The sequence below is a fragment of the Polaromonas sp. P1_H6 genome (assembly GCF_056405195.1).
On the sequence record NZ_JBFUCN010000006.1, the window covers coordinates 167,670 to 279,426 of the forward strand.

General features: G+C 64.5%; 110 protein-coding genes and 1 pseudogene (2 of these 111 only partly in view). 61 read left to right on the forward strand and 50 right to left on the reverse strand.

From position 1 onward, the window contains the following. A protein-coding gene (locus AC1D1F_RS07840) for an acyltransferase family protein (protein WP_477677380.1) crosses the window boundary here: on the forward strand, positions 1-1,031 show its 3' portion. Its footprint begins 871 nt before the window's first position; 1,031 of the gene's 1,902 nt are visible here — the last part of the coding sequence; its start codon lies beyond the left edge, outside the window; the stop codon is at positions 1,029-1,031. Positions 1,032-1,489: 458 nt separating this feature from the next. Here the strand turns inward: AC1D1F_RS07840 and AC1D1F_RS07845 are convergent, their stop codons facing one another. The 5 genes from AC1D1F_RS07845 to AC1D1F_RS07865 form a co-directional block, all read right to left on the reverse strand. Beyond that, positions 1,490-1,867: a VOC family protein gene (locus tag AC1D1F_RS07845; protein WP_477677379.1), complete on the reverse strand. Its 378-nt coding sequence runs from the start codon at positions 1,865-1,867 to the stop codon at positions 1,490-1,492. 18 nt (positions 1,868-1,885) lie between these two features. Continuing rightward, entirely contained in the window at positions 1,886-2,050 is a 165-nt protein-coding gene (locus tag AC1D1F_RS07850; protein WP_477677378.1) for a hypothetical protein, read from the reverse strand. Continuing rightward, positions 2,047-3,003 (reverse strand): DMT family transporter, encoded by a 957-nt coding sequence (locus AC1D1F_RS07855; RefSeq protein WP_477696044.1) that lies wholly within the window; start codon positions 3,001-3,003, stop codon positions 2,047-2,049. Before AC1D1F_RS07855 ends, AC1D1F_RS07850 begins: the two co-directional genes overlap by 4 nt. Next, a complete protein-coding gene (locus AC1D1F_RS07860; RefSeq protein ID WP_477677377.1) occupies positions 3,000-3,521 on the reverse strand; it encodes a methylated-DNA--[protein]-cysteine S-methyltransferase in 522 nt (173 codons plus the stop codon). The genes AC1D1F_RS07855 and AC1D1F_RS07860 overlap by 4 nt, the downstream gene beginning before the upstream one ends. A 204-nt stretch (positions 3,522-3,725) precedes the next feature. After that, complete coding sequence (locus tag AC1D1F_RS07865; protein ID WP_477696043.1) at positions 3,726-5,234, reverse strand: DNA-3-methyladenine glycosylase 2 family protein; 1,509 nt, start codon at positions 5,232-5,234, stop codon at positions 3,726-3,728. Positions 5,235-5,487: 253 nt separating this feature from the next. Between AC1D1F_RS07865 and AC1D1F_RS07870 the strand changes: the two genes are divergently transcribed. From AC1D1F_RS07870 to AC1D1F_RS07880, 3 genes are all read left to right on the forward strand, one after another. Beyond that, positions 5,488-6,873 carry a phosphomannomutase/phosphoglucomutase gene (locus AC1D1F_RS07870; RefSeq protein WP_477696042.1) on the forward strand — a complete coding sequence of 462 codons (1,386 nt, stop codon included), beginning with the start codon at positions 5,488-5,490 and terminating at the stop codon, positions 6,871-6,873. Between the two features lie 325 nt (positions 6,874-7,198). Continuing rightward, on the forward strand, positions 7,199-8,215 hold the full coding sequence (gene waaC / locus AC1D1F_RS07875; protein WP_477677374.1) for a lipopolysaccharide heptosyltransferase I: 1,017 nt from the start codon (positions 7,199-7,201) through the stop codon (positions 8,213-8,215). After that, positions 8,212-9,558, forward strand: a complete 1,347-nt coding sequence (locus AC1D1F_RS07880) for a 3-deoxy-D-manno-octulosonic acid transferase (RefSeq protein WP_477677373.1) — start codon at positions 8,212-8,214, stop codon at positions 9,556-9,558. Before waaC ends, AC1D1F_RS07880 begins: the two co-directional genes overlap by 4 nt. 88 nt (positions 9,559-9,646) lie before the next feature. Here AC1D1F_RS07880 and AC1D1F_RS07885 read toward each other — a convergent pair whose 3' ends face one another. From AC1D1F_RS07885 to AC1D1F_RS07920, 8 genes and pseudogenes are all read right to left on the reverse strand, one after another. Next, positions 9,647-10,663 carry a cupin-like domain-containing protein gene (locus tag AC1D1F_RS07885; RefSeq protein WP_477677372.1) on the reverse strand — a complete coding sequence of 339 codons (1,017 nt, stop codon included), beginning with the start codon at positions 10,661-10,663 and terminating at the stop codon, positions 9,647-9,649. 61 nt (positions 10,664-10,724) lie between these two features. Beyond that, complete coding sequence (locus tag AC1D1F_RS07890; RefSeq protein WP_477677371.1) at positions 10,725-12,083, reverse strand: TolC family outer membrane protein; 1,359 nt, start codon at positions 12,081-12,083, stop codon at positions 10,725-10,727. A gap of 50 nt (positions 12,084-12,133) precedes the next feature. Further along, positions 12,134-12,490 carry a rhodanese-like domain-containing protein gene (locus AC1D1F_RS07895; protein ID WP_477653465.1) on the reverse strand — a complete coding sequence of 119 codons (357 nt, stop codon included), beginning with the start codon at positions 12,488-12,490 and terminating at the stop codon, positions 12,134-12,136. Between the two features lie 23 nt (positions 12,491-12,513). Beyond that, the gene (locus AC1D1F_RS07900; protein ID WP_477653466.1) at positions 12,514-13,203 is read right to left on the reverse strand and encodes a protein-L-isoaspartate O-methyltransferase family protein; all 690 of its coding nucleotides are present in this window, start codon (positions 13,201-13,203) and stop codon (positions 12,514-12,516) included. Between the two features lie 74 nt (positions 13,204-13,277). After that, positions 13,278-16,393: pseudogene (locus AC1D1F_RS07905) on the reverse strand (efflux RND transporter permease subunit). A gap of 12 nt (positions 16,394-16,405) precedes the next feature. Beyond that, positions 16,406-17,608 (reverse strand): efflux RND transporter periplasmic adaptor subunit, encoded by a 1,203-nt coding sequence (locus AC1D1F_RS07910; protein ID WP_477700693.1) that lies wholly within the window; start codon positions 17,606-17,608, stop codon positions 16,406-16,408. Next, positions 17,605-18,303: a TetR/AcrR family transcriptional regulator gene (locus tag AC1D1F_RS07915; protein WP_477677369.1), complete on the reverse strand. Its 699-nt coding sequence runs from the start codon at positions 18,301-18,303 to the stop codon at positions 17,605-17,607. The genes AC1D1F_RS07910 and AC1D1F_RS07915 overlap by 4 nt, the downstream gene beginning before the upstream one ends. A 253-nt stretch (positions 18,304-18,556) precedes the next feature. Next, on the reverse strand, positions 18,557-19,753 hold the full coding sequence (locus AC1D1F_RS07920) for an acyl-CoA dehydrogenase (protein ID WP_477677368.1): 1,197 nt from the start codon (positions 19,751-19,753) through the stop codon (positions 18,557-18,559). A 147-nt stretch (positions 19,754-19,900) separates the two neighbouring features. Here AC1D1F_RS07920 and AC1D1F_RS07925 point away from each other — a divergent pair, with 147 nt between their 5' ends. The 3 genes from AC1D1F_RS07925 to msrA all read left to right on the forward strand — a co-directional run bounded on the left by AC1D1F_RS07925 (position 19,901) and on the right by msrA (position 21,853). Further along, the gene (locus AC1D1F_RS07925) at positions 19,901-20,797 is read left to right on the forward strand and encodes a LysR family transcriptional regulator (RefSeq protein WP_477696039.1); all 897 of its coding nucleotides are present in this window, start codon (positions 19,901-19,903) and stop codon (positions 20,795-20,797) included. Positions 20,798-20,927: 130 nt separating this feature from the next. Further along, positions 20,928-21,206: a hypothetical protein gene (locus tag AC1D1F_RS07930; protein ID WP_477677366.1), complete on the forward strand. Its 279-nt coding sequence runs from the start codon at positions 20,928-20,930 to the stop codon at positions 21,204-21,206. 104 nt (positions 21,207-21,310) lie between these two features. Beyond that, entirely contained in the window at positions 21,311-21,853 is a 543-nt protein-coding gene (msrA, locus tag AC1D1F_RS07935) for a peptide-methionine (S)-S-oxide reductase MsrA (RefSeq protein ID WP_477677365.1), read from the forward strand. Between the two features lie 9 nt (positions 21,854-21,862). On the opposite strand, the gene AC1D1F_RS07940 is transcribed toward msrA, so the two are convergent. The 3 genes from AC1D1F_RS07940 to AC1D1F_RS07950 all read right to left on the reverse strand — a co-directional run bounded on the left by AC1D1F_RS07940 (position 21,863) and on the right by AC1D1F_RS07950 (position 23,798). Continuing rightward, complete coding sequence (locus AC1D1F_RS07940; RefSeq protein WP_477677364.1) at positions 21,863-22,381, reverse strand: SRPBCC family protein; 519 nt, start codon at positions 22,379-22,381, stop codon at positions 21,863-21,865. Continuing rightward, positions 22,368-22,739 (reverse strand): ArsR/SmtB family transcription factor, encoded by a 372-nt coding sequence (locus tag AC1D1F_RS07945; RefSeq protein WP_477677363.1) that lies wholly within the window; start codon positions 22,737-22,739, stop codon positions 22,368-22,370. The genes AC1D1F_RS07940 and AC1D1F_RS07945 overlap by 14 nt, the downstream gene beginning before the upstream one ends. 87 nt (positions 22,740-22,826) lie before the next feature. Then, positions 22,827-23,798, reverse strand: a complete 972-nt coding sequence (locus AC1D1F_RS07950) for a M14 family metallopeptidase (RefSeq protein WP_477696038.1) — start codon at positions 23,796-23,798, stop codon at positions 22,827-22,829. 162 nt (positions 23,799-23,960) lie between these two features. Here AC1D1F_RS07950 and AC1D1F_RS07955 point away from each other — a divergent pair, with 162 nt between their 5' ends. The 13 genes from AC1D1F_RS07955 (at position 23,961) to AC1D1F_RS08015 (ending at position 34,058) form a co-directional block, all read left to right on the forward strand. Beyond that, positions 23,961-24,341 carry a hypothetical protein gene (locus AC1D1F_RS07955; RefSeq protein WP_477677361.1) on the forward strand — a complete coding sequence of 127 codons (381 nt, stop codon included), beginning with the start codon at positions 23,961-23,963 and terminating at the stop codon, positions 24,339-24,341. 59 nt (positions 24,342-24,400) lie between these two features. Then, on the forward strand, positions 24,401-24,670 hold the full coding sequence (locus tag AC1D1F_RS07960; RefSeq protein ID WP_477677360.1) for a hypothetical protein: 270 nt from the start codon (positions 24,401-24,403) through the stop codon (positions 24,668-24,670). Between the two features lie 106 nt (positions 24,671-24,776). Beyond that, a complete protein-coding gene (locus AC1D1F_RS07965; protein ID WP_477677359.1) occupies positions 24,777-25,280 on the forward strand; it encodes a Fur family transcriptional regulator in 504 nt (167 codons plus the stop codon). Further along, positions 25,277-25,936, forward strand: a complete 660-nt coding sequence (locus tag AC1D1F_RS07970; RefSeq protein WP_477677358.1) for an ABC transporter ATP-binding protein — start codon at positions 25,277-25,279, stop codon at positions 25,934-25,936. Before AC1D1F_RS07965 ends, AC1D1F_RS07970 begins: the two co-directional genes overlap by 4 nt. Then, positions 25,933-27,135, forward strand: a complete 1,203-nt coding sequence (locus tag AC1D1F_RS07975) for an ABC transporter permease (RefSeq protein WP_477677357.1) — start codon at positions 25,933-25,935, stop codon at positions 27,133-27,135. Before AC1D1F_RS07970 ends, AC1D1F_RS07975 begins: the two co-directional genes overlap by 4 nt. Before the next feature lie 5 nt (positions 27,136-27,140). After that, the gene (locus AC1D1F_RS07980) at positions 27,141-27,425 is read left to right on the forward strand and encodes a hypothetical protein (protein ID WP_477653482.1); all 285 of its coding nucleotides are present in this window, start codon (positions 27,141-27,143) and stop codon (positions 27,423-27,425) included. 51 nt (positions 27,426-27,476) lie between these two features. Continuing rightward, positions 27,477-28,049: a DUF3299 domain-containing protein gene (locus tag AC1D1F_RS07985; protein ID WP_477677356.1), complete on the forward strand. Its 573-nt coding sequence runs from the start codon at positions 27,477-27,479 to the stop codon at positions 28,047-28,049. A 132-nt stretch (positions 28,050-28,181) separates the two neighbouring features. Continuing rightward, a complete protein-coding gene (locus AC1D1F_RS07990) occupies positions 28,182-28,598 on the forward strand; it encodes a hypothetical protein (protein WP_477677355.1) in 417 nt (138 codons plus the stop codon). Positions 28,599-28,679: 81 nt separating this feature from the next. Further along, the gene (locus tag AC1D1F_RS07995) at positions 28,680-30,770 is read left to right on the forward strand and encodes a TonB-dependent receptor (RefSeq protein WP_477677354.1); all 2,091 of its coding nucleotides are present in this window, start codon (positions 28,680-28,682) and stop codon (positions 30,768-30,770) included. A 60-nt stretch (positions 30,771-30,830) separates the two neighbouring features. Next, a complete protein-coding gene (locus AC1D1F_RS08000) occupies positions 30,831-31,793 on the forward strand; it encodes an AEC family transporter (protein WP_477677353.1) in 963 nt (320 codons plus the stop codon). Between the two features lie 22 nt (positions 31,794-31,815). After that, positions 31,816-32,178, forward strand: a complete 363-nt coding sequence (locus AC1D1F_RS08005; RefSeq protein ID WP_436157857.1) for a DMT family protein — start codon at positions 31,816-31,818, stop codon at positions 32,176-32,178. Between the two features lie 177 nt (positions 32,179-32,355). Continuing rightward, positions 32,356-33,003 carry a DUF47 domain-containing protein gene (locus AC1D1F_RS08010; RefSeq protein ID WP_413327724.1) on the forward strand — a complete coding sequence of 216 codons (648 nt, stop codon included), beginning with the start codon at positions 32,356-32,358 and terminating at the stop codon, positions 33,001-33,003. A gap of 17 nt (positions 33,004-33,020) precedes the next feature. Next, positions 33,021-34,058: an inorganic phosphate transporter gene (locus AC1D1F_RS08015; protein ID WP_477696037.1), complete on the forward strand. Its 1,038-nt coding sequence runs from the start codon at positions 33,021-33,023 to the stop codon at positions 34,056-34,058. Here the strand turns inward: AC1D1F_RS08015 and AC1D1F_RS08020 are convergent, their stop codons facing one another. Continuing rightward, positions 34,059-34,532: a hypothetical protein gene (locus AC1D1F_RS08020; RefSeq protein ID WP_477675271.1), complete on the reverse strand. Its 474-nt coding sequence runs from the start codon at positions 34,530-34,532 to the stop codon at positions 34,059-34,061. It abuts the gene before it with no gap. Positions 34,533-34,539: 7 nt separating this feature from the next. Continuing rightward, a complete protein-coding gene (locus AC1D1F_RS08025; RefSeq protein WP_477696036.1) occupies positions 34,540-35,076 on the reverse strand; it encodes an N-acetyltransferase family protein in 537 nt (178 codons plus the stop codon). 198 nt (positions 35,077-35,274) lie between these two features. Between AC1D1F_RS08025 and rpsP the strand changes: the two genes are divergently transcribed. The 6 genes from rpsP (at position 35,275) to AC1D1F_RS08055 (ending at position 39,488) form a co-directional block, all read left to right on the forward strand. Continuing rightward, the gene (gene rpsP / locus AC1D1F_RS08030; protein ID WP_436157853.1) at positions 35,275-35,526 is read left to right on the forward strand and encodes a 30S ribosomal protein S16; all 252 of its coding nucleotides are present in this window, start codon (positions 35,275-35,277) and stop codon (positions 35,524-35,526) included. 25 nt (positions 35,527-35,551) lie between these two features. Continuing rightward, positions 35,552-36,160 (forward strand): ribosome maturation factor RimM, encoded by a 609-nt coding sequence (gene rimM / locus AC1D1F_RS08035; protein ID WP_477675269.1) that lies wholly within the window; start codon positions 35,552-35,554, stop codon positions 36,158-36,160. 84 nt (positions 36,161-36,244) lie between these two features. Next, positions 36,245-37,024 (forward strand): tRNA (guanosine(37)-N1)-methyltransferase TrmD, encoded by a 780-nt coding sequence (gene trmD / locus AC1D1F_RS08040; RefSeq protein ID WP_477675268.1) that lies wholly within the window; start codon positions 36,245-36,247, stop codon positions 37,022-37,024. A 143-nt stretch (positions 37,025-37,167) separates the two neighbouring features. Beyond that, complete coding sequence (gene rplS / locus AC1D1F_RS08045; RefSeq protein WP_436157850.1) at positions 37,168-37,533, forward strand: 50S ribosomal protein L19; 366 nt, start codon at positions 37,168-37,170, stop codon at positions 37,531-37,533. A gap of 81 nt (positions 37,534-37,614) precedes the next feature. Further along, positions 37,615-38,322 (forward strand): CoA pyrophosphatase, encoded by a 708-nt coding sequence (locus AC1D1F_RS08050; protein WP_477696035.1) that lies wholly within the window; start codon positions 37,615-37,617, stop codon positions 38,320-38,322. Positions 38,323-38,459: 137 nt separating this feature from the next. Further along, positions 38,460-39,488, forward strand: a complete 1,029-nt coding sequence (locus AC1D1F_RS08055; RefSeq protein ID WP_477696034.1) for a CobD/CbiB family protein — start codon at positions 38,460-38,462, stop codon at positions 39,486-39,488. 25 nt (positions 39,489-39,513) lie between these two features. Here the strand turns inward: AC1D1F_RS08055 and rsgA are convergent, their stop codons facing one another. From rsgA to AC1D1F_RS08070, 3 genes are read right to left on the reverse strand one after another with little or no spacing between them, the layout of a single operon-like run. Continuing rightward, positions 39,514-40,497 (reverse strand): ribosome small subunit-dependent GTPase A, encoded by a 984-nt coding sequence (gene rsgA / locus AC1D1F_RS08060; protein ID WP_477675265.1) that lies wholly within the window; start codon positions 40,495-40,497, stop codon positions 39,514-39,516. Next, positions 40,494-40,814, reverse strand: a complete 321-nt coding sequence (locus AC1D1F_RS08065; RefSeq protein WP_436157846.1) for a 4a-hydroxytetrahydrobiopterin dehydratase — start codon at positions 40,812-40,814, stop codon at positions 40,494-40,496. Before AC1D1F_RS08065 ends, rsgA begins: the two co-directional genes overlap by 4 nt. Continuing rightward, positions 40,811-42,100 (reverse strand): M48 family metallopeptidase, encoded by a 1,290-nt coding sequence (locus AC1D1F_RS08070; RefSeq protein WP_477700694.1) that lies wholly within the window; start codon positions 42,098-42,100, stop codon positions 40,811-40,813. The genes AC1D1F_RS08065 and AC1D1F_RS08070 overlap by 4 nt, the downstream gene beginning before the upstream one ends. A gap of 35 nt (positions 42,101-42,135) precedes the next feature. Here AC1D1F_RS08070 and orn point away from each other — a divergent pair, with 35 nt between their 5' ends. Beyond that, complete coding sequence (gene orn / locus AC1D1F_RS08075) at positions 42,136-42,699, forward strand: oligoribonuclease (RefSeq protein ID WP_436157844.1); 564 nt, start codon at positions 42,136-42,138, stop codon at positions 42,697-42,699. A 374-nt stretch (positions 42,700-43,073) separates the two neighbouring features. After that, positions 43,074-45,011 (forward strand): DEAD/DEAH box helicase, encoded by a 1,938-nt coding sequence (locus tag AC1D1F_RS08080; RefSeq protein WP_477675263.1) that lies wholly within the window; start codon positions 43,074-43,076, stop codon positions 45,009-45,011. A gap of 162 nt (positions 45,012-45,173) precedes the next feature. Here AC1D1F_RS08080 and AC1D1F_RS08085 read toward each other — a convergent pair whose 3' ends face one another. Further along, positions 45,174-46,043, reverse strand: a complete 870-nt coding sequence (locus tag AC1D1F_RS08085; RefSeq protein ID WP_477675262.1) for a fumarylacetoacetate hydrolase family protein — start codon at positions 46,041-46,043, stop codon at positions 45,174-45,176. A gap of 281 nt (positions 46,044-46,324) precedes the next feature. Here AC1D1F_RS08085 and AC1D1F_RS08090 point away from each other — a divergent pair, with 281 nt between their 5' ends. After that, a complete protein-coding gene (locus tag AC1D1F_RS08090) occupies positions 46,325-46,996 on the forward strand; it encodes a FadR/GntR family transcriptional regulator (RefSeq protein ID WP_477675261.1) in 672 nt (223 codons plus the stop codon). A gap of 274 nt (positions 46,997-47,270) precedes the next feature. After that, positions 47,271-48,182, forward strand: coding sequence for a proline dehydrogenase family protein (locus AC1D1F_RS08095; RefSeq protein ID WP_477675260.1), 912 nt, complete (start codon positions 47,271-47,273; stop codon positions 48,180-48,182). A 5-nt stretch (positions 48,183-48,187) separates the two neighbouring features. Here the strand turns inward: AC1D1F_RS08095 and AC1D1F_RS08100 are convergent, their stop codons facing one another. The 4 genes from AC1D1F_RS08100 to AC1D1F_RS08115 all read right to left on the reverse strand — a co-directional run bounded on the left by AC1D1F_RS08100 (position 48,188) and on the right by AC1D1F_RS08115 (position 52,138). Continuing rightward, positions 48,188-49,084 (reverse strand): NAD(P)-dependent oxidoreductase, encoded by an 897-nt coding sequence (locus AC1D1F_RS08100; RefSeq protein ID WP_477675259.1) that lies wholly within the window; start codon positions 49,082-49,084, stop codon positions 48,188-48,190. Positions 49,085-49,175: 91 nt separating this feature from the next. Further along, a complete protein-coding gene (locus tag AC1D1F_RS08105) occupies positions 49,176-50,534 on the reverse strand; it encodes an NAD(P)H-dependent oxidoreductase (RefSeq protein ID WP_477696032.1) in 1,359 nt (452 codons plus the stop codon). Between the two features lie 4 nt (positions 50,535-50,538). Then, entirely contained in the window at positions 50,539-51,420 is an 882-nt protein-coding gene (locus tag AC1D1F_RS08110; protein WP_477675257.1) for a phytanoyl-CoA dioxygenase family protein, read from the reverse strand. A gap of 31 nt (positions 51,421-51,451) precedes the next feature. Then, positions 51,452-52,138: a GntR family transcriptional regulator gene (locus AC1D1F_RS08115; RefSeq protein ID WP_477675256.1), complete on the reverse strand. Its 687-nt coding sequence runs from the start codon at positions 52,136-52,138 to the stop codon at positions 51,452-51,454. A 140-nt stretch (positions 52,139-52,278) separates the two neighbouring features. Between AC1D1F_RS08115 and AC1D1F_RS08120 the strand changes: the two genes are divergently transcribed. After that, positions 52,279-53,172 carry an alpha/beta hydrolase gene (locus tag AC1D1F_RS08120; protein ID WP_477675255.1) on the forward strand — a complete coding sequence of 298 codons (894 nt, stop codon included), beginning with the start codon at positions 52,279-52,281 and terminating at the stop codon, positions 53,170-53,172. Between the two features lie 7 nt (positions 53,173-53,179). Here the strand turns inward: AC1D1F_RS08120 and AC1D1F_RS08125 are convergent, their stop codons facing one another. From AC1D1F_RS08125 to AC1D1F_RS08135, 3 genes are all read right to left on the reverse strand, one after another. Continuing rightward, positions 53,180-54,157 carry a GMP reductase gene (locus tag AC1D1F_RS08125; RefSeq protein ID WP_477660682.1) on the reverse strand — a complete coding sequence of 326 codons (978 nt, stop codon included), beginning with the start codon at positions 54,155-54,157 and terminating at the stop codon, positions 53,180-53,182. A 218-nt stretch (positions 54,158-54,375) separates the two neighbouring features. Beyond that, positions 54,376-57,390: a VIT domain-containing protein gene (locus tag AC1D1F_RS08130; RefSeq protein WP_477696031.1), complete on the reverse strand. Its 3,015-nt coding sequence runs from the start codon at positions 57,388-57,390 to the stop codon at positions 54,376-54,378. A 72-nt stretch (positions 57,391-57,462) separates the two neighbouring features. Next, the gene (locus tag AC1D1F_RS08135; protein ID WP_477700695.1) at positions 57,463-58,194 is read right to left on the reverse strand and encodes a hypothetical protein; all 732 of its coding nucleotides are present in this window, start codon (positions 58,192-58,194) and stop codon (positions 57,463-57,465) included. Between the two features lie 21 nt (positions 58,195-58,215). On the opposite strand from AC1D1F_RS08135, the gene AC1D1F_RS08140 reads away from it, so the two are divergent. After that, a complete protein-coding gene (locus tag AC1D1F_RS08140) occupies positions 58,216-60,645 on the forward strand; it encodes a UvrD-helicase domain-containing protein (RefSeq protein ID WP_477675252.1) in 2,430 nt (809 codons plus the stop codon). Positions 60,646-60,648: 3 nt separating this feature from the next. Here AC1D1F_RS08140 and AC1D1F_RS08145 read toward each other — a convergent pair whose 3' ends face one another. The 4 genes from AC1D1F_RS08145 to AC1D1F_RS08160 all read right to left on the reverse strand — a co-directional run bounded on the left by AC1D1F_RS08145 (position 60,649) and on the right by AC1D1F_RS08160 (position 63,766). Further along, positions 60,649-61,419: a FecR family protein gene (locus AC1D1F_RS08145; protein ID WP_477675251.1), complete on the reverse strand. Its 771-nt coding sequence runs from the start codon at positions 61,417-61,419 to the stop codon at positions 60,649-60,651. Positions 61,420-61,437: 18 nt separating this feature from the next. Beyond that, positions 61,438-62,262 (reverse strand): BPSS1780 family membrane protein, encoded by an 825-nt coding sequence (locus tag AC1D1F_RS08150; protein WP_477675250.1) that lies wholly within the window; start codon positions 62,260-62,262, stop codon positions 61,438-61,440. Between the two features lie 148 nt (positions 62,263-62,410). Then, positions 62,411-63,361: a homoserine kinase gene (locus AC1D1F_RS08155; RefSeq protein ID WP_477675249.1), complete on the reverse strand. Its 951-nt coding sequence runs from the start codon at positions 63,359-63,361 to the stop codon at positions 62,411-62,413. A 54-nt stretch (positions 63,362-63,415) separates the two neighbouring features. After that, positions 63,416-63,766 (reverse strand): hypothetical protein, encoded by a 351-nt coding sequence (locus AC1D1F_RS08160; RefSeq protein WP_477696030.1) that lies wholly within the window; start codon positions 63,764-63,766, stop codon positions 63,416-63,418. A 156-nt stretch (positions 63,767-63,922) separates the two neighbouring features. On the opposite strand from AC1D1F_RS08160, the gene polA reads away from it, so the two are divergent. The 3 genes from polA to AC1D1F_RS08175 all read left to right on the forward strand — a co-directional run bounded on the left by polA (position 63,923) and on the right by AC1D1F_RS08175 (position 68,554). Next, positions 63,923-66,754, forward strand: coding sequence for a DNA polymerase I (gene polA, locus AC1D1F_RS08165; protein WP_477675247.1), 2,832 nt, complete (start codon positions 63,923-63,925; stop codon positions 66,752-66,754). An 8-nt stretch (positions 66,755-66,762) separates the two neighbouring features. Beyond that, positions 66,763-67,431, forward strand: a complete 669-nt coding sequence (locus AC1D1F_RS08170; RefSeq protein ID WP_477700696.1) for a hypothetical protein — start codon at positions 66,763-66,765, stop codon at positions 67,429-67,431. A gap of 97 nt (positions 67,432-67,528) precedes the next feature. Continuing rightward, positions 67,529-68,554: a M28 family peptidase gene (locus AC1D1F_RS08175; RefSeq protein WP_477696029.1), complete on the forward strand. Its 1,026-nt coding sequence runs from the start codon at positions 67,529-67,531 to the stop codon at positions 68,552-68,554. Between the two features lie 32 nt (positions 68,555-68,586). Here the strand turns inward: AC1D1F_RS08175 and AC1D1F_RS08180 are convergent, their stop codons facing one another. The 5 genes from AC1D1F_RS08180 to AC1D1F_RS08200 all read right to left on the reverse strand — a co-directional run bounded on the left by AC1D1F_RS08180 (position 68,587) and on the right by AC1D1F_RS08200 (position 72,305). Beyond that, positions 68,587-69,636, reverse strand: a complete 1,050-nt coding sequence (locus tag AC1D1F_RS08180; RefSeq protein WP_477675244.1) for an SRPBCC family protein — start codon at positions 69,634-69,636, stop codon at positions 68,587-68,589. A 16-nt stretch (positions 69,637-69,652) separates the two neighbouring features. Then, a complete protein-coding gene (locus AC1D1F_RS08185; RefSeq protein WP_477675243.1) occupies positions 69,653-70,591 on the reverse strand; it encodes an SAM-dependent methyltransferase in 939 nt (312 codons plus the stop codon). Between the two features lie 48 nt (positions 70,592-70,639). After that, the gene (locus tag AC1D1F_RS08190; RefSeq protein ID WP_477675242.1) at positions 70,640-71,059 is read right to left on the reverse strand and encodes a hypothetical protein; all 420 of its coding nucleotides are present in this window, start codon (positions 71,057-71,059) and stop codon (positions 70,640-70,642) included. A 62-nt stretch (positions 71,060-71,121) separates the two neighbouring features. Next, complete coding sequence (locus tag AC1D1F_RS08195; RefSeq protein WP_477675241.1) at positions 71,122-71,667, reverse strand: thiol-disulfide oxidoreductase DCC family protein; 546 nt, start codon at positions 71,665-71,667, stop codon at positions 71,122-71,124. 65 nt (positions 71,668-71,732) lie between these two features. Next, on the reverse strand, positions 71,733-72,305 hold the full coding sequence (locus tag AC1D1F_RS08200) for a GbsR/MarR family transcriptional regulator (protein WP_477675240.1): 573 nt from the start codon (positions 72,303-72,305) through the stop codon (positions 71,733-71,735). Between the two features lie 120 nt (positions 72,306-72,425). Here AC1D1F_RS08200 and AC1D1F_RS08205 point away from each other — a divergent pair, with 120 nt between their 5' ends. From AC1D1F_RS08205 to AC1D1F_RS08265, 13 genes are all read left to right on the forward strand, one after another. Then, positions 72,426-73,334 carry a helix-turn-helix transcriptional regulator gene (locus tag AC1D1F_RS08205; RefSeq protein ID WP_477675239.1) on the forward strand — a complete coding sequence of 303 codons (909 nt, stop codon included), beginning with the start codon at positions 72,426-72,428 and terminating at the stop codon, positions 73,332-73,334. A 153-nt stretch (positions 73,335-73,487) separates the two neighbouring features. Further along, positions 73,488-74,288, forward strand: a complete 801-nt coding sequence (locus AC1D1F_RS08210; RefSeq protein ID WP_477675238.1) for a fumarylacetoacetate hydrolase family protein — start codon at positions 73,488-73,490, stop codon at positions 74,286-74,288. Between the two features lie 147 nt (positions 74,289-74,435). Next, the gene (locus tag AC1D1F_RS08215; RefSeq protein ID WP_477696028.1) at positions 74,436-75,347 is read left to right on the forward strand and encodes a dienelactone hydrolase family protein; all 912 of its coding nucleotides are present in this window, start codon (positions 74,436-74,438) and stop codon (positions 75,345-75,347) included. 370 nt (positions 75,348-75,717) lie between these two features. Further along, the gene (locus AC1D1F_RS08220) at positions 75,718-76,560 is read left to right on the forward strand and encodes a ZIP family metal transporter (protein ID WP_477696027.1); all 843 of its coding nucleotides are present in this window, start codon (positions 75,718-75,720) and stop codon (positions 76,558-76,560) included. A 108-nt stretch (positions 76,561-76,668) separates the two neighbouring features. Beyond that, positions 76,669-77,004, forward strand: a complete 336-nt coding sequence (locus tag AC1D1F_RS08225) for a helix-turn-helix domain-containing protein (RefSeq protein ID WP_477675235.1) — start codon at positions 76,669-76,671, stop codon at positions 77,002-77,004. After that, entirely contained in the window at positions 76,994-78,238 is a 1,245-nt protein-coding gene (locus AC1D1F_RS08230) for a type II toxin-antitoxin system HipA family toxin (RefSeq protein WP_477675234.1), read from the forward strand. Before AC1D1F_RS08225 ends, AC1D1F_RS08230 begins: the two co-directional genes overlap by 11 nt. Before the next feature lie 195 nt (positions 78,239-78,433). Next, entirely contained in the window at positions 78,434-78,661 is a 228-nt protein-coding gene (locus AC1D1F_RS08235) for a hypothetical protein (RefSeq protein ID WP_477675233.1), read from the forward strand. Then, positions 78,661-78,966: a hypothetical protein gene (locus tag AC1D1F_RS08240; protein WP_477675232.1), complete on the forward strand. Its 306-nt coding sequence runs from the start codon at positions 78,661-78,663 to the stop codon at positions 78,964-78,966. The genes AC1D1F_RS08235 and AC1D1F_RS08240 overlap by 1 nt, the downstream gene beginning before the upstream one ends. 241 nt (positions 78,967-79,207) lie before the next feature. Next, the gene (locus tag AC1D1F_RS08245) at positions 79,208-79,432 is read left to right on the forward strand and encodes a hypothetical protein (protein ID WP_477696026.1); all 225 of its coding nucleotides are present in this window, start codon (positions 79,208-79,210) and stop codon (positions 79,430-79,432) included. Positions 79,433-79,478: 46 nt separating this feature from the next. Then, positions 79,479-79,757 carry a hypothetical protein gene (locus AC1D1F_RS08250; RefSeq protein WP_477679298.1) on the forward strand — a complete coding sequence of 93 codons (279 nt, stop codon included), beginning with the start codon at positions 79,479-79,481 and terminating at the stop codon, positions 79,755-79,757. Between the two features lie 87 nt (positions 79,758-79,844). Beyond that, the gene (locus AC1D1F_RS08255) at positions 79,845-81,113 is read left to right on the forward strand and encodes an FAD-dependent oxidoreductase (protein WP_477696025.1); all 1,269 of its coding nucleotides are present in this window, start codon (positions 79,845-79,847) and stop codon (positions 81,111-81,113) included. A 147-nt stretch (positions 81,114-81,260) separates the two neighbouring features. Beyond that, positions 81,261-81,440 (forward strand): hypothetical protein, encoded by a 180-nt coding sequence (locus AC1D1F_RS08260; RefSeq protein ID WP_436157812.1) that lies wholly within the window; start codon positions 81,261-81,263, stop codon positions 81,438-81,440. A gap of 188 nt (positions 81,441-81,628) precedes the next feature. After that, complete coding sequence (locus tag AC1D1F_RS08265; protein WP_477682167.1) at positions 81,629-81,904, forward strand: hypothetical protein; 276 nt, start codon at positions 81,629-81,631, stop codon at positions 81,902-81,904. 100 nt (positions 81,905-82,004) lie between these two features. Here AC1D1F_RS08265 and AC1D1F_RS08270 read toward each other — a convergent pair whose 3' ends face one another. From AC1D1F_RS08270 to AC1D1F_RS08280, 3 genes are all read right to left on the reverse strand, one after another. Further along, the gene (locus tag AC1D1F_RS08270) at positions 82,005-82,904 is read right to left on the reverse strand and encodes a sulfurtransferase (protein WP_477696024.1); all 900 of its coding nucleotides are present in this window, start codon (positions 82,902-82,904) and stop codon (positions 82,005-82,007) included. Positions 82,905-82,914: 10 nt separating this feature from the next. Beyond that, positions 82,915-83,817, reverse strand: coding sequence for a DMT family transporter (locus AC1D1F_RS08275; RefSeq protein ID WP_477682169.1), 903 nt, complete (start codon positions 83,815-83,817; stop codon positions 82,915-82,917). 100 nt (positions 83,818-83,917) lie between these two features. Further along, positions 83,918-85,036, reverse strand: a complete 1,119-nt coding sequence (locus AC1D1F_RS08280) for an aromatic ring-hydroxylating oxygenase subunit alpha (protein WP_477676062.1) — start codon at positions 85,034-85,036, stop codon at positions 83,918-83,920. A gap of 281 nt (positions 85,037-85,317) precedes the next feature. Between AC1D1F_RS08280 and AC1D1F_RS08285 the strand changes: the two genes are divergently transcribed. From AC1D1F_RS08285 to AC1D1F_RS08310, 6 genes are all read left to right on the forward strand, one after another. Then, positions 85,318-85,575, forward strand: a complete 258-nt coding sequence (locus tag AC1D1F_RS08285; RefSeq protein ID WP_477676063.1) for an exodeoxyribonuclease VII small subunit — start codon at positions 85,318-85,320, stop codon at positions 85,573-85,575. A 56-nt stretch (positions 85,576-85,631) separates the two neighbouring features. Beyond that, positions 85,632-86,552 carry a polyprenyl synthetase family protein gene (locus AC1D1F_RS08290; RefSeq protein WP_477676064.1) on the forward strand — a complete coding sequence of 307 codons (921 nt, stop codon included), beginning with the start codon at positions 85,632-85,634 and terminating at the stop codon, positions 86,550-86,552. Positions 86,553-86,611: 59 nt separating this feature from the next. Next, positions 86,612-88,522, forward strand: coding sequence for a 1-deoxy-D-xylulose-5-phosphate synthase (dxs, locus tag AC1D1F_RS08295; protein WP_477676065.1), 1,911 nt, complete (start codon positions 86,612-86,614; stop codon positions 88,520-88,522). Between the two features lie 282 nt (positions 88,523-88,804). Continuing rightward, complete coding sequence (locus tag AC1D1F_RS08300) at positions 88,805-89,884, forward strand: TRAP transporter substrate-binding protein (protein ID WP_477676066.1); 1,080 nt, start codon at positions 88,805-88,807, stop codon at positions 89,882-89,884. Between the two features lie 267 nt (positions 89,885-90,151). Further along, entirely contained in the window at positions 90,152-91,231 is a 1,080-nt protein-coding gene (locus tag AC1D1F_RS08305; protein ID WP_477676067.1) for a TRAP transporter substrate-binding protein, read from the forward strand. Between the two features lie 235 nt (positions 91,232-91,466). Next, positions 91,467-92,546: a TRAP transporter substrate-binding protein gene (locus tag AC1D1F_RS08310; protein ID WP_477696023.1), complete on the forward strand. Its 1,080-nt coding sequence runs from the start codon at positions 91,467-91,469 to the stop codon at positions 92,544-92,546. An 81-nt stretch (positions 92,547-92,627) separates the two neighbouring features. On the opposite strand, the gene AC1D1F_RS08315 is transcribed toward AC1D1F_RS08310, so the two are convergent. The 4 genes from AC1D1F_RS08315 to selD form a co-directional block, all read right to left on the reverse strand. Next, the gene (locus AC1D1F_RS08315; protein ID WP_477676069.1) at positions 92,628-93,137 is read right to left on the reverse strand and encodes a hypothetical protein; all 510 of its coding nucleotides are present in this window, start codon (positions 93,135-93,137) and stop codon (positions 92,628-92,630) included. Positions 93,138-93,255: 118 nt separating this feature from the next. Further along, positions 93,256-94,797 carry a TRAP transporter large permease gene (locus tag AC1D1F_RS08320; protein WP_477696022.1) on the reverse strand — a complete coding sequence of 514 codons (1,542 nt, stop codon included), beginning with the start codon at positions 94,795-94,797 and terminating at the stop codon, positions 93,256-93,258. 47 nt (positions 94,798-94,844) lie between these two features. Beyond that, positions 94,845-95,453: a TRAP transporter small permease subunit gene (locus AC1D1F_RS08325; RefSeq protein WP_477676071.1), complete on the reverse strand. Its 609-nt coding sequence runs from the start codon at positions 95,451-95,453 to the stop codon at positions 94,845-94,847. Between the two features lie 182 nt (positions 95,454-95,635). Continuing rightward, positions 95,636-96,712, reverse strand: a complete 1,077-nt coding sequence (gene selD / locus AC1D1F_RS08330) for a selenide, water dikinase SelD (RefSeq protein ID WP_477676072.1) — start codon at positions 96,710-96,712, stop codon at positions 95,636-95,638. Between the two features lie 272 nt (positions 96,713-96,984). Between selD and AC1D1F_RS08335 the strand changes: the two genes are divergently transcribed. The 7 genes from AC1D1F_RS08335 to AC1D1F_RS08365 all read left to right on the forward strand — a co-directional run bounded on the left by AC1D1F_RS08335 (position 96,985) and on the right by AC1D1F_RS08365 (position 106,696). Beyond that, complete coding sequence (locus tag AC1D1F_RS08335) at positions 96,985-97,605, forward strand: hypothetical protein (RefSeq protein ID WP_477676073.1); 621 nt, start codon at positions 96,985-96,987, stop codon at positions 97,603-97,605. Between the two features lie 112 nt (positions 97,606-97,717). Further along, a complete protein-coding gene (locus tag AC1D1F_RS08340; protein ID WP_477676074.1) occupies positions 97,718-98,335 on the forward strand; it encodes a hypothetical protein in 618 nt (205 codons plus the stop codon). A 285-nt stretch (positions 98,336-98,620) separates the two neighbouring features. Continuing rightward, on the forward strand, positions 98,621-101,431 hold the full coding sequence (locus tag AC1D1F_RS08345) for a hypothetical protein (RefSeq protein WP_477696021.1): 2,811 nt from the start codon (positions 98,621-98,623) through the stop codon (positions 101,429-101,431). Continuing rightward, entirely contained in the window at positions 101,428-102,075 is a 648-nt protein-coding gene (locus AC1D1F_RS08350; protein ID WP_477696020.1) for a phage tail protein, read from the forward strand. The genes AC1D1F_RS08345 and AC1D1F_RS08350 overlap by 4 nt, the downstream gene beginning before the upstream one ends. 35 nt (positions 102,076-102,110) lie before the next feature. Further along, positions 102,111-103,493, forward strand: coding sequence for a hypothetical protein (locus tag AC1D1F_RS08355; protein WP_477676077.1), 1,383 nt, complete (start codon positions 102,111-102,113; stop codon positions 103,491-103,493). Between the two features lie 20 nt (positions 103,494-103,513). Continuing rightward, complete coding sequence (locus AC1D1F_RS08360; protein WP_477676078.1) at positions 103,514-104,368, forward strand: FkbM family methyltransferase; 855 nt, start codon at positions 103,514-103,516, stop codon at positions 104,366-104,368. Then, on the forward strand, positions 104,369-106,696 hold the full coding sequence (locus tag AC1D1F_RS08365) for a glycosyltransferase family 2 protein (protein WP_477676079.1): 2,328 nt from the start codon (positions 104,369-104,371) through the stop codon (positions 106,694-106,696). Between the two features lie 46 nt (positions 106,697-106,742). On the opposite strand, the gene AC1D1F_RS08370 is transcribed toward AC1D1F_RS08365, so the two are convergent. From AC1D1F_RS08370 to AC1D1F_RS08390, 5 genes are all read right to left on the reverse strand, one after another. Further along, positions 106,743-107,228 carry a toxin-activating lysine-acyltransferase gene (locus AC1D1F_RS08370; protein ID WP_477696019.1) on the reverse strand — a complete coding sequence of 162 codons (486 nt, stop codon included), beginning with the start codon at positions 107,226-107,228 and terminating at the stop codon, positions 106,743-106,745. A 95-nt stretch (positions 107,229-107,323) separates the two neighbouring features. Continuing rightward, positions 107,324-108,688, reverse strand: coding sequence for a TolC family outer membrane protein (locus AC1D1F_RS08375; protein WP_477696018.1), 1,365 nt, complete (start codon positions 108,686-108,688; stop codon positions 107,324-107,326). Continuing rightward, on the reverse strand, positions 108,678-109,304 hold the full coding sequence (locus tag AC1D1F_RS08380) for an HlyD family type I secretion periplasmic adaptor subunit (protein ID WP_477696017.1): 627 nt from the start codon (positions 109,302-109,304) through the stop codon (positions 108,678-108,680). Before AC1D1F_RS08380 ends, AC1D1F_RS08375 begins: the two co-directional genes overlap by 11 nt. 800 nt (positions 109,305-110,104) lie before the next feature. Continuing rightward, the gene (locus tag AC1D1F_RS08385; RefSeq protein WP_477677538.1) at positions 110,105-111,247 is read right to left on the reverse strand and encodes a hypothetical protein; all 1,143 of its coding nucleotides are present in this window, start codon (positions 111,245-111,247) and stop codon (positions 110,105-110,107) included. Between the two features lie 145 nt (positions 111,248-111,392). Then, on the reverse strand, positions 111,393-111,757 hold the final stretch of the coding sequence (locus tag AC1D1F_RS08390; protein WP_477696016.1) for an O-linked N-acetylglucosamine transferase, SPINDLY family protein. The gene runs 1,540 nt beyond the window's last position; only the last 365 of its 1,905 coding nucleotides appear in the window; its start codon lies off the right edge, out of view; its stop codon occupies positions 111,393-111,395.

Here is a 111,757-nt window from a genome sequence, read left to right on the forward strand (position 1 = left end):
TCCCTCTATATTTATGGCACTGGCCGCTGATTTCCTTTGCACACATTATCGAATCCGGCCAGCCAAGCGCACTTGTTCGGAGTACGGCTGTTGCAGCAAGTTTCCTGCTGGCCTGGCTGACGTATCGGTATATTGAAATCCCAGTTCGTCATAGGCCCAATCCTAAGGTGACGATTTATCTCCTGACGTCGCTGGTAACGGTAGGAGTAATTGGATTTCAGGTTACGAGCCTTGGTGGAATTCCGTCTCGTAGCATTCAAGATGCACAACATTTCAATATAGAGAAAATTGGCAAAGAACGACTTGCTTCAATGCGAGCTGGCCGTTGTCATTTCTATCGACCCGAAGATACCTTTGCGGGGAATATGGCAATCATCGGTGATTGCCTTTCCTTGGACGCTCACCGGAAAAACATATTGGTTATCGGAGACTCACATGCCTTTGATCTAAGGACCAGCCTTAGTCAAGCGTACAAAGAGATCAATTTCCTGCAGGTCACCGGATCGGGCTGCACTCCAATTGAGGCGGTGCATAAGCCGGACCCAAATCGATGTGGCGAACTCATCCGCTACGTCAAATACGATTTCAAAGAGCTCGTGAAACTGGATGGGGTAATTCTGTCTGCGAGATGGTCAAACGACTTCAAAGCACTGACCAGCGATATCGAATATTTCCAGATGCGCGGGATTCCCGTCGTTGTTTTTGGACCAACATTTGAATTTAGCGACGACGTGCCAAAAATCCTCAGCCGCAATAGATCGCACAAACCAAATCTGATGCTTTCATCCTACTTGCTTAAAGATAAATTCAGATTGGATAGTCAAATGGAAAGGTTCTTCAGTGACGTCGGCGTACCCTACATTTCAAAAATAAATAACCTATGCACTGGAGGAGTATGTCCAGCCCTAAGTGAGGGCGAGGAATTGTTGACTTTTGATTACGGCCATTGGAGTGCGGACGGTTCAAAATATTACGGTGAGATATTTCGAGCCAATCACGTGCTGGAAAAATGGCTGTACCCCAAGGAGTAACTGGCGGGATCTTTCTTTCCGTTTCGCACGCGGATCATGAACCTGGCGAGATCGGTGGCAAGTCGTGAGTTGCGGACTTTGAGTCCTGCCGTTTCCGTCAAGACTATCGAATCTCTCCCGCATGGGGCAGAGGCTTCTTTTTCGCCTGATTTCTGCCGTCACTCGCTACGCGTGTGGATTTCCGCGCTTGTTTGATCCGTTTTTCCATCGAACGCTGAGCCATTGGTGAAGCCCCTTTGCACAAAGCAGGACATTCACATTTCGGGGTTGAGATAGGGTCAGGCTGCTGTGAAAAAAGCGGGTCACTTTGACGTGAAACTCAACAAGCAGAGTTTTTCCGCTTCAGGGGCCACGGGGTGCCTCTTCGTAATCGCTGTCGCTGCATTTCTAGGGCTCTGGTTCGTCTATCGCGTGTTCGCAAGTGTTTGCTGGATATGCAAGTAGCATGTGCCCGGCGTTCAGGCCTCAGGTTCCTGGCAAACCACCTCAATGTTGTGCCCGTCCGGACCAATGACAAAAGCCGCATAGTAGTTCGCGTGGTAGTGCGGGCGCAGGCCGGGCGGGCCATTGTCTTTGCCGCCCGCCTTCAGGGCCGCGCGATAGAAAGCTTCGACTTGCCGGCGATTTGCGGCCGCGAACGCCAGGTGAAGATGCGCCGGCTTCTCCCCGGTCTGGAACAGGCATAAAGAAGCCTTGGCCTTTGAGCCACTCAGTTCGACGCCGTACGATGGCGGCCCCTCCGAGGCAACCCCTACACCGAGCGGCTCAAGTGCCTTGAGGAAGAAGGCCTTGCTCGCTGCATAGTCGCTGACGCCGAATTTGACGTGGTCAAACATGGATTCTCCTGGAGCGTATTACAGCTGAAACAGCTGCTTCTTCAGCGCCATCTTTTCCTTCTTGCGCAGGCTCGCTTCAGACTTGCGGTGCGAGCCGGCCTTGCGCTGCGCCGCAGGCGCCACCAAAGGGTTGCGCGGCTTGGGCGCGGTCAGCTTGAGTTTGGTCTTGCGAGCCGACGTCATGCCTTCTGCTGCTGTTCAGCTTTGCGGCCCAGCTTGAGCAAGCCGGTCGACAGCGCGGTGCCAATCACAATCACCACGGCGCAGATCACCATCCAGGCCGTCACATGCTCGCCGAGGAAGAGCACGCCGTAGATCACGGCGAACACCGGCACCAGGAAGGTGACCGACAGCGCACGCGGCGGGCCGGCGTTTTCGATCAGGCGGAAAAACAAAATATAGGCCAGCCCGGTACAGACCACGCCGACAGCCAGCAGCGCCAGCCAGGCGTGCGCGCCCGGCATCTGCGCGGGCCACAGCCAGGCGGCGGGGAGGGCCAGGCCCAGGGTCGCGCCTATCTGGCTGCCGGCGGCGGTCACCAGCGGTGGCATGCCCGTCAGGTAGCGTTTGGTGTAGCTGGCTGAGATGCCGTAGCAGATGCAGGCAAACAGGCAGGCCAGCACGGCCCAGCCGGGCGCCACACCCGAGGCGTCGGGCTTGAAGGTGGCCTTGTCCCAGGCCAGCATGGCGACGCCGGCAAAACCGACGATGAGGCCCAGGATGCGCGAGGCATTGGGTTTGTCCTTGAGCCACAGCCAGGCGATCAGCGCGCCGAACATGGGCACGGTGGCGTTGAGAATCGCCGACAGGCCGGTGGTGATGGATAGCAGCGCGAAGGAAAAGCAGGCAAACGGAATGCCCGAATTGAGGATGCCGATGAGGAAAATTTTCTTCCAGCTTTTCTTCAGCTCGGGCAGCAGGCCGCGCAGCCACACGATGGGCAGCAAGAACAGCGCGGCGATGCCCACGCGCACGGCGGCGGTCGGCAGCGGGCCGAACTCCACCGTGCTGATGCGCATGAAAAGGAATGATGAGCCCCAGATGGCGGCCAGCATCACAAAATCGGCGGCCCAGCTTTTGGGTTGGGTGGCGGCCGCGCCCAGGGGCGCGGCGATACCGGAAGGACTGGAACTCACAGCATGCTCTCCTGTAGTGCGCCTTCGAGTTTAAGCAAGGCGGTCTTGCGGTGCAGCCCGCCGGCGTAGCCGGTGAGCGAACCGTCGGAGCCCAGCACGCGGTGGCAGGGCACGATGACGCTGACCGGGTTGCGCCCGACGGCCGCGCCGACGGCGCGCACCGCTGCGGGTTTCCCGATGTTCTGGCTGACCTGGCCGTAGCTCAGGGTGCCGCCTTGCGGGATGGCCAGCAAGGCCTGCCACACCGACTGCTGGAAGGCTGTGCCATGGCCCAGGTCCAGGGGCAGGTCGAACTCTGTGCGCGTGCCGGCATAGTATTCGGTCAGTTGCTGGATGGTCTGCTTGAGCACCGGGTGCTCCGGGTCTTCGCGCCACACATAGGGTTTCACGAGCTGCGGCGGCAGGTGGCGCTGGCCTGCGAACCAGGTGCCGGCCAGGCCCTTGTCGGTCGCGGCAATGATCATTTCGCCCAAAGGGCTGTGGAAGGTCGTCTGGACGATGGAGTTGTCGAATTTCATCTGGGTCACCTTTTGAATGGTTTCGAGTGTCTGCCTTGCCAGGTCCGTTTAAGTCCTGGAAAGGCCGCTTTGGCTGGCTTGTTGTTTCGCGGGCAAAGGCCGGCTCGATCATTCACCGGCGATGTTCGCGCCTGGGCGCTGTACCGTCCAATGAAATCGAGGCGCCGCATTCATTCCGCCCGCGCATGAATGACTGTCGCACCGTCAGCCGGGGCGCTCCAGCGTTCCGCTCCAGGCGCGTATCACCGCGTAACTGCGCCAGGGTTTCCAGGCCGCCGAGGCGAGTTCGGCTTCCCGCGCCGGGTTCTTCAGGCCCTGCACGCCCAGGGCCTTGTGCAGCGCCACGTCGCCCGCCGGAAAGGCGTCTGGCCAGCGCAGCGCGCGCATGGCGATGTATTGCGCGGTCCAGTCGCCTATGCCGGGCAGCTCCTTGAGCGTGGCCAGCGTGGCGCTGACGTCGGCGCCGCTGTGCAGCTGCAGGCGCTTGTCGGCCACGGCCTGCGCGATGCCGACAATCGCGGCCTGGCGCTGTTTGACGATGCCCAGCTGCCCCAGCGCGTCGCCGCTGGCCGCCGCCAACACGCCCGGTGCGGGGAAGAGGCGGGTCAGCTTGGGCCACGGCGTTTCGATCGGTTCGCCGAAGCGGTCCACCATGCGCTGCGCCAGGGTGCGCGCGGCGGCCACGGTGATCTGCTGGCCCAGCACGGCACGCACCGCGAGCTCGTAGCCATCGAGCGCGCCCGGCACGCGCAGGCCGTCGCCTTCGGGGAAGGCGTCGTGCAGCACGCTGTTGATGGCCGTCGGGTCGGCGTCGAGATCGAAAGTGGTGCGCGCGCGGCGTATCACCAGCGGCAGCACCTCGCGCAGCGAGTCGCTCACGCGCAGCACCAGGCGGGAACGCTCTTCCTCAAAACTGGCCAGCAGCCAGCCGGTGTACAGCTTGCCGCCGGATTCGATGCCCAGGGTCCGGCCCAGGCAAGGCAAGTCCGCCTCGGTGTCGATGAACTCGATGGTGCTGATGCAGCGCTTGCTGAAGAAGGCCAGTATGGCCTGCACGTCGTAGGGCGGGCGGTAGCCCAGCCGTATGGTCGCGCCTTCGCCGACGTCGCCGCTGCGCGCCGGCCCCTGGCGCCGCAGCTGCGTGGGGTTGAGCTTGTAGTGCTCGACAAAAGCGGCGTTGAAGCGCCGAACGCTGGCGAAGCCGCTGATCAGCGCAATCTGCGTGATCGGCAGGTTGGTGTCGGCCAGCAGCTGCTTGGCGGTGTGCAGCCTGTGCGTCTGCAAATACTGCATGGGCGAGACGCCGAACTGCGCCTCGAAGATGCGCCGCACGTGGCGGTCGCTGACGCCCAGCCGGGCGGCGAGCTTCTCGACCGAGGGCGCTTCCCCGGCCCAGACTTCGGGCTCGTCGAGCAGGCGGGCCGCCTGGTGGGCCAGGATGTAGGAAGCGTCCTGGATGGACCACACCACCGAGTGCGGCGCCAGCTCGGGCCGGCAGCGCAGGCAGGGGCGGAAGCCGGCGTTCTCGGCCTGCGCCGCATGGTGGAAGAAACGGCAGTTCTCGCGCTTGGGCGTTTTCACGCTGCAGACCGGCCGGCAATAAATGCCGGTGGAGGTCACGCCGGTGAAAAAGCTGCCGTCGAAACGCGCGTCCCGCGCCTTCAGGGCGAGGTAGCAGTCGTTGTCGGCAAGAGGGGTGTTTTCGCGGTCCATGGAAGAAATGATACGCCGCTGGCTGGTTTCGACTGGCCGTTTTCGGACATGTCCCTCACCCCTCCGTGGACCCCTTTTTCGGCCGGTTTCCGGCTTTCGGGGAGGTCCGCAATAGTCTGAACGGACTGGCCGGAAACGGCTGCCGCCTACAGGAAGCGGCAGGGCCGCCCCCCTACAATGAAACTCGCTTCTCCGGGCCATCCCATCATTCGAAGCCCATACCCCTACTTGCAGGAACCAGGAACCGCACCCGATGCAAATCAACCCGTCCATCTTCAAGGCCTATGACATACGCGGCGTCGTGCCGTCCACCATCCATGAAGCAATGGCCGAGGCCCTGGGCAAGGCCTTTGGCATGGCGGCGCTGGCGGAAGGCGAAAAAGCCGTGGCCGTGGGCCGCGACGGCCGGCTTAGCGGGCCGTCGCTAAGCGCGGCGCTGATGCGCGGCCTGGCCGCCACGGGCATCGACGTGATCGACGTGGGCATGGTGACCACGCCCATGCTGTACTTTGCCGCCAGCACGCTGGCCGGATCCGGCATACAGGTCACGGGCAGCCACAACCCCAAGGACTACAACGGCTTCAAGATGGTGCTGGCCGGGCGCGCGATCTACGGCGAGGAGATCCAGGCACTGCGCCGTGTCATCGCAGGCGACAAGTGGGTGCTGCCTTCGCAGGGCGGCAGCATCCGCCAGGTCGACGTGGGCACGGCCTACCGCGACCGCATCGTTTCGGGCATCAAGCTGGAACGCCCGCTGAAAATCGTCGTCGATTCCGGCAACGGCATTGCCGGCGCGTCGGCGCCCGCCATCTTTCGCGCTTTGGGCTGTGAAGTCACCGAACTCTTCAGCGAAGTGGACGGCAACTTTCCCAATCACCATCCCGACCCGAGCAAGCCCGAAAACCTGCAGGACCTGATCAAGGCCTTGCAAAGCGGCGATGCCGAACTGGGCCTGGCCTTTGACGGTGACGGCGACCGGCTGGGCATTGTCACCAAAGACGGCCAGAACATCTACCCCGACCGGCAGATGATGCTGTTCGCGCGCGACGTGCTGTCGCGCGTGCCGGGCGGGACGATTCTGTTCGACGTGAAATGCTCGCAGCGTCTGGCGCCCGAGATCGAGGCCGCCGGCGGGGTGCCCATGATGTACAAGACCGGCCATTCGCTGATCAAGGCCAGGATGAAGGAAGTCGATTCGCCGCTGGGCGGCGAGATGAGCGGCCATATCTTCTTCAAGGAGCGCTGGTACGGTTTTGACGACGGCACCTATGCCGGCGCCCGCCTGCTGGAAATTCTGAGCCGCGTGCCGGATGCCGGCATCGTGCTCAATGCTTTGCCGACCAGCTTCAGCACGCCTGAACTCAATGTGGCCTGCAAGGAAGGCGAGCCGCATACGGTCGTGGAGGCCTTGATCAAGTCCGCGAAATTTCCGGCGCCCGCGAAGATATCTACGATTGACGGCGTGCGCGTCGACTGGCCCGACGGCTTTGGCCTGATCCGCGCGTCCAACACCACGCCGGTGCTGGTGCTGCGCTTTGAGGGGCATACCCAGGCGGCGCTGGAACGGATCGAAGCCGACATGCTGACTTTATTACGCAGCGTTAAGCCCGACGCGAGCTTCGCGGCAGCTGCGCACTGAAACACCCCCGTCTGGCCGCAGCCTTAGCGTTCGGGCTGAGGTATCGAAGCCTTTTTGATGGTCTTTATCTGCGTAAATCTGCGAAATCTGTGGATATAAATTCATCCGCAGGTTTCGCAGATTTACGCAGATTGAAAACCGGACAAAGGCGACGGGCGGAGAAGCAAGCGGCTCGCGAACCCTTCTCCGCTCGGGTTCAATCCTGTTCCGTTCGGCTGAGGTATCGAACCCATCCCTGTAGCGCATCGGCCCTTCGATACCTCAGGACGAAAGGGTAAGGTGAGGCCTGCACCTAAAATCAGCGTTTTCCGCTTTCACGGCCTTCATGAAAATTCTCCTGGTCAAGCTCTCGTCCCTGGGCGATGTGGTGCATACCCTACCCGTGGTGCAGGACATACGCACCGCATTCCCCGAAGCGCAGATTGACTGGGTGGTGGAGAAGTCCTTTGCCTCCCTGCTGGCGCGCAGCCAAGGGTTGCACCGCATCATTCCCTGCGAGATCCGGCGCTGGCGCAAATCTTTCTGGACGGCCGCCACGCGGCAGGAATGGCGCGCTTTCAGGGCCGAGCTGCAGCAGGAGGCTTATGACGCCGTCATCGACCTGCAGGGCCTGACCAAGTCCGCGCTGGTGGCGCGGCTGGCCCGGCTGGCCCCCGGCGGAAAACGTTATGCGCTGGCCAACCAGACCGACGGCTCGGGCTACGAAGCCCCCACGCGCTGGGTGGCCGATGTGGCGATCGCCGTTGAGCCGCACATCCATGCGGTGCGGCGTTCGCGCGAACTGGCGGCGCGCGCCCTGGGCTACAGCCCCGCGGCCACCACCCGCTTTGGCCTGAAGGTGCCCGCGGCGCCGGCAACGAGCAGCGGCAGCTCCCCCAAGGGCCGCATCGCTTTTGTCCACGGCACCTCGCGCGCCGACAAGGAATGGCCGCTCAGCCACTGGGTGGCGCTGGGGCAGCGCCTGCACACCGCCGGCTACCAGCTGGTGCTGCCGCACGGCAATGCCGCGGAACTGGCCACCAGCCGGGCGATTGCCGAAGCGCTCAACGGCGTGGCGGCGAATTCTGCCGTGGTCTTGCCCCCGCTGGCGCTGGATGCGCTGACCGAAGAGCTCGCGCAATGCGCCGGCGTGATCGGCGTGGACAGCGGCGTGAGCCACATCGCCGTCGCGCTGGACCTGCCGCATGTGCAGATCTACAACTTCGACACGGCCTGGCGCACCGGGCCCGATCAGCAGGACCACGGCGGCCGGCAGCGCAGCGTGTTTGCCCAACCCGCACCCGGCGTCGAGGACGTCTGGCAGGCCTGGCTGGCCTGCAGCGCGGCCGGGGCCGCCGCATGAGCGCCCTGGCCCTGAAGCTTTATTCGCTGCTGATGTGGTGCGGGCAGCCGCTGCTGCGCCGCAAGCTGGCACGCCGTGGCAAGCAGGAGCCCGGCTACCTGGAGGGGATCGAAGAGCGCTTTGGCCGCTATGCCCAGCCGGCTGAAACGACCTCTGAACTCATCTGGGTGCATGCCGTGTCGCTGGGCGAAACCCGTACCGCCGCCATGCTGCTCAAAGCGCTGCGCGCGCGCCACCCAGGCCTGCGCATATTGCTCACGCACGGCACCGCTACCGGACGCGCCGAGGGCGTCGCCCTGCTGCAGCCGGGCGACGTGCAGGTGTGGCAGCCCTGGGACAGCCCGGGCGCGGTGGCCCGCTTCCTTGAGCACTTCAAGCCGCGGCTGGGGCTGTTGATGGAAACCGAGGTCTGGCCCAATCTCGTGGCGGCCGCGAAAGCGCGTGCGATTCCCCTGGTGCTGGCCAACGGCAGGCTGTCCGAAAAATCCCTGCAAAAAGCGCTGAGGATGTCGCTGCTGTCGCTGCCGGCCTATGCCGCTCTCTCGGCGGTGTATGCGCAGACGGACGAGGACGCGCGCCGCTTTCGCCGGGCCGGCGCGGCGGTGGCCGGCGTGTTCGGCAACCTGAAGTTCGATGCCGCCGCTGACGATGCCCAACAGGAAAAGGGCAAGACCTGGCGCCGCGCGCTGGCGCAGCCGGTGCTGATGTTTGCCAGCTCGCGCGAAGGCGAAGAGGCGCTTTTCTTGAAGGAAATAAGTGCCGTGGCCCAGTCGGAACGCGTACAGGTCCAGGTGGAGGCGCCGCACGCGGAGGTTGAAGGAACAGGAAGCCGTTTCAAGGTGCTGCTGGTGCCGCGCCACCCGCAGCGCTTCAATGAGGTCGAGGCACTGGTGTTGCAGCACGGCCTGCGCGTCTCGCGCCGCTCCGGCTGGGACGATGCCGCCGGCGGCCCGGCGGCCGATGCTGCGCAGCAAGCCGATGTCTGGCTCGGTGACTCGCTCGGCGAGATGGCGCTGTATTTCTCGATGAGCGACGTCGCCTTGCTGGGCGGCAGCTTCGCTCCGCTGGGCGGCCAGAACCTGATCGAGGCGGCCGCCTGCGGCTGCCCGGTGGTCATGGGCCCCCACACCTTCAATTTCACCGAAGCCGCCGAGCTCGCCGTGGAAGCCGGCGCGGCCAGGCGCGTGGTCGACATGGAGCAGGGCGTGCGCGCAGCGCGCAAGTGGATGGACAGGCCCGACGCGCGCGCCGCGGCCGTGGCGGCCGGCCTGGCCTTCGCCGACCGCAACCGCGGCGCCACGGCGAAGACGGTGGATGCGCTGGAGTTTTTCCTGCCCCGATAAGCAGGGGCCGCGGAACCGGCTTTGCCGGGCCGCAGGCGCAGCGCCCCCTCGGGGGGCAGCGTATTACTCGAAGTGAAAAGCGTGGGGGCTAACGTCTCACTTGGTGGCAGGTGCAGTTACCCCACGCGTACATACGAAGGTGATGCGCCCAGTCGCGCAGCGTGGCCCAGGCGCCGCCGGTGGCGACTTCGTAAGGTGTGAGGCCGAACATACCCAGGCTGATGGAGGGCTCCACAGAGACCACTGAATGCCAGGTCCGTTTGGGGATGAACAGGGCATCGCCGGCTTCCACGCGGGCATGGTAGCCGTGGGCTTTTTCGAAGGACGCGAGTTCGCGGACTTGCTCGGGCAGGCGCGAGACGTTGATGTCGCTGAGCGTGGCGCCCCAGTCGTACTTGGCGGCCGGGCAAAGGTGCTGGCTCTGGTCGGGTGAAAAAAGGATGAACTCCTTGACGCCCTGGAGCTGCACAAACCAGTTGTGCGGGAAATCGTTGTGCAGGCCGGTCACGGTATTGGCCGGGCCCATGAATACGTATTCCCAGGTCATGCGGCCGGGCCACAGGCTCTTGATGAGCAGGTCTTCGCGCAACTCGGGGTATTTCTCGAGGATGTCCCATTGCGCCAGGTACAAGGTCGTCGGCTTGAACGACTGCATGTGGGCCCAGTTCAGGTGAAAGCGCTCGCCGGGTTTGTAGCCGTCCCGCACCGGCTTGGGCAGCAGGCCGGCCATGGGATCCGGCGCGCGCTGCGCCGCCTTGCCGAGTTCCCGCAGGTAGGGTGCGACCGGAAGAAAGGGGCGGCCCTTGGTCACGCCTTGTTCGACCAGGCCGTCGGTGAACTTGACCGGCACCTCGGCGCCCTTGCCGGCGCAGACGTCGGCGAGGAATTCAAACGACCATTTTTTCCAGGCCGGCCAGTGGTGGATGCCGCCCTTGACCAGCACGGGTTTGTCGAACGGCTGCGTGCGGCCCGCGCGCTTGAGTTCTTCCCAGGTGGTTTCCTCGATCCGCTCGAAGCTGGGGCCTTTGGGAACGTGTAGCGGCGCATCGGTCACGCGTTCGGCCTCAATCGGCAGGGGCAGGGGATTGTGTGCGGGCATCAACATGGAAATTCTGGCCGGAGGCCGGCCTTTGTTGGAGTGTTGTGAAGCGGGCAGCGACTAGGGATCAGGGGGCCAGCAGCGCGTTGATCTTGAGCAGGTCTTCGGGTGTCAGTGTGCCGTTGGCCTGGCGCAGTTTCAGGTCGCCGAGCAGCACGTCGTAGCGCGCCTTGGCCAGATCGCGTTTGGTCTGGAACAGCTGGCTTTGCGAATTGAGCACGTCGATGTTGATGCGCACGCCGACCTGGTAGCCCAGCCGGTTGGCGTCCAGAGCGCTCTGGCTGGACAGCTCGGCCGCTTCCAGCGCCTTGACCTGGCCCTGGCCCGACTGCACGCCGAAGTAGGCGGTGCGCGTGGCCTGGGCCACGGTGCGCCGCGCGCCTTCGAGGTCGCTTTTGGCCTTGTCGCGCAGCGACAGGGTTTCGCGCACGCGGTTTTGCGTGGCGAAGCCGGCGAACAGCGGCACGTTGAGCACCACGCCGACGGTGGTGGTGTTGGTGCGGAAGGCAAACGGCGGGATGGTGGTCGCCGTGCCCGAGGGGTTGCGCGTGACGTTGTAGCTGGCCTGTGCGTCCAGCGTGGGCTTGTGGCCGGCCTCGGCCTTGTTCACTTCCAGCTCGGCGATCTCGACATTGCTTTGCGCCTGGCGGATGCTGGGGTGCACCAGCTCGGATTGCTCGACCCAGGTATTGACGTCGGCGGGCGTCACGACCGGCAGGCCGACGGGGGTGGCCAGGGGCTTGGGCTGGGTTTCGGTCTTGCCGACCAGGGTGTCCAGCGCGATTTTTTTGACGCGCAGGTCGTTTTCGGCGGCGAGCTCCTGGGCGATCACCAGGTCGTAGCGGGCCTGCGCTTCACGCGTGTCGGTGATGGTGGAGGTGCCGACCTCGAAGTTGCGCTTGGCCGACGCCAGCTGTTCGGCCACCGCGGCTTTCTGGGCGCGCACAAAGGTCAGGGTGTCCTGCGCGGCCAGCACGTCGAAGTAGGCCTGGCTGGTGCGCACGATCAGGTCCTGGTCGGCGCCCTGCAGCTGGGCCTGGGCCAGTTCCACCTGCCGGGAGGCCTGCTGGTAGGTGGCCCAGTTGGCCGGGCGGTACAGCGGCTGCGACAGGTTGAGCGCGGCGTTTTGCGTGTTGAAGCTGCGGTCTATCACCGGGGCGGTGTTTTCAAACGAGGTGCGCGACGCGCCGGCCGAAATGCCCGCCGTCGGCAGGATGCCGGCCTTGGCCTGGTCGGCCCTGGCGAGGTTGGCGTCGTATTGCAGCTTGGCCGACTGGTAGGAGGCGTCGAAGGCGCGGGCCGACTCATACAGCTCGACGAGACTCTGGGCATGCGCCAGGGGCGCCATGGCCAGCAGTGCCACGGCGGCCGCAATCGACAAGGGCAACATCGCCGGGCGGGCCGGCGGTTTCTTGGGCGTGGTCATAAGGGTCCTGAAGAAATGGATGAATCGGCGGATGAAAAAAACGGCGGGGCTCAGTAAAGCGGCACGGAGCGGTCCACCTGCTGCGACCAGGCGTTGATGCCGCCCTGCAGGTTGACGACTTCGGTGAAGCCGCTTTGCATCAGATAGTTGGCCACCTGCAGGCTGCGCATGCCGTGGTGGCACAGGCAGGCAATCGGCTGGCCGGCGCCGGCTTCCTGCAGCTCGGCCAGGCGCTGCGGTATCTCGCGCATCGGAATGTGGACCAGCCTGAAGCCGTCTTCCTTGACCGAGGCCGTCTGCAGCTCCCAGGGCTCGCGCACGTCGAGCACCACGGGCAGGGCAGGCGCGCCGGCGCCGGCGTTGTCGCGCCAGGCACTGAAATCGGCGGGGTTGAGCTGGGGAATCATGGACGGTGCTTTCGGGCGTTGTTTCAGAAGCTGAAGACCGAGGGCTCGGGGAAGTTCAGCAGGCGCGGCGCGACGGTGTCCCAGGCCTGGGTGGTGCGCCAGGCGTCTTCGGCCACGCGCGTGACCAGGGTGGCGCGCATCATGGGCTCGAAACCGACGATGGCGCTCAGGCGGCCGCCGACCTTGAGCAGGGACAGCAGCGAGGCCGGCACCTCGGCGACGGAGCCGCTCAGCACGATCACGTCGAAGGGGCCGCGCAGCGGGTCGTTGCCGGCAACGGCTTGCGCCAGCTTGGCGGCGCCGTCGCCGGTGCGCACTTCGGCGTTGTAGAGGCCGGCGCGCTGCAGGTTGTCGCGCGCGGTTTGCGCCAGCACGGGGTCGATTTCAAGCGTGATCACCTGCTGCGCGCGGTGCGCCAGCAGGGCGGCCATATAGCCTGAGCCGGCGCCGATCTCGAGCACTTTTTCGTGCTTCTGCACGGCCAGTTCCTGCAGGATGCGGGCCTCGACCTTGGGGGCCAGCATGCACTGGCTGGGATTGGCCTGGGGCGGCAGCGGGATTTCCATGTCGACAAAGGCCAGCGCCTTGTGGGCCGCCGGCACGAAGTCTTCGCGCTTGACCACGGCGAGCAGGGAGAGGATCTGGTTGTCCAGCACTTCCCAGGGGCGGATCTGCTGTTCAATCATGTTGAATCGGGCTTGTTCGTAGTTCATGGCGGGCCTGTGGTTTGGCGAATTTTGGGGGGAAAGAGGGGAAGAACGGGTGTTCACGAGATAAACCTTTGATTTTAGCGGCCGGCCATGACAGGCACGGGAGGGGCCGGCGGTGTTTCAGAGGGATCAGCGACACGGGTTTTGCGGCCGAACTTGCGCTTGAACCATTGGCCCAGGTCGTCCAGGTAGCAGTAGGTCACGGGCACCACCACCAGCGTCAGCAGCGAGGAGGTGATCACGCCGCCTATGACGGCCTGGCCCATGGGGGCGCGCTGCTCCGAACCCTCGGTCAGGGCGAAAGCCAGCGGCACCATGCCGAAGATCATGGCCAGCGTGGTCATCAGGATGGGCCGCAGCCGCACTTTTGCGGCATGCAGCAGGGCTTCGCCGCGCTCCATGCCGGGCACGCGGTGGCCGTCAACGTCGAGCCGGTCGGCGCGCATGCGGATGGCGAAATCGACCAGCAGGATGGCGTTCTTGGTGACCAGGCCCATCAGCATCACCACGCCGATGATGGAGAACATCGACAGCGTGGAGCGGAACAGCAGCAGCGCCAGCACTACGCCGATCAGGGTCAGCGGCAGCGAGGTCATCAGCGCCATGGGCTGCAGAAAGCTCTTGAACTGGCTGGCCAGGATCATGTAGATGAACAGGATGGCCATCACCAGCGCCGACACCGCGTAGCCGAAGGACTCGGCCATGTTTTTGGTGGAACCGCTGAACTGGTAGCGGTAGCCCGGCGGGAAGCTGAAGTTGTCGAGCACGGCCTTGATGTCGCTGGAAACCTCGCCGGCCGAGCGGTTGTAGACATTGGCGTTGATGGAGACCTCGCGCGCCATGTCGCGCCGGTTGATCTGGTTGGGCCCGGTGGATTCCTTTACGGTCGCCACCTGGTTGAGCCGTATGACGCGGGAGGAGCCGTCGGCATTGCTGCCCATGGCGCTGCTCATGAAGGGCAGGCGCTCCAGGTCTTGCGGGGCGGTGCGGGGGCCGGGCGCCCGACCTCGATCACCGGCTTGTCGGCCTTGACGCTGGAGTCCAGGTCGACCAGGCCGGGGATGCCCCTGATTTTGTCGCTGACCGCGCGGGTGAGCCGTTCGAGTTCCTTGAGGTCGGTGCCCTGCAGGGAAAACTCCACCTGCTTGGCGCCGCCCACCGAGTCGAGCAGGCCGACGTGCGTCACCGTGATGCCGGGCACCTGCTTGAGCCGCTCGCGCAGCGCGCCCGACATCTCGTCGACGCTGCGCGTGCGCGCCTTGCGGTCCACCAGGCGCACATAGAGGCTGGCGTACATCTTGCCCTGGGCATTGCCGGTGTTGAGGGTGGCCAGCGTGAACCTTACCTCCGGAAATTCGCGCACGATGGCCTCGACCTGGCGCGCCTTGGCCTCGGTGTTTTCCAGCGATGAGCCGACCGGCGTGTAGAAGTTCAGGGTGGTTTCCGAGAAGTCGGCCTTGGGCACGAACTCGGTGCCCAGCAGCGGCACCATGAAGATGCTGGTGACAAAAATCACCACGGCCATCACCAGCGTCGCCAGCTTGTGGCCCAGCGACCAGCGCAGGATGCCCTGGTAGCTGCCGCTCAGGGATTCGGTGGCGCGGTCGAACCAGCCGGTGACGCGGCCTATGGTCTTGTCGTAGAAGGTGACGGGCGCGCCGCGCCGGCCGTGTGACGCGATGGCCGGGTCGTGCCAGATGCTGGAGAGCATGGGGTCCAGCGTGAAGCTCACGAACATCGAGATCAGCACCGCCGCCACGATGGTCACGCCGAACTCGTGGAAGAACTTGCCGATGATGCCGCCCATGAAGCCTATGGGCAGGAACACGGCCACGATGGAGAAGGTGGTGGCCAGCACGGCCAGGCCGATTTCCTGGGTTCCGTCCATCGAGGCGCGGTAGGGGTCTTTGCCCATCTGCACGTGGCGCACGATGTTCTCGCGCACCACGATGGCGTCGTCGATCAGCAGGCCCACGCACAGCGACAGCGCCATCAGCGTGATCATGTTGATGGTGAAGCCGAACAGGTTCATGAACAAAAAGGTGCCGATGATGGAGATCGGCAGCGTCAGCCCGGTGATCACGGTGGAGCGCCAGGAGTTCAGGAACAGGAAGACGATGAGAACCGTCAGCAGCGCGCCTTCGATCAGCGTGCGGCGCACGTTCTCGACCGCCACGCGTATCGGGCGCGAGCCGTCGCCGATGAGTTCCAGCCGCGCGCCGGGCGGCAGCAGCGGTTGCAGCTCGGCCACGGCCTTGTTCAGGCCGTCGACCACGGCAATGGTGTTTTCGTCCTGGGCTTTTTGCACCGTGAGCAACAGGGTGCGCTGGCCGTTGTAGAGCGCCATGCTGTCGAGTTCCTGCGCGCCGTCGGCGATGCGTGCCACCTGGTCGACGGTGACCGCCGCGGCCGTGCCGCCGGCCGCGCCCTTGCGCGCCACGATGATCTTGCCGAAGTCTTCGGGCCGCTTCATGCGCGCGTCGATCTTGACGACGCGCTCCTGCTGCAGCGAACGGATGGCGCCCACCGGCAGGTCCTGGTTTTCGTTGCGAACGGCGTTGACGACCTGGTCGGCGCTGATGCCCAGCGACTCCATGGCCTGCGGATTCAGGTAGACGTTGATTTCACGTTTGGTGCCGCCCACCAGCGTGACGGAGCCGGCGCCGCGCACGTTTTCCAGGCGCTTTTTGAGAACCTGGTCGGCCCAGTTGGTCAGCTCTACCGCATCCATGGCCTTGCCGCTGCCTGCCTGGGTCTGGGGCAGGACTGCCACAGACCAGATGGCGCGGCTGGCCGGGTCGAAGCGCAGCACGCGCGGCTCCTTGACCTCGTCGCGGAAGTTGGGCCTGATGGCCGCGATTTTTTCGCGCACGTCCTCGGCCGCGCGGCGTCCGTCGATATAGAGCTGGAACTCCATGATGACGACGGACTGGCCTTCATAGCTGCGCGAGGTCAGCGCATTGATGCCGGCGATCGAGTTGACGCCTTCCTCGATCTTTTTGGTGACTTCGCTCTCGACGATTTCGGGCGAGGCGCCGGGGTATTCGGCGGTGATCACGACCACCGGGAAGTCGATGTTGGGGAACTGGTCGACCTGCATGCGCTGGTAGGAGAACAGGCCCAGCACCACGATGGCCAGCATGACCATGGTGGCGAACACGGGATTCTTGAGGCTGACCTGCGTGAACCACATGCGCGTGAAGCCTCAGGGCGCCGGCTTGGTGGGCGTGCTGGCGGGAGGCTGCGCGGAACCGGCCGCGGACAGCTGCGTGAAGCGCACTTTGGTGCCTTCGCGCAGTGCGCCTATCTCGCCGCGAACGACGAGCGCGCCGTCCTCCAGGCCCTTCACCGCCACCACGGCATCGCCACCGGCGGCGCCGCGTGTGCCCAGTTCGACGGTCTTGTGCACCACCACGCCGTTTTCAACGACCTGCGCATAGGGCGCGGGCTTGTCGGTGCGCACCGCGCTGACGGGCAGCGACAGCAGCGAGGCGCGCGCCGTGCCCAGCGTGCCCTGGGCGAACAGGCCCTGGCGCAGCGGCGGGGCGCTGCCCTCGCCGGACGCGCCGGGATTGTCTATGGTCAGGTAGGCCAGCACGCTGCGGCTGCCGGCCTGCGCGCTGGGGTTGATGCGCGCGACCACGGCCGTCACCGGCTGGCGGCTGCCTTCCACCTGCAACTGGGCGCTCTGGCCCACGCGCACGTCCATGGAATCGCTCGCGCTGAGCGTGGCCTCGAGTTCGAGCCGGCTCAGGTCCACGATCTCCACGATTTTGGTGTCAATGCCCACGCGCTCGCCGGGCTGCGCCAGGCGCTGCGAGACCTGGCCGGCGATCGGCGCCTTCAGCACCGTGTCGTCCAGCGATTTGGCGGCGACTTCGGTGGCGGCCAGCGCGGCCTTGTAGGTGGATTGCGCGGCGTTGAGGTTGGCCAGCGAGGTGTCCAGGGCGGTCTTGGAAATGAAACCCTGGTCGACCAGGGCCTTGTTGTTGTCGTACTGGCGCTGCACCACCTCGACCTGGGCCTTGGCGGACTCGGCCTGTTCGCGGGCCTGGCGCACGCGTGACTGGTATTCGGCGGCGTCGATGCGCGCGATCACCTGGCCGGCCTTGACCACGTCGCCCTCGCGCACGGCCAGCCCCTGCAGCTCGCCGGCAACCCTGGCCTTGATGACGGCGGAGTTGACGGCCTTGAGCGAGCCCGAGACGGGCAGGCCCTGCACGACTTCGCGCACCTGGACCTTGATCACATCGGTGCCGGCCAGTTCCACCAGGCCCATGTCCCTGGCCGCGCTGCCGGCGGCCAGCGCCTGCTGCTGGGCCTTGCGCGCGGCCMGCGCGCGCAGCACCCCACCCGCGATGAGCAGCACGATGAGCCCGGCGATCGCCCACTTGACCCAGCGCTTCATGCCGCGGCTTTCCTGTGGGCCCGGACGGCGATGCCGGCCGGTGCGGAGATGCCGTTCAGGATGGTTTCCACCTGGAAGGCGATGTATTTTTGGGGGTCCAGCTCCGTGTCGCTGCTCAAACACACGCCGGCGGAGTGCCTGGACAGGATCAGGAAGATCATGGGCGCGATCACCAGGTAGACGGCATAGTCCAGGTCCATGGGACGGAACTCGCCGCGGTCCATGCCGCGCTGCAGGACGGCGCGAATCAAGGCCTGGCCAGGCATGATGACTTCCTGCTGGTAGAAGGCCGCGATGTCGGGGAAGTTCTTGGCCTCGCTCATCATCAGCTTGGTCAGGCCCGAGGCGCGTGTCAGGCCCACGCGCTCCCACCAGCTGTTCATGCAGTAGGCCAGCAATTCGGGGGTGGTGCCTTCAAAGGCGTCCAGCTCGGCGCGCCATTCGGTGAAGCGGCCCGAGATGTTTTCGCGCACCACGGCCTTGAACAGTTCTTCCTTGCTCTGGAAGTAGAGGAACAGCGTGCCCTTGGAGACGCCGGCGCGGGCGGCGACTTCCTCGGCGCGGGTCGCGGCAAAGCCTTTTTCGACAAAAAGGTCCAGCGCGGCCTCCAGCAGCTCGCCCGGGCGTGCTTCCTTGCGGCGCTCGCGTTTGGCGGCGACGGCCGTGGTGTCGCTGAAGAGTTTGGTAAGTGACATAGTTACTGACTGACTGGTTAGTAATATATCTGCTTACTTTCCGACCGTCAACCCAAACCCCGTAGGCTACACCGGCTAGCCGGGACGGCTGGACTCATCTGGTAAACCCACGGTAAAGCGCCCGCGGGTGCGACTTTGGCGCCACAACAGAGGCGCGGGTGCATATTCCACGCAAGGAAGCGCCGTCCCGGGACGCCGGTGACAGGGCGGCCGACGGCGGTGCCGGCCTGGCTACAAGAAGAAAAAGCGCTTCTTAATAGAAGGCCTGCAGGCCGGTCTGCGCGCGGCCCAGGATCAGGGCATGCACGTCGTGGGTGCCTTCATAGGTGTTGACGGTTTCCAGGTTGATCATGTGGCGGATCACGTGGTATTCGTCATGGATGCCGTTGCCGCCGTGCATGTCGCGCGCCATGCGGGCGATGTCCAGCGACTTGCCGCAGCTGTTGCGCTTGATCAGCGAAATCATTTCCGGCACGGCCTTGTCCTCGTCCATCAGCCGGCCCACGCGCAGGCAGGCTTGCAGGCCCAGCGTGATTTCAGTCTGCATGTCGGCGAGTTTTTTCTGGATCAACTGGTTCTGCGCCAGCGGGCGGCCGAACTGCTGGCGGTCCAGGGTGTACTGGCGGGCGCGGAACCAGCAGTCTTCGGCCGCGCCCAAAGCGCCCCAGGCAATGCCGTAGCGCGCCTTGTTGAGGCAGCCGAAAGGGCCCTTGAGGCCGCTCACGTTGGGCAGCAGGTTGGCCTCGGGAACAAACACGTCGTCCATCACGATCTCGCCGGTGATGGAGGCGCGCAAGCTCATCTTGCCTTCGATCTTGGGGGCGGTGAGGCCCTTCATGCCTTTTTCGAGCACAAAGCCGCGAATGCTTTCCTGGCCGCCGACTTTTCCGTCGGGATCTTCCAGCTTGGCCCAGACGACGAAGACGTCGGCGATGGGGCTGTTGGTGATCCACATCTTGGCGCCCTTGAGGATGAAACCGCCGTCCACGGGCTTGGCGCGCGTCAGCATGCTGGCCGGGTCGGAGCCGTGGTTGGGTTCGGTCAGGCCGAAGCAGCCCACCCATTCGCCGGTGGCCAGCTTGGGCAGGTATTTCTGCTTTTGCGCTTCGCTGCCGTAGGCGTTGATGGGGTGCATGACCAGCGAGCTCTGCACGCTGATGGCGCTGCGGTAGCCGCTGTCCACGCGCTCGACTTCGCGCGCCACCAGGCCGTAGCTCACGTAGTTGAGACCGGCACAGCCGTAGCCTTCAATCGTGGAGCCCAGGAAGCCCATGGCGCCCGCCTCATTCATGATCTCGCGGTCGAACTTCTCATGGCGCGCTGCCATCAGCACGCGCGGCTGCAGCTTCTCCTGGCAAAAGGCGTGGGCCGCGTCGGCGATGGCGCGCTCGTCGTCGCTCAGTTGCTCCATGAAGAAAAACGGGTCCTGCCAGTTGAAGGTGGTTTTCATGGTCTGTGTCTCCGGAAGAAGGGGAAGGGGCTTGGTTTGCAGTGTAGGCGCGCGGCCTGAGGCGCCGGCGGCCATGGCTGATTGTTTGACAAGCATGAATAGTTGTCTAATATCAAATATCGATGCAACGATATAAAAAACATATTCATGGAATTCCGCCACCTCCGCTATTTCCTGGTCCTGGCTGAAGAGCTGCACTTCGGCCGCGCGGCCCGGCGCCTGTCGATCTCGCAGCCGCCGCTGTCGCTGAACATCCAGCAACTGGAGGCCTCCATAGGCGCGAAACTGTTCACGCGCAGCAGCAAGTCCGTGCAGCTGACGGCCGCGGGCCAGGCCTTTGTGCCGGCGGCGCGCGCCCTGCTGGACCAGGCCGCGCAGGCGGCCGGCCATGCGCGTGACGTGGGCCAGGGTATGGCCGGCAGCCTGGCCATCGGTTTCTCGGGCACCATGCTGTACAGCGGACTGCCCCGCATCCTGGAGCGTTTCCAGGCTGAACACCCGCTGCTGCGGCTGACGCTGAAGGAGCTCAGCTCCAGCGAACAACTCATAGAACTGGCACACGACAGGCTGGACCTGGGTTTTGTGCACACCACGCGCGTGCCACCCGAGCTGTCGCAAATCCTGGTGTCCAGCCAGGCCTTCATCTGCTGCCTGCCGGCCGGCCATGCGCTGGCCCGCAAGCGCTCGCTGTCGCTTTCGGCTTTGCAGGGTGAGCCCTTTGCCGTGGTGTCGCGCGCGGTCTCACCCGACTACCACGAGCGCATCCTGGCGATCTGCACCGAAGCCGGCTTTTACCCCGAGATGCGTTATGAACTGCGGCATTGGCTCAGCGTGGTCTCGCTGGTGTCCCAAGGCATGGGCGTGGCGTTGGTGCCGGCCGCGCTGCGGCAATCGGCCATGGCCGGCGCAGCCTTTGTGCCGCTGGACGCGGCCACCACGCCTTACGACACGCATTGCCTGTGGAAGACAGCGCGTGGCGACCATGCGGCGCTGTCGGCGTTTGTACAGGCAGTGCGGGCGATGGCGCCGGCGGCAAAGGACTGAACACCCCGCATCCGGCGTCCGGCGAAAGACCTTGGGGAAAGTATGTCCACCGCCGGGGACCTAAAGCTGCCACCATCGGGCGGTTCATAGTCTTCAGGAGAACGGCATCAACCCGTATATCTGGTGTGTGGTGGGTGCTCTCCTCGGCGGCGCCGCCTGCCTGTTCGCAGGCACCCGCGAAAAAATCCTCGTTCTCGAAAACCTCGGTGTCGGCGTGTTTGGCGCCTACATAGGCGGCGACTTTGTGGCCGCCATCCTCAGCCATGGCAAGACCAACGACACGGTGTTCAGCATGGGTTCGCTCGGCCTGGCCGTGGGCGGGGCCATTGCCGCGCTGGCCCTGCTGCGGCTGATGCAACGCGCCGTCGGCCCCATGCAGCGCAGCAAGGCCACGCGCCGCCGCGATTGAGCCCCTGCCCGGCAAGGGCAAGCGGGGCGGCCAGGGCAGATGCGTGGCCCCCGGCGTAAGATTTCCGCTCATTTCACGACCAACGGTTTTCAGCGGAGATTGCCATGTCCTCATCCCTTCAAACCATCACCCTGGGCGGCGGCTGCTTCTGGTGCACCGAGGCGGTGTACGTCAAGGTGCGCGGCGTGACCGACGTTGAGTCCGGCTACAGCAACGGCCAGGCCGCGCGGCCCAGCTATGAAGAAGTCTGTACCGGCCGCACCGGCAGCAACGAAGTGGTCAAGCTGACTTACGACCCGGCAGAAATCTCACTCAAGGAAATCCTCGAGATCTTTTTCGTGATCCACGACCCGACCAGCCTGAACCGCCAGGGCAATGACGCCGGCACGCAGTACCGCAGCGGAATCTATTACTCGACGCCTGAGCAAAAAGCGGTGATTGATGATTTCATCCGCGAAGTCAGCCAGGACAAAACCTTCGGCAAGCCCATCGTCACCGAAGTGCTGCCGCTTGAAAATTACTGGCCGGCCGAGGCTTATCACCAGGACTACTTCGAGAACAACCCCAACCAGGGTTATTGCGCCTTTGTGGTCGGCCCCAAGGTCGAGAAATTCCGAAAGACTTTTGCCTCGCGCGTGAAGGACTGAGCCTGGCCCTCAGGCGCCCAGGTGTGTAGCCAGCTGGTCAAAGGTGCCGCCATAACCCTGGGCCATGGACGGCTGCAGGTCCTCGAAATACCGGCGTTCGGCCGCGCTCTCGCCGAAAGGCCGGGCGCGCAATGACACGATGGTGTTTCCATCGCGCTCCGTGAAGCTCACCGAGTTTTTGATTTCAAGCGGGCAGTCCTCGCTGAAGGGCGCGCGTGCCATGCCGCAGTTTTCATTCGAGAACGAGTTGAGCCAGACCAGGCGTTCCTGCGGGACGATCTCGCGGTAGTTGAAGCGCCCCCACATCGTGGGCGCATTCGGGAACTTCATGGCGTAGTGGAAAAAGCCGCCCGGCCTGAACTCAAAACGAAAAACCTCGATGGCGCAGCCCTTGGGGCCCCACCAGTGGCCGAGTTGGGCGGCTTCGCTCCAGGCTTGCCAGACGCGCTCGCGCGGCGCCTTGAACACACGGTCTATCAGGAAGAGGAAGGCCGGGCTGCCGGCCTTGGCGTCGTCATTTGGAGGCATTTTTCTTTCCTTTCGATGGATTGGATGGTGTGGGGGCTGTCGATTGCAAAAAAGCGTCCAGCCGTTCGAAGCTGTCTTCCCAGACATGGCGGTACAGCGCCATCCAGCTCGCGACTTCCTGCAGCGGCGCGGCTTCCAGGCGGCAGGGCCGGGTCTGGGCCGCCCGTCCGCGTGAGATCAGGCCCGCGCGTTCCAGCACTTTCAGGTGCTTGGAGATGGAAGGCTGGCTCATGTCAAAGGGGGCGGCCAACTCATTGACCGTGGCCTCGCCCGCGGCAAGCCGCGCGACGATGGCGCGGCGGGTCGGGTCGGCGAGGGCGGCGAAGGCCTTGTTCAGGGTGTCGGCGGAGGGTGTCATGTTCCTGCTTGGTTATATAGCTATTTGGATATATTAAGGCGGTGGCGTGGCGCTGTCAACCCGGCGCTCAGGGCGCCGGTCCGGCGTTTACACGCGCCGCTGCGCGAAGTAAAACCATTCCTGACCGACTTCGCCGCGCGGGTTGGGAAACACCACAAAGCCGTCGGCCGGCGCGGTGATGGCCTCGCCGCCGTGCCGCGTGCCTATGGCCTCGCCGGCCTTGACCGCGTCAAAGCTGCGCCATTCGCGGGTGAAGCTGTCGCCCACATGTTCGCGGTCTATCACGTCGACCAGGCGCAGGATTTTGCGCTCCATGGGGACCGGCGCGGCAGGCTGCGCCACCAGGCCCAGCAAACCCAGCGTCTGCAAAATCGCATAACGCGCCACCTGCACCGCCTGCGGGTCTTCATGCTGCCCGCATTCGAGTGTCACGCCGTAGCCGCCGCGCGAACGCATGTATTCCGTCGTGCCCACACCGTAGTTCGGGTCCGTCACCAGGCTTTGCGCGCGCGTGCCGCCGCTGGCTTCGGCCACCGCCGTGCGCCGCTTCACGCCGCGCGCATAAGTCTCCAGCCAGCCTTCGACGATGCGGTGCGGCCCGGTGTGCAGCGCCAGCTGCATTTCCTCGGGCGCATGGGTGAAGGGTTCCAGCGCGCCCTGGTTGTTCTGCGGGCCGATCATCACGAAGGGCGCGCCGCCGGTGTGGAAGGAATGCAGATCCAGCAGCACATCGTGCGCATCCAGCAGCGGGCACAGCACGTTGGCGATGCGGTCTTCAAAATCCTGCGGGATCGCGCTGGGCGCCATATTGCGGTTCAGGTTGCGTTCGCCCATGCGCTGCTTGAGGCTGTAAGCCAGCGGATTGGTCACCGGCACAAAGGTCACGGTACCGCGTTCGATGGCCAGCGCGCCGCTGTCGACTTCTTCGAGCAACTGCGTGATGGCCCGCGTGCCGCAGGTCTCGTTGCCGTGCACGGCGCCGGTGACCAGCAGGCGCGGGCCGGGGGCCAGGCCGTGATAGGTGTGGGCGCGCAGGTGGGTGGGGTGTTTGGGGGGCATGGGGTATTACCGTGGGATGAATGGGGAGGGCGGGGCGGCCGGCCCGATGCCGGCCATGCCGCGTTCATGTGACGTTATAGCGCAGGGCCGGGTGGGTGCCGTAAATTCACGGTATACATTAGCCCCAATCGTGGTCAAGCCCGCGGCCAACAAAAATCCCGTATGCACGCTGCCTGCAAAACCCTTTTCCTGGCGCTGCTCATCAGCCTGGTGCTTTTTGCGATTGCCTTCGGCACGCCTGTGCTGAGCATGTTCACTTCGGCCAAGGTCCTGGAATGGGTGGGCTGTGCATCGGCCGGTTTTGACACACCGGCCATACGCTGCGGCTACGGCGGTGGCGGCGCGGTCAGCGAGCGCTTTGGTCCGCTGAGCTACTGGTTCACCACCTTGCTGGCGCCTTATTTCCTGGTCAAGCACTTCTGGGATGTGATGCTGGCCTGGCTGGCGCTGATCCTGCTGTTTGGCGGGCTGGCTACCGTCTGCGGCAACAGCAAGCCTGCGCCGAAACGGCCTGCATGGCCGGACACGCGCCCTGAAACCTGAGCGCATATTTTGGCCTTTTTGCCTATGATGGATGCGTCGCTTGCAAAGACGGAGGCATCATGGACGCTGACCTTGAAAGCTTGTCGCGTGAACAGCTCATCGCTGAAGTGAAGAGATTGCGGCAGGGCATTCGCGAACACCGCGACAGCACCGGGCACGAGCTGTGCTGGCACCATCCCGCGCTGTGGTCGCTGCTGCCGGAAAAGACAGATCCGCTTCCGGTGGTGCCCGACTGGCCGCAATTTTTGCAGGGCTGCCTGCGCTACCGCCAGTCGCTCGACGAACAATTGCCGCAGGCCCCCCGGAGCGACAAGCCCTACCGGGACTGACTTTACAAAGCTGGGCTGGAAACAGGTGCAATTACGGTAATAATGCAACTAGATTGCGTTAATTGAAAATCAGTAGCCCTTCATCGCTGCGCCCAACTTTCCTTCCATGACTGACCGCCCGGCCGACCCGATAGACACCCTGCTTTCCGCCCACGGACTGCGCCGCACGGCGGCGGCGCGGCTGGTGCTGGGCTGGCTGCTGGCGCACCCCGACATCAGCTACACCCATGCGCAGCTGCAGGCGGCGCTGGCGGACGATGCCGAGCTGGCGCTGGACCGCGTCACCCTGTACCGCTTGATAGATCGGCTCACGCAGGTGGGGCTCTTGCTGTGCCGCGTCGATGCCAAACGCGTGCGGCGCTACCAGGCCATGCCCAGCAGCGTGCACGCGATCCCGCACTTTGAATGCCAGAGCTGCCACCGCGACAGCTCGCTGGACGGCGCGTTCTCAGGGGCCCTGAAAGCCAATGCCAATGACCTGGAGCGTGCCGCGCAGACCGCGCTGGAAGCGCTCAAGGCCCTGGGTTACCAGGGCACCAGCATGGACTTCGCGGTGCGCGGCGTCTGTGCCGACTGCGCAACGGCGGCGCCGGCGACGGCTTTTTCATGATCAGCACGCGCCAGCTGGTTTACCGCTACGCGGGCGGTGGCCCCGAACTGCGCTTCGAGGACGTGGACGTGGCCCAGGGCGGCGTGCTGCTGCTGCGCGGCGCTTCGGGCTCGGGCAAGTCGACCTGGCTGGCGCTGGCCGCCGGTTTGCTGGCGCCGGCCGAAGGCGAGATCACGGTGGCGGGGCAATCATTGAAGACATTGGGCAAGCTTGCGAGTGATGCCTGGCGTGCTGCCACTGTCGGCTTTCTGCCGCAGAAATTGCATTTGAGCGCGGCGCTCACGGTGCATGGCAACCTGGCCATGGCGCAGTGGGCCGCGGGCCGGCCGGCCGACGAAAGCCGCATCGGCGAGGCGCTGGCCGCGCTCGACGTGCAGGCGCTGGCGCAGCGCAAGCCGGCGCAGCTCTCGGGCGGCCAGGCGCAGCGCGTGGCGCTGGCGCGCGCGGTGCTGCTCAAGCCGCGGGTGATCCTGGCGGACGAGCCTACGGCCAGCCTGGACGACGAGGCCGCGTCGGCTTCGCTGGACTTGCTGCGGGCCACGGCGCGGCAGCAGGGCGCGACGCTGGTGATCGCCACGCACGATGCGCGCGTGGCGGAGTTTTTCAGGGACGAAAAAAGCCTCAAGGCCCTGCAACTGGGGCGCCGGCCAACATGAAGACGATTGCTTTCGCCTGGCGCTACCTGTGGTCGCGTCCGCTGGCCGCGGCGCTCAACCTGCTGCTGCTGACACTGGGCCTGGCGTCCATCACATTTTTGCTGCTGGTGGGCCACCAGATCAACCAGGCCTTCGACCGCGACCTGGCGGGCATCGACGTGGTGGTGGGCGCCAAGGGCAGCCCCATGCAGCTTATCCTCTCGGGCGTGTTCCACCTCGACGTGCCGACCGGCAATGTGCCGCTGGCAGCGGTGAAGGAACTCGAAAAACACCCGCAGGTCGCCAAGATCATTCCGATCAGCCTGGGCGACAGCTTTCGCGGCTTTCGCATCGTGGGCACCACGCCCGACTACATCAGCCACTACGAGGCGCAACTGGCGCAGGGCACGCTGTGGGCCAAGCCCATGCAGGCGGTGATAGGTGCGCAGGTCGCGCGGCAGACCGGCCTCAAAGTGGGCGACAGCTTCACCGGCACGCACGGCCTGGGCGGCGGCGGTGAAGAGCACAAACTGAGCCCCTATGTGGTGTCCGGTGTACTGTCGCCCAGCCGCACGGTGCTGGACCGCCTGGTGCTGACGGCCACCGAATCGGTCTGGCAGGTGCACGAGACCGATACCGCGCTGGACGACGACGACCGCAAGGTGCTGGAAGAAGACCGCGAAATCACGCTGGCGCTGATCCAGTACAAAACGCCGCTGGCGGCGGTGACCTTCCCGCGCTACATCAACAGCAGCACCGAGATGCAGGCCGCGGCGCCGGCGCTGGAGATCACGCGCTTGCTCAGCATGGTGGGCGTGGGCACCGACGTGCTGCGCGCACTGGCCGGCGTGCTGCTGCTCACGGCCGGCCTGAGCGTGTTCATCGCGCTGTGGGGCGCGGTGCGCGAGCGCCGGGCCGACCTGGCGCTGCTGCGCATGCTGGGCGCGCCGCCGCGCAAGGTGGCCGGCCTGCTGCTGTGCGAGGCACTGTGGCTGGCCTTGCTGGCCACTGTGCTGGGCGTGATGGCGGGGCAGGGCCTGACGGCGCTGCTGGGCTGGGCGCTGCAGCTCGAAAAATCTGTGTTGATCGGCGCGATGTCGTGGCCGGTCGAACTGGTAAGTGTGCCGGTATTGGCCCTGGGGGTGGCGCTGGCGTCCGCGCTGCTGCCCGCCTGGGAGGCCTACCGGGTCAGTGTGTTTGAACTTCTCCAATCAAGGTAACTTTTATGCCAAGCCTTCGTTTCGCCCAGCAATTCCTCAAGTTCTCGCCCGTCCTGGGCGGCGTGGCCGCGCTGGCCCTGAGCGCCACTTTTTCGCTGGCCCATGCGCAGCACAGCGACAAGGAAACCAAGGAAGACATCCAGCGCCACCGCGCCATGGCCGCCGCCCATGAAAACGCGGCCAAATGCCTGGAGTCGGGTAAAAAAGACGAGGTCTGCGAAAAAGAACTGCAGGCCGCTTGCAAAGGGCTGGCCGTCGGCAAATACTGCGGCATGAAGCACGTTCACTGAGCCTGGGGCATCATCAGGCCTGAACCGTCGCCACACCCCCAGGAGTCCCGCATGCACCCCATCCTTCGCCATTGCCTGAGCCACGCCGGCGCGCTGGCCTGCGGCCTGTCCATTACGGCCGCGGGCCTGCAGGCGCAGACCCTGTCTTCGCCGGTGGCGGGCGGCGCCAAGCCGGCTGCTGCTGCGGCGCCGGGTTTTGACCTGCCGGTGGGCCAGGGTGCGGGCGTGCATGGCGCCAACAGCCCGTTCCCGCCGCTGGCGGCCCGCACTGACGTGGTGCCCTGGTCGGTGCTGACGGCGGTGAAAACCAAAAGCGAGAAGAACCGCATCCTGCCGGTCTTTACCCTGGACCAGATGGCGCTGAACCAGAAGACGCAGCGCATCCAGGGTTTCATGATGCCGCTGGACCCGGGCGAAAAACAAAAGCATTTCCTGCTGTCGTCGGTGCCGCTGACCTGCGCCTTCTGCCTGCCCGGCGGGCCGGAGAGCATGGTCGAGGTCAAGACCAAGACGCCGGTGAAGTACAGCATGGAGCCGGTGGTGGTGGAGGGGCGCTTCCTGGTCCTCAATGACGATTCCTACGGCCTCTATTACCGGATCACGGATGCCACCAGCGTCAAATAAGCGCCGCTCACAAAACCCTCCTGGCGTTGTTGCGCCGCCTTGCCGTACTGGTGTACTGTCTGCGGCGACGCGCCTAGCCAGGACCGCTTCGCTGGGTTTTGTGAACGGCTTCAAGTCAGGACTCCTTCGTCCATGAATGCCTTGTCGCGCGTTCCAGCGCGGACCTTGCCCTGGCTGTTGGCCGCCGCGCTGCTGCTTGCGCAACTGCTGGGGCTGATGCACGGCGTGGTGCATGGCCCGCAGGCGCATGTCCATGCGCAATCACATGTGCATCACGACGGCCATCAGCATCAGCAGGAACACTCTGCGCTTGCGCATGCCGAAGAAGAGGGCGACGACGGCTGGCTGGCCTCGTTGTTTTCCTCGCATGACGGCGATTCGGACTGCCGCCTGTTCGACCAGGCCAGCCATGGCCAGGCGGCGCCTGCGTTTCCCCTGCTGAGTTTGCCGCTGGTGCTGTCCAGCGTGGCTTTTGACATCTCCCGCGGCGAAGCACTCGCCCGCTGGGCGGCGCTGTTCGACGCGCGCGGCCCGCCTTCCACTCGCTGAATTTCCCCTCTGCTTGTTTAGCGCCGGCCGCCAGGCCAGGCGCAGCTTTGCTCTTCTTCTTTTCCGATTCAGCGAGTCATCATGAAACCACCTTTTATCAGCCACGCGCTTTGCGTCGCGGCAACGCTCTCTTGCGGCCTGGCGAATGCCCAGACCGCCTCGCCGGCGCCCGCGCCCAGCCTGAAAGAAATCACCGTCACCGGCAACCCGCTCGGTTCCACCGATCTGATCGCGCCCGCGGCGCAGTACTCGGGTGCCGGGCTGCTGTTGCGCGCCAAAACCACGCTGGGCGAAACCCTGGACGGCGTGCCCGGTGTGAGCAGCACCTACTTCGGCCCCAACGCGAGCCGCCCCATCATCCGCGGCCTGGACGGCGACCGCATCCGCATCCTGGGCAATGGCGGCGCGACGCTGGATGCTTCCAGCCTGAGCTATGACCACGCGGTGACGGCCGATCCCATCAGCATCGAACGCGTCGAGGTGCTGCGCGGCCCCGGCGCCTTGCTTTATGGCGGCAGCGCCGTGGGCGGTGTGGTCAACGTCATCGACAACCGCATCCCGCGCGAGGCGCTGTTCGATGAAAAGGGCGGCGTGGGCGGCAAGGTCGACCTGGGCCTTGCCAGCGGCAACCGCGAGAAACGCAGCGGCGTGCTGCTCGAAGGCGGCAACAACCGTTACGCCCTGCATGTGGATGTGTTCAACCGCGAAACCGGTGACGTGAAGGTGCCCACGGACCTGGCCTGCGGCAAGGGCGGCGTGAACACCATTACCAACCGCATCTGCAATTCCGACAGCAAAGTCCGCGGCGGCGCGGCCGGCGGTTCGGTGTTTTTTGACCACGGCTACCTGGGCGCGTCGGTCAGCACTTACCGCAGCAACTACGGCACGGTGGCCGAAGACGACGTGACGATCGACATGAAGTCGAATCGCGTGGCGCTGGAAGGCGAGGTGCGCGACCTGGGCGGCTTCATCCGCAGCGTGAAGGGCCAGTTGAGCCACACCGACTACCAGCACACCGAGTTTGAAGGCCCGAATCCCGGCACCGTGTTCAAGAACAAGGGCAGCGATCTGCGGCTGGAAGCGCGGCATGCGCGCATCGGAAACCTGGAGGGCCTGGTCGGCTTCCAGGCCGAGAACAACCGCTTCTCGGCCGACGGCGCGGAGGCTTTCGCACCCTACAGCAAGACTTCGCAGAACGCCATGTTCGCTTATGAAGAGTACGCCACGGGCTGGGGCAAACTCAGTTTTGGAGGGCGGCTGGAGTCGGTCAAGGTGGAGTCGCTGGGCAACCCGCTGGTGGCGCGCTTCGCACCGCTGACGCGCGACTTCACGCCGCACAGCTATGCGCTGGGTGCTTTGTGGAACGCGGCGCCGGGCTGGCAACTCACCAGCAACCTGGCTTACACCGAACGCGCGCCCAAGGACTATGAACTCTTCGCCCAGGGCCCCCATGTGGCGACCAAGGCCTGGGAAACCGGCGACCCCACCCTGGGCAAGGAAAAGTCGACCAGCCTGGACCTGGGCGCCAACTGGAAGTCGGGCGCCAACAGTTTTAGCGCCAACGCCTATGTGCACCGCTTCAAGAACTACGTCGGGCTGCTGGCCACGGGCAACCAATACGGGCAGGAAGACGGTGCACTGAACCCCGCCGACCTGGATGGCGACGGTGTGGACGACAGCAACCCGGACAACAGCCTGCTGCCGGAGTTTGCCTACACCGGCGTGCGCGCGCGCTTCGTGGGCCTGGAAGCCAGCGGCAACATACGCCTGTTGGAAGGCGCGTCCAGCCTGGACCTGGCGCTGCGCGGGGACGTCGTGCGCGCCACCAACCTCAGCAACGGCCAGCCGCTGCCGCGCATCGCGCCGGCACGCCTGGGCGCCAGCCTGATCTGGGCCAGCGGGCCTTGGGGCAGCAGCATAGGTTTTGACCACTCGATGGCGCAGAACCGCGTGGCCGCCGGCCAGCGCGCCACTTCGGCTTACACGCTGTGGAACCTGGCGGCCACCTACCGCATGAAGGCCGGCGCCAGCAACGTCCTCTGGTACGCAAAGGTGGATAACCTGACCAACCAGCTGGCCTACAGCGCGGCCTCGGTGCTGACGACCACGGCTTTCCTCAAGGCGCCGCTGCCGGGGCGCAGCCTGAAAGTGGGAATGCAGCTGGCATTCTAGGCAGCCACCGGGAGCATGGGCCGGGCATGTCGCGGTGGTTCGCAAGCTAAGATTACGCCAATGAACACGCTTGTCTTTGAGTCCCTGTTCCCGGTTGTGCTGTTGATCGCCGCGGGGTTTTTCGCCGGCCGGGCGCAGTGGATCGGGGCGAATGCCATCAAGGACCTTTCAAACCTGATCTTCCTGCTGCTCACGCCGGCCCTGCTGTTTCGCACCATGAGCCGGGTGCGCATCGAGCAGCTCGATTTCAAGCCGGTGCTGGCCTACTTCCTGGCGGTCATCGTGCTTTTTGGCGGCACCCTGCTGGTGCAGGGCTTCAACCGCCGCGCCGCCGTGCTGGCGCTGGCCAACACCTTTTCCAACACCGTCATGATCGGCATCGCGCTGATAGGCTTGATGTACGGGCCCCAGGGCCTGGTGACGCTGTTCACGCTGGTCTCGGTGCATTCGCTGGTGCTGCTGACCAGCGCCACCGTGGTGCTGGAGCTTGCGGTGGCCCATGAACAAAAACTCGGCACCAGCGACGAAGTGACGAGCGCGCCGCGGCACCCGGTGGCTACCGTGATGATGGCCGTGAAAAACGCGCTGCTGCACCCGGTGCCGCTCCCCATCATCGCCGGGCTGCTGTTCGCGCAGACCGGTTTCACGATTCCCGCGGTCGTCGACAAACCCCTGGAACTGCTGGCCACCGCCTTCGGCCCGCTCGCGCTGGTGCTGGTCGGTGTGACGCTGGCCAACACGCGTGTGGGCGAGCACTGGCGCCAGGCGCTGGCCCTGGCCGGGGTGAAGAATTTGCTGCACCCGCTGCTGGTGTTCGGCCTGTGCCGGCTGCTGGGCGTGAGCGGCGTGCCCATGGCGGTGATGGTGGTGGCTTCGGCCCTGCCGATCGGCGCCAACGTGTTCTTGTTTTCCCAGCGCTACAAGGTCGCCGAAGAGCTGATCACCGCCAGCGTGGTGGTCTCCACCGCGCTGGCCCTGGTGACGCTGACCGTGGTGCTGATCCTGGTCGGCCATTTCGGCTGACGCCTAATCCGGAGTCTTTCTGATGCAATTCCTCCAGTCATTGCCGGTGTCGGCGCAGACCATAGGCCTGCTGCTGCTGTCCAACGTGTTCATGACCTTCGCCTGGTACGGCCACCTGAAGAACCTGGCGACCTCGCCCTGGTACGTCGCCGCGCTGATCAGCTGGGGCATCGCCCTGTTTGAATACCTGCTGCAGGTACCCGGCAACCGCATAGGCTTCACCCAGTTCAGCGTCGGCCAGCTCAAGATCATGCAGGAGGTCATCACCCTCAGCGTGTTCGTGCCCTTCGCGGTGTTCTACCTGAACGAGCCGCTCAAGCTCGATTACCTGTGGGCGGCGCTGTGCATGGTCGGCGCCGTTTACTTTATCTTCCGCTCCGCCTGATCCGCGCAATGGCTGTTTAGCCAAGCAGGGGCCGCGGAACCGGCTTCGCCGGGCCGCAGGCGCAGCGGCCCCCTCGGGGGGCAGGGAGCTACACGAAGTGAGCGACCGTGGGGGCGGGTTAAACTTCCGGCAGTTACAAAAACGTCATATTTTTGACTTAATTCCTGAGGAAACAACATGCTGTTTGGCAAATTGCTGCCGCGCGAAGGCAATTTTTTCGAGATGTTCAACCAGCATGCAGAACGCATCGTGGAGGCGGCCCACGCCTTTTCCAAGCTGGTCGCCAACTACAGCGACGTGGAAAAGCGCGAAGCCTTCAACCGCGAAGTCGACCATGCCGAACGCGCCGCCGACCGCATCACGCATGAAGTCAACCGCGCGTTGCACAAGACCTTCATCACGCCCATCGACCGCGAGCAGATCCACAAGCTCATCAACACCATGGACGACGTGGCAGACCTGATCCAGGATTCGGCCGAAACCATGGCGCTGTATGACGTACGCCACATGACGGAGGACATCGTCCGGCTGACCGACCTCAGCGTCAAATGCTGCGAGCGCCTGCAGGACGCCGTGGCGCTGATCGAAAAAGTCAGCGACGCCGCGACGGCCGAAGCCGCGCTCAAGACCTGCGAGGAAATCGACAAGCTTGAATCCGACGCCGACCGCGTGATGCGCTCGGCCATGAGCCGGCTGTTCCGCGAAGAGCCCGACGTGCGCGAAGTCATCAAGCTCAAGGCTGTGTACGAATTGCTCGAAACCATCACCGACAAGTGCGAGGACGTGGCCAACCTGATCGAGGGCATCGTCCTCGAGAACTCCTGAACCCGGGCGCCTGAATCATGCAAACCGTACAGGCCGCCCTGTGGGTGGTGTTCCTGCTGGTCTTCCTGGCCATCGCCTTCGACTTCATGAACGGCTTTCATGACGCGGCCAATTCCATCGCCACGGTGGTCTCGACGGGCGTGCTCAAGCCGGGGCAGGCGGTGTTGTTCGCCGCCTTCTTCAACTTCCTCGCGTATTTCATCTTCCACCTGAGCGTGGCGGCGACCATAGGCAAGGGCATCGTGATGCCCGGGGTGGTCGACACCCATGTGGTGTTCGGCGCGCTGGCGGGGGCGATCACCTGGAACATCGTCACCTGGTACTACGGCATTCCCAGCAGTTCCTCGCATGCGCTGATAGGCGGCATCGTGGGGGCCGTGATCGCCAAGGCCGGCGCCAGTGCGCTGATCGCTTCAGGCGTCTTCAAGGTGGTGGCCTTTATTTTCGTGTCGCCCCTGCTGGGGTTCTTGCTGGGTTCGCTGATGATGGTGGCGGTGGCCTGGGTGTGTCGCAGGACGACCCCGTCGAAGGCCGACCGATGGTTTCGCCGGCTGCAGCTGGTGTCCGCGGGCGCCTACAGCCTGGGCCATGGCGGCAACGACGCGCAGAAAACCGCCGGCATCATCTGGCTGCTGCTGATCGCCGCGACCACCAGCAACGTGCAGGGCCTGCCGGTCTGGATGATGGCGACCACCGAGCACCTGCCGATCTGGGTGGTCATCGTCTGCTACATCGCCATCGGCTTCGGCACCATGTTCGGCGGCTGGCGCATCGTCAAAACCATGGGCCAGAAGATCACCAAGCTCAAGCCCGTGGGCGGCTTTTGCGCCGAAACCGGTGGCGCGCTGACGCTGTTTCTGGCAACCGCGCTGGGCATTCCCGTTTCCACCACACACACCATCACCGGCGCCATCGTCGGCGTGGGCTCCACGCAGCGCGCCTCGGCGGTGCGCTGGGGCGTGGCCGGCAACATCGTCTGGGCCTGGATTTTCACCATTCCCGCTTCGGCCTTTGTCGCTGCGATCGCGTATTGGGTCAGTCTTCAGGTGTTCTGATCACTGGGATATTTTCTTCGCTTCTTCAACTTGATATTCGAAGTAGCGCTGGAAGCTGAACACGATGCTGGACATCAGTGAAATCGTGCCGAACAGCAGCGCAAACACCACCGCGCCTATGGTCAGCCAGTTGGTGTTGCCGGCCTGGGTGGCCGGTGTGCCGGCGTTGTGCAGCGCATTCCATTTTTCCGTCGGCATCAGGCCGTAGTAAATCGCGGTCAGGGCCGTGCCGGCCAGGGTGAAGCCCAGCAGGGGTATCAGCACCCAGGCGAGGTGGTCGTCCTGGCCGTACAGCCGCACGCGCTCCACGCCCCACCAGCCCAGGGCGGCGGCGATGGGATGCAGCCAGGCCCAGACGTCGCCCAGGCCGAACAGGTAAAGGCGATGCACGCCGAGCTGGCCGGTGATGAAGGCCAGCCAGGCGGCCAGGGTTTTGTTTTTGGGGGATTTGGGGGCGGAGGAGGCGGTCTGCATGCGGCGATTATGCGGCGTGCTGTTCGGGCGGCGGCTGCGTGTCGCCTGCGCCCAGGGTCTTTTCCATGATGACGATGTCGCGCCAGGCACCGAATTTCCAGCCGCAGGAGCGGACCGTGCCGACTTCGGTGAAGCCGAGCGAGCGGTGCACGCCCACCGAGCCGACATTGGCGGAGTCACCTATCACCGCCATGGCCTTGCGTATGCCCGCGGCCTCAAACCGTGCCAGCAGTTCGGCCAGCAGGGCGCGGCCCAGGCCCTTGCGGTGCTGGTCGGGGGCCAGGTAAATCGAGTCTTCCACCGAGAACCGGTAGGCCGGGCGCGGCTTGAACCAGTTGCCGTAGGCGAAGCCGGCGATCTGGCCGTCCTGCTCGGCGACGAGGTAGGGCAGGCCTTTGGACAGCACGTCGGCACGGCGGGTGGCCATATCGGCGACGCTGGGCGCTTCGGTTTCAAAGGTTCCCGTGCCGTGCAGCACATGGTGGCCGTAAATGGCGGTGATGGCGGGAATGTCTTCGTCGCGGCTGGGGCGTATGAGGGGCATGGAGGAGGGCGCGCAGGGCGGTTGGAGGCAGCGAAAGGCAGGGAAGAAGAGCGAATTTCCGGGAAAACCGTCCGGCAGGCTATAATCTCAGGCTTTGCAGCAATTCGCTGGCCGGGTGGCCATGTCGTGTGTCTCAAGCGCTGCAGAACATTGGGGTATCTACTTTACCGGTAAGCCCCACCACCCGAAGGATAAATCATGGTCGTCATTCGACTTGCACGCGGCGGTTCCAAGCACCGTCCTTTTTTCAACATTGTTGTGGCTGACAAACGCGTTCGCCGCGACGGCCGTTTCATTGAGCGCATCGGTTTTTACAACCCGATCGCCAAAGGTGGCGAAGAGAGCCTGCGCATTGCGCAAGACCGCCTGACCCATTGGATCGGTGTCGGCGCACAGCCGTCCCCGACCGTGGAGCGCCTGGTCAAGCAAGGCGCCGCCAAGGCCGCCTGATCTCCAGAAACTTATTCAAGTTTCGATGCAGCCCGGCCTCTCGCCGTCCGCGGGCTTGACACCCTCAAGCCTGCCGGGCGACGCCATCGAAGTCGGGCGCATCCTGGATGCCTGGGGCGTCAAGGGCTGGGTGAAAATCCTGCCGCACAGCACCGATCCAGAAGCGCTTTTCGCGGCTAAATCCTGGTTTTTGCAGGCGCCTGACGCCAAATTCCGCCCGGGTTTCACCCTGTTTTCCGGCACCGTCACGCTCAGCGTGGACGAGGCCAAAGTCCATTCCGATTCCGTCGTCGCCAAGTTCACCGGCCTGGACGACCGCAATGCCGCCGAGGCCTTGCGCGGCGCCCGCATCTTTTTGCCGCGCAGCAGCTTTCCCGCCGCCTCCAAGGACGAGTACTACTGGGTCGACCTGATCGGCCTGAAGGTGGTCAACCGCGAAGGCGTTGGCTTGGGGCTTGTACGCGACCTGATGGCCACCGGCCCGCATTCCGTGCTCTGCGTGGAATACACCACCCAGCAGGAAGATGGCAGCAGCGCCACCGCCGAACGCATGATTCCCTTTGTCTCGGTCTATGTCGACGCCGTCGACATCGCCGGCAAGTGCATCACCGTGGACTGGCAGCCCGACTACTGAGGCCTGCCGCTTTCCGGGGTCCCTTTCGGGGCCTTTCCCGTCCCATTTCCCCTCAGCGCCCGGCTCGCGCAAAATAGCCTTTCCATGCGCTTTGACGTCATCACCCTGTTTCCCGAACTCTTCGCGCCTTTCGTGGCCAGCGGCGTCACTCGCCGTGCCTATGAATCGGGCCTGGTCGAAGTCAAGCTCTGGAACCCGCGCGAATATGCCGACGGCAATTACCGCCGGGTGGACGACCGGCCATTTGGCGGCGGCCCCGGCATGGTGATGATGGCCGAGCCGCTGGCGCTGTGCCTCGCAGCCATCCACGCCGACCGCGCCGCCGCCGGTGCGCTCAAGGTGCCGACAGTGCTGTTTTCGCCCATAGGCAAGGTGCTGGACCATGCCGGCGTCGAAAGCTGGTCGGCCGGCGCCGGTGCGGTGCTGGTTTGCGGCCGCTACGAGGGGCTGGACCAGCGTTTCATCCAGGCCCACGTCGACCTGCAGATCAGCCTGGGCGACTTTGTGCTGTCGGGCGGCGAAGTCGCCGCCATGGCCCTGCTGGACGCGGTGGCCCGGCTGCAGCCCGGCGTGCTCAATGACGAAGGCAGCCACCAGTTCGACAGCTTCAACCCGGCGCTGGACGGCCTGCTTGACTGCCCGCACTACACCCGGCCTGAAAGCTGGCGCGGCCAGCCGGTGCCGGCCACCCTGATGTCGGGGAACCACGCCCACATCGAGCGCTGGCGGCGTGAGCGGCGGCTGGCGTTGACGCAACACGAGCGCCCCGAATTGGTGCAAAAAGCGCGTGAGAGTGGTCATTTGAGCGAAAGCGACGAGGCTTTTCTGGCCGATCTGGTCGAAAACCCGGACAAAGACGCTTGAGCAAAGCCTCGGCTTGCTATAATCAAAGGCTTTTCGATCCTCTGGCGGCCACCGCAACCATCTGAACCATCTCCGGATGAATCCATGGATTTGCGGTCTTTAGCGTAGCGCGTGCATGAACGAAAAAGTTAGATGGAAAAATCATGAATCTGATCCAGACCCTCGAGCAGGAAGAAATCTCCCGCCTCAACAAAACCATTCCCGCTTACGCACCTGGCGACACCGTCATTGTCAGCGTGAACGTGGTTGAAGGCACCCGCAAGCGTGTGCAGGCTTTTGAAGGCGTGGTGATTGCCAAGCGCAATCGCGGCCTCAATTCCAGCTTCATCGTCCGCAAGATCTCCAATGGCGAAGGCGTCGAGCGCACCTTCCAGGTGTACAGCCCGCTGATCGCCAAGATTGAAGTCAAGCGCCGCGGTGATGTGCGTCGCGCCAAGCTGTACTACCTGCGTAGCCGCAGCGGCAAATCCGCACGTATCAAGGAAAAGCTGGGCGCCAAGGCTGCGTAAAAGCAGCGTTGCCCCTGAAAAAGCCGCTCTCAATGAGCGGCTTTTTTGTGCCTGTTACGCTGTGCTCCTCTTCCTCTTCTCATGAACTCCTCCAAGCCGCTGCCCAAGTTTGACCCCCGCAGCATCCCGGTGCTGGGCATTGACGACCACCTGGCCGGCGTGCCGATGGATCGGCTGTCGGCGCAGGCCCTGCGCGAGCGCTTCCGGCATCCGCCGGTCTGGACGCCCGAGCACAGCGTCGAGAAAAAATTCACCGACCGTACGCCGGCACTGGCAGCCGTGCTGGTGCCGCTGGTCATGCGCGACGAGTTGACCCTGTTGCTGACCGAACGCACCACCAACCTCTCCACGCATTCCGGCCAGGTCGCCCTGCCGGGCGGCCGCACGGACGACACCGACCGCGACGCGGTGGACACCGCCTTGCGTGAAGCCCACGAGGAAATCGGCCTGCCGCGCGACCATGTGGAGGTGCTGGGAACCTTGCCAACCTACGTCACCGGCACGGCCTTCATCATCACGCCGGTGGTGGCGTTGGTGAAGCCCGGCTTCGCGCTGCAGCCCAATCCCGGCGAAGTGGCCGATGTGTTCGAAGTGCCGTTAGGCTATCTGATGAACCCCGCCCACCACCGCCGCCACGAGTTCGAATTCGACGGCGTCATCCGGCAGTGGCTGTCCATGCCGTACTCCGACCCCTCCGGCGAAAGCGACAGCAGCGAAGCCCGCGAGCGCTATATCTGGGGCGCGACGGCCGGTATGCTGCGCAACCTCTACCGTTTTCTCAGCGCCTGAGGTCCCTCGGGGGCCCGCTATCAAGTCAAGCAGGGGCCGCGGGACTGGCTTAGCCAGACCGCAGGCGCAGCGGCCCCCTCGGGGGGCAGGGAGCTACACGCAGTGAGCGACCGTGGGGGCCAAGTTATGATTCCAGCATGAGCTTTTTTGCCGTTTTGTTTGCACTCATCATCGAACAGGCCCGGCCACTGGCCCGTGGCAACTGGATCCATGCAGGCTTTCGCGGCTGGGCGCGCTGGACCAACCGCAGCCTGGACGCCGGCAAACCGCACCACGGCTGGATCGCCTGGACGGTCGCCGTCATGGTGCCGGCGCTGGTCACCATGCTGATCCACTGGCTGCTCTGGAACATCAACATCGTGCTGGCTTTTGCCTGGAGCGTGGCAATCCTGTATGTCACGCTGGGCTTCCGCCAATTCAGCCATTACTTCACCGACATACGCGACGCGCTGGACGACGGCGATGAGGCCACGGCGCGCGAACTGCTGGCCCAGTGGCGGCAGGTGGATGCCAGCGAACTGCCACGCAGTGAAATCGTGCGCCATGTCATTGAGTATTCGGTGCTGGCCGCGCATCGCCACGTCTTCGGCGTGCTGGGTTGGTTTTCGGTGCTGGCCGCGCTGGGCCTGGGGCCGGCGGGCGCGGTGCTGTATCGCATGAGCGAATTCGTTTCGCGTTACTGGGCCTACAAACGCAAAACCGCCGCAGCGGCGGGCGAGGGCGCCAGCATGGCGCTGCAACTGGCCGCCAGCCGCGCCTGGGGCGTGATCGACTATGTGCCGGCGCGTGTCACATCGCTAGGCTTCGCGGTCGTCGGCAGTTTTGAGGACGCGATCGACGCCTGGCGCACCTATACGCAGCGCTTCCCGGCGAATGCGCCTTCGGCTTCCGAGAACCGCAACGACGGCATCATCCTGGCCGCCACCTCCGGCGCCGTCAACGTGCGCCTGGGCGGCGAGGTGCTCAAGGCCACCTTCTCACCGGACAGTTCCCAAGGCTTCCAGGCCGGCGGGCTTGATGCGGAAGACGGCATCGCCACCGAGGCCACGCCGGGCCGCGAGCCCGAAGTCGCGCACCTGCGCAGCATCGTGGGGCTGGTGTGGCGCTCCGTGGTGCTCTGGATGGTGTTGCTGGCCTTGCTGACGCTGGCCCGCCTGCTCGGCTGAGCGGCCCGCCGCTCAAACACTTCCCTCAATACCGGCTCTGCGAGAGCTCCGCGAACAGTTCGCTGTACAGGCGATAGCGGTTGGCGCTGATGCTGCTGGGATGGTCGGTCGCATTGACCTCCGCAATCACGCCGCAGCCCGGTTCATGCAGGTGCGTGCAGTTGTAGAACTTGCAGTCCTGGGCGTGGATCTTCAGGTCCGGCATGTAGCCGGCCAGGCGCATGGGCTCGATGTGGTGCAGGCCGAATTCCTGGAATCCCGGCGAATCGATCAATGCCGTGGCCCGCGTGTTTCCGTCGCCGGTGTCCACCCAATACAGCGTCGTGCTGGTGGTGGTGTGCTTGCCTGAGTTGAGGGCCTGCGAGATTTCGGCGGTCAGCACGCGTGCCCCGGGCACCAGCAGGTTGGTCAGGCTGCTTTTGCCGGCGCCTGAGGGCCCCAGCACCAGGGTTTTTTTGCCGCGCAGCAGTTCGACCAGTTCCTGCAATTCCGCCGCTTGGGTGGTCGCCGGCCTGGAGCCTTCGGCTTTGGGCTTGATCGCGAGCGAGAGCATGCGGTAGCCCATGGTCCTGTAGGGTGCCAGCTTGGCCCATGCACGAGTGAAGGGCTCGCCCAGGTCGCTTTTGTTGAGCGCGATAACGGGCGTGATGCCTTCGGCTTCGGCGGCGATCAGGGCGCGGGTCAACTGGCTTTCCGAGAATTCGGGTTCGGCGGCGATCAGGATCAGCACCTGGTCCAGGTTGGCCGCGAAGGACTTGGTGCGCATCTCGTCCTGGCGGTAAAACAGGTTGCTGCGCTCCTCGATTTTTTCGATCGTGCCCTCGTCTTCCGAAGGCAGCCAGCGGATGCGGTCACCGACCACGGCCTGGCTTTTTTTGCCGCGCGGGTGGCAGATCAGGCGCTCGCCGGCCTCGGTTTCCACCAGCACGTGGCGGCCGAAGCCGGCCACCACCAGCCCCGGCTGCGTCCCCGTCATGGGGGCCGCTGCAGGGCGTTGCGGTTTGCTCAAGCCAGCAGGGCGTCTACCTTCGACGCGCAGAAGAAGTCGCTGACGGAAACGCCGTCCACATCGTGCGTATTGAAGCGCACCGTGCATTTACCGTAGCTCACCGCGAGGTCGGGATGGTGGTCCTCGGCGTTGGCGATGAAGGCCAGCGCGTTCACGAAGGCGATGGTCTCGTAGTAGTTTTTGAAGCTGTAGGTTTTTTCCAGCGAGCCGTCGATCAGGCGCCAGCCCAGTGCTTGCTCGCCGTTGAGTTTGCTCAGCTGCGTGACGATCTCGGTGGCGCTCAGGGCCCGGCGGTTCTGGTGGATGGGGTTGCTCATGTCGCGGCGCTTTCAAGGGAAGGGGTCATGCGGCCCAGCCGCTCGGAAGCCGGCGGGTGCGAGTAGTAGAACTTCACGAACACCGGGTCGGGCGTCAGTGTGCTGGCATTGTCCTGGTAGAGCTTGAGCAGCGCGCTCTGCAAGTCCTTGCCGTCCGTCTGGCCGACGGCATAGGCATCGGCCTCGAACTCGTGCTTGCGCGAGAACTGGGCGAACAGCGGCGAGATAAAAAAGCTGAACAGCGGCACCACCAGCAAAAACAGCAGCAAGGCCAGCGCGTCGTTGGCGCCATCCAGGTTGGGGCGCACGCCCAGGCCCGTGTAAAACCACACCTGCGACGACAGCCAGCCCAGCAGCGCGAAGCCTGCCAGGCTCATGGCGAACATGGAGACGATGCGCTTGATGATGTGTTTGTGCTTGAAGTGCCCTAGCTCATGGGCCAATACGGCATCGACCTCGCCGGGGTTCAGCTGCTTGAGCAGGGTGTCGTAAAACACCACGCGCTTGGCCGCGCCGAAGCCGGTGAAGTAGGCATTGGCATGGGCAGAGCGCTTGCTGCCGTCCATGACGAACAGTCCTTTGGCCGCGAAGCCGCAGCGCTGCATCAGGGCCGTCACGCGTGCCTTCAGCGCTTCATCTTCGAGCGGCTTGAACTTGTTGAACATGGGCGCGATGACGGTGGGGTAGAGCACCAGCACCAGAAGGTTGAAGCCCATCCAGGCACCCCAGGCCCAGAGCCACCAGAGGCGGCCCGCGCTGCCCATCAGCCACAGGATCAGCGCCACGATGGGCAAGCCTATGACCAGGCCCACCAGCGTGGATTTCACGAGGTCGGCCAGCCAGAGCTTGAACGTCATCTTGTTGAAGCCGAAACGCTCCTCGATGCGGAAGGTGCTGTACAGCGTGAAGGGCAAATCCAGCACACCGCTGATCAGGCCGAAGGCGCCCAGCAGGGCCAGTTGGGGAAGCAGGGTGCCGTAAGCGCCCAGGCTGGAGCCGGCCAGTGCCTGGTTCAGCGCGTCTATGCCGCCCAGCAGGGTCCAGCCCAGCAGTACGGCGGCGCCAAACGCCATCTCCAGCATGCCGAAGCGGGCCTTGGCGATGGTGTAGTCGGCTGCCTTCTGGTGCGCTTCGAGCGAGATGGTGCCGGCAAATGCCGCGGGCACGGCGCCGCGGTGGCGCGCCACGTGGCGGATCTGCCGCGAAGCCAGGTAGAACTTGGCCAGCAGGCCCAGCACCAGCACGGCTGAGAACACCCCGGTGAAAACAAGCGAATAGTCGGTCATAGCGGGCAGTTTAGGCGATCAGCGAGAATCGGAGCATGCCCGAAATTGAAACCACACTCAAAAAATCAGACCAGAACCTCGTCTGGCTGGACTGCGAAATGACCGGGCTGGACCCGGAAAAAGAACGCATTATTGAAATCGCCGTGATCGTCACCGGCCCGCAACTTACCCCGCGCATCGAAGGCCCGGTCCTGGCCATCCACCAAACCGACGAATTGCTGGACCAGATGGACAGCTGGAACAAAGGCACCCACGGCCGCAGCGGCCTGATCGACAAGGTCAAGGCCAGCACCGTGAGCGAGGCGGATGCCGAGGCGCAGATCCTGGCCTTTCTTGCCCAGTACGTTCCCAAGGGCAGTTCGCCCCTGTGCGGCAACACCATCAGCCAGGACAGGCGCTTCCTGGTCAAGTACATGCCCAAGCTGGAGGCTTTTTTGCACTATCGCAACGTCGATGTCAGCACTTTCAAGGAGCTGGCCAAGCGCTGGCGGCCGGAGGTCTACAGCGCTTTCAAGAAGCGCCAAAGCCACACGGCACTGGCCGACGTGCACGAATCCATCGACGAACTGGAACACTACCGGGAACATTTCCTGAAGTGATTTTCGGCCTCTTTTCGATTTAGCGAGGCTGGGCATGCGCTGGTTGCTCCTGAAATGAGAGCGATTGGCGGTGGTGATGGCAGTTAACCAATAAGAGACTGGTAGAAACCCGTAAAGCACGCTATAATCGTGGGCTTGCAGTTGCACTGGGTGCGCTGCATTTGTACATCTACCTCACACTTTTGGACTCCACAACGGAGTCACCGCTTCGGGTACAGCACCAACATCCTTGTTGATCGCTCGTTACCCAAGCTGCATATTCGTTTGATGGTTGATGTTTTATTAACCATGAACGAAGCCTTCCGCATCGCGGGAGGTGAAGTTTCCTGTTCCTTCGCCAAAAGCGCTGCGGACAGGTGATTAGTGAGAAACACATGACTGACTCTTTTGAGGCACGTGGCGACTTTTTGCCCGAAGCCATTGCCGCCGACAACATCGACACTGGTTTCAACGCCGCTCCGGATTTTTCCGATGCGCTTGAAGCAACTCCAACTTCGCTCGACGCCATCGTGGCCGAGCCCAACGGTTTTGTAGCGCTTGGCCTGGCCAAGGAACTGCTGCAGGCTGTCGCCGACATGGGCTTCACCAAGCCCACCGCCGTGCAGATGGCCACCATCCCCAAGGCCATGCAAGCTTTGGACGCCGACCCCAAGGCCACCAAGTTCACCGACTTGCTGGTTTCCAGCCAGACCGGTAGCGGCAAGACCGCCGCTTTCCTGTTGCCCGTGCTGCACACCCTGCTCAAGCAGCAGGAAGAAGCCGAGCGCTTTGAGCGCTCCGAGTTTGAGCGCCTGAGCGCAGAAGCCGTCGCCCGCGGCGAAACCCCGCTGAAAAAGCCCAAGCGCAAAGACCCGACCAGCCCCCGCAACTTCAAGGCCGCCACGCCCGGTGCGCTGATCCTGTGCCCCACGCGCGAGCTGGCCCAGCAGGTTTGCGCCGACGCCATCGACCTGGTTCGCCATTGCCGCGGCCTGCGCGTTGCCAACGTTGTTGGCGGCATTCCTTACCAATTGCAAATCGCCAAGCTGCAGAACGCCAACCTCGTGGTTGCAACGCCCGGCCGCCTGCTCGATTTGCAGCGCAGCATGCAGATCAAGCTGGACCAGGTGCAGTTCCTCGTCGTCGACGAAGCCGACCGCATGCTGGACCTCGGTTTTGCCGATGACCTGACCGAAGTCAACCAGCTCACGATCGAGCGCAAGCAGACCATGATGTTCAGCGCTACCTTCGCGCCCCGCATCATGCAACTGGCCACCCGCGTCATGCGCACGCCGCAGCGCGTCGAAATCGACTCGCCGCACGAAAAGCATGCGTCCATCACGCAATCTTTGCTGTGGGCCGACAACATGACCCACAAGCGCAAGCTGCTGGATCACCTGCTGCGCGACACCACCATCAACCAGGCCATCGTGTTTGCGAGCACCCAGGTTGAATGCGACGGCCTGGCCAACGACCTGGTGCAAGAAGGCTTCAGCGCCGTGGCGCTGCACGGCGCGCTGGGCCAGGGCCTGCGCAACCGCCGCCTGATGGCTTTCCGTGACGGCCGCGTGCAAGTCCTGGTGGCAACCGACGTGGCCGCCCGCGGCCTCGACGTGCCCACCATCACCCACGTGATCAACTACGGTCTGCCCATGAAAGCCGAAGACTATGTGCACCGCATCGGCCGCACCGGCCGTGCCGGCCGCGAAGGCGTGGCTGTCACGATCGCCGAGTTCCGTGATCGCCGCAAGATCCAGGACATCGAACACTACATGCAGCAGAACCTCAAGCCCAGCGTGATCGCCGGCCTGGAGCCGCAGCAGCGCTTCGCCCCCACGTCCGATCGCCCACGCGGCAACTTCGGCGGTGACCGCGGCGGCCGCAGCTTCGGCGGCGGCGGTGGTGACCGTGGCGGCTATGCCGGCCGCAAGCCGGCAGGTGGTTTCGGTAACGGCGGCTTTGCCGGTTTTGGCAACAACCGCGATGACCGTGGTGGCGATCGCGGCGGAGACCGCGGCGCCTTCCAGGGCCGTCCTCCCGCACCGCAAGGCGGCAACAACTACGCGGACCGTTCGGGCTTCAATGACCGCGGCCCGCGCCGCCAGGATGACCGCGGCTTCGGCGGCGGCAACAACAACGCCGGCTTCGCCCAGCGTGACGACCGCAACTTCGCCCCCCGTAACGAGGGCTTTGCTTCCCGCAATGAAGGTTTCGCGCCGCGCCCCGACTTCGCCAACCGCAAGCCTGGTTTCGCCAAGCCTGCAGGCAAGGTGTTCGTGCCCCGCGACGCGGCTAAGAAGCCCGGCAAGTTCTCCAAGCCCTTCCGCGATTGATGCTTAAATAATCATCGCGCGGTAACGGCAAATAAAAAAGCCGCTGCAGACATTGTCTGCAGCGGCTTTTTTTATGGGCGGCAATGGCCTGCGTCGCGACCTGGGGCTTATCCGCCCTTGGTGCCTGTCTCCTTCACGACCAACGCGCGCTCAAAACCCCATTCATACAAAGCGGTTTTCAATCGCGCCAATGCCGTCGATTTCGACGCGCACCACGTCGCCCGCCTTGAGGTAGCGCGGCGGCGTCATACCCATGCCCACGCCGGCCGGTGTGCCGGTGGCGATCACGTCGCCCGGGTAAAGGGTGATGCCGCGCGAGCAGGTTTCTATCAGCGTCGAAATGTCGAAGATCAGGTCCGTGGTCAGCCCGTCCTGGCGCAGCTCGCCGTTGACCCAGCCGCGCACGCGGGTGCGCGTGCCGTCGAGTTCGTCGGCCGTGACGATCCAAGGGCCCATGGGGCAAAAGGTGTCAAAGGACTTGCCGAGGTCCCATTGTTGGTGGCGCATCTGCACGTCGCGCGCGGTCACGTCGTTGACGATGGTGTAGCCGAACACATGCCCCATGGCCTCCGCGCGCGCGATGTTGCGGCCACCCGTGCCGATGACGACGGCGAGCTCCGATTCATAGTCGATCTGCTCCGATACGCCCATCGGCAACACCACATCGTCATGCGGCCCCACCACACATTCAGGCACCTTGGTGAAGACGATGGGCCAGGATTCGGGGTTGGCATTGTTGTTCTTGAAAACCGAGGCCGACAGTTCCTTGGCATGGGCGTGGTAGTTGCGGCCCACGCAAAAGATATTGCGGCGCGGCAGCGGCAGAGGTGCTTCCAGCCTGACAGCGCTGATGGCGATGCTTCCGCTGCCTTGCAAGGCGGCTTGCGCGAGGTCGCCGCCCGCCATGATGAGCGGCAATGCGCCTGTGCGTGCCTGCTCGGGCGTCATGTCAAACGGCGTGACGCTCTGGCCGTCATTCGAAACGAGGCCGACGTGGCGCCGGCCCTGGTACTGGAAAGTCGCGATGCGCAATCTTGTCTCCTGTTGTGGGCCATGCCGGCCTTTGGTGAGGCCTCTTTGCGGCCTTTTCATTTTGGCCATCGTAGAACCAAGAGCTACCAATGTGCAACCACGCAGTGCAAGTTCAACGTGGTTTTTCGGGAAAATACCCCCTATTAATCGTGCGTAATTTGCAAGAAAATGTAGATAAACCAATTGAAGCCAATTTGACGAATCATGCGGTCTTCAACCACAGGCCACTATCATCGGAACCGATCCTCCATTTCCCTGTTCACACCACTTCGACCCAGCCCATGAACAGCGCAACAGCCCTGCAGGAAGCCATCCTCGACAACCTGAAGTCGCGTAAATGGCGCGCGGGCCACCGCATTCCGACCGAGCGCAGCTTCAGCGAGCAAAGCGGCCTGAGCCGCGCGGCCGTTCGCCGCGTGCTGGCGGGCTTGAAGGAGCGGGGCCTGATCACCCAGACGGTGGGCAGCGGCACTTATGTCAGCGCGCATATCGCCGAATCGCTGGCCGCCATGGCTGAAGGCGGACCGGCGCGCTCGGCCAGCCCGGCCGAACTCATGAGCGCCCGGCTGGCGCTGGAGCCGGCCATCATCGAGATGGTCATAGGCAATGCCAACTCAGCCGACTTCGAGCGCATGCACGAATGCTGCACCAAGGCCGAAGCGGCCACCACGCTGGAAGACTTCGAGCGCTGGGACAGCCTGCTGCATGAGGTCATCGCCGATTCCGCGCACAACAGCTTTATCTCCGGCGTCTTTCGCATGATGAACCAGGCGCGCTCCGACGCCGAGTGGGGCATGCTCAAGCGCCGCAGCGCCACGCCCGAGCGCCGGCTGGATTACCAGCGCGAGCATCGCGCGCTGGTCGACGCCCTGCAGCAGCGGGACGCGCAGCGAGCGCGTGAACTCTGCGTAGCGCACCTGGTGCATGTGCGCACCAATATGCTCGGCCACTAGCGCGGCCACTGAAGCTATGATGCGATGGCGGCGCCGGCGGTCCGGCGCCTCTCGAAAAACACATCGACATGCACGCAGCCGCCTGGCCTCCTCTTTCAAAAAACTGATGCTTTGCTTCCGCGCGCCCGGACACCCGTCCTGACACAAGGCTGAAGCACTGCCCGCACCCGCCGGACCGACCCAGGCCGGGTGCCTGATCCCGACCGCCTTTTTCATTCGCGACGATCCCGCATCGTCCGCGCGGTCACGTTCATCTCATTTTTTGGAAACCGTCATGTCCCTGTTCAATACCCTGGTGGCCTTGGCCATCCCGCTGGCGCCGCGTGCGTTGATCCGCAAAGTCTCGCGCCGCTATATCGCCGGCGACACCGTGGCCGATGCGATCAACCGCATCGCAGCGCTCAATGCCGCTGGTTTTTCTGCAACTGTCGACGTCCTGGGCGAAACCGTCGAATCCCTGTCCCAAGCCGACGACACAACGCGTGAATACCTCAAGGTGCTCGAAGCGATCGCGCGTGACGGGCTGCGCGCGAACATCTCGGTCAAGCCGACCGCGCTGGGCCTGCTGCTCGACGCGGCCCATTGCGAGCGCAACCTGGAACGCCTGCTCGACGCAGCGAAGGCGAGCTCAACGTTTGTGCGCATCGATATGGAGGACGTGAGCTGCACACAGCGCGAGATCGACTTGTTGCTGCGCCTGAAAAAGCGCGGATATGCCAATGTCGGCCTGGTGCTGCAGGCCTACCTCAAGCGCACCGATTGCGATATCGGCCCGCTGCTCGGCGCGGCTGAAAACCTGCGCATCTGCAAGGGCATCTATGTCGAGGCGCGCGAGCATCTCGTGGAAGGCGCCTGGCACGACCGGCGCGCGATCAACCCGCACTTCCTGCGCCAGGTCGCGCGTTGTTTCGAAAGTGGCACCTTTGTCGGCGTCGCGACGCATGACGAGGAGCTTGTGGGCCAGGTGATCGCGCTGGCGCGTAGCCGGCTTGTGGCCAACACGGCGTTTGAGTTCCAGATGCTGCTCGGCGTGTGCGAAGGCCTGCGGGATCGCCTGCTGACCGAGGGTTATGCGGTCCGCATCTACGTGCCCTGCGGCAAGGACTGGTACGGCTACAGCATGCGGCGCATCAAGGAAAATCCGCGCATCGCGGGTTACCTGGTGTGCGCCCTGTTGATGCGCTAAGCGCGTCAGCTCATGCCGTTGCGGCTGGCCAGTTCGACAAACAAGGCAGACTGGTCCAGGTCCGTCAGGCCGTTCTCCACGCCCTCGGCATAAAGCCGCTCGAACAGCGCCGTGATGGGCGCCTCAAAGCCGATCTCCTGGGCGGTCGCCAGCGCGTTGCGCATGTCCTTGAGCTGGATGTCCATGCGGGCGCGCGGCGCGAAGTCGCGCTCCAGCATGCGCTGGCCGTGCAGTTGCAGCACGCGGCTGTCGGCGAAGCCGCCGGTGATCGCCTCCCTGACTTTTGCCATGTCGGCGCCACCGCGCGAGGTGAAGAGCAGCGCCTCGGCCACCGCCCCTATGGTGATGCCCACAATCATCTGGTTGGCCAGCTTGGTGAGCTGGCCGCTGCCATGCGGGCCCACGTGGATCGCGTGCCCGAAGTGCTTGAGCACCGGCAGGACTCTCGCGAAGTCTTCCGCCCGACCGCCGGCCATGATGGCCAGCGTGCCGCTTTCCGCGCCGCCGGGGCCGCCCGACACAGGCGCGTCGAGGTGGGAAATGCCCAGCGCGCCCAGGCGCGCCGCATGGTCGCGTGCTTCGCGCGGCTGGATGGACGCCATGTCGAGAAACAGCGCGCCGGGCTTCATTGCGGCGGCCACGCCTTGCGCGAAAAGCACGGCTTCGACCACCGGGCCGCTTTCCAGCATGCCGATGACGATGTCGGCCCCGGCCACCGCGGCCTCGGCGCGCGCGTGGACTACCGCGCCCAGCGCGGCCAGCGGCCCGGCCTTGGCCTGCGTGCGGTTCCATACCTGCGGCGCATAGCCGGCCTCGCCGAGGCGCCTGGCCATGGGAAGCCCCATGATGCCCGTGCCCAGAAAGGCAATGCGGGGAAGGGGCATGTCGCTGGCGTTGGTCATTCGTGTCCTCAAAATGGCTTTCAGCCATCATGAAGCAGGCGGCGCGAGAAGGCTGTCAGCGAGCTTTCTAGGCGGCGTTTCCGGCTGCTTTTTACGCGGCTTTTTTCAGGGCCGGCGCGAACATGGCTTCCATTTCCCGGCGCACCGTGTAGGCGGGGGTGGAGGTGTCCATGGCGACGTCGTTCCAGCTCAGGCTTTGGCCTTTTTTGACCGCGCGCACCACCTTGACCTGGTGCGCCAGGCCCAGCGGCAGGCCGCCCATCTTCATCGAGGTGTCGGCGGGCAGCAGCTTGCCCCAGACGGTATAGCCGCCTTCGCCGTCCAGCATGTCGCCGGGCTGCAGGTCGCGCTTGGCCGTGGCCACCACGTCGGCGTTCCAGCAGGTCGCCACGCCGGTCGGTTCGCCGCGTAGCGCGACACTGGCGACCGACACGCCGACCTCCAGGCCTATCAGGTGCCAGCGTTTGTACAGCGTGAAGTAGCGCCCGCTGGGGTCGGTGTGGGCGTTGTATTCCTCAAAGCAGTTCTTGATGTAGTCGGTCTCGGCCTCGACCGTCACCCAGACGCCCATGCGGATGTCGTAGGGAATCTTGCGGCCGTTGGCTTCCAGTGATGAAATGACTTCCACCATGCCTTTGCGCTCCAGCACGCCGCCCTCGCTGATGGGGCGAGTGACATAGGGAATGTCTTCCACACTGGCCGGCGGGTAGAGCAAGCCGTTGCTGGGCACGGTCAGGCCCGTGGCGTTGGCCACCGCGGTTGATTCGATGGACGGCTTGGAGCCGTCGAGAAAGCTGTTGAACATCTTCGGGTTCAGCCCGCCGCGCGCGGCCTGCTCGGGCGTGAGGCCGTAGTTGCCCCAGACCGTCTCGGGCGTGGATTCGCAGAAATGCGGCAGCCACTTGTGGCCGCGGCCCGCCGCCACCACCGGGAAGCCGCAGGTGCGTGCCCAGTCCACCAGGTCGCAGATCAGCGCCGGCTGGTCGCCGAAGGCCAGCGAATACACCACACCGGCCTCAGCCGCCTTGCGCGCCAGCAGCGGGCCGCAAAAAGCGTCGGCCTCCACCGTGACGTTGACCACGTGCTTGCCGTGCGCGAAGGCCTGCAGGCAATGCTCCACCGCGGCGATCGGGTTGCCGGTGCACTCCACGATGATGTCGATCTGCGGATGCGTGACCACCGCCTGCCAGTCGTCGGTGATCCAGGTCGTGCCGGCCCTGATCGCCGCCTGCGCCGAGGCGGCCTGGGCCATCTCGGGTTTCCATCCCACGCGCGCGAGGTTGCCGCGTGCCGCGTCGGGCGAGAGGTCGGCGATCGCGACCAGGTGCACGCCCGGCGTGCGCGGGATTTGCGCCAGGTACATGGAGCCGAATTTTCCGGCGCCTATCAGGCCTATACGCACCGGTTTTCCCTCGGCCGCGCGTTGCTGGAGCTTTGTATAGAGGTTCATGGGTTCAGGCCGCCTTGCGTTCTGGCGCGATCTCTTCCATCGAGGTTTGCAGCGCCGAAGCCGGCACGCCGTCCTTCCACGGCAGGTCCACCGGGTAGTCTCTCAGCAGGCAGTCGTCGGGCAGGCAACTGATGGGCGTGAAGTCGCGGTGGGCGATATATTCGGGGCGCTTGTGGCGGCGAATGTGGTTGCTAATGGCGCACAGGCTCAGGTAGACGCTGACCCGGTTGAAGGGCGAGAGGTTGCTGCCCGAGGCATGGACCAGGCAGGAATGGAACAAAATCATCGAGCCGGCCGGGCCCTTGGGGCTGACGATGCCGCCCTGCTTTCCGCCGGCGCGTTGCACCAGCTGGCGAATCAGGTCGTTGTCCACCGTCCACAGGGGATAGCTGGTGGTGGTGAGGTCGTGCTTCGCATCGACCACGCCTTTTTTGTGGCTACCGGGAATGAACATCAGAGGGCCGTTGTGCTCGGTCACGTCGTCCAGGAAGATGGCCACGTTCATCGCGCGTTCGGTCGGCATCATGTCGTCGTTAAGCCAGGTGCCGTAGTCCTGGTGCCACTGCCAGACATCGCCTTCAAAGGCCATCTTGCCGTTGATCTTGAACTGGTGCATGTAGAGCTGCTCGCCCAGCAGGTCTTCCACCGGTTCGATCATGCGCGGGTGCCTTGCGAGCCGGGCAAACGGTTCGCTGTACATGTGCGCCGCGAAATTGGTCCGCACCGCGTCCTTGCCTTTTTCGCGGATGTTGTAGTCCTCGCGCCGCTCGTAGAGCTCGGGCACGGCGTCGTTGAGCGTGCGGGTTTCTTCCGGCGTGAACAGGCCGGGGAAAAACAGGTAACCGTCGCGGTCGAATTGCGCAAGTTGTTCAGGGCTGAGTCTCATCGCGTGTTTCCTTCGGTGTTTGTTCGGGGCTTCAGGGGGCGGTGGAAGCGGCGGGTCGGCCCAGCGCGCTGGACAGCAGCGTCGCCAGGTTGTGGCCGGCTTCCTCGTCGTGCTCGCGTATCAGCGACTCGGCCTTGCCAGCGTCGCCTGCGGCGATGGCCTGGGCGATCGCCTCGTGCTCGTCCCAGATCGATTCGCGCATGGTCGACACCTGCAGCACGGCGCCCATGGCGCGGCGTATGTGGTGCCAGTGCAGCTGCGCGCTCTGGGCGATCAGCGGGTTGCCCGAGGCTTGGTAAATCGCCGCGTGAAAACGCGCATCGGCTGCCATCATGGCCTTGACGTCGCTGCCGCGGGCGGCTTTGCGGCCCTGGCTGATCAGTTGCGGATCGAGCCGGGCACGGGCCTGCGCCGCCAGCCGGGCGGCCAGCGCATCGAGCGCGCTGCGCACCTGGTAGATCTGCACCAGCGAGGCCACGTCCAGTGGCGCGACCAGCACGCCGCGGCCGGGGGCGTCCAGCACAAAACCGTCTTTCTTGAGCAGGCGCAGCGCCTGCAACACCGGCTGGCGCGAGACCGCGAGCTGCGCGGCAATCTCTTCCTGCGTGATGCGCGCGCCTGGCGCCAGCGAGCCTTCGCTGATGGCGTCCAGCAGGCTGCGGTAGACCTGGTCGACCAGGTCAGGGGTGGATTCGATTTTGATCAGTTGGGATGTCATATCTGTACTCTGTATACAGAATACGTTGATCTGGGGAGCAAGAGATTCCGGGTTTACCCGCATCCAGTGGTCTGTGGGCCTGGCTGTGCCAAGATGGCGGCCGCTGAATGCCATTTGCCACTTTTCTCAGGAGAACAACAATGAATCCTTTTGATCCCGCCTGGCTGGACCGCATGTACAACAACCGGGCGCTGGTGCCCGACCACCCGGCCTATTTCGCGCGCTGGGCAGCGGATTCACAAGCCGTCCGCAAGCGCCTGCCTTGCCAGGTGGACGTGCCTTATGGCAACCATGCGGGTGAAACGCTGGATGTGTTTCCGGCCAGCGGCTTTGGCACGCAAGGCGCCAGGCCGGGCAAGGGCGCACCGGTGCTGGTGTTCATCCACGGCGGCTACTGGCGCGCGCTCGACAAGTCCGACCATTCCTTCATCGTGCCTCCTTTCACGGAGGCAGGCGCCTGTGTGGTCGTGCCTAACTACGCCCTGTGCCCGGCGGTGACGATTCCCGACATCACCCTGCAGATGGTCAAGGCCCTGGCCTGGACCTGGCGCCACATCGCCCGCTACGGCGGCGACCCCAGCCGCATCACGGTGGCCGGGCACTCGGCCGGCGGCCACCTGGCGGCCATGCTGCTGCTCTGCGACTGGAAGGCCTATGCCGGCGATCTGCCGGCGGACTTGGTCAAGAATGCGCTGTCGATTTCAGGCATTTACGACCTGGAGCCGATGCGCCATGCGCCCTTCGTCAAGGACTCGCTCAAGCTCACGCCCGAACAGGTTGCCAAAGCCAGCCCGGCCCTGCTGCCGGCGCCGCGCCGCGGCACGCTCTACAGTGTGGCGGGGGCCGATGAAAGTGCCGAATTCCTGCGCCAGAACCTGCTGATCCAGCAGGCCTGGGGCGAGGGCGTCGTGCCGGTCTGTGAATCGCATTTGCGCTGCAACCATTTCAGCGCGCTGGATGCGCTGGCCGACACCGGGCACCGGCTGCACAGCCTGGCGCTGGACCTGCTGGGACTGGGCGCGACCCGCAGCTAGGCAGGATTTACATCAGCAAGTGCTCACCGGCGTTGTCGCCGCCCAGCGTGACGTAGTTGACCTTGCGGATGTCCAGCAGTTTGGTGCCGCCGGCATAGCTGATGGAGCTCTGGATGTCTTCCTCCATCTCGCGCAGCGTGTCGGCCAGCGTGCCCTTGACGGGCTCCAGGATGCGCTTGCCTTCGACGTGTTTGTATTCGCCCTTGTTGAAGTCCGAGGCGCTGCCGTAGTACTCCTTGAAGAGCTTGCCGTCGACCTCCACGGTCTTGCCGGGGCTTTCTTCCAGCCCGGCGAGCATGGAGCCGATCATCACCATGGTCGCACCGAAGCGCACTGATTTCGCGATGTCGCCGTGCTCGCGTATGCCGCCGTCGGCAATGATGGGTTTGGTGGCCACGCGCGCGCACCACTTGAGCGCCGACAGCTGCCAGCCGCCCGTGCCGAAGCCGGTCTTCATCTTGGTGATGCAGACCTTGCCCGGGCCTATGCCGACCTTGGTCGCGTCGGCGCCCCAGTTCTCAAGGTCTATCACCGCCTCGGGCGTGCCCACGTTGCCGGCGATCACGAAGGATGCCGGCAGTTTCTGCTTGAGGTAGGCGATCATCTTTTGCACCGTGTCGGCATGGCCGTGCGCGATGTCGATGGTGATGTACTCGGGCACCAGGCCTTCGGCCGCCAGGCGGTCCACCGTGTCGTAGTCGGGTTTTTTCACGCCCAGCGAGATGGAAGCGTAGGCGCCGCGGGCCTTCATGTCCTTGACGAACTGGACGTTGTCCAGGTCGAAGCGGTGCATCACATAGAAGTAACCGTTCTTCGCCATCCAGGCGCAGATCTCCTCGTTGACCACCGTTTTCATGTTGGCCGGCACCACCGGGATGCGAAAGCTGCGCCCACCCAGCGTGGCGCTGGCGTCGCACTCGGAACGGCTCTCCACGCGGCATTTGCGCGGCAGCAGCAGGATGTTGTCGTAGTCGAAGATTTCCATGATTCCCAAGCCTTTGAAAAACTGTTGAAGAACAGAAGGCGCTTGGACTGGACCGGCTTTGCGGCAGGCGCTTGCAGTGTGGGCAAGGCTGAAACAAGAAACCGGGCGCAATTGCTTGGGCCCGGTGATTGATTCTATGCGCCTCTCATGCCGGCGGCACCCGCCAAAGCGGTATAGCCTTTATATGCATAGTGGCATCTTGTTTTTGAGGCGAGGTATCAGCGCACTTCGACCTCCGCCACGCGCACGGTCTCCTGGCCGCGCGCGAGCCGCAGGGTGGTCCATTCATCGCGCGCCTGCGGCGTGCCGAAACCGGTGGTCACGCGCACCATCACCGTGGTGCCGGCCGACAGCACTTGCTGGCGGTGGCCGTAGAACTGCGCCTCCACGCCGTACTTGCCGGGCTTGGCCGCCTTGAGCGAAAACGCCTCGGGGCCGTAGCCGCCCCTGGCGTCCGGGCTCATGGCGCCGCCCTGGTAGGTGAGGCGGTTGGCATAGCTGGCCCTTTCACCGTTGGGGTCGCTCACCCACATGTCGATGTCGGTGTCGTCGCTGTCCCAGGCCATCACCACACGCAGGGCCAGCGGCAGGTTGCGGCGCAGGCGTGTGTCCACCCGGCCCAGGTCCAGCGCCGGCTGGCCGCTGGAAGCCGCCTGGGCGGCAATCGCATTGAGCTCGGCCAGCGCGATCATGTTGATGCCGGCGAAGCGGCCATTCCAGGGCTGCGACACGACTTCCCACAGAGCATTGACCGCGCGCTGCGGCTGGCCGCTTTCGGCCAGCGCCAGGCCCAGGTCGCGCCACGATTGCGGCTCGTTGGGCGCCAGCTCGCTGATGCGTTCAAACACCGGCACGGCCAGGTCGTTGCGGCGCGCCTGCACCAGGCGGTAGGCGTAGAGGCGCAGCAACTGGCGGTTTTCCAGGTTCATCTCAGCCAGGTTGGAGAGCACGCGCAGTCCCAGTTCGGGCAGGCCGCGGTCAAAGAACACGCCGGCCGCATCCATGTAGAACGAGCTGCTGCTGAGGTAGGCGGCACGTTCGTCAAGGTAGACGCGGTAGAGCTCGTCCTTGCCCGTGTTCTGCAGGCGCTTCATATAGGGCGCGTCCGGCACCCAGGCTTGCAGCGCGATGGTGGGAGCGGGCGCGGCCGCGGGCATCGCTTTGGCGCTGCGCTTTTCCATGGCGTCGGAACGCGCCTCGGCGGCCATGGCCTGCGCGGGTGCTGCGGCGGGAGCGGCGGGCACCAAGAACTCGCGGGCTGCTGCCGCCGGCGCAGCCGGGGCTTGTTCGCGTAGGCGCGCCGTATCGGATACGCTGCCCAAGGCCCTCACCCCACCCTGGCTGATCTGCATCTTTGCCTTGGGCTCGGCACGTTTGGGCGTGTCCTTGGGAAAGTCCCTGTCCCACCAATGCTGCGTTTCGTCAAATTGCCTCACCATGGCTTCGATGTGCGCCTGCCGCGTCTGCGTAGCCTGCTCGAGTTGCTGCTGGCCCAGCCGTGCAACTTCATCGGCCAGTTCGGGCGGGGCGGGCAGGCTGTAGCGTGCATAGTCGGATGCCAGCTCCAGCACGATCAGCGAGCTGTTGGGGCCCACGATGCCGTGCGCCGCCGCGATGCGTTGCAGTTCGCCGGTGTTGAGGCTCGCGTTCTCGGCCAGTTCGGCGCTGCGCCACTGGGCCCATTGCTGGCCGGGCCAGTGGCCGCTCACCGGTTTGGCATTGACCTGCAGCGCCAGCGTGCGCCTGCGGCCGTCCGGGTGGGCCAGCATGACGTCGATGCGGGCCTGGCTGTCGAGTAGCTCGCCGGCCACCGCGATGCGGCCCTGGCTCACGCGCGTCGTCGGTGCGACGAGTTGCCGCGCCGACAGGCTGGACAGCTTTTCAATGCGCCAGCCGTGCGTCAGCATGGCCTGCGCGCCCTCGTCGGGCGATTGCAACGCGGCATCCACCAGCGCACCACCGGTCCGGTCGGCCAGCCGGGCCAGCCGCGCCATGTCGGCGGAAGCGGCGCCGTTGATCACTATCACCGGCGCCGTGTGGGTGTAGCGAATGAGTTTTTTGCCGTCCGTCATCAGGCCGTCGGTCACCATGAGGGTAGTGTCCACGTCGGCGGGAATCGGCAGGTCGTCGAAATTGCTGGAGCCGTCGAAAGGTTCCGCACGCAGCGCGTCGGCCAGTTCGTCAAAGCGGCCCGGCGCCAGCGTGAAGCTGCGCACGGTTTCGGCTTTGTTGCGCACCACCAGCAGGCTGAGCTTGACGGGTTTTCCGAGCTTGCGGAAATAGGCTTCCAGCACCGGCAGCACGCGGGCTTGCGCGGCGGCCGAGGCCGAGGCGTCCCACACCAGCGCGATATGTGCGGGGATGGGCCGCCTCACCCCTTCGTCGCGCACATCGACCTGCCCGGCGAAAAATGATTGGCCGCCGGTCTCGCCCACCATGACCTGGGGCTTGCCCGTGCGGCGCAGCGCCAGTTGCAGCCAGCCCGACGGGCCCTGCGGTGCCTGCCACTGGGTTTTCTGCAGGCTCAGCTCCATGCCGGTGGCGTTGGCGTCCAGTTCGGTGCCGGCCGGGGCTTGCAGCAGTTGCACATCCTGGCGGGCGGCGCCGTGGGCGCGCACCTTGACCTGCAACTCGCCCACGCTGGATGCGAACGCCAGCGGCACCCTGAGCACGCCCGCATCAAGCCGGCGCGCCAGGGTTTCGGTGAAGCTGATGACGACACGCCGCTCGCCCATGGCCGGGATCGGGTAGACACGCAGCTTGTACTGGTTGCCGGCCGCGGCTTCCAGCAGCCCCGGGTCTACGCGCCGGCGGCGTATGTCCTCGAATATTTCCTGGCCCTTGGCCTTGGGCACGGGCACCGCGTCGCGTAACCGGCCGTTGACGTCCAGCGCGAAGCCGGTCACGACCTGGCCTTCTTGCAGCGGGAACTGCAGCTCGCCTTCGAGCACGCGGTGGTTGGGATTGAAGAGGCGCAGTTCGACGCTGGTGCGCGCCTGGTCGCCGAAGAGGTCGACTTCGATGGAAGCCGCGCGCAGCTGTATGGGCTGGCCCGCGTTGGCATTGACGGCGATCACCGGCGGCCGCCAGTCGGGCGGTGGTGCGAATTTGATGCCTGGGGGCGGCTGCGGCACGGCGCTTAGCGCCAGCGCCTGGAGGCTGAAGCAGGCCGCAGCGAGAGCCTGGAGTAGACGAATGGTGGTGCGCGCGGTATAGGTATGGCCGTGTGGCATGAAAACCCCTTTTGTTGTTGGCGATGCACCCTGAAACGGGGCTCGCGTTGCAAAGGGGTTAAAAGCCGCAAATTATTTTTCGGGCACGCAGTGGGACTGTGCTGCAGCCAGCACCCGGCCCTTGTCATCCTCCACCCAGCCCAGCACCCGCATGCGTTCGGGATTCGCCCCTTGCGCGATGCTCATGGAGCGCGCGTCGAAGAAACGGTTGGGCGCGTCTTTGGCGAGTGGCTTGCGGTCATCCCAGGGGGTTTGCAGCACATTCCTGACCAGGTTGCGCTCCACCGGCGAGCCTTCGGTGCCCGCCGGCAGGGTTTCGACCAGGGCCAGCCAGGCCGTCCATTGCCGGCCCTTTGCGGCGGCCGGGATCGGTTTGAGTTCAATCGAGGCGCCCAGGTAGCCGCTAAGCGGCAGGCCGTGGGCCACGCGCAGGGTTGCGCCTTTGAGTCCCTGGACCGGCCGCGTGCTGGCCAGGGTTTGCGCGGGCGGGCCCTGGCGCAGCGCCGCCAGGCGGTCCAGCGCCTCGCGGGCGGCTACGGCCGACAGCGGCGCATCCTCGCCCTTGTCGCCGGGCAGCACCCAGTCCAGCGCGAGCTGGCCGGCGCCGGCCTTGGGTGTGGCCGGGTCGGCCCAGCAACTTTCGCAGTTGGCATTGATGAAACGTTCCAGCAACTGCGCCGGCCTGGGCTGGCCGTCGCTGGCGCAAAAAGACTGCGCCCCGGCCTGGCCGGCGGCCAGCGCGGCAAAGGCCGCCATTAACGACATGGATGCCAGGGCTGAAGGGCGGTGCGAAAACGGTTTCATCAGGGCTTTCTACAATGAGGGATGTTCTCAGAAGTCGCGCCAACATCCCCACTCTTACAAAATCTTAACCCGGAGCAACTGGCCGCGGTGACTTTGCCCCCCACGCACGCGCTGATTCTCGCGGGGGCCGGCTCCGGCAAGACCCGCGTGCTGACGACGCGCATCGCCTGGCTGCTGCAGACCGGCCAGGTCTCGCCGGGCGGCATCCTGGCCGTGACCTTCACCAACAAGGCCGCCAAGGAAATGCTGGCGCGGCTGTCGGCCATGCTGCCGGTCAATGTGCGCGGCATGTGGATAGGCACCTTCCACGGCCTGTGCAACCGCTTTTTGCGCGCCCATTACAAGCTGGCCAACCTGCCGCAGAGCTTCCAGATCCTCGACACGCAGGACCAGCTTTCGGCCATCAAGCGCCTGTGCAAGCAGCACAACGTCGACGACGAGCGTTTTCCGCCCAAGCAGCTGATGTGGTTCATCGCCGGCAACAAGGAAGACGGCCTGCGCGCCAAGGACGTCCAGGTGCGCGACGAGGAAGGCCGCAAGAAGGTCGAGATCTACGCGCTCTACGAAGAGCAGTGCCAGCGCGAAGGCGTGGTTGATTTCGGTGAGCTGATGCTGCGCAGCTACGAGCTGCTGCGCGACAACGCGCCGGTGCGCGAACATTACCAGCGACGTTTCCGCCACATCCTGATCGACGAGTTCCAGGACACCAACAAGCTGCAGTACGCCTGGATCAAGATGCTGGCGGGGCAGGGCCCGGACGCCATCCAGGGCGCCGGCGCGATGCCCGGCGGCTCGGTGATCGCGGTCGGCGACGACGACCAGAGCATTTATGCCTTTCGCGGCGCGCGCGTCGGCAATATGGCCGACTTCGTGCGCGAGTTCGAGGTGCAGCACCAGATCAAGCTGGAGCGCAACTACCGCAGCTTCGGCAACATCCTGGATTCGGCCAACGAGCTGATCAGCCACAACAGCAAGCGCCTGGGCAAAAACCTGCGCACCGAAGCCGGCCCCGGCGAGCCGGTGCGCGTCTACGAGTCGGCCAGCGATTTTGCCGAGGCGCAGTGGTTTGTCGACGAGGTCAAACAGCTGGTGCGTGACGGCGTGGAGCGCAAGGAGATCGCGCTGCTCTATCGCAGCAACGCGCAAAGCCGGGTGATGGAGACGGCGCTTTTCAACGCCGGCGTGCCCTACCGCGTTTACGGCGGCCTGCGCTTTTTCGAGCGCGCCGAAATCAAGCATGCGCTCGCTTACCTGCGCCTGCTGGAGAACCCGCACGACGACACCAGCTTCATGCGCGTCGTCAACTTCCCGCCGCGCGGCATAGGCGCGCGCAGCATCGAGCAATTGCAGGATATCTCCCGCGCGGCCGGCTGCTCGCTCTATGACGGCGTGAGCGCCGTGCCGGGCAAGGCCGGCGCCAACCTTGGCGCCTTCGCCGCCAAAATTCAGGTGCTGAGCGAGCAGACCACGGGCTTGAGCCTGCGTGAAATCATCGAGCTGGTGCTGCAGCACAGCGGCCTCGAGGAACATTACAAGACCGAAAAAGAAGGCCAGGACCGGCTGGAGAATCTGGCCGAACTGGTCAATGCCGCCGAGTCCTTCGTCAGCCAGGAAGGCTTCGGCCGCGATGCGGTGGCGTTACCGGTCGACGAACTGGGCGCGCGGCTCACGCAGTCGCCGGCCAGCCAGGGGCTGGATGCGTCCGCTCCGCAACTCAACGAGCCCCTGCCCGAGGCGCTGGCGCCCGACACCGAAACCGGCGAAACGCTGTCGCCGCTGGCGGCCTTCCTGACACACGCGGCGCTCGAATCGGGCGACAACCAGGCGCAGGCCGGCCAGGACGCGGTACAGCTCATGACGGTGCATTCATCCAAAGGCCTGGAGTTCGACTGCGTCTTCATCACCGGCCTGGAAGACGGCATCTTCCCGCACGAGAACTCCATGAGCGACCGCGACGGCCTCGAGGAGGAGCGACGCCTGATGTATGTCGCGATCACGCGCGCGCGCAAGCGGCTTTACCTCAGCCATTCGCAGACCCGCATGCTGCACGGCCAGACGCGCTACAACCTCAAGAGCCGCTTTTTTGACGAGCTGCCGGAAGCCGCGCTCAAATGGATCACGCCAAAAAACCAGGGTTTTGCGTCGGGCATGGGCTCAGGCGCCTGGGGCGGCAACGGCAATGCGGGCGGCGGGCGCAAGGACTGGGCCAGCAGCGTGTTTTCGTCCAAGGCCGGCGCGTCGGAGCGTTTTGCCAACCCGCCGGTGCCGCCGCAGAAGAGCGCGCCCTCGCACGGCCTCAAGACCGGCATGGAAGTGTTCCACGCCAAGTTCGGCGAGGGCAAGGTGATGATGCTCGAAGGCAGCGGCGACGATGCCCGCGCGCAGATCAATTTCACGCGGCATGGCGTGAAGTGGCTGGCGTTAAGCGTCGCCAAGCTAACGGTGGTCTAGCGCTTATTTCGTCGCCGGGACGACCGGCATCTGCGCCGGGTGCATCTGGCTTGGCTGCGGGTCCATATAGCCCCGGCCATCCTTGACGCCTTTTTTGCCGGCAATCTGCCAGGCCGTCTGCTGGTCCACCAGGCCGGCCAGGAATTCCAGTTCTTCGTCGCTGTGGTTGATCGCATTGGCGGGGGTCAGCTGGTGGCCGTCCCTGGGCGTTACTTCGCCCCAGAAGGACTGGTGGTAGCTGGCCTGGGAGACGACCTTTTGGCCGTTCGACTCCATGTCGACCGTGCCGTAGCAGTTGCAGAAGTAGCTGCGGTTGCCCTGGTCGGCGAAGACCTCGGCGTAAACGCCCGTGCCGCGTATGCCGGCCGTCAGGGTGGGCATGATGATGGAGCGGTTGCTGCCCTTGCCCCAGACGCTGACCACGGCACCCGTGATCATGCGCAGCAGGCTCACGGTGTTGAGCGAAGTCCCGCGCTCCACCGTCATCACCGAGTTCTCGCGCACCTGGAAGGCCGAGTTGCCGATGACGAACATCAGGTTGGAGCCCGGCCCGGTCTGGATCTGGTCGCCGGTCATGATGGTCTGGCCGTTTTGCAGCCGGTTGCCGTTGAGCAGGGCGTCGCCCCGGAGTTCGACGATGTTGCTGCGCTGCTGGGCCATGGCGGCGGGCAGCCCGCCCATGGCGACCCAGGCCGCGGCGGCCTTGAGCGTGTCACGCCTCTGGAACCACAAAATCTCTTTTTCGCTACGGCCTTGCAACTGGTGCTGGGTCATGAAGAATCTCCTGGTACGTCAGGGGTTGTCGTCGGTGTTATCGGCGTCCTCGGCGCTCCCCGTCGAATCGTCGGGTGGCGTGGCCACGAAGCTATCACGAAACGTGAAGTAAATCGAGGTGGAAAACATGGCTGCCATGAGCAGGGCCAGCGGCATCATGGCCGCGGTCATGAGGGTGGCGCTGCCCGTCAGGCCGGTGATGATGCTGAGCACGATGCCCATGCCCAGGAACACGCCGAACCAACCCAGGCCGTACATCAGGAAGGCGCCGGCGTTGCGTATGCAGGCGACAAAGCTGAAAAACAGGCTCTTGACCGGCGAAACACCGTGCCAGTGGACCAGCGCCGGCGCATGCCAGAACAGCAGCGAGATCGGCAGGTACAGCAGCATGGTGACCAGCATGGTCAGCTGGAACTGCGGTGCCAGCATGGCGTCGCGGCCGGCTTCGGCCGTTGCGGGCGCGACGGTCGGCACCGGTGGCGCATCCACCAGGAGGGGGACGACCATCACGATCAGCAGGCAGGCCGCGGCATACAGGGCGCCCAGGACCAGCATGGCGCGCATGCGCTGGCGGCCCGCGCGAAAGGCGCTTAGCAGTACCGTGGGCATGGGGAATTTGCCTTTGACCGCTTCCTGCGTGGCGGCCATCAGGCCCAGCGTGGCGGCCGGCACGATCATGAACGCGAGGATCAGCCCCAGCACCGGCAACAGCGACAGCAGCGTCCCCACCGCCATATAAAGGAAGAACAGGCCCGACATGGCCAGCGGCTGCTGTAAAAAGGTTTTGACGCCCAGCTTGACCCAGGTGATGCCGGTGCTCGCGGGAACGATGTTGAGTTTCATGGTCTTCGGGACTTCGGGGGATGGGTGGTCGGCGACGGAACCGGCCAGGGATTGCAGGGGCAGTGTGCCTTAAACCGGCAGGCGCTGCGGCGGGGCGGTGAATCCGGCCCCGCGGGTCGGCCGGCCAGGCCCGCCGCGCCTGCGGGGCTTAAAGGACGTAAGGCTGCGCAAGCCGCTCGCGCAGCACACGCTCGAAGTGGCTGGGGTCGTGCGCCTTGAGCACGGCGGCTTCGCGCGGCAGGTGCAAATCCCACAGGCGCGACAGCCAGAAGCGCAGGGCGCCGGCGCGCTGCATGGCCGGCAGCAGCTGGCGTTCCTGCGCGGTCAGCGGGCGCACCGCCTGGTAGGCCGCGACGAAGGCGGCGGAGCGCTCCTCGTCTTTGGCGCCCGTGTCCAGGTCTATGCACCAGTCGTTGAGGCAGACCGCGAGGTCGAATAAAAAGCTGTCGCAGCCGGCGAAGTAAAAGTCGAAAAAGCCGGTGAGCTTGCCGTCCTCGAACATCACGTTGTCGCGGAACAGGTCGGCATGCACCACGCCGCGCGGCAGGCTGCGGCAGGCGGAGGAGGCCGCCACATGATTCTGGTAGGCCAGCTCGCCCAGGATCAGGCTGCTTTGTTCGGGCGTGAGGTGGGGCAGCACCACCGGCACCGTCTCGTTCCACCAGTCCAGGCCGCGCAGGTTGGGCTGGCGCCGCGGGTAGTCCAGGCCCGCCAGGTGCATGCGCGCCAGCGCCTCGCCCACGCCGGCGCAGTGCGCGGCGCTGGGCGCGAGTTCGCTGTGCCCGCGCAGCTTGCTGACCACCGAGGCGGGTTTGCCCTTGAGCTCGTGCAGGATGTTGCCTTTGGGATCACCCGCCGGGTCGGGTACCGGGATGCCGTGTGCCGCCAGGTGCCGCATCAGGTGCAGGTAGAACGGCAATTGCTCAAAGCTCAGGCGCTCGAACAGGGTCAGCACGTACTGGCCCTGGTCGGTGTCCACAAAGTAGTTGGTGTTTTCGATGCCGCCCGCGGCACCCTTGATGTTTTGCAGCTGCCCCAGGTTCAGGGCGTTCAAGAACGCTGCAGCCTCGTCAAACGAGACTTCGGTATATACGGCCATGCCTGAAACTGAACCCTGGAATTCTTGGAATTGTGTCTGGAAGGGGGGCGAAGATCAGAACTTCAGCACGTTCCACACGCGCGAACCGTTGGTGTCGTTGCTGGTTGACCCCGGTGCGCTGCCTCGGGCGCCTTCGGCCGGTTTGACCTCATAGGCCGCGCCGCCGGTCTTGGGTTGCACGATGATCTGCTGGGTTTCGCCGCCTACGCGCAATTCGTCGATGCGGGTGCCGGCATCCTCGGTGCGTATGCGCTTGATGGCCTGGTCGGGGCGTCCCGAGGGTGCCGGCGCCGCTTCCGCCTTGGTGGCGGGCGGCGCCGCGTTCTGCGCGGGTGCCTGGGCCATGGCCGCGGCCAGCGGCAGCGCTGCGGCAGCAGCGATAAGGAGGCGGAAAGCGTGGTTCATGCCTGCATTGTAGGCCTGCGGGAGGTGGGCGACAAAGCCCCGCCTGTCGTAATAAAGAGGCTGCCGGTGTAGGCGAAATGCCTTTGCCAGGGCCGGCGCCGGCCGCTTGCGCCGGGCCCGGCAGGGTCGGGCCGATATCCCCGACAATCAGGCCCCATGAGTACCGACAAAAAAACGCTGCTGCTGGTGGACGGCTCCAGCTACCTGTATCGCGCCTTCCACGCCATGCCCGATTTGCGCGCCAACCCGGGCGACCCGGCCAGCCCGGCCACCGGCGCCATACGCGGCATGGTCAACATGATGCAGAAGCTGCGCAAGGACGTGCGCGCCGACTTCGCCGCCTGCGTGTTCGACGCCAAGGGGCCGACTTTCCGCGATGCCCTTTACCCCGAGTACAAAGCGCAGCGCTCTCCCATGCCCGACGACCTGCGCAGCCAGGTCGAGCCCATCCACGAGGTGGTGCGCCTCTTGGGCTGGAAGGTGCTGGACGTGCCCGGCGTGGAGGCCGACGACGTGATCGGCACGCTGGCCTGCCTGGCGTCCACCCAGGGCATTGAAGTCGTCATCTCCAGCGGCGACAAGGACTTGAGCCAGCTGGTCGACGAAAACATCACCGTCATCGACACCATGAACGACCGCCGCCGCGACCTGGCCGGGGTCGAGGCCGAATTCGGCGTGCCGCCGCGATTGATGGTCGATTACCAGGCCCTGGTCGGCGACGCGGTCGACAACGTGCCCGGCGTGCCCAAGGTCGGGCCCAAGACCGCTGTGAAGTGGCTGCTCGAATACGGCTCGCTTGATGCGCTGGTGGCCCGTGCCGGTGAAATCAAGGGCGTGGTCGGCGAAAACCTGCGCCAGTCGCTGGACTGGCTGCCCAAGGGCCGTGAGCTGCTGACCATCAAAAAGGACTGCGAGCTGGGTGATTACATCGCCGGCCTGCCGGCCCTGGACGAAATTGCCATAGGCGGGCAGCAGACCGAGGCCCTGAAAGCCTTTTACGAAAAGTACGGCTTCAAGGGCCTGGTCAAACAGATCGAGATTGAAAGCACGCCGCCCGAACTGATAGGCGGGCCCGAAGGCCGGCACAAGCCCGCGCCCTCGGGCGGTTCGGGCGGCCGGTCGGATTCGCCGGGGCTTTTTGATGAAGCGCCCCTGACCGATACAGCTCCGGCCCAGCGCGCCAGCAACCTGAACTACGACACGGTGCTGACCTGGGAAGCCTTCGACCGCTGGCTGGCCAAGATCGAAGCAGCCGAGCTCGTCGCGCTGGACACCGAAACCACCTCTCTTGACGAAATGCTGGCCGAAATCGTCGGCCTGAGTTTCAGTGTCACGCCCGGCGAAGCGGCCTATATCCCGCTCACGCACGACTACCCCGACGCGCCCGCGCAGCTGCCGCGCGACGAGGTGCTGGCGCGCCTCAAACCCTGGCTGGAAAACCCCGCCAAGCCCAAGCTGGGCCAGCACGTCAAATACGACCGCCATGTGTTCGCCAACCACGGCATCGAGGTGCAGGGTTATGCGCACGACACCATGCTGCAAAGCTATGTGCTGGAAGTGACCAAGCCGCACGGCCTGGCGAGCCTGGCCGAGCGCCATGTGGGCCGCAGCGGCATCAACTACGAAGACCTGTGCGGCAAGGGCGCGCACCAGATCAAGTTCAACCAGGTCGACATCGCCAAGGCCGCCGAGTATTCGTGCGAAGACTCCGACCAGACGCTGGACGTGCACCGCGTGCTGTGGCCGCAGGTCCAGGCCAACGAGAAGCTGCGTTTTATCTACGAACTGGAAATGCAGAGCAGCGAAACGCTGTACCGCATCGAGCGCAACGGCGTCATGATCGATGCGCCGACCCTGGCCGCGCAAAGCCACGAACTGGGCCAGCGCATCATCCAGCTGGAAGCCGAAGCCTACGAGATTGCCGGCCAGCCCTTCAACCTGGGCAGTCCCAAGCAACTGGGCGAGATTTTCTTCGACAAGCTCGGCATGCCGGTCATCAAGAAAACCCCCAGCGGCGCGCGCAGCACCGACGAAGAAGTGCTCGAAAAACTGGCCGAAGACTACCCGCTGCCGGCCAAGCTGCTCGAGCACCGCTCGCTCAGCAAACTCAAGGGCACTTACACCGACAAACTCGCGCAGCTGGCGCTGCCCCGCACCGGCCGCGTGCACACCCACTACGCGCAGGCCGTCGCGGTCACGGGGCGGCTTTCGAGCAACGACCCCAACCTGCAGAACATCCCGATCCGCACCGTGGAAGGCCGGCGCGTGCGCGAAGCCTTCATCGCGCCCGCAGGCAGCGTGATTGCCAGCGCCGACTATTCGCAGATCGAGCTGCGCATCATGGCCCACATCAGCGGCGACGAGGCATTGCTCAGCGCCTTCACCAACGGCCTGGACGTGCACCGCGCCACGGCCGCCGAGGTCTTCGGCGTCGCGCTGGAGCAAGTCAGCAGCGAACAGCGCCGCTACGCCAAGGTCATCAACTTCGGCCTGATCTACGGCATGAGCAGCTTCGGCCTGGCGCGCAACCTGGGCATAGAGACCAAGGCCGCGGCGGCCTATATCGACAAATACTTCCAGCGTTATCCCGGCGTCAAGAACTACATGGATCAGACCGTGGTGTTCGCCCAGGAAAATCACTTCGTCGAAACCGTGTTCGGCCGGCGCCTCTACCTGTCGGAAATCAACGGCGGCAACGGCCCGCGCAAGAAGGCCGCGGAGCGGCAGGCCATCAACGCGCCCATGCAGGGCACGGCGGCCGACCTGATCAAGCTCAGCATGAACAAGGTGCAGCAGGTGCTTGATGAGGAAAAGCGCGCCACCAAGATGATCATGCAGGTGCACGACGAACTGGTGTTCGAGGTGCCCGAGGCCGAAGTTGAATGGGTGCGCACCGAGATTCCGCGCCTGATGGCCGGCGTGGCCGACCTGAAAGTGCCGCTGCTGGCTGAGATCGGTATCGGGCCGAACTGGGACAAGGCGCACTGACGGTGGTGGTGTCCTTTCCTGCGGCCAGGCGTTGCGCCCGGGCCGGTGTGGTGGTCGCCCTGCTGGGCTTGGCGCTGGTGCTGGCCGACCTGGTGTACCTGCCGCTGTGGGGCGGCGAACTCCTGGTCCATTCGGGTCCCCGGGACCCTCGCGCCGTGCCGGTGACCAGCCTGCCCGGCGGCGAGCGGTTCGCCCATCACCAGAAAAGCAAGACGGGCGAAATTCCGCTGGTTCTGCCCTTGGACATCCGCCCCGGCGACGGGCCCATCGCCGTCGTGACACGGGACTGGTCCTGGCAATTCGACACCCGCTTCGGGCCTGGCTTGATGGAGCTCACCCCCGAGCGCCTGACGTACGCCATGGGGAAGCGCGAGCGCCTGCGGCGCAGCAAAAAGGGCGGGCCGGCCGACCCGAACCTCAACCTGTATGCGCTGGGTGGCCACTATGTGCAGCAAGGCCTGTATGACCTGGAGGACGGCAAGGCCTACTACCTTCTGCTGCCCGTCAGCGCGGGGCAGCCGGGCGACTATTACGAAGTCTGGGTGCGGCGGCATGCCTCGGATGAAGCGGGCAAGTACTTTTTTTGGGGCATGCTGCTGTTTGCCGCGGGCCTGGGAACGGCGTTCGCAGTGGCGTACGGGGCGCGCCGTGGCGCACTGTTCCGGAGGACGCGTTGAACAACGCCTTGCACCAGCGGATGTGCCGCTGCTCCCTGAAATCGGCGTTGGGCCGAACTGGGACAAGGCACATTCATGCGTCCTCAGTCCCTTTGCCGTGGACCCACCTATGAGAAGAACCCGGAAAATTTTCGTCGTCTTTACCGCTATGGCCGTGCTGGCGGCTGGTGCTGCGGCAGGGTACGCCTGGTACAGATTGACCCAGCCTTTTGTGACCGCCAGTGAAACAGCAGCGCTGGCAGGGCAAACCGCGTCCGCTGCCAGGCTCGAGCAACTGGTCCGCAAGCTTTCCATCGATTTTCCGGATCGCACCTTTGACAACAAAATCCGGCTGGAAGGCGCTGCCGTCTATCTGGAGTCGCAGCTTGCCGGACTGGGCCTCAAGGTCGAGAGCCAGCGCTTCACGGCAGAAGGCCGGCCCTACCGCAATCTGGTCGTGAAGCTGGGCCCTGACACACCTGAAGTGATGGTGATAGGCGCTCACTACGACGTGGCCGGCGAGCAGCCTGGTGCGGACGACAACGCAAGCGGTGTGGCGGGGCTGCTTGAGCTGGCGCGGCTGCTCAAGGGACAGTCGTTTCGCCAGCGGGTGGAACTGGTGGTCTACACGAACGAAGAGCCTCCGTTTTTCCGCACACCCTATATGGGCAGCGCCATCCACGCCCGGTCCCTTGCCGAGTCAGGCAAGCGCGCGTCCCTCATGTTGTCACTGGAGTGCATCGGCTACTTCAGTGATGAGCCGGGAAGCCAGGACCATCCCGTGAGGCTTCTCAATGCCATCTACCCGACCACCGGGAATTTCATCTCACTGGTGGGCTTCTACCAGGACGGTGAGGTCGCGCGCCAGGTCAAGGCGGCGATGAAATCGGCCTCCGACCTGCCGGTGTACTCGATCAATGCGCCGGGTTTCGTCGTGGGGGTCGATTTTTCGGACCACCTCAATTACTGGAATGAAGGCTATGTCGGAATGATGGTCACCGACACGGCTTTCTACAGGAACAAGGCTTATCACACGCCGCTGGACACAGCGGACCGGCTGGATTACCGGCGCATGGCAAAAGTCGTTGACGGCGTGCGGGCGGTGGTCATGCAGCACGCTGCAGTGGCCGGGCCGGCGCGCTAGGTCAGGCAAGTGATTCGCCGGCGTGGCGTTGGTCAAGACAGCGCCGCGTTCCCGGTATGTTCACTGCGTGACTTGTACATGTCCAGGATCACTTCTGAAAAATTGCCCAGCAGGCGCTGGGCGACCCAGTTCGCATAGGCGTCGAAATCCGTGCTGATGCGATAGCTCACGCGAATGTGCAGGCGCGTGCCGCCTTCTTCGGGCGTCAGCGTGTAGGCGGTGTCGCGCAAGTCGAAATAGGCGCCGCCCACTTTCACGTGGTCGTCCAGCGCGCCCGCAGGAAATGAATCGTCTGCAAAACGGTAAGTCCAGCGCACATGGCGTTGCGGTTCCCACTGGCGTATCACCTCGTCGAAGTGAACACCCTTGCCCCAGGTGCTCTTGCGTACGGAGCCTTCGGCCGTGTGGGTCGTGATGCCGCTGACTGGAAGCGGAACGCCGATCCGGTAGGCCCACGCATGTTGCACCTCAGCGGGTGTGATATCGCGTGCGTTGTTGATCTGTTGCCACACTTCAGCGGATGTGGCCTGTATCAGAACACTCCGTTCCACGCTGCCGATGCGCTGCGCCTGGTTTTGAGGAAATGCCATCGCCACCAGCAGCGGCAAGGCGGCAATGCTGTAGACCGCCTGCTTTGGCCAATTGGTCAGCCGGCAAACAAGCCCCATGGCCAGGCCGCCGAACATGCCGAGAACGGTGAACATCGGCAGGATGACGATGGCGCAGATCAGCCCTTCTATCAGGATGACCAGGCTGCCGAGCACAAACACGAAGGTTGCCAGCGCCGGTGCGAAGAGGTAGTAGGAAAAGCTTCTGCGCTTTTGCCGCTCGGCTGCATACACCGTGATGGCGCCTACCGCGATGGGCGCGAACCAGACAAAACCACCCGCCATGGCTGACAGCGCGCTCCCCGCTGCACCGGAAAACATCAGGCGCAGAAGAAGCCCGCTCAACGCTCCGGCCATAAAAGGCGCCCAGCCTGAAAACGGCATGCCTTGCGGTGATGCGGCCTCTTCTTGTGCGGCAATGGCCTTGCCTTGCGCGGCGGGGCTCGATGGTGCGGCTTGGTTATCTGGGGTCATGATGGTGTGGACGATGTTAGTGCGACATGCCGCCGTCCGCCGGCTTGCGGGCGGTGATCATGTAATAGCCAAACCCCGGCAGCCACGCGCCCAGCAGGAAGGCCGCATACGACGCCACGATGTGGCCGCGGCGCAGCGGCGACAGGTGGAAGCGGGCCCGCCAGAGCTCACGCAAGGCAAAGCGTGTGGCGAACAGCGGAATCTGCAAGGCGCTGGGCGCCAGGCGCAGGCTGATGTCCTGAAAACGGATGTCGGTGAACCCCTGGCTGGCCAGCGCGGCGTGCAGTGCCTGTTTCTCGGCCAGCTCGTTGACGGCCCAGTGATGGCACCACAGCCTGTAGATCCGTTCCATGAAACCGGGCAAAGGCTTGCTGTTGCGCCGCAAGGCATCGGCAATCACCAGCGTGCCGCCGGGCCGCAGCAGGCGCGCCGCCTCACGCACCAAAGCGCGTTTATCCGCCCCCGCTGCATGGCAGGAACTTTCAAGGGCGTAAACGCCGTCGTAAGCGCCGGCGCGCAGTCCGGTGTCGACATAGTCGGCCAGGTGGAAGCGAACCTGGTTGGGCAAGGCCGCGGCCTGGTTGAGCTCAACGCCCTGGACGATTTGCCGCGCCACCAGTGTGACGGCGTCCACGGTGCTGTGCTTGCGGTTTTTGACGATGGACCTGGCCGTGGCGCCCGCGCCGCAGCCCAGGTCGGCCAGCAGGATAGCGCCGCTGCCTGGCAGGGCCAACTGGTGCAGCACTTCCTGGTTCATGCGTTCAAGCATGGCTTCGCGGGCCAAGGGGTTGACCTTCCAGGACCAGTAGCCGAAGTGCATGTTCATGCCGGGGCTCCACGCGCGGTAGTCGTCGGCCACAGCGTTGTAATACGACCTGATGTCCGCCAGCCGGGCTTCCTTGCCCGTGGTTGCCGCAGAGGTGGTGTGGTGGACCGCAGGGGTTGTGGTGAGCATTTTTTCCTCCGTCTGGGGTGTCTTCAGCTTTGAATTCCGCCGATGGCCTCAGCGTGCATCGGCTGTGGCAACCACAGCTGCAGCCGGCGCGGCGGGGCGGGCGCCCTGCACATGGGCGGCCAGTTCCCGCGCGGCGACCCATTGCCGCACCTGCGTCCAGACGTTGCGCGAGATGATGGCCACGGTGAGGAATACGCCCGCCATCACCAGCCCCAGCGAGCGGCGCACCGCGTCGACCAGGCTGCTGCGGTCGCTGAATTCGCCGAAGCTCAGCATCAGCAGCAGGGTGCCCGAAACCGCCAGCAGGTAGGCGCAGCGTATCCAGAACTCCGCGCCGCCGTCCGCGTCGCACAGCATGCGCAGCACCTTGTGGAGTATGGGCTTGAGGTAGCTGATGGCGATGATGGGCCCGGCCAGCGCGATCAGCAGCGAGACAAAAAACAGGTTGGCATCGAGGTTGGCATTCATGGCGGTGTTTCCTTTCCTTGTTGAACGTGACGTGCTTGACGGGATTGCTTGACGTGATGTGCTTAACGTGGGCAGCTGGTGGCATCGCAGCGCGCGGCGGCCGAGCGTTCGGCGGCGCGGCGCACGGCGCCTTCAAACATCAGCCGCACCAGGCCGCGCGGGATACGGTGGCGGTTGCGTGCCAGCACCGGGTAGCCCCATTCGGCAAGCGGGCGCAGCAGCGGCAAACGCATGGCGCCGCTGACCCAGCCCAGGCCGACGGCTTCATAGGCCAGCCGGAACACCTCCACGCCTTTGAGCACCCGGCCGTCGGCCGTGCGCGCGTGGATCAAGGCCAGCAGGTCCTGCATGGTCGCGCCCGCGGGCAGGTCGGCAAAATCCGGCGCCGAGACGTCGGCAAAACGCAGATGGCCTTCGGTGTTGCGCAGCATCAGGTTGCTCATCTCGGCGTTGCAGAGCGGGCAGGCCGATTCGTAATACAGGGTCAGCGGATAGATGGCCGGGTCCATGCTGGCCTTGAAGCTGTCGTAGCGGGTGTTGCCGGCATTGCCCGCGTTGCCTCTGCTACCTCTGTTGCCCAAGCTGGCGGTGTTATGGATTGCAGTCACATTTCTCTCCTTTAGAAATTTCAGTACAAACAGAAATCAATATCCAAAAAAAAGCCACCGGCCTTTCAGAAGGTGGGCGGCAGCAACTCCGAAGGATCCATGGGTTTGGCATCACTGTCGCCGCGCACGAATTTCTGCACGCTGGCGCCCATGCGCAGCACTTTTTCGAGCGTGTTGGGCGACAGGCGCAGCATCTCGTCGGCCCACAGGCCCAGCGACTCCATCAGCCTCAGGGTTTCGCGCACGCGGTCCTGCGCATCGGCGGGCTCGGCCTCGAAACCTTGGTCTTTCACGAGCTCGCGCAGCATGCGCACCGTCGGGTCGTATTCGCGCTCCTTGCGCTCACGCACCACGGTGCGGAACAGTTCCCAGACGTCGAGCGAGGTTTCGTAATAGTCACGCCTGTCGCCCAGCATATGGGTGGCGCGTATCAGGTTCCAGTTCAGCAGCTCCTTGAGGCTGGTGCTGACGTTGGAGCGCGCCACGGCCAGCGTGTCGGCGATGTCTTCGGCATGCAGCGGGCGGCCGTGGAAGAAAAGCAGGGCGTGGATTTGCGAGACGGTGCGGTTCACGCCCCAGGCGGTACCCATTTCTCCCCAGTGGACGACAAATTTGCGGGCGACGGGGCTGAGTTCCATGGCTCCGACTATATGCCGTCTGTAATTTCTGTCAATACAGAAACTTCGTATGAGGAAAAGAAACAACGATGGAAAAGGGGTGGGAAGGGGTGGGGGAGGCCAGGCCCGAGAATACGGCGCATGACAGACATCAAGACCTACGGCATGTCCGAGCGGGCCGACCACCTGGACTTCGACATCCGGTCCCAGCTGGTGCGGCCGCCGCTGGTGCGCCCGCACCGGCACGAGTATTTCCAGGTCCAGATCAGCCTGCAGGGCGACACCGAACAGAACGTGGCCGGCACGGTGCGGCCCTTCCGGCGCGGCTACCTGAGTTTTATCCTGCCTTACCGCGTGCACGTGATCCCGCATCCCGAGGGCTCGCGCTACGTCATCATCAATATGTCGCAGCAGTTCCTGCGGCCCGGGCTGGACGTGGACCCGCTGGACCTGGAGGACGTCCCGCTGACGCGTGCGCCGGAACTGGCGCCCTTCCTGTTCCAGGAATACGCCGATTTTTATTTCTCCGAGGACGAGTTTCCCGAAGTCGAAGCGCTGCTCGAAAAGCTCGCCTTTGAAAACGCGCACCGCCGCTTCGGCTCCATCGAGATGATCCGCGGCCTGATGCTGCAGCTGATCAGCCTGGTCTGCCGCAAGTACGAGGCCGACCTGCTGCGCTTTTCGGCCAGCCAGGCGCAGCAGGGCAGCCGGCGCGCCAGCTTGCAGCGCGCGGTGCGCTACATCCGTGAGCACCTGGCCGGCGAGGTCACGCTGGCCGATGCTGCGGCGGCTGCCTTCCTGTCGCCCAATTACCTCGCGCACCTGTTGAAGAAGGAAACCGGCAAGACCTTCACTGACCTGGTGACCGAGCGGCGCCTGGAGTTCGCGCAGGAACAACTGGCGCACAGCAGCCAGCGCATCGCGAGCATCGCCCATGCCTCGGGTTTTGCCGACGAGGCCTATTTCGCGCGGCGCTTCCGCCAGCGTTTCGGCCAGACGCCAAAAGCCTACCGCGACAGCGTGCGCGCCAAGATATCGGGTACAGCCTGAGGCGTGCTGCGGCGCAACACCGCTGCATTGAATCGTCCGGTAAATGCGTAATTGCGTCCGCCTGCATGACGCTTGTCCGCCCTATGCTCGATGGTTGGAGAAAAAAATACGCTGACAACAAGCTCCAGCTTTTATCAATCCCAGGAGACACACATGACAAAACCAGACATGAGCAAACGCGGAATTCTGCAGACAGGCGCCCTGATGGCGACGGGCGCTGTCGTCGGCTGCGCCACGCCCGGCACGGCGGCCAACGCGCCGGCAACGCCCTTCACGGTGGCCGAGACCTACATCCCGATCGCGGGCAGCGCCGAGATGTTCCCGGTGCGCCGCATCTACTGCATAGGCCGCAACTACGCGGCCCATGCGATCGAGATGGGCTCCGATCCGAGCCGCGAGCCGCCTTTCTTCTTCCAGAAGCCGACGGACGCCATCCAGGTGGTGCCGCCCGGCAAGGTCGCCGACCATCCCTATCCCACACTGACCAAGAACTACCACTACGAAGTGGAACTGGTGGCGGCGCTCGCCAAGGGCGGACGCAACATCCCGATGGACAAGGCGCTGGACATGGTCTACGGCTATGCGCTGGGCCTGGACATGACGCGGCGCGATTTGCAGCGCGGCATGGGTGACCAGAAAAAACCCTGGGAAATCGGCAAGAGCTTTGACCGCTCGGCGCCCATAGGCCCCATCCACAAGGTCGCGCAGACCGGCCACTACACCAAGGGCGCGATCTGGCTCAAGGTCAACGGCCAGGTCAAGCAGCAGGCCACGCTGAACCACATGATCTGGTCGGTGGCCGAGCAGATATCCAAATTGTCCGAGGCGTTTGAGCTGTTTCCCGGCGACATCATCTATTCGGGCACACCTGAGAACGTCGGCCCGGTGGTCAAGGGCGACGTCATCGAATGCCACATCGACGGCCTGCCGGAGCTCAGCGTCAAGATCGTCTGAGGACTGGCACTGGCACTGGCACTGGCAGGGAGGGCGAGGGGCAAGGGAAAACACCGTGTCATCGCCCCTCGGTGGCAAGAACTTCCGGGGCCGCATAGACTCCGACTGTTTTCCGTGCGACCCCAACAACCAACCGAGGAAACCGCCATGCTTGAACACGACCAGAAAAAAGACTTCGACGCACTGCTGCCCGGGCGTTCCACCGAAGCCGGCGCCAGCCGCCGCACCGCGCTCAAGACGGCCCTGGGAGTCGGGTATGCCGCCACCGCCATGCCCATCATGGCGCAGACCGCCATCAAGACGTCCTCGCAAGGCCTGAAGACCGGCGAAACCACCTACGAGGTCAATGGCTTCAAGGTACCCGCGTTTTTCGCGGCGCCTGCCGGCAAGACCAACCTGCCGGTGGTGCTGGTGATCCAGGAAATCTTCGGCGTGCACGAATACATCGCCGACACCGCGCGGCGCTTCGCCAAAGCCGGCTACCTGGCCATCGCCCCCGAACTCTATGCGCGACAGGGCGACCCCAGCACCTACAACGAAATGGCCAAGCTCATGGCCGAAGTCGTCTCCAAAGTGCCCGACGCGCAAGTCATGGCCGACCTGGACGGTGCGGTGAAGTGGGCAGGCGCCAACGGCGGAAACACCAAAAAGGTCGGTATCACCGGCTTTTGCTGGGGCGGCCGCATCACCTGGCTGTATGCCGAGCAAAGCAAGAACGTCAAGGCCGGTGTGGCCTGGTACGGCCGCCTGGTCGGCCAGCCCTCGGCCCTCACACCCAAGCACCCGCTGGACCTGGCGGCAGGCCTGAAGGCCCCGGTACTCGGCCTCTACGGCGGGCAGGACGGCGGCATCCCTTTGACCACCGTCAACCAGATGAAAGACGCACTGGCCGAAGCCGGCGCCAAAGGCAACAAGGCCGCAGCCGCCTCCGAGTTTGTGGTCTACCCCCAAGCGCCCCATGCTTTCCATGCCGACTACCGCCCGAGCTACCGCAAGGATGCCGCAGACGACGGCTTCAAGCGTGCACTGGAATGGTTTAAAACCCACGGCGTGGTTTAAAAAGCACCCCCCCCCAGGCTCACTGCGTGTAGCCTGTTCCCCCCTTCCAGGGGGCGGCGCCTGCGGTCTGGCAAAGCCAGTCCCGCGGCCCCCACTTGTTGGATACCGACCCTCTTCAACCCAGCATGAGCCGTGGAACCGGCTTTGCCGGGCCACAGGCGGGACGGCCCCCTCGGGGGGCAGGGAGTTACGCGAAGCGAACGACCGTGGGGGCTTGACAGCCACGATAAGATAAAAACAACCCCGGCCCGCCGGCATTGAATGCCGCGCCCGGGGTTTTGTCGTCTGTGGTGTAACCTCCGGGCTTGCCCCGGCAGACGTGGGCTAATCATTTTGGGCTTTGGCCCAGTCAATACGGGCATATGCAGCTATGACTTTGCTAGCAATCTTGATGGGAACCCTGGCCGCCGGCATCGGCAGCGTGTGGCTGGCGGCTTTGCTGAGCTTCGGCGTGCTGGCCCGCTACACGCAGCACATGCTGAGCCTGGCCGCCGGTGCGCTGCTGGCCACGGCTTTTATGCACCTGCTGCCTGAGGCTTTCGAGAGCCAGGCCGGCGCCAAGGAGCTGTTCGCCACCTTGCTGGTGGGGCTGGTGTTTTTCTTCCTGCTCGACAAGGCCGAGCTCTGGCACCACGGCCATGAGCATCACGGCGGCGAGCACCACGGCCCCGAAGCGGCTGCGCATGCGCAGCATGACCATACCGGTCACGTCCATGCCGCGCACAGCCACGGCCACCATGGCCACGCGCATGGCGAGAGAAAAGCCGGCGGCTGGGCCGTGCTGGCCGGTGACAGCGTGCATGCTTTTGGCGACGGCATCCTGATCGCCTCGGCCTTTATGGCCGACTTGCGGCTCGGCATCGTCGCCTCACTGGCGGTGCTGGTGCATGAGGTGCCCCACCACATGGGGGACCTGGTGGTGCTGCGCCAGACCTCGGACAACCGGCGCGCCGCCCTTGTCAAGGTCTCGCTGGCAGGCGCCGTCACTGCGCTGGGCGGTGTGGCGGGCTATGCGCTGGTCGACCAGCTGTACGACTACCTGCCGTTTTTCCTGATCATGGCTTCGAGCAGCTTTATTTATGTCGCGCTGGCCGATTTGATCCCGCAACTGCAAAAACGCGTGACCGCCCGCGAAACCGTGGCGCAAATCGCCTGGCTGGCCATAGGCATAGGCCTGGTCACCTTGATCAGCGGGATGGCGCACCACCACTGAAGGAGACGCGGATCTGTCTGGCCTACTGGACTAGGCCTATTTTAGTTAATATAATGGCTTTTATCTGATTTAAAAGTTATTTTATTGATGTCTAAAAAGTCAAATTCCTTGCTAGGCCTACCTCCTGAAGCGCTGGAGGCGCTGGTTCAGCTCGGCCAGAGGCTGCGGGCATACCGGCAGCAGCAGGAATGGACGATTGAGGAAATGTCCGAGCGCCTGTTTTGCTCGCCGACGACGTGCCGAGCGCTGGAGTCCGGAAAACCCGGCACCAGCATGGGGGTCATGGCGCATGCCTTGTGGCTGCTAGGCCAACTGGACTCCATCCACAACGTGGCTGCACTGTCGGCGGATTTCGCGGCATCCCTCACGGCGGGCCGCAAGGTTCGCAAGCGCGTCGCGGCCAGCGCGCCAGGCACTATCAGCGAAAGCGATCGTGACTTCTGAGCACAGCCTGTATGTGGGCCTGGCCTTTGAGCCAGTGGCAGATGTCACGCCGGCGGGGGTGCTCAAGCTCGTGCAGCGAGGTACCGTGGTGTCTGGCGAGTTTGCCTATGGGCGCCAGTATTTGCACCGGGCGGATGCCGAGTCTTTCAACCCAGGCCATCTGCCGTTGCAGGAAGCCGTATTCAGATTGCCGGAACGCAGGTTGCGTGATGGTGGTGCCATGCCTTTGACGTTCCGGGATGCCCTGCCGGACAGCTGGGGTCGCAAGGTATTGGAGGCCAGGTATGGCCGTGGCCTGTCGGATGTAGAGGCGCTGTTGTTAACCAATGCCGACCGGGTAGGCGCCATGGTGTTCAGCACCGCCTTACCTATAGAGTCCGCAAAGCCCGACGCCACCGTATTCAAGCTTGACGACCTGGCGAACGCCGCCCGCAGGCTTGAGATGGGGCTGGAGCCTGCCGCCGACCTGAGGCCGCTGTTGCAGGGCGGCACCCTGGGCGGCGCGCGTCCCAAGGCTACTTTTATCCATGACGGCAAGCGCCATATCGCCAAATTCCCCGCGCGGGGCGATGCCCATGATGTCACTATGCTCGAAGCCGTCACCTTGGGCCTGGCCAAAGCCTGCGGCATCAACGTGCCGGAATTTTTCCTGCTTCCCGCGCCGACGGGTCATGCGCTCGTGCTCCGGCGATTTGACAGGGAGGGAACCATTGATAACGAGCGGCGGCTTCACTACCTGTCGGCCTCGGCCTTGCTGAACGTCGCCTATGAAGACAACACCGGCGGCAGTTATGTCGAACTGGCCCAGGTGCTCAGGCGCATTTCAGTGCAGCCCGAGGCGGACCTGCATGAGCTGTATCGCCGCATGGTGTTTAACCTCGCGGTGGGAAACAGCGATGACCATGTGAAAAACCATGGGGTTCTTTTGTCGGGCAAGGGACGTTATCGCCTGGCCCCGGCTTTTGACCTTGTGATGCAGCTGGGCGCCAACACCGGTTATCAACTGCTGGCCATCCTGCCTGGCAAAGCTGAGTCAAGCCTGGGCCTGGCGCGGCAAGCGGCGGCGCAGTTCGGACTGTCCGAGCGCCAGGCGGGGGCCATCATCCAGCAGGTCCGCGAGACGGTGCAAAGCCACAGCCAAATCCTGTTGGAAGAACGCGGAGCAGACGCCAGGCTGGTGCGGCAGGTCAGCGAATTCCTGGCAAAGCAAGGAGAGCGAATCACAGCGGCCTGACAGGCGGGGGTATGCGGACATGTGTTCGAGGCTTGCAAGCGGGTTGCGGTGACTGAAAGTAATCCCGCGCCGCTGTCAGACAGCGCCTGACAAGGTCTGGGCTTGGCGGCCTATAGGGCGGGCCGGGGCGGGGAGGGAAGATGAAGCCAGCATCCTCCCAAAGCCCCCGTTCCATTGTGAAAAGGCAGGCCCCCCATGAACTTCCATTCAGAACCCAGCACGGTTTCCAGTGCCTTTCGCCCGTCGACCGCTTTCGGCGCCGGTGAGCCCTTCCGCAAGACATCGCAGCACAAGCCGCGGCTCGTCCGCCGCACACGTGCCGCCGCCTATATCGCGTTTTTCATCACGGTCTTCGCCAGCATGGCGGCCGCCGCGGCGCTGGCGATCCACGACATGCCGCTCATGATGGTGGGTTTGTTGTGATGAACACCCAACGCAGCCATTCGCCGGACGGCGGCGTTCCGCTGGGCGCGGGGTCGCCTGACGAACCGGCGCACACCTTGCCGGCCGAACCGACGCAGATCACGAAGGCCAAGGCGCCTGCCGATAAAGCCGAAGCAGCGCAGCCGCGGTCCGGTACCCGGAAGCGCCCGGGCAATGAGGAGCCCGAACCGACGCTCGAAGACGACCTTCCATCCGACGGCCGCGACAAAAAAGGCGAAGCCATGATCCGGGACCTGCCGCGCAAGGCCGGGAAGACCGGGAACATTGGGAAGAAGGAAAAGTAGCCATGGCCACCAACCCCAACGTCCCGCCGCCCGAGCCGCTACCGCCCCTGGACACGCCGCCGGACCCGGGCGAGGTGCAGACCACACCCATGCCAATGACGCTGAAATAGGCGGGAAAAGCGCCGTCGGCAATGAAATCGAAACCGGTGTAGTGTCATAAAGCGCAACAGGAAATGCGCAATGCAGGAGGGACACCCGTTCCGGTTTCCTGCAGGGTTTGACTGCTACAAGGAGAACCGACATGCCGATAGACACCAGCCCCGAGGGCGCCGAGCTGCTGCACCAGCCCGTCGTCAAGCCATTTCCCGAGACCAGTCCCAAGCACCCTCATCACCCTCATCACGCCCATCCAGCCCCGCAGGCCGGTGATGACGGCCACAACCACGAACTTGACAGCGTGCTGCAAGGCGTTACCGGCGGCGCGACCCGGGAGCCGGCGCTGATCCAGCCGCCGCCGGGGCATTGAGGGACGGCATTCAACCAGTCCGCAAAGGAAGATCATGAGGCGATTGATGCAGCACGTCCATTCGGCGCCCGGTGCGCTGGCCATGACACTGGCACTGGTGTTGGGCCTGAGTGCTTGCGGCAAGGAAAGCAGCGGCGGCGCGGCGGGTACGCCCGCAGGTGCTGCGCCGGCGGCTCCCGCGGCCGGCGCCTCCAGCCCGGCCAGCCCTGCCAGCGGCGTGACGACCAACGGCGGCCTGCCGGCCAGCCAGCTTGGCAGCATCGCCACGCCCGGCGGCAGCAAAAACAGCAGCCCGAACAACAGCACCGGCAACGCCGCGCGTTAGCGTTAGGGCGCGGCGTCGCCGCCGTGCGGTTTGCGCCGGTGGGCAAGCTTCTATAAGGTCGGGAGCTTTCCCCCTGCAGGAGACACCATGGCCGAAGTTCTCAAGGTTCGCTGTTGCATTGCCGGCGGCGGCCCGGCCGGCATGATGCTGGGCCTGCTGCTGGCGCGCGCCGGTGTGGATGTGCTGGTACTTGAAAAGCATGCCGACTTCCTGCGCGACTTTCGCGGCGACACGGTGCACCCGTCCACCCTTCAGGTGATCCACGAACTGGGCCTGCTGGGCAAATTCCTGGCGCGCCCGCATGACGAGGTCAGCGAGCTGCGCGCAGTGGTCGGCGACACGGAAGTGGTGCTGGCCAGCTTCAAGCGCCTGCGCATACGCTGCCAGTTCATCGCGATGATGCCGCAGTGGGAGTTTCTCGATTTCGTGCGCGACGAGGCAGAACTGTTTCCCGGCTTTCGCCTGCTGCAGAACGCCGAGGTCACCGGCGTGACCGAGGAGGGCGGCAGCGTCACGGGCGTGCGGGTCATGACGCCGAACGGTCCCTTGCAGGTGAGGGCGGACCTGGTCATAGGCGCCGACGGCCGGCGCTCGACGGTGCGCGCCTCCGCCGGGCTGGTGGTGCGCGACCTTGGCGCGCCCATCGACGTGCTGTGGATGCGCCTGCCCAAGCTGCCCGGCGACCCTTCCACCACGGGCGGGCGCATCACCACCGGCATCTTCCTGGCCATGATTGACCGCGGCAGCTACTGGCAGTGCGCCTATGTGATTCCCAAGGGCGGCATCGAGGCGGTGCGCGAACGCGGGCTGGAGGCCTTCAAGGCCGACATGGTGAAGGTGGCGCCGCTCTTCGCGGGCCGCATGGATGCGCTGGCGAGCTGGGACGACATCAAGCTGCTGAGCGTGACGGTGGACCGGCTGGAGCGCTGGTACAAGCCCGGCCTGCTGTGCATAGGCGACGCGGCCCATGCCATGTCGCCCGTGGGTGGTGTCGGTATCAACCTGGCGGTGCAGGATGCGGTGGCGGCGGCCAACGCGCTGGCCGCGCCGCTGGCCGATGCGCGCGTGGGCACGGCGGCCCTGACGCCTTTCCTGGCGCAGGTGGAAAAGCGGCGCCTGCTACCGACCCGCCTCACCCAGGCGGCCCAGGTGGCCATCCAGAACCGCCTGCTCAGCCCGGTGCTGGCGGCGCGCGGCACCGAGGCGCCGCCCATGGCGTTGCCCTGGCCTTTGGGGCTGATGCGTCGCTGGCCGCTGCTGCAGGCGCTGCCGGCCTATGCGGTAGGCGTGGGCGTGCGGCCCGAGCATGTTCGCTCGCCGGCGCGGCCCATCGCCCAAGCCGGTGGGGTTTTGTAGGTTTTTTCCTACGTCATGGGCAGGCATTGCCTACAACTGCCATGCCGCGCGGCTTTTAAAGTGAATTGAACGGATTCCAGGATTCCCATGACAGCAGGCGCGGCGGACCGTCCGGAAAGCCGGCGCCCGCAAGCCAAGGAGGCCCCCATGAAAAGCAGCAACACCCTTCACGCCCACAAGCCAGAGCCCAGCCCTTCCAAAGGCCAGGTAGGGGACAGGCCGGACAACGGCTCCAGAAGCAGCCGCGGCGCCGGCCCTACCTCGGGTGCACGGCTGGACAACCCGCACAAGCGCATACGCCTGACGGGCCACGGCCGCGCGCACTGAAGACCCGGGCCCGCAGGCTCGCACTCGTCGAAAAACCCCTACAGCCCTGTGGGACGCTGTCTCATGGGGCATACCCGCAAGACGCCGCTAAATTGGTGTCTGGCTGGCGTTCAGCCAAATATCCGCCGATCGACAGATTGAGCTTCACCTTTGATTTTCACTTTTCATTTTTCATAAAAGGAACAGACATGCACGCATCCAAATTCAAACCCGCTGCCGCAACGGCCCTTGCCCTGGCCGCCCTGCTGGCGTTGGGCGCTTGCGGGAAAAAAGTTGAGGACACCGGCGCGACGTCTTCAACGCCCTCCACACCGTCCACGCCTTCCACCAGCGGCGGTTCGGCGGGTTCATCCGGTTCCAGCTCAAGCAGCACCAGCCCCATGCCGACGCCGGAGTCCAGCGCGGCCGTCTCGAACTCGGGTTCGACGGCCCCCGGCACACCGGCCAGCGGCGGCACCAAATAAAGCGGATTGCCATGGGCCCCTCGTGGGCCCAAAAAAGCCACCAGGCTGAAGGCCGGGTGGCTTTTTTTTCGCGAACGGATCGCCTCGAAGGCGTAAGACTCTAGCCCTGCGCCACCGGACGCTGCGGGTCGCTGCACCAGTCGCTCCAGCTGCCGGCGTACAGGCCGGTCCGGCCCAGGCCGGCGACTTCCATCGCGATCAGGTTGGGCACGGCGCTGACGCCGCTGCCGCAGTGGTGCACCACACTCGCCGGCTCGCGCCCGCCCAGCAGGGTTTCAAACTCGGCCTTGAGCTGCGCGGCCGGCTTGAACTTGCCGTCAGGCGCCATGTTCTGGCTGAAAGGCCGGTTCAGGGCGCCGGGGATGTGGCCCGCCACCGGGTCCAGCGGCTCAACCTCGCCCTTGAAGCGCGGCGTGGCCCGCGCATCGATCAGGGTCTGGGCCGGTCTGCCGAGTTGCCCGGCCACGGTATCGGCCGACACCAGCGCGGCCCTGGCCGGCGCCAGCAGGAAGCTGGCCTGGAAATGCGCGGGCTCCTCGCCGCTGTTCACCGCGCCGCCCGCCGCCTGCCAGGCCTGCAGCCCGCCGTCGAGCACGGCGACGTTTTCATGGCCGGCCCACTTGAGCATCCACCAGAGGCGCCCGCAATAGTTGGCGCCGTTGCGGTCGTAGACAACGGCCTGCATGTCGTTGGCAAAACCGACGCTGGAAAGCCAGGTGGCGAACTTCTCGCGATTGGGCAAGGGGTGGCGCCCGCCGGACGCGGGCGCGTCGGCGCCGCTGGCGGTGATCACCCCGTGGGCGCCCGGTACACCGTGCTTGGCGCTCAGCGCGGTGTCCAGGTTGGCATACACGGCGCCGGGGATGTGCGAGGCCAGGTACTGCTCTTGCCCGGCGTTGGGCTTCATCAGGTCGAACGTGCAGTCGAAGATGCGCAGCGGCTTTGCGGATGCGACCAGGGCTTGCAGTTGCTCGGCGGAAATCAAGGTGGTGTAGCTCATGGGAAACTCCTTAGTGTTCTTCAGCGGGTGCATTGGGCGCGGCGCGCGCGCGCAGAACAGTGGCGGCAATCGCGCTCACGATGATGAGCGCCATGCCGGCCCAGCCAATCAGGGGAATATTGTCGCCAAACACGATCAGGCTGTAGAGGGCCGCGAACACAATCCCTGAATATTGCAGGTTGGCCACCATCAATGTGCCGCCGTGGTTTTCCGACATGGAGTAGGCCCTGGTCATGGCCATCTGGCCCAGCGACGCCAGGATGCCTATAGGCGGCAGCCACAGCGCGTGCTGCCAGTTCCAGGGCGTCACGCCCATGATCGCCATACCCAGCGCGCCGGCCACCGCCGTTCCTACGGCAAAGTAAAACACCGTGCGGGTTTCGGGTTCACCCATGCGCGAGATCGCCATGACCTGCATATAGGCAAAGGCGGCGCCCAGGCCCGACATCAGGCCCACCAGGCCGGCGAAAGTCTGGTTCTGGTCTATGGCCGGGCGCAGCAGCATGACCACACCGATGAAACTGGCAAGAATGGCCATCACCAGGGGCCCCTGGCTGGGTCCTTTCTGTCCGGCCTTGCCCAGCATCAGCGCGCCACCGACCAGGAAGGCGGCGATCCACACGCTGCTCATGTAGTTGAGCGTCATGGCGGTGGCCAGCGGCAAATGGGCGATCGCGTAAAACCAGGCCGACAGCGACATCACGCCGATCACGCTGCGCCAGGCATGCATGGCCGGATAGCGGGTGCCGAGGGTGATGCCGCGCGCGCGGGCGTAGGCCGCCATGAAGACGATGCCCAGGATGCCGCGGTAGAACACCAGCTCGGCGCTGTTGAAGTGCTCGGACGCGTACTTGACGCAGACCCCCATGGTGGCAAACATGAACGAGGAAAAAATCATCCAGACGGCTTGCATGGCGGGTAATGGGCTTTAGGGGAAGAGGAGGGTGGAACGAAAAATGGCTGCCGTCCCACGAGCACGCGGGACTGCAGCCATCATATGCACAGGTGCACGGTCAGATCATCTGTGTGGTTTTGCTGGCGCCCATTTCGCGGCGGTACCACTCGTGAAAGTGCTGCATGCCGTCTTCCATGGGGCTTTGGTAGGGGCCGAACTCGTTGTCGCCGCGCAGCAGCAGGGCCTTGCGGCCGGCGTCCATGCGCAGGGCGATTTCATCGTCTTCGACGCAGGTTTCCATATAGGCCGCCTGCTGCGCCTCGATGAACTCGCGCTCGAAGGCGCAGATTTCCTCGGGATAGAAAAACTCCACCACGTTGAGCGTCTTGTCCGGGCCCCGCGGATGCAGCGTGCTGACCACCAGCACGTGGGGGTACCACTCGACCATCACGTGCGGGTAGTAGGTGAGCCAGATCGCGCCGTACTTGGGCGGCACGCCTTTGCGGTACTGCAGCACCACGTCGTGCCATTTTTTGTAGGTGTCTGTGCCGGGCTTGCCGAGCTTGTCGGACACGCCCACCGTCTGCACCGAATAGTCGGCCTCCAGTTGCCAGCGCAGGTCGTCGGTGGTGACGAAGCCGCCCAGCCCGGGGTGGAAGGGGCCGACGTGGTAGTCCTCGAGGTAGACCTCGATGAAGGTCTTCCAGTTGTAGTTGCACTCGTGCAGGTGCACCTTGTCGAGCTGGTAGCCGGAAAAATCGAGGTCGGCGTAGGTGGCCAGCTGCGACATCTCGGCCGCGACGTCGCGGCCGTTGTCCTCGAACACCAGGCCGTTCCAGGTGGTGGTCTTGTAGCGGTTCAGGTTCAGGCAGGGGTCGATCTCGAAGTGCGGCGCGCCTATGAGCTCGCCCGAGGTGTTGTAGGTCCAGCGGTGCAGCGGGCAGACGATGTTGCTGCCGGTGTTGCCGCGCCCCTGCAGCATGGTCGACTGGCGGTGCCGGCAGACGTTGGAGATCAGCTCTATGCCCGAGGCATTGCGCACCAGCGCGCGGCCTTCGCCTTCGTGCGGCAGCGCGTAGTAGTCGCCCAGGTTGGGCACGGCCAGTTCATGGCCCAGGTAGCGCGGCCCGTGCGCGAACAGCTTTTGCTGCTCCCGCTGGTACAGGCCCGCGTCAAAGTAGCTGGAGATCGGGAGCTGGCTGGTGGCCTGCAGGAGACGAAGGCTGAGATCAGACATGCAAATTTCGGTGAACATGCCGCCGCGCGAGGCTTGGAGGCAGTCGACAAACGAGGGAAGCAGGCTGAGCGACAGCCCACGGATGAAAACAAGGCCGGGTATCCCGCAGCGGCGATGCCGTTGTTATCGAGAACTGTTATCAATTGTACCCGTGCGGGGCAAATCCGGGGACTTGGCGCGCCGCCGCCGGATAATGCGAACATTGCAATTTCAAGCCCGGAACGCCGGGGCCTGCAATCCGTCCGCAACGGCCTAAAATCAAGGCCTTCATCCAAAGAACCATGGCCAAAAGCGCTTCATCCTCCGCCTCTCCCACGCCCGCCGCCGCGGCGCTGCCCGCCAGCTACGAGGCGGCCCTGCAGGAACTCGAGGAACTGGTGGACAGCCTGGAGTCCGGCCAGTTGCCGCTGGACCAGCTGCTGACCGGCTACCAGCGCGGCGCGCAGCTGCTCAAATTTTGCCGCGACAAGCTCGAGGCCGTGGAAACCCAGATCAAGGTGCTGGAAGGCACGGAACTCAAGCCCTGGGTGCAGGAGTAGGGGGCGCGAGCCACCCTCCAGGCATCCGATGAACCAGATACAACCAGAGACCCCGATTGAACGCCCCTGAAAAACTGCCCCTGTTCACCTTGAGCGACTGGAGCGCAAGGCAACTTGCCAGCGTCGAGAGCGCCCTGTCCCGCTGGGTCGCCTGCCCCACCGATTCCCCCGCGCCCGCGGGCCTGGGCGACGCCATGCGTTATGCCGTGCTCGACGGCGGCAAGCGCCTTCGCCCGCTGCTGGTCATGGCCGCCTGCGAGGCCGTCGGCGGCAATGCCGAAGCCGCCTTGCGCGCCGCCTGCGCGGTCGAACTGATCCACGCCTATTCGCTGGTGCACGACGACATGCCCTGCATGGACAACGACGTGCTGCGCCGCGGCAAGCCCACAGTGCATGTCAAGTTCGGCCAGGCCCAGGCGCTGCTGGCCGGCGACGCGCTGCAGGCCCTGGCCTTCGAATTCCTCACGCCCGAGGGCGGCGCCGTCGACGCCGCCACGCAGGCGCGGCTGTGCCGGATGCTGGCCCAGGCGGCCGGCTTCCAGGGCATGGCCGGCGGCCAGGCCATTGACCTGGCCAGCGTGGGCATGCCTTTGAATTCGCAGCAGCTGCATGAAATGCACCGCCTGAAAACCGGTGCGCTGCTGGAAGCCAGCGTCATGATGGGCGCGGCATGCGGCGCGGTGACACCCGCCGCGCAGCAAGCCCTGCGCGACTACGGCGCGGCGGTCGGCCTGGCCTTCCAGGTGGTCGACGACATCCTCGACGTCATCGCCGACTCCGCCACGCTGGGCAAGACCGCCGGCAAGGATGCCGCCCAGGACAAGCCCACCTTTGTTTCGCTGATGGGGCTGGAGGCCTCCAAGGCCTACGCGCAGCAGTTGCTGGCCAAGGCCCTGGCCGGGCTGGACGCCAGCGGGCTGGCCCGCACCGAGGCCTTGCGCGCGCTGGCCGACATGCTCGTCAACCGCCACCATTGACCAGGACTGAACGACAGACAGGGACAGAGGACCCGGCCTCGCCATAACAACGACACACGATGTACCCATTGCTCGAAACCATCCACAGCCCCGCCGACCTGCGCAAGCTGCCGCGCAGCGGCCTGAAACCCCTGGCCGACGAACTGCGCGCCTTCGTGCTCGACAGCGTCTCCAAAACCGGCGGGCACCTGAGTTCCAACCTCGGCACCGTGGAGCTCACGGTGGCCTTGCACTATGTTTTCAACACGCCCGAAGACCGCCTGGTGTGGGACGTGGGCCACCAGACCTACCCGCACAAAATCCTCACCGGCCGGCGCGAGCGCATGGGCAGCCTGCGCCAGTTCGGCGGGCTGTCGGGTTTCCCGCGCCGCGATGAAAGCGAGTACGACACCTTCGGCACCGCGCATTCCTCGACCTCGATCTCCGCCGCGCTGGGCATGGCGCTGGGCGCCCAGCAAAAGGGCGAAGACCGCCATGCGGTGGCCATCATCGGCGACGGCGCCATGAGCGCCGGCATGGCCTTCGAGGCCTTGAACAACGCCGGCGTGCACGACCACTGCAAGCTGCTGGTGGTGCTCAACGACAACGACATGAGCATCAGCCCGCCCGTCGGCGCGCTGAACCGCTACCTGGCCCAGCTCATGAGCGGTCGCTTTTACGCATCGGCCAGGCATATGGGCAAGCAGGTGCTGCGCGTGGCGCCGCCGCTGCTCGAACTCGCCAAGCGCCTGGAGTCGCATGCCAAGGGCATGGTGGTGCCGGCCACGCTGTTTGAGAACTTCGGCTTCAACTACATCGGCCCCATCGACGGCCACGACCTCGAGTCCCTGGTCCCCACGCTGGAAAACATCAAGCACCTGATGGACACCCAGGGCGGCCCGCAGTTCCTGCACGTGGTCACCAAAAAAGGCCAGGGCTACAAGCTCGCCGAAGCCGACCCCATCGCCTATCACGGCCCCGGCAAGTTCGACCCGGCCATGGGCCTGCAAAAATCCAGCGCACCGGCCAAGCAGACCTTCACCCAGGTCTTCGGCCAGTGGCTGTGCGACATGGCTGAACACGACGCCCGCCTGGTCGGCATCACACCGGCCATGCGCGAAGGCTCGGGCATGGTCGAATTCCACAAACGTTTTCCCGGGCGCTACCACGACGTCGGCATCGCCGAACAACACGCGGTGACCTTTGCCGCCGGCATGGCCTGTGAAGGGCTCAAGCCCGTGGTCGCGATCTATTCGACTTTTCTGCAGCGCGGCTACGACCAGCTGATCCACGACGTGGCCCTGCAGAACCTGCCCGTGGTGTTCGCGCTCGACCGCGCCGGCCTGGTCGGCGCCGACGGCGCCACGCATGCGGGCGCCTATGACATTCCCTTCCTGCGCTGCATTCCCAACATGAGCGTGGCCTGCCCCGCTGATGAACGCGAATGCCGCAAGCTGCTGTCTTCCGCCTTTGAGCAAAACCATCCGGTGGCCGTGCGCTATCCGCGTGGCGCCGGCGCCGGCGTGGAACCCGAAGCCGGGCTCGAGGCACTGCCTTTCGGCAAGGCTGAAGTCCGCCGCCAAGGCGCGGGCGTCGCCATCCTCGCCTTCGGCACGCTGCTCTACCCGGCCCTGCAGGCCGCCGAAAAGCTGGGCGCTACCGTGGTCAACATGCGCTGGGCCAAGCCACTCGACACCGAGCTGCTGCTCAAAGTCGCGGCCGGCCATGAAGCCCTGGTCACCGTCGAAGAGGGCGCCATCATGGGCGGCGCAGGCAGCGCCGTCAGCGAAGCCCTGCAAGCCGCCGGTGTCAACAAACCGGTGCTGCACCTGGGCCTCAAAGACGAGTTCATCGAACACGGCGACCCCGCCAAACTGTTGGCCCTGCAAGGGCTGGATGCAGCAGGCATCGAAGCGGCCGTCGTCGCGCGTTTCGGTGCACTGCTCGAGTCAGGCAAGCCCGCCAAACCAACGCTCAAGTCCGTCGCCTAAGCACAGACTTCGCCACGCCTCTCAACCCAGCAGGGGCCGCGGAACCGGCTTTGCCGGGCCGCAGGCGCAGCGGCCCCATTCGTGATGAAAGGGGCAGGGAGCTACACGAAGTGCGCGACCGTGGGGGCCACATCTTCAGGTTGGTGTCAGGTCTTCAAGGGTAAACCCGCCCGGTCGCTACCCCCTCCATTTCTAGAATTCCCCAGGGCCCGCAAAAGCAGGCAGGCTGGCGCGTGCGTCGCCCACGAATTTTTATTTTTCACCTTTCGGAGAGTCAAGCTGATGGATCGTCGTTCACTCATCAAGCACGCGGGCATTGCCGGCGTTCTGGCCGCGGGCGTTGCGCCCGCCGTTCACGCACAGGCCGCCGTTCGCTGGCGCCTGGCGTCCAGCTTTCCCAAGTCGCTGGACACGATCTACGGCGGCGCGGAAACCTTCGCCAAGCACGTCAAGGCGATCTCGGGCGGCAAGTTCGAAATCTCCGTGCACGCGGCCGGCGAGTTGATGCCCGCCTTCGGCGTGGTCGACGGCGTGCAGCAGGGCTCCATTGAAGCGGCCCACACGGCGCCGTACTACTTCTTCGGCAAGGACGAGACCTTCGCCATCGGCGGCGCGATCCCCTTCGGCCTGAACAGCCGCCAGATGAGCGCCTGGACCTTCGAGGGCAACGGCCTGAAGCTGATGCGCGAGTTCTACGCCAAATACAACATGATCAGCTTTCCCTGCGGCAACACCGGTGCGCAGATGGGCGGCTGGTTCCGCAAGGAAATCAAGACGCTGGCCGACATGAAGGGCCTCAAATTCCGCGTCGGCGGCTTTGCCGGCAAGGTCATCGAACGCCTGGGCGGCGTGCCGCAAAACATTCCCGGCGGCGAGATCTACCAGGCGCTGGAAAAAGGCACCATCGATGCGGCTGAATGGATCGGCCCCTACGACGACCAGAAGCTGGGCTTCAACAAGGTGGCGCCCAACTATTACTACCCCGGCTGGTGGGAGGGCGGCCTGCAGCTGGACCTCTACATCAACCAGAAGGCCTACGACGCACTGTCGCCCGAATACAAGGCCATCGTGGAAGCCGCCAGCGCCGCGGCCCACGTCGACATGCAGGCCAAGTACGACGCCAAGAACCCCACCGCCCTGAAGCAACTGGTGGGCGCCGGCGCCAAGCTGCGGCCCTTCCCCGCGGATGTCATGAACGCGGCCTTCAAGGAATCCATGAAGCTCTACGAAGAGCTGTCCGCCAAGAACGAGAACTGGCGCAAGGTCTACGCCGATTATTCGAAATTCCGCGGCGACCAGAACCTGTGGTTCCGTTTCACCGAAGCCACCTTCGACCGCTTCATGCAAAGCCAGAAGCTGTAAGTTAGCACCCCGCCCAGGCAACTGCCTGGGCTCCCGGCCCGAGCACGCCTGTACGCAGCGCGTGCCGGGAAAAAGCCGCCCCTGCCGGGCGGTTTTTTTTTGGAGAAATCTGTTGCGATCTACGGGTAAGAACGGGGTGGGTTTATGAAAAAGAGTGACAAAGTGTCCATGCTCCGCCGGCGTGTCCGGGGCGCTGCAACTATTGCAGTACCCGGCCCCGCTACGGACCCCCTACGGAAAACTTCTATAACTTCAGGAGAGAGTTTTATGGATCGTCGCTCACTTATCAAAAATGCCGGCATCGCCGGCGTACTGGCGGCCGGCGTGGCGCCCGCTGTTCATGCCCAGGCAGCCGTTCGCTGGCGCCTGGCATCGAGCTTTCCCAAATCGCTGGACACCATCTTCGGCGCGGCCGAGGTGTTCGCCAAGGCCGTCAAGGCCATGTCGGGCGGCAAGTTCGAGATCTCCGTGCATGCGGCCGGCGAACTGATGCCCGCCTTCGGCGTGGTCGACGGCGTGCAGCAGGGCTCCATCGAGGCGGCCCACACCGCGCCTTATTACTTCTTCGGCAAGGACGAATGCTTTGCGCTGGGCTGCGCGATTCCCTTCGGCCTGAACAGCCGCCAGATGAGCGCCTGGATGTACGAGGGCAACGGCATGAAGCTGATGCGCGAGTTCTATGCCAAATACAACATCGTCAACTTCCCGGGCGGCAATACCGGCGCCCAGATGGGCGGCTGGTACCGCAAGGAAATCAAGTCCGTCAAGGACATCAAAGGCCTGAAGATGCGCATAGGCGGCTTTGCCGGCAAGGTGCTGGAGCGCATAGGCGGCGTGCCGCAGAACATTCCCGGCGGCGAGATTTACCAGGCGCTGGAAAAGGGCACCATCGACGCCGCCGAATGGGTGGGCCCGTATGACGACCAGAAGCTGGGCTTCAACAAGGTCGCGCCGTTTTACTACTATCCCGGCTGGTGGGAGGGCGGCCCCGAGCTGGACTTCTTCATCAACAACAAGGCCTTCGAGGCGCTCACGCCCGAGTACAAAGCCATTGTGGAGGCTGCGGCAGCCCAGGCCCACGGCGAGATGCAGGCCAAATACGATGCGAAGAACCCGGCGGCCCTGAAGCAACTGGTCGGCGCCGGCACCAAGCTGAGGCCTTTCCCCAACGATGTGATGAACGCCGCGTTCAAGGAAGCCATGGCCTTGTATGAGGAGCTCAACGTCAAGAACGAGAGCTGGAAGAAGATCTACGCCGACTATTCCAAGTTCCGCGCCGATCAGAACCTCTGGTTCCGTTTCACCGAAGCCACCTTCGATCGCTTTATGCAAGCGCAGAAACTGTAATTCCCGCGGGGCCTTCGTGCCCCGTCAGGAATTTGCAAGCCGCCTCTCGCAGGCGGCTTTTTTATTTCCGGAAACCTAGGGGTAAGAACGGGGTGATTTTGAGAGTGAAAGCTGACAGAATCCGGGGCTGACTTCGCTTGAGCACGCCGCCCGTACGGGCCGTGCCGGCTTGAGCGGTCCGGCGGGTTCCCATTCAGGGTCCGCGCATTCGACAACCCCTTCAGGAGATAGTATTTTGGATCGTCGCTCCCTTATCAAAAACGCCGGCATTGCCGGCGTTCTCGCTGCCGGCATCGCCCCCGCGGTTCACGCACAGGCCACCATCCGCTGGCGCCTGGCTTCCAGCTTCCCCAAGCCGCTGGACACCATTTACGGCGGCGCTGAAGTGTTCGCCAAGAAGGTCGGCGAGATGACCGGCGGCAAGTTCCAGATCAGCGTGCACGCGGCCGGCGAACTGATGCCCGCCTTCGGCGTGGTCGACGGCGTGGGCCAGGGTTCCATCGAAATGTGCCACACCGTGCCGTACTACTTTTTCGGCAAGAACGAGGCCTTCGCCATCGGCGCGGCCATTCCCTTCGGCATGAACTCGCGCCAGATGTCGGCGTGGATGTACGAGGGCAACGGCCGCAAGCTCATGAACGAGTTCTACGCCAAGTACAACCTGGTGAGCTTCCCCGGCGGCAACACCGGCACCCAGATGGGCGGCTGGTTCCGCAAGGAAATCAAGACCGTCGAAGACCTGAAGGGCCTGAAGTTCCGCATCGGCGGCTTCGCCGGCAAGGTGGTTGAGCGCCTCGGTGTGGTGCCGCAAAACCTGCCGGGCGGCGAAATTTACCAGGCCCTCGAAAAAGGCACACTGGACGCCGCCGAGTGGGTCGGCCCTTACGACGACCAGAAGCTGGGCTTCAACAAGGTGGCTCCCTTCTACTACTACCCCGGCTGGTGGGAAGGCGGCCCTGAAGTCGACTTCTTCATCAACAACAAGGCGCTCGATGCGCTGCCCGCCGAGTACAAAGCCATCATCGAAAGCGCGGCCTCGCACGCGCACATCGACATGCAGGCCAAGTATGACGCCCGCAACCCGACCGCCCTGAAGCAGCTGGTGGGCGCCAAGACCAAGATCCTGCCTTTCCCCAAACCCGTGCTCGACGCTTCGTTCAAAGCCTCGATGGACCTGTACGCGGAACTTGCCGACAAGAACCCCGACTGGAAGAAGATCTACAGCGACTACCGCGCTTTCCAGAAGGACCAGATCCTCTGGTTCCGCTTCGCCGAGTCGCGCTTCGATACCTATATGCAAGGCGTCACTCTGTAAGAGTTGCCCGTGCATAAAAAAACCGCGACACGTCGCGGTTTTTTTTCGCCAGCCCTTTTTTAGAGGGCAGTGAGGCGTGCTTTAGCGTTGACTGCGGAAAGTCTTGAGTTCGCTGACCAGGCGTTCGAACTCCGCCACCATCTCCGGCGACGACGCATAAAACACCGCGAACTTGCCCATCAGCGTGCGCACATACAGGCGTGGCGCGATCAGCCATTCGAGCCCGCGCACGCGGATCAGCTTGCCGTAGGCCAGTTCGCGCAAGTCCATGTGCTTGTCCCAGACCCAGCTCTGGTGCAGGCCCTGCTCGTCGAGGCGCGTGACGCTGCGCAGGATGTGCCACCAGGTGTAGGCCACCAGCAGCAGGCCGGCGATGAACCAGCCGCCGCCGGCCGATGCACCCGAGGCCCTGCCGGCCAGCCAGGCCTGCACAAAGGCCGCGGCCAGGGCCAGCACGATGACGGTCGCCAGGATCTTGAAGGTCACGGAAAACGCCTGCCCTGAAATGCTCCCGCCCTTGGGCGTGAACTTGAACGGTGGCGGGCCGAAGTAGGGGCTGGGAGTGGGTGTGGGGGTGGGAGTGGAATCCATGGAGGGGGCTGGTGTGGGTGTGAGGCGGGCAGGCGCGGAAAGCTGGGCAGTGGCGCAGGGTAGCAAAAAAAACGCCCCTCGCGAAAGGGGCGTTGCAGTCCTGCGATGCGCAGGCGGATTATTTGGTCTTGAACAGCTCGTCGACTTTTTTCTGCTCGTCGTCGGCGCTCGGTTCGGCCGGCGGCGCCAGCGGGTCGCTGCCTGCCGCGCCGCTGGCCCCACCCGCGGGCGGGGTCGCGCTGTCGTCGGCCGGGATTTCGATCTTGACCTTGTCCAGGTCTATCACCGCGGGCTTGTCGAGGAAGATGGTCACGGTCTGCGGCACGAAGATCACGATCGCCACCAGGATCAGCTGCATCGCCACCCAGGGAATCGCGCCCAGGTAGATGTCGTTGGACTTGATCGGCTTGGGGATGCGCCCTTCCTTGAACAGCGTGTCGGCGATGCCGCGCAAATAGAACAGCGCGAAGCCGAAGGGCGGGTGCATGAAGCTGGTCTGCATGTTCACGCACAGCAACACGCCGAACCAGATCAGGTCGATGCCCAGCTTGTCGGCGACGGGGCCCAGCATCGGCAGGATGATGAAGGCGATCTCGAAGAAGTCGAGGAAGAAGGCCAGGAAGAAGATGAACAGGTTGACGGCGATCAGGAAGCCGGTCTGGCCGCCCGGCAGGCCGCTGAGCATGTGCTCGACCCACTTGGCGCCGTCCACGCCTTGGAACACCATCGAAAAGACACGCGCGCCAATCAGGATGAACACCACCATGGCTGTCAGGCGCATGGTGCCGACCATGGCTTCCCAGATCAGCGGCCGGGTCAGGCGCTTGTGCATGGCCGCCAGGATCAGCGCGCCCACCACGCCCATGGCGCCGGCTTCGGTCGGCGTGGCGATGGCGGTGTCAATGCCGGGGAGGCCGCCCATGGAGCCCAGCACCGCGAAGATCAGGATGGCAGAGGGGATGATGCCGCGCAGGCACTTGCCCCACAGCGCCCAGCCATTGAGCGTGCGCGCGGTTTTGGGGACGCCGGGCACATGGTGCGGCTTGAACACGCCGAGCATGAAGGTGTAGCCCGCAAAGATCAGCACCTGCAGGATGGAGGGACCCCAGGCGCCCTTGTACATGTCGCCGACGGAGCGGCCCAGCTGGTCGGCCATCACGATCAGCACGAGGGAGGGCGGCACCAGCTGGGTGATGGTGCCCGAGGCCGCCAGCACGCCGGTGGCGTAGCGCATGTTGTAGCCGTAGCGGATCATCACGGGCAGCGAGATCAGCGCCATGGCGATCACCTGTCCGGCCACGGTGCCCGTGATGGCGCCCAGGATGAAGCCGACGATGATGACCGAGTAGCCCAGGCCGCCCTTGGCGGGGCCGAACAGCTGGCCCATGGAGTCCAGCATGTCCTCGGCCAGCCCGCACTTCTCAAGGATCGCGCCCATGAAGGTGAAGAAGGGAATCGCCAGCAGCAGCTCGTTCGACAGGATGCCGAACATATTGAGCGGCAGGTTGGACATGAAGCTGGCGGGGAACCAGCCCATCTGGATGGCCAGGAAGCCCGAGGCCAGCCCGAGCGCCGCCAGCGAGAAAGCCACGGGGAAGCCGATCAGCATGATCAGCACGAGGCCCGCGAACATGATCGGGGCAAAATTTTCCATCTGCATGGGGTAGTCCTGAAAGTATTTTTATGGGAACGAGCGATGCAAACGGATCACTGGACCGGTTTTTCGTAGTGCGTGTCCATCTCGAACTTGCCCTGGAGATAGCAGATGCGCTTGATGATTTCCGAGATGCCCTGCAAAAACATCAGGCCGAAGCCCACCGGCAGCAGCAGCATCGCGGGCCAGCGGATCAGGCCGCCGGCGTTGCCGGACACTTCGCCGGAGGTCAGGAGTTTGCGTAGAAATCCAAACAGGCCCAAATTCTGGATCGTGTCGCCGGCCGTCATTCCACTCGACAGCATGCTCGCGAACAGCGGCCAGCTCAGGTAGGACAGCAGGCCCATCACGGGGATCAGGAAGAAAAGCAGGCCGAAGATGTCCACATAGACGGGCCCGTTGCCCTTGAGCTTGCCGTAGATGATGTCGACCCGCACATGTTCGTTGAGCTTGAGCACGACGGGCGCGCCCAGCATCACGGTGGCGGCGAACAGGTACCACTGGATTTCAAGCCAGCCGTTGGAGCTGATGTCCAGGCCGTAGCGTACGAAGGCGTTGCCCGCCGAGATCAGTGCGGCCAGCAGCACCGTCCAGGCGGCGATCTTGCCCAGCCGCGTGGTCAGCCAGTCATAGGCCAATGCGAGTTTGAGGAGTGCGGACACGGGGGATGTCTCCGATCTGTTTTTTTGAATAAGAAAGTACCCAAGCGGGGACGTCGAGGCATGAATGGTACGACGGATGCCAGCTCCCGCACTGAATAAAGACTGACAAAAAATTTCCGGGTTTACCCTAGGGTTTTACGGTCTGTGCGAGACTCCCGCGCGTTTTTTACGCGTAGGGCGTTTCAACGAACGGCCATCCCCTGTCCTGCGGCGACTTCCCCAATAACCGCTGCCTCGGCAAAGCCCTGGGCCCGAAAAATCGCCAGCACCTCGGCGGCGCTGTCCGCACTGCAGGACACCAGCAGCCCGCCCGAGGTTTGCGGGTCGCTCAGCAAGGCTTTGTCCACCTCGGCAAAGCCCGCCGGCAACATCACTTCATGGCCGTAGCTGGCCCAGTTGCGTCCTGAAGCACCCGTCACGCAACCTTGCGTTGCGAGTTCGCGCGCACCGGCGATCAGCGGCACGCGTTGCCAGTCGATGCGGACCTGCAGGCCGGCGCCGCGCGCCAGTTCCAGGCCGTGGCCGGCCAGGCCGAAGCCGGTGATGTCGGTCAGCGCGTGCACGCCTTCCATGCGCGCGAGTTCAATGCCGGGCTTGTTGAGCTGCGTGGTGAGCGCCACCATGCGGGCATAGCCCCCGGCATCCAGCACCTCCTTCTTGAGCGCTGCTGAAAGAATGCCCACACCCAGCGGCTTGCCGAGCACCAGCACGTCGCCGGCGCGCGCGCCCGAATTTTTCTTGACGCGCGAGGGGTGCACCAGGCCCATCACCACCAGGCCGTAGATCGGCTCGACCGAGTCGATCGTGTGGCCGCCCGCGATCGGGATGCCGGCATCGCGGCAGACGTCCTGCCCGCCGCGCAGGATGGCGCCTATGGTTTCCAGCGGCAGCACGTTGACGGGCATGCCCACCAGGCCCAGCGCCATGATGGGCGTGCCGCCCATGGCGTAGACGTCGCTGATCGCATTCGTCGCGGCGATGCGGCCGAAGTCGTAGGGGTCGTCCACGATGGGCATGAAGAAGTCGGTGGTGGCGATCAGCGCCTGCTCGTCGTTGAGCTGGTACACGGCCGCGTCGTCCGCGGTTTCAATGCCCACCAGCAACTGCGGGGGAAGGTTGATGCCCGGCAGGTTGCCCGAGTTCCTGAGTATTTCGCTGAGCACGCCGGGCGCGATCTTGCAGCCGCAGCCGCCGCCATGCGACAGGCTGGTGAGCCGGGGCGCGGCGGTGAGTGGCTTGGGGCTGGCTGGCTGGGTCATGGGACAGGTTTCCATTCGGTCGGGAGTGCCGGGGTGCATCGCGCGCGGACGCGGGCCGCAGGCCGCGAGTAAGTGCGTCAAGTTTATGACAAGGCGGTCCCCGCATTCGCGGCGCTTTCAGGGCCGCCGCGCAAGGGTAATTTTCACGCGCGCTCCTGCGCGCCTTTGTAATGGCCTGTAATCGCTTTGGCCATGGGCCATCCCTAGAGTAGCGGCACTGAAACGCAAAGGCCCACCGGCCCCGAGCAGACCAGCCACCACAGGGAATCACCATGGATATCAAACTGCGATTCGTCAACAAGTCCAACGACGGCAACAAGTCCGAGGTGGTGGTCTACCAGAAGAACGTGCTGACCACCATGGCGTCCCTCTCCGTGGCCTGGAAGGTGATCCGCTATTGCGGGCGCGACTGCACGCATCCCTTCGTCTATCCCGACGGCTACGAGGTGTCCATCACCGACGGGCACGCCAACTTCACGCCGCGCCTGAAGGCCCAAAACGGCCAGATGCTGAGCCTGGTCACCACCCCCACCGGCGGCCGGCGCCTGCTGTACACGGGGCCGGCCAGTGCCTCGACCGAACTCGACGTGCTCAACAGCATGAGCCAGGGCGCGGTCGATATCTGCATTTTCAAGGACGGTCGCCTGATGGGCGTGAAGACCTCGGTATCTCCCGGGCAGAAGGCGGTTTTCCAGTACCAGCCGGCGCTGTGGATAGGCGTGGCCTCCGAGATCGTGCAGGGCCAGCCCATGAGCTCGGCGGTGATGTCGAACATCAACACCGAAATCTCGCTGATCGGTATCGCCGGCGCCGACATCGTGATGAGCGGTGGCGGGCCGGGCGAGGGCTCCACGCCTTACGAATTCAATCTCGACAACATTGTCCCGATCTGACAGCGACGCGCAGATCCGGGCACACAGCGTTCGCCTCCGCAGCCACAAAGCTGCGAGGGCAAACAGGCGGTACATGGTGTGCTGCCATCATTTTCATCAACAGGAGAAATTTATGGGCGTTCTACTCAACTTCATCAACAACTCGAACGACACGAACAACTCGGAGGTTGTGATATTCCAAAAGAATGTCGCTACAAACTTCGATGAGTTGTCCGTGGCCTGGCAGGTCATCAAGTACTGCGGCCAGGGCGACAATCATCCCTTCGAGTTCCCTATGGGCATGCAGGTCGGTGCCAGTGACAGCCACGGCAACTTCACCCCTCAACTGGCCGCCAGAAACGGCCAGATGTTCCAGATGGCCTTGACCAGTTCGGGGGATCGCCTGATCGCCGCGGGCACCGGCACCAGCTCCAAGGAAGTGCAGGTGCTCAACAACCTGCCCAAAGGCGCCGTCAACGCGAGCATTTACAAGTCGGGCAAGTTGCTGGCGGTCAAGACCTCGATCGCACCCCAGCAAAAAGCCGTGTTCGAGTTCAAGCCCACCATCTGGATCGGCGTGGTATCGCAAGTCGAGCAGGGCGAAGTCATGAACTCGGCCATCATCTCCAACATCAACACCGAGCTGTCCTTGTTGGGCATTGCCAGTGCGGACATTGTGATGACAGGCGGCGGCCCTGGCCCCAACTCCACTCCGTTTGTCTTCAACCTCGAAAACATCCAGATGTGCTAAGGCTCCCGGCGTCGGCGCCCGGCTGTTCCGCAGCCTTGCGCCGATGCCTGGATCCGGGCGCTGTTCTCCAGGACACACACCGTGAACGAAATGATCAAAAGAAAATGGACTGCCTTGGATGGCTGTCTGGTTTTCGACATCACGATCAATCGCGAGCCGGCCGATGACACTCCGTCATGCGCCGACGTGTCTTGCAAGTCAGGTCCGTCAGAGAGCCAACGGGTCACGATTACCAAGCTGCGGCCAAAGCAAGGCTTTGATTTCAAGTTTCGCTCAGGCTGCTACGTGCGAGGCTACCTGCAGCAAGAAACACCGGTAAACATTGATGGTGTCCCCAATACCGCCATCTTCGCCAACATCCACTACGGCACGAGAGGGCAGGGCGACGACCACCACTTCGAAGGCAACATGGTGGCCTGCCCGACCCGCGGGCCGATTCCGCCACCGGGGCCGCCGGGGCCGCCCATAGAGCCGGATCCCCCCGTCGACCCGGTCGAGCCGATCCCCATCGTCACCAGCCATCCCGACGAACTGTTTCCTTATGTCTATGTGCGGCGCTGGCCCAAGGTGGGCGCCGACGACCTGCTCTACGGCTTCGTCAACTACGTCAGTTCCAGCCCGCCTTCCAGCGGCTTCTTCGGCGACCTGGTGAACGCCCGCAACCTGGCGCAGGGCGCGCGCGAGGCCGCGCAGCAACTGGCCGTGGAATTCATCGACGGCAAGGTCTACGCGGGAGATTTCGTCCGCGACATGAACAGCCTGGCCTGCCCCGTGAGCGAGTTTGCGCAGCTCTTCATGCGCCTGCCCAAACCGGACGACGCACCCGCGGCCTGGCTGGCCAAAGCCTGCGAGCAACTCACGCGGCTGCTGTCGCGCTATGCGCTGGACTGGACTTATCTTGATTCCACCGGTTATGCCAAAGCGCTTGACCAGGTCTGGCAGAGCTATTTCGCCCTGGTGGTCACGCTGGGTTACGACAGCGCGCTGCTCGACGAATTCACCCGCGCGCTGCTGATGGCGCACCTGGTCGAGGTGGCGCTGCAGCCCTTCGAGAGCTTCGCGCAAGCCAATGCTGCCGTTACCGCCGCCAATGCCGTGAATGCCGTGAATGCCGCCGATGCCCCCACCGCGGCTGCCGGCGAAACCCCCGCCGCGCCGCCCGTCCTCGCACCGGGGCTGGATTGCCTGAGCACGCAGCAGATCAGCGCGCTGCTGCAGGCCACGCCCGTGCTCAGCGCGCAGGTGTTCCCGCTGCCGGCGGCGCAGGCCCAGGATCCCGCGGCTTCCCCGCCGCCGGGGCTGCCGGGCTGGATAGAACCTTATGCCATCGGCGACCTGCAGATGGTGCGCCAGCGCCTGCTGCGTTACCAGTGCGGCGAGATCGCGCGCATCGAGAACGTCATGCGCGGCGAGCGCCGCGAGGTGACCCACAGGCGCACCCACCGCCAGCTCGACGAGTCGCACCAGAGCAGCGGCGAGAAGCAGCTGCTGCAGAACGACGCCGCGGACGAACGCAGCAACCTGCAGGAGGAGTCGCGCAAGACGGTGGCCGAGTCCATCGAAACCAACCAGTACAACAAGTTCACCAGCAGCTACGGCCCGCCCACCCAGGCCACGCTGGACGGCTCCTGGAGCAAGACCGTGCAGCCGGGCGCCACGCCGGGCCTGGACGACACCACGCGTTTCGCGCGCGACATCCTCAACAAGACCGTCAACCGCATCAGCCGCAGCGTGAGCCTCACGCGCTCCAGCAGCACCATGAGCCAGACCGAGGACTCGGTGGTCAGCCTGGTCGACAACACGGCCGGCACGCGCAGCCTGCGCGGCGTCTACCGCTGGCTCAACAAGGTCTACGAGGCCTGCGTCGTCAACTACGGCCAGCGGCTCATGATGGAGTTCATGGTCTGCAAGCCCGCCGCCGCCTTCATCGCCGGCGAGCAGGCCTCGGCCGGGCAGGACTTCGTCAAGCCGGTGCCGCCGCTGCGGCTGCACATCGCCACCTTCAAAGACATCCAGCCCGGCAACTACGCCGGCCTGGGCGCCTACTACGGTGTGCTGGATCTCGAGCCGCCGCCGCTGGCGCAGCGTTTCGCCTCTGCCACTCTGCGCGACGGGGAAGAAAAGCAGGTCGCCGTTCCCGCCGGCTATTGCGCCACCAGGGCCTTTGTGGCTTACGTCAGCGCGCCCACGGGGCTGCCGGCGCCCGTGGTGCTGGTGGGGCGGCAGGCCTACACCCCGACCGGCAGCCCGGACGGCATGGCGCTGTTCGGCGAGGACAACAGCGTGCCGGTGTCCGTGCTCGACTACCCGCCCAGCCTGTCGCCGCCCCTTGACCCGCAGGTGCAGGTCAACGTCGAGATCCAGTGCGCGCCTTCCGAGCGCTGCATGGACGAGTGGCGCATCCGCATTTACGCCGCCGTCATGCGCGCCTACCAGGAGCGGCTGGCCGGCTACCACACGCGCGCCGACGGCGGCCCGCAGGGGCGCATCGCCCCACGCTCGCCGCTGGCGAACCGGCAGACCGAGCAGCGCGAACTCCGCAATGCCTGCCTGCGCCTGCTGCTCGAGCGCATGCTCACGCTGACCGGCATGGACTCCCGCGGCGGCGCGCTGTCGCCGCCCTCGGAGTTCGCCGTCTACGAGCCGCGCTACCTCCAGTTCTTCGACGAGGTGCTCGAGTGGAACGAGATGGTCTACAGCTTTTACGCCAGCCCCGGCCTGGGCCCGGGCGGCGCGCAGTTCGAACTCGGCAGCCTGGCCGCCGATGACGACGCGCTGTTCTCCAGCTTCCTGCAGGCCGACCAGGCGCGTGTGCTGCTGCCGGTGCGGCCCGCGCACGTGATGGCGTTTTTGTACTTCTACTCGTCCGGCATGCTGTGGGCCTCCGGCGACCGGCTGGCGCCCGCCAATCCCGGCGACGTCCCCCTGGTCAACGACCTCAAGCAGTCCGGGCCGCAACGCCCCCCGCTGCGGCCCATAGGCCCGTGCTGGGAGGTGGTGGTGCCCACGGCCATGCAGGTGCTCGACGAGCCCGGCGCCGGCACGCAGGTGCTGCCCGGCGCCGCTATCGAGAATGCGGGGAGTGCGGCACCATGATGGCGCCCGGCATCAACAACCCCTTCTTCGTGCGCCCGGGCTTTGGCGAGCTGCCGGTCGGCTCCGTCACGGCCTTCGCCGGCACCCTGGGCGCACCCGACAGCGCCGGCGCCGCCACCACCGTGACGCCGCAGGCCTACGTCACCGACCCGCTGGAGGCCTGGGGCTGGATGTTTTGCGACGGCCGCCTGCTGCGCACCTATGACTACCCCGAGCTGTTCGCGGTGCTCGGTTATGTCTACGGCGGCAGCGGCAACGAGTTCCGGATTCCCGACTACCGCGGTTTCTTCCTGCGCGGCAACGGCAACGGCACCGGCACGAAGAACGACCCCGACATCGCCGATCGCAAGGTGCCGCCCGGCGGCCAGGGGCAGAGCAGCGGCGTGGGTTCGACGCAGTCCTTCGCATTGCAAACCCATGCGCACGACTACGACAGCGCGCCCGCGCCGGCAACCCCCTCGTCCAGTGGCACCGCAGCCGGTGCGTCTACCAGCACCTCTGCGCCGACCACCGGGCCGGTGACCGAACAGGGCCAGTCCGCGGTGCAGGTGAGCCTGTACGAAACGCGTCCCATCAACGTCTACGTCAACCACATCATCAAGTTCACCTATGGGTTGACGCCGTTCATGCGGACTTCCGTCTGACCCCGCCCCCAGAAAATTTTCACAGGAGAAACAGCATGGCTTACAGCAAGGTCCGATTCATAGGCTACGTGGTGGACACCGCGCCCAAAGTAAATTCCGATGGGTCCAAAGCCTACCTCGGGCTGGACAACCCGGAATTCGACCTCGAGGCGCGCTGCGCCTTGATGTTCCGCGCCATGGACGCCGCGTTCGATGTGCTGCAGCCGTCCGCCTCGCCGCCCTCGTCGTCGCCGCCTGTGCCCAGTGACACCCTGAATGTCTTCATGGCGCCGGAGTTCTTTTTCCGGGGCCCGGCGGGCGCCTACGGCATGGAGGATGTGCAGCAGATCATCACCAGGCTGCAGGCTTACGCCGCCCTCGCGGACTGGGCCGACTGGGTGTTCGTCTTCGGCACCATCCTCGGCGTGTCCTCGCCCACGCTCAAGGCGCCGCCCTACGACATCGACCCGCTGGCCAACAAGGAGGTCTACAACTTCGCGCTGGTGCAGCAGGGCAACATGATGGCGCAGGGTGACGCGGGCACGGTCGTGGTGATGAAGGAACTCATGTCGGGCGTCGACTTTCTCGCCACCGCGGCCACTGCCAACAGCCTGCTGCTCGGCGAGGTCAACCACCTGGCGCCGTCCACCACGGGCGGGCCGGGGCGCGAGCAGCAGGTGCTCAACTACGACGGCGCGGGCGTGTTCTCGCTGGCCGGCATCACCTGGGGCCTGGAGGTCTGCCTCGACCATCGCGACACCGTGCGCCGCCTGCAGAAGTCGCCGCAGCTGCCGGGCGAGAACCTGATCCAGCTGCAACTGGTGCCTTCGTGCGGCATGGGCGTGCAGGCCCCCAGCGTGGTCACGCAGTTCGGCGGCTATGTGTTCAACTGCGACGGCTCCGGCACCGCGCGCCATTCCACGCTGGCCGAGCAGGTGCCGCCGCTGGCCGATGTGCCGCGGTCCTCCAGCACGCCGGTCGGCAACGGCCAGCTTCCGCTGGACAACGGGACCATGGTGGATATCAGCCACGTCTATCCCAGCGGCCCCGGCGTGGTCAACATCTACCCCGTGCGCGACCTGCCGGCGCAACAGACCGTTCCGGGCCACACCGTGCGGCTCTTCTGGCAGGCCAGCCCCCTTTACCAGTTCGTCTTCCTGCTGGTCTACGACGACAGGGGCAAGTTCGTGACCATGGTCTGCGAACCGCGCAGCAAGCAGACCAACTTCTACGGCAACAACTACTACCTGCCGCTGTCGCTGCAGACGCAGGATTCGCTCAAGCAGAACGTGAGCATCCAGATGGAACTGAAGCCCGGCAGCAGTCCCTATTCGGGCATGGTCTGGTGCAAGATCAAGGTGTCCGACCTTGACTTCCAGGGCAACGCCTTCGCGTTCAGCGCCGACATCTCCGGCGCGGAGCCCTTCACGTGCTGGTGAGCGGCCCAGCGGAGCCGGCCGTGCAAACCAGCAGCGTCCAGGACGACACGCGGCACGCGCTCAGCGTGTCCGTCCACCAGCACGCCTTCCGGGTCCGGGCCGGCGATGCGCGCCAGGACTTCTGGCGCCGTGTCGGCGCCGGCTTGTGGGAGCCGCAGACCTTCGAGGTGTTCCAGCGCTTCCTGCGGCCCGACAGGTCCTATGTCGACATGGGCGCCTGGATAGGGCCCACGGTGCTCTACGGCGCCATGCTGTCGCGCCGCGTGCATGCCCTGGAGCCCGACCCGGTGGCCTTTGCCGAACTGGCCGCCAACGTCGAGGCGAACCCCGCGCTGCGGCCCAACATCGCGCTGTACCCCTACGGCATTGGCCCCGAGAGCGGCCCGCTGCAACTCTATGCGGGCGGCCTGTATTTCGGCGCGCAAAGCGAGTTCGGCGACAGCATGTCCGGCATGCTGGCCGCGCCCGGCGCCGTCGGCCAGCCCTGCCGCGAAGTCCAGGGCATGGACCTGGAGCGCTTCCTGGCCGTCAACGCCATTGACGACTGCAACTTTATCAAGATGGACATCGAGGGCGGCGAGTACGCCGTGATCCCCGGCCTGTGGCGGCGCCTGCCGCAGCTCGGCCTGCCCACGCTGTATGTCTCCTTCCACGCGCCCGAAGCGGCGCGCCGCGAGGCGCTGGTGCGCGCCTGCACCGAGGAACTGCTGCTGTGCTACCCGCGCTTTTACAGCACGGTGGACGCCCGCGCGGTGGCGCTGGAGCAACTGCTCGATACGGTGGGCGACTGGGGCGACGAAGCGCCCGGCAGCCCCTGGCGCAAGCTCGAAGCGCTGCTGGGCGCCGGCCTGCTCGCCAGCTGCGAGGAGTGGTAGATGCCGGCCCCGCAGGAGCGCCAGATCCTGGTCGGCGTGCATGTGGCCGCGCACCACGACGCCCTGGCCGCCACCCTGGCCAGCCTGTTCGAGAACACACCCATGCCCTTCGGCCTGCGGCTGCTGCCCGACCCCGCCGACGAAGCCGCGGCCGCCGCGCTGCAGGCGCTGCTCGACACCCTTCCTGGCATCGCGCAGCTGCCCGGGCCCGTGCATGAAGGCGCGGCCGCCTGCTTTAACCGGCTGGTCGGCGTGCCCGCCGACATCTATGTCTTCCTCGAAAACGGCGCGCGCGTCACGCCCGGCTGGCTGGAGCTGCTGCTGGCCGCGCTCGATGCCGACGCCAGCCACGGCCTGGCCGGCCCCTCGACCAACCGCTGCTGGAACGAGCAGGCCGTGGCCCCGGCCTGCGCCGCCACGCAAGACGCCTTGTGGAACCAAGCCGATGCGCTGGCGGCAAAGTTCGGCAATGCCTGCGTGACACTCGAGCCGCTGCACAGCCTCTCGGACTTTTGTTATGTGGTGAAGAACGAGGTGGTGGCCGCCATCGGCGCAGCCGACACCGCCTATGCCCAGGGCCCCTGCTGGGAGATGGACTACAACATACGCGCCGCGCGCGCCGGCTTTCGCGGCGTCTGGGCGCTGGGGGCTTTTGTGCACCGCGCGCCGCCGTGCCCGCGGCAGTCGCGGCTGCAGGAAACCCTGTTAGACACCAGCAAGCGGCTCTACCAGGACCGCTTCTGCGCCTGGCGCGGCGAGGCGCACCAGCAGCCCCCGCCTCACCACCTGCCTTACCACGCCCATTGCGCCGGTGAGCAGTGCCGCTACTTCGCCATGCCCGAGCGCATGCGCATCTTCGTGCCGCCGGCCGCAGCAGCGCCGCCGCCCGTGCCGGTGCCGGCCGCCGCGTCACCGCTGATGAGCTGCATCATGCCCACGCGCGGCCGGCCCGCCTTCGTCGCCCAATCCATACGCTACTTCCAGCGCCAGGACTACCCCGCGCTCGAACTCATCATCATTTATGAGGAAGACAGCGACCTGCCCGCCGACATCATCAGCGACGCGCGCATACGCTGCGTCCGCATGCCTGCCGGGACCAGCATAGGCGCCAAACGCAACGAAGCCGTGCGCCTGGCCCAGGGCGAACTCGTCGCGCACTGGGACGACGACGACTGGTACGGCGACCAACGCCTGAGCCGCCAGGCCGCGCCCATCCTGCACAACATCGCCGACGTCACCGGCCTCAACGACATGCTCTTCATGGCTCGGCCGCAGGCCGAGTTCTGGGCCGCCAGCCGCGCACTGTTCCGCCGCATGTTCGTCGAGAACGTCAGCGGCGGCACCCTGGTGTTCCGGCGCAGCCTGTGGCAGGCCGACTGCCGCTACCCCGCCACCTCCCTGCGCGAAGACGCCGACTTCCTGCTGAAAATATTGGGCACCGGCGCGCGCCTGTGCCGCGTGCCCGGCCGTGAACTGCAGATCTACGTGCGCCACGACGGCAACACCTGGAAGTTCAAGGAAGGCCAGTACCTGCAGCAAAACGCCTGGACGCGCATGCCCCAGCCCGAGTGCCTGCAGCAGCACCACGAAGACCGCGATTTTTACTTTCCGCAAGAAAAAACCCTTGCTGCCGCGCCACTACTGGCGGCGCCGCGCGCCGCAGCACCATCACCCGCGCGGCCTATGCTGTCCTGCATCATGCCCACCGCCGACCGGCGCGAATTCGTGCCCCAGGCCATCCGCAACTTTCTCGCACAGGACTACCACGGCCCGCGCGAACTCATCGTGCTCGACGACGGCCGCGACAGCATCGCCGACCTGATCCCACCGCACCCCAGCATCCACTACATGCGGCTGGACAGCAAGCTGACCCTGGGCGCCAAACGCAACATCGCCTGTGAACTCGCCCACGGTGAACTCATCGCGCACTGGGACGACGACGACTGGATGGCGCCCGGCTGGCTCAGCTCCCAGGCCAAGGCCTTGCTGGAGCAGGGCGCCGACATCTGCGGCCTGGACAAAGTATTTTTCTACGCACCCGAGGGCCGGCGCGCCTGGCAATACGTCTACGACGGCCGCTCACCCTGGGTCTGCGGCGGCACCCTCTGCTATCGCCGAGAGTTCTGGCGAGGCGCGCCCTTCGCCGAGATCAATGTCGGCGAAGACAATGCCTTTGTCTGGGCCCCGCAGCAAAAGCGCATCGCGATCAACCCCGACCAGCACCTCTATGTAGCCCGCGTGCATGCCCGCAATACCAGTCCCAAGGAAACCTTGAATCGGCGCTGGCGCAGTTATCCGGTGGAGCAGGTGGAGAGTTTGATGGTGTGAGGGTGGGGCGATCGCGCCTGGATCGTAAGCAGGCTCAGACTGTGATTCACGCGCCAGGGCTGGCCTTGGCCCCAAGAGGCGGCCAGGTCATCGCCTTGGCCTGCGCCGGCCCGACCGGTATCAACTGGCGCACCACTTGCCCGGAAAACACCTTCTCGCGCAGGTTCTTGAGCACCTCCTGCGCGCCGCCGTAGGGTGTGAACATGTCGATCAACCAGATCTGATCGCCAGAAGCCCAGTCGGCCATCGTGAGCTGGTGGGGTGCAGCCTGGTAGCGCTGCGCCACTTCTTCGCTGAGCCTGGCCCAGGAGACAAAGGCCATGGGAGCCTCGTCCTTCAGATAGAGCTTGGCTTGGTTCAACACCAGCGCCGGCATCACACGCCACTCCAGTTCACTGAGCAGGGTGTGCCGGTTGGCGGCTTGCTGCATCATCAGCCAGGTCACGGCACCGAGCATCGGGATCTTGCCCAGCACCTTGCGCACCTGTTCCTTGGCCAGGGCGGCCAGCTTCGCCAGTTCTTCTGGCGGCAAAGGCCCATTGCCTGGTATGCCGGTTTCTGCGGGCGCAGATTCCGGCGTGAGTGCCTTGTTTGCTTTGCTTGTTTTAGGGGGTGTAGAAGGTTTTGTCATGGTTGTGTTCCGGTTTCCAGCATATTGTTGATGGCGCTTAAATCCGCTTCGGCCAGCGTGGCATTTGCCGCTTTGAGGCGCAGCCCTTGCATCAGCGTCTCGGCCCGCGCCTTGTGCCAGTCGCGCTCGGCCGTGTAGAGCTGCTGCTCGGCATTGAGCACGTCGATGTTGATGCGTGATCCGACACGAAAGCCGATCTTGTTGGAGTCGACCGAACTTTTGCTGGAAGCAATGGCCGAGGCCAAGGCCTGGACCTGCGCAGCGCCGCTGACCACGCCGGTAAAGGCCAGGCTGGCCTGCGCGACCGCCTGCCGACGCGCCGCCTCCAGGTCGTCAGCGGCCTTGTCCTTCAAGGCCAGGGCTTCGCGCACGCGCGCTTGCACGCCGCCGCCGGCAAAGAGCGGGATATTCAGGTTCAAGCCCACCTGGCTGGAGCGTGAACGCACCGAAATATCGGCCGGCGAGGTAATACTGCCGGAGGTGTAGTTGGTGCCATAGCCTGCCGTCAAGTCCAGAGTCGGTGAATGCGCGGCACGGCTTTTGGCAATTTCCCGGTCTGCCACTTCCAGCGTGGCTTGGGCGATGCGCACCGGGATGGACTGCTCACGGGCGCTGTCCAGCCAGGGCTGTTCCTCGTCGGGCTGAATGCCCGGTAGCGAACTGTCCGCGCGCAAGCGGGCCAGATTGGCCCCGGGTTCACCAAGAATGCGCGCCAGCTCGGCACGTTTGTTCTTCAGCTCACTGTCCGTTGCCACCGCCTGGAACCGCGACAGGTCCAACCGGGATTGGGCCTCATGCACGTCGGTCACGATCCCGGTGCCGACTTCAAAATTCCGTCGCGCCAGCTCCAGTTGCTGGATGACGGCGCCAACCTGCAGGCGCGCCACGCGCTGGGACTCCTGCGCCACCAGCACGTCCAGATAGGCTTGCGCGGTGCGCAGGATCAGCTCCTGCTCGGCCTGCCGGAACTGCGCCTCGGCGAGCAGTTCCTGTTGTTCGGCCTGGTCCAGCGCCGCCCAACTGGCCGCGCGCCACAAAGGCTGCGTCAGTGAGAGGTTCCAGCTGCGGTTGCGCACATCGCGGTCCACATAGGGGGCTTCGCTGAACGAGGCCTGCCCGGACTGCTGGCTGGTGGCGCCGACCAGGCCCACCGTGGGCAGCAGCCCGGCCCGCGCCTGGGGCACCCGTTCGCGCGCCGCGCGCAGCGTATTGACTGCGCCGCGGTAGGCGGCGTCGCGCTCCTGCGCCTTGCGATAGATATCAAGCAAGGTATCGGCCGAAGCGCTCAAGGGCAGAAAGGACATCAAAGCGGCACCGACCATCCATGGCCGGGCGCACATCCAGAGGGAATCAGCGTTCACGCAAGGCCTCCTGCTTGTAACGCAGCATGGGCGCGATGAAGTATTCGATCATGCGGCGCTCGCCGGTTCGGATGTCCGAGGTCACGCTCATGCCGGCGGTCACCGTGCCACGCTGGCCGTTCACTATGTTTGGCGTCTCCGCTTTACTGAGCTGGATGCGCACCGGGTAGACCGGTCCGAGTTTGGGGTCGTTGATCGCGTCAGTCCCCACCCATTGCACGGTGCCCTCGATATAACCAAAGCGAGTGAAGTCAAAGGTTTCCACCTTGTTGATCACGCGCTGACCGACTTTGAGGTGGCCTATGTCGCGGTTCATGACCTGTGCTTCGACTTCCAGCACCGCATCACGCGGAACAATCGTCATCAAGGGCTGGGCCTGGGTGACTACGCCGCCCACGGTCGTGACCGCCAGCTGCTGCACCACGCCGTCAATCGGGCTGTGCAGGGTTTGCAAGTCGCGGCGCTGGATCGCCTTGACCAGTTCCTGGCGCGCCGCATCATGCTTGCGCATGGCCTCCACCAGTTCGGCGCTGGCCCGGGCACGGAATTCCGCTTGCGCCTGCTTGCGCTGCTGCACGGCCGCATTGAGGCTGGAAACGGATCTTGAATTAACCATCGTGGCTTTATCGCATCTACATACTTGCGTTCCCCGATGGGCAAGGTATGGTCGAAGTGACGACGTAGACCTTCACCACTCCTGGGAAGGAATAGATTGATTCCATAACTCCACTGCCGGCGATGTGGTTCGATCACCACGTAGTCACCTTGCACCGTGCCAAACTGCTTCATCATTTTCAACAAGGCGGTGCTATCGTCCGCGTTGTCCAGATATGCTTCGCGCTTTCCCGTTTGTGTGTTCTTGACCTCGAGACCTAGCCATGAGCAACGCCTGTCGACCGGAATCTTGTCGGGATTGAACAGTCGCAAAGCTAGTACTTCCGCCTCAACCGTCACATACACTTCGTAAGACAACGCGCTTGGTTGACTAACAGGACTGGTCGGGTCTCGCGCATATTCAACCTTGGTGATCTTGATGTCTTTGACCAGCATCTCCTGCGTACATTTTCCAAACGTAGGCGTTGCTTCTCGCGTGGTGGTTTTCCCGGCCGGAACTGTCAACTGTTCAATGTCGTACGGCGGGTAAGACTCAAAAATAGATTTGTATTCAAAGAGCTCCTGACCCCCTGTATAGCGCGGCATGTCTCTGAAGTCCCGTCCGATCAAGGCCTCAACAATCGCTTTCGGTTCGTTGACCGGGTTGTCATTGGCCTGAGGGGCCGCGTTAAGTGCTGAGTGGAATGTGGTTACCGCAATGGCGGTACCTAAGGCAGAAAACGCGCGTAAAAGTAGAGTATTTCTTTGTTTGAATTTCACTAAATTATTTCCCGTAGGTTATTGGAAATTTGTACATCAAGGTCAGAGCCCTTCATAAGCTGACGCAGCGATCTCAGATAGGTGATAGCCACCACCTTCACTCTCATTCAATCGAAGCAGTACATACCTTGATCCCTTGTAGTACTGCGCCTTGATAAGAAACTCCGGCATTCCGTCGCCGTCAATGTCGGTGGTCCATACCTTGGCGGGTCCGTACTTTGAAAAGCCCATAGGCTCACTCAAGGTGATGAATGAGGTCGTTCCATCTTCATTCGCCATCACCAGCGACCAGCGATCAAGCTGCTCACATCCCGTGGCTGCCAGCCAGTGCATGCTTTGCTGGCCGTTGGGAAAAATCTTGGCCTTCATCGGTAACACGAGCGTTGAGGGCATAAAGTCATCCGAAGACCCGCATTGTTTGGCGCCATTGCTGCTGAACTGATGCAACCAGGCAAGCAGCCAGGGGAATCTGCGCAGTGATTCAAGACGATTCTTTGGCGTCACCTCGGCCGCGCCCTCGTGCGACTGAAGGCGGATGTCGGCGACCTCATTACGCCCTGTTAAACCGATTACAGGCTCGGCGTAACTTTTGTTGAGTTTTAGGGGAGTCTTTGCCTGGGTGCTTTGCCCCAAAAACAAGCATGCGCCGTTGGCGGGAGCATGGGCCTCGTTGAGCCACTGGTAGGGTGCATCAAAAGAACGCCCCTCAGGCAGGCTATGGCTGCTGACAACCCACCACACCTCATGAGCCAAGCCATCGGGTAGCGCGATGTCTGGAGTTTCCAGCACCAGCCCTGTGTTCGGCGCCCCCTTGACTTGAAAAACTCCATCCTCGTCGGCACGTGCCCTGAACCCTGGCTGTTGGCACAACTCCGAGGCATCCATATACACCCGGTCGCCATACTTGAATCCGATGAATATCTTTTCCTTGGGAACATCGTCCAGTTGCAGGTGCCATGTAGGCCCCTTTTCCTCAACCCATTGAGCCCCTTGGGAGGCGGAAAGGGCATTTTTCTCCAAGAGGTGCTGGAACACCGCTACACAGACCAGCCCACTGGACACCAATATCAACATGACGACGGCCATGCTGATACCTGTTGGTTTTTCCTTTAACTCTGATCGCACTGTCATTGCCGACTCCTGTGTCATCCATCGTTGAAGATGACCGGAGTGCTGCAAGTTCATGCTCACCTCCCTGTCATTTTTTCAACATGGACCATACTTTGGGACGTCGAGAGTTCTCCGGTAAATTGTCCGCACCCGGATATTGATTGTTGGAAATGGGCAGGTAAATTGAATGCCTAGCGGCTTGAGATGAGTGCGTGTTTATTTATGCCCCTGCGCAGAAGAGTTTTAGTCGTTCATCAATCATTTTCGAGAATGCTTGCTCGTAGCTGCGTACAAGCAGGGGATCCTCGAAAAGTACACCGCTGGACTCACTGATGCGCGCACTGCAGTAGCTTCGGAACCCGGGATCATTGGCGACCCGCACGGCAGTATCGATGTATTGAGCGGCTGAATCTGCGACCAGCTCCATGAACTCCATCGCCAAATACATGCCGTAGGTGTACCGCTCCCGTTGCATCACGCCGGGCATGGTCACGATAGGTACGCCCATAGCGAAAATCTCCAGGCTGGTGTTCTGTCCATTGAAGTGCAAGGTATCGAGCGCGACATCCGCGCAGTTGATCAGAC

Bases quoted from the DNA above. Each gene is read 5' to 3' on its own strand.
- AC1D1F_RS07845 (WP_477677379.1), bottom strand. From the start codon at position 1,867: ATGTTTGACCACGTCAAATTCGGCGTCAGCGACTATGCAGCGAGCAAG.
- AC1D1F_RS07850 (WP_477677378.1), bottom strand. From the start codon at position 2,050: ATGACGTCGGCTCGCAAGACCAAACTCAAGCTGACCGCGCCCAAGCCG.
- AC1D1F_RS07860 (WP_477677377.1), bottom strand. From the start codon at position 3,521: ATGAAATTCGACAACTCCATCGTCCAGACGACCTTCCACAGCCCTTTG.
- AC1D1F_RS07865 (WP_477696043.1), bottom strand. From the start codon at position 5,234: ATGGACCGCGAAAACACCCCTCTTGCCGACAACGACTGCTACCTCGCC.
- AC1D1F_RS07870 (WP_477696042.1), top strand. From the start codon at position 5,488: ATGCAAATCAACCCGTCCATCTTCAAGGCCTATGACATACGCGGCGTC.
- waaC (WP_477677374.1), top strand. From the start codon at position 7,199: ATGAAAATTCTCCTGGTCAAGCTCTCGTCCCTGGGCGATGTGGTGCAT.
- AC1D1F_RS07880 (WP_477677373.1), top strand. From the start codon at position 8,212: ATGAGCGCCCTGGCCCTGAAGCTTTATTCGCTGCTGATGTGGTGCGGG.
- AC1D1F_RS07885 (WP_477677372.1), bottom strand. From the start codon at position 10,663: ATGTTGATGCCCGCACACAATCCCCTGCCCCTGCCGATTGAGGCCGAA.
- AC1D1F_RS07890 (WP_477677371.1), bottom strand. From the start codon at position 12,083: ATGACCACGCCCAAGAAACCGCCGGCCCGCCCGGCGATGTTGCCCTTG.
- AC1D1F_RS07895 (WP_477653465.1), bottom strand. From the start codon at position 12,490: ATGATTCCCCAGCTCAACCCCGCCGATTTCAGTGCCTGGCGCGACAAC.
- AC1D1F_RS07900 (WP_477653466.1), bottom strand. From the start codon at position 13,203: ATGAACTACGAACAAGCCCGATTCAACATGATTGAACAGCAGATCCGC.
- AC1D1F_RS07915 (WP_477677369.1), bottom strand. From the start codon at position 18,303: ATGTCACTTACCAAACTCTTCAGCGACACCACGGCCGTCGCCGCCAAA.
- AC1D1F_RS07920 (WP_477677368.1), bottom strand. From the start codon at position 19,753: ATGAAAACCACCTTCAACTGGCAGGACCCGTTTTTCTTCATGGAGCAA.
- AC1D1F_RS07925 (WP_477696039.1), top strand. From the start codon at position 19,901: ATGGAATTCCGCCACCTCCGCTATTTCCTGGTCCTGGCTGAAGAGCTG.
- msrA (WP_477677365.1), top strand. From the start codon at position 21,311: ATGTCCTCATCCCTTCAAACCATCACCCTGGGCGGCGGCTGCTTCTGG.
- AC1D1F_RS07940 (WP_477677364.1), bottom strand. From the start codon at position 22,381: ATGCCTCCAAATGACGACGCCAAGGCCGGCAGCCCGGCCTTCCTCTTC.
- AC1D1F_RS07945 (WP_477677363.1), bottom strand. From the start codon at position 22,739: ATGACACCCTCCGCCGACACCCTGAACAAGGCCTTCGCCGCCCTCGCC.
- AC1D1F_RS07950 (WP_477696038.1), bottom strand. From the start codon at position 23,798: ATGCCCCCCAAACACCCCACCCACCTGCGCGCCCACACCTATCACGGC.
- AC1D1F_RS07955 (WP_477677361.1), top strand. From the start codon at position 23,961: ATGCACGCTGCCTGCAAAACCCTTTTCCTGGCGCTGCTCATCAGCCTG.
- AC1D1F_RS07960 (WP_477677360.1), top strand. From the start codon at position 24,401: ATGGACGCTGACCTTGAAAGCTTGTCGCGTGAACAGCTCATCGCTGAA.
- AC1D1F_RS07965 (WP_477677359.1), top strand. From the start codon at position 24,777: ATGACTGACCGCCCGGCCGACCCGATAGACACCCTGCTTTCCGCCCAC.
- AC1D1F_RS07970 (WP_477677358.1), top strand. From the start codon at position 25,277: ATGATCAGCACGCGCCAGCTGGTTTACCGCTACGCGGGCGGTGGCCCC.
- AC1D1F_RS07975 (WP_477677357.1), top strand. From the start codon at position 25,933: ATGAAGACGATTGCTTTCGCCTGGCGCTACCTGTGGTCGCGTCCGCTG.
- AC1D1F_RS07980 (WP_477653482.1), top strand. From the start codon at position 27,141: ATGCCAAGCCTTCGTTTCGCCCAGCAATTCCTCAAGTTCTCGCCCGTC.
- AC1D1F_RS07985 (WP_477677356.1), top strand. From the start codon at position 27,477: ATGCACCCCATCCTTCGCCATTGCCTGAGCCACGCCGGCGCGCTGGCC.
- AC1D1F_RS07990 (WP_477677355.1), top strand. From the start codon at position 28,182: ATGAATGCCTTGTCGCGCGTTCCAGCGCGGACCTTGCCCTGGCTGTTG.
- AC1D1F_RS07995 (WP_477677354.1), top strand. From the start codon at position 28,680: ATGAAACCACCTTTTATCAGCCACGCGCTTTGCGTCGCGGCAACGCTC.
- AC1D1F_RS08000 (WP_477677353.1), top strand. From the start codon at position 30,831: ATGAACACGCTTGTCTTTGAGTCCCTGTTCCCGGTTGTGCTGTTGATC.
- AC1D1F_RS08005 (WP_436157857.1), top strand. From the start codon at position 31,816: ATGCAATTCCTCCAGTCATTGCCGGTGTCGGCGCAGACCATAGGCCTG.
- AC1D1F_RS08010 (WP_413327724.1), top strand. From the start codon at position 32,356: ATGCTGTTTGGCAAATTGCTGCCGCGCGAAGGCAATTTTTTCGAGATG.
- AC1D1F_RS08015 (WP_477696037.1), top strand. From the start codon at position 33,021: ATGCAAACCGTACAGGCCGCCCTGTGGGTGGTGTTCCTGCTGGTCTTC.
- AC1D1F_RS08020 (WP_477675271.1), bottom strand. From the start codon at position 34,532: ATGCAGACCGCCTCCTCCGCCCCCAAATCCCCCAAAAACAAAACCCTG.
- AC1D1F_RS08025 (WP_477696036.1), bottom strand. From the start codon at position 35,076: ATGCCCCTCATACGCCCCAGCCGCGACGAAGACATTCCCGCCATCACC.
- rpsP (WP_436157853.1), top strand. From the start codon at position 35,275: ATGGTCGTCATTCGACTTGCACGCGGCGGTTCCAAGCACCGTCCTTTT.
- rimM (WP_477675269.1), top strand. From the start codon at position 35,552: ATGCAGCCCGGCCTCTCGCCGTCCGCGGGCTTGACACCCTCAAGCCTG.
- trmD (WP_477675268.1), top strand. From the start codon at position 36,245: ATGCGCTTTGACGTCATCACCCTGTTTCCCGAACTCTTCGCGCCTTTC.
- rplS (WP_436157850.1), top strand. From the start codon at position 37,168: ATGAATCTGATCCAGACCCTCGAGCAGGAAGAAATCTCCCGCCTCAAC.
- AC1D1F_RS08050 (WP_477696035.1), top strand. From the start codon at position 37,615: ATGAACTCCTCCAAGCCGCTGCCCAAGTTTGACCCCCGCAGCATCCCG.
- AC1D1F_RS08055 (WP_477696034.1), top strand. From the start codon at position 38,460: ATGAGCTTTTTTGCCGTTTTGTTTGCACTCATCATCGAACAGGCCCGG.
- AC1D1F_RS08065 (WP_436157846.1), bottom strand. From the start codon at position 40,814: ATGAGCAACCCCATCCACCAGAACCGCCGGGCCCTGAGCGCCACCGAG.
- AC1D1F_RS08070 (WP_477700694.1), bottom strand. From the start codon at position 42,100: ATGACCGACTATTCGCTTGTTTTCACCGGGGTGTTCTCAGCCGTGCTG.
- orn (WP_436157844.1), top strand. From the start codon at position 42,136: ATGCCCGAAATTGAAACCACACTCAAAAAATCAGACCAGAACCTCGTC.
- AC1D1F_RS08080 (WP_477675263.1), top strand. From the start codon at position 43,074: ATGACTGACTCTTTTGAGGCACGTGGCGACTTTTTGCCCGAAGCCATT.
- AC1D1F_RS08090 (WP_477675261.1), top strand. From the start codon at position 46,325: ATGAACAGCGCAACAGCCCTGCAGGAAGCCATCCTCGACAACCTGAAG.
- AC1D1F_RS08095 (WP_477675260.1), top strand. From the start codon at position 47,271: ATGTCCCTGTTCAATACCCTGGTGGCCTTGGCCATCCCGCTGGCGCCG.
- AC1D1F_RS08100 (WP_477675259.1), bottom strand. From the start codon at position 49,084: ATGACCAACGCCAGCGACATGCCCCTTCCCCGCATTGCCTTTCTGGGC.
- AC1D1F_RS08105 (WP_477696032.1), bottom strand. From the start codon at position 50,534: ATGAACCTCTATACAAAGCTCCAGCAACGCGCGGCCGAGGGAAAACCG.
- AC1D1F_RS08110 (WP_477675257.1), bottom strand. From the start codon at position 51,420: ATGAGACTCAGCCCTGAACAACTTGCGCAATTCGACCGCGACGGTTAC.
- AC1D1F_RS08115 (WP_477675256.1), bottom strand. From the start codon at position 52,138: ATGACATCCCAACTGATCAAAATCGAATCCACCCCTGACCTGGTCGAC.
- AC1D1F_RS08120 (WP_477675255.1), top strand. From the start codon at position 52,279: ATGAATCCTTTTGATCCCGCCTGGCTGGACCGCATGTACAACAACCGG.
- AC1D1F_RS08125 (WP_477660682.1), bottom strand. From the start codon at position 54,157: ATGGAAATCTTCGACTACGACAACATCCTGCTGCTGCCGCGCAAATGC.
- AC1D1F_RS08130 (WP_477696031.1), bottom strand. From the start codon at position 57,390: ATGCCACACGGCCATACCTATACCGCGCGCACCACCATTCGTCTACTC.
- AC1D1F_RS08135 (WP_477700695.1), bottom strand. From the start codon at position 58,194: ATGAAACCGTTTTCGCACCGCCCTTCAGCCCTGGCATCCATGTCGTTA.
- AC1D1F_RS08140 (WP_477675252.1), top strand. From the start codon at position 58,216: ATGTTCTCAGAAGTCGCGCCAACATCCCCACTCTTACAAAATCTTAAC.
- AC1D1F_RS08145 (WP_477675251.1), bottom strand. From the start codon at position 61,419: ATGACCCAGCACCAGTTGCAAGGCCGTAGCGAAAAAGAGATTTTGTGG.
- AC1D1F_RS08150 (WP_477675250.1), bottom strand. From the start codon at position 62,262: ATGAAACTCAACATCGTTCCCGCGAGCACCGGCATCACCTGGGTCAAG.
- AC1D1F_RS08155 (WP_477675249.1), bottom strand. From the start codon at position 63,361: ATGGCCGTATATACCGAAGTCTCGTTTGACGAGGCTGCAGCGTTCTTG.
- AC1D1F_RS08160 (WP_477696030.1), bottom strand. From the start codon at position 63,766: ATGAACCACGCTTTCCGCCTCCTTATCGCTGCTGCCGCAGCGCTGCCG.
- polA (WP_477675247.1), top strand. From the start codon at position 63,923: ATGAGTACCGACAAAAAAACGCTGCTGCTGGTGGACGGCTCCAGCTAC.
- AC1D1F_RS08180 (WP_477675244.1), bottom strand. From the start codon at position 69,636: ATGACCCCAGATAACCAAGCCGCACCATCGAGCCCCGCCGCGCAAGGC.
- AC1D1F_RS08185 (WP_477675243.1), bottom strand. From the start codon at position 70,591: ATGCTCACCACAACCCCTGCGGTCCACCACACCACCTCTGCGGCAACC.
- AC1D1F_RS08190 (WP_477675242.1), bottom strand. From the start codon at position 71,059: ATGAATGCCAACCTCGATGCCAACCTGTTTTTTGTCTCGCTGCTGATC.
- AC1D1F_RS08200 (WP_477675240.1), bottom strand. From the start codon at position 72,305: ATGGAACTCAGCCCCGTCGCCCGCAAATTTGTCGTCCACTGGGGAGAA.
- AC1D1F_RS08205 (WP_477675239.1), top strand. From the start codon at position 72,426: ATGACAGACATCAAGACCTACGGCATGTCCGAGCGGGCCGACCACCTG.
- AC1D1F_RS08210 (WP_477675238.1), top strand. From the start codon at position 73,488: ATGACAAAACCAGACATGAGCAAACGCGGAATTCTGCAGACAGGCGCC.
- AC1D1F_RS08215 (WP_477696028.1), top strand. From the start codon at position 74,436: ATGCTTGAACACGACCAGAAAAAAGACTTCGACGCACTGCTGCCCGGG.
- AC1D1F_RS08220 (WP_477696027.1), top strand. From the start codon at position 75,718: ATGACTTTGCTAGCAATCTTGATGGGAACCCTGGCCGCCGGCATCGGC.
- AC1D1F_RS08235 (WP_477675233.1), top strand. From the start codon at position 78,434: ATGAACTTCCATTCAGAACCCAGCACGGTTTCCAGTGCCTTTCGCCCG.
- AC1D1F_RS08240 (WP_477675232.1), top strand. From the start codon at position 78,661: ATGAACACCCAACGCAGCCATTCGCCGGACGGCGGCGTTCCGCTGGGC.
- AC1D1F_RS08245 (WP_477696026.1), top strand. From the start codon at position 79,208: ATGCCGATAGACACCAGCCCCGAGGGCGCCGAGCTGCTGCACCAGCCC.
- AC1D1F_RS08250 (WP_477679298.1), top strand. From the start codon at position 79,479: ATGCAGCACGTCCATTCGGCGCCCGGTGCGCTGGCCATGACACTGGCA.
- AC1D1F_RS08255 (WP_477696025.1), top strand. From the start codon at position 79,845: ATGGCCGAAGTTCTCAAGGTTCGCTGTTGCATTGCCGGCGGCGGCCCG.
- AC1D1F_RS08260 (WP_436157812.1), top strand. From the start codon at position 81,261: ATGAAAAGCAGCAACACCCTTCACGCCCACAAGCCAGAGCCCAGCCCT.
- AC1D1F_RS08265 (WP_477682167.1), top strand. From the start codon at position 81,629: ATGCACGCATCCAAATTCAAACCCGCTGCCGCAACGGCCCTTGCCCTG.
- AC1D1F_RS08270 (WP_477696024.1), bottom strand. From the start codon at position 82,904: ATGAGCTACACCACCTTGATTTCCGCCGAGCAACTGCAAGCCCTGGTC.
- AC1D1F_RS08275 (WP_477682169.1), bottom strand. From the start codon at position 83,817: ATGCAAGCCGTCTGGATGATTTTTTCCTCGTTCATGTTTGCCACCATG.
- AC1D1F_RS08280 (WP_477676062.1), bottom strand. From the start codon at position 85,036: ATGTCTGATCTCAGCCTTCGTCTCCTGCAGGCCACCAGCCAGCTCCCG.
- AC1D1F_RS08285 (WP_477676063.1), top strand. From the start codon at position 85,318: ATGGCCAAAAGCGCTTCATCCTCCGCCTCTCCCACGCCCGCCGCCGCG.
- dxs (WP_477676065.1), top strand. From the start codon at position 86,612: ATGTACCCATTGCTCGAAACCATCCACAGCCCCGCCGACCTGCGCAAG.
- AC1D1F_RS08300 (WP_477676066.1), top strand. From the start codon at position 88,805: ATGGATCGTCGTTCACTCATCAAGCACGCGGGCATTGCCGGCGTTCTG.
- AC1D1F_RS08305 (WP_477676067.1), top strand. From the start codon at position 90,152: ATGGATCGTCGCTCACTTATCAAAAATGCCGGCATCGCCGGCGTACTG.
- AC1D1F_RS08315 (WP_477676069.1), bottom strand. From the start codon at position 93,137: ATGGATTCCACTCCCACCCCCACACCCACTCCCAGCCCCTACTTCGGC.
- AC1D1F_RS08320 (WP_477696022.1), bottom strand. From the start codon at position 94,797: ATGCAGATGGAAAATTTTGCCCCGATCATGTTCGCGGGCCTCGTGCTG.
- selD (WP_477676072.1), bottom strand. From the start codon at position 96,712: ATGACCCAGCCAGCCAGCCCCAAGCCACTCACCGCCGCGCCCCGGCTC.
- AC1D1F_RS08335 (WP_477676073.1), top strand. From the start codon at position 96,985: ATGGATATCAAACTGCGATTCGTCAACAAGTCCAACGACGGCAACAAG.
- AC1D1F_RS08340 (WP_477676074.1), top strand. From the start codon at position 97,718: ATGGGCGTTCTACTCAACTTCATCAACAACTCGAACGACACGAACAAC.
- AC1D1F_RS08350 (WP_477696020.1), top strand. From the start codon at position 101,428: ATGATGGCGCCCGGCATCAACAACCCCTTCTTCGTGCGCCCGGGCTTT.
- AC1D1F_RS08355 (WP_477676077.1), top strand. From the start codon at position 102,111: ATGGCTTACAGCAAGGTCCGATTCATAGGCTACGTGGTGGACACCGCG.
- AC1D1F_RS08365 (WP_477676079.1), top strand. From the start codon at position 104,369: ATGCCGGCCCCGCAGGAGCGCCAGATCCTGGTCGGCGTGCATGTGGCC.
- AC1D1F_RS08380 (WP_477696017.1), bottom strand. From the start codon at position 109,304: ATGGTTAATTCAAGATCCGTTTCCAGCCTCAATGCGGCCGTGCAGCAG.
- AC1D1F_RS08385 (WP_477677538.1), bottom strand. From the start codon at position 111,247: ATGAACTTGCAGCACTCCGGTCATCTTCAACGATGGATGACACAGGAG.